The sequence below is a fragment of the Vibrio sp. TRT 21S02 genome (assembly GCF_050113675.1).
Lineage (GTDB): Bacteria > Pseudomonadota > Gammaproteobacteria > Enterobacterales > Vibrionaceae > Vibrio.
Map to the genome: position 1 here is coordinate 54,334 of NZ_JBNJOI010000001.1, position 115,343 is coordinate 169,676.

General features: G+C 44.4%; 104 protein-coding genes, 1 tRNA gene and 2 pseudogenes (2 of these 107 only partly in view). 66 read left to right on the top strand and 41 right to left on the bottom strand.

Going from position 1 to position 115,343, the window contains the following annotated elements; all coding sequences use genetic code 11:
• The 7 genes in view from ACQEXU_RS00350 to ACQEXU_RS00380 are tightly spaced (at most 24 nt apart) and all read left to right on the top strand, a layout consistent with a single transcriptional unit that may run on beyond the window.
• A protein-coding gene (locus ACQEXU_RS00350) for a baseplate J/gp47 family protein (RefSeq protein WP_427009228.1) crosses the window boundary here: on the top strand, nucleotides 1-1,134 show its 3' portion. 51 nt of this gene lie to the left of the window's left edge; only the last 1,134 of its 1,185 coding nucleotides appear in the window; its start codon lies beyond the left edge, outside the window; it ends in the stop codon at nucleotides 1,132-1,134.
• 2 nt (nucleotides 1,135-1,136) lie between these two features.
• Nucleotides 1,137-1,751, top strand: a complete 615-nt coding sequence (locus ACQEXU_RS00355) for a phage tail protein (RefSeq protein WP_427009229.1) — start codon at nucleotides 1,137-1,139, stop codon at nucleotides 1,749-1,751.
• Nucleotides 1,752-1,775: 24 nt separating this feature from the next.
• Complete coding sequence (locus ACQEXU_RS00360) at nucleotides 1,776-3,170, top strand: phage tail protein (RefSeq protein ID WP_427009230.1); 1,395 nt, start codon at nucleotides 1,776-1,778, stop codon at nucleotides 3,168-3,170.
• Complete coding sequence (locus ACQEXU_RS00365) at nucleotides 3,170-3,715, top strand: hypothetical protein (protein WP_427009231.1); 546 nt, start codon at nucleotides 3,170-3,172, stop codon at nucleotides 3,713-3,715. The genes ACQEXU_RS00360 and ACQEXU_RS00365 overlap by 1 nt, the downstream gene beginning before the upstream one ends.
• Nucleotides 3,716-4,255: an adenine glycosylase gene (locus ACQEXU_RS00370; protein ID WP_427009232.1), complete on the top strand. Its 540-nt coding sequence runs from the start codon at nucleotides 3,716-3,718 to the stop codon at nucleotides 4,253-4,255.
• Complete coding sequence (locus tag ACQEXU_RS00375) at nucleotides 4,252-4,938, top strand: hypothetical protein (RefSeq protein ID WP_427009233.1); 687 nt, start codon at nucleotides 4,252-4,254, stop codon at nucleotides 4,936-4,938. The genes ACQEXU_RS00370 and ACQEXU_RS00375 overlap by 4 nt, the downstream gene beginning before the upstream one ends.
• Nucleotides 4,929-5,666: a hypothetical protein gene (locus ACQEXU_RS00380; protein ID WP_427009234.1), complete on the top strand. Its 738-nt coding sequence runs from the start codon at nucleotides 4,929-4,931 to the stop codon at nucleotides 5,664-5,666. Before ACQEXU_RS00375 ends, ACQEXU_RS00380 begins: the two co-directional genes overlap by 10 nt.
• An 826-nt stretch (nucleotides 5,667-6,492) precedes the next feature.
• Here ACQEXU_RS00380 and ACQEXU_RS00385 read toward each other — a convergent pair.
• From ACQEXU_RS00385 to rlmA, 9 genes and pseudogenes are all read right to left on the bottom strand, one after another.
• On the bottom strand, nucleotides 6,493-6,783 hold the full coding sequence (locus tag ACQEXU_RS00385) for a putative quinol monooxygenase (RefSeq protein WP_427009235.1): 291 nt from the start codon (nucleotides 6,781-6,783) through the stop codon (nucleotides 6,493-6,495).
• 20 nt (nucleotides 6,784-6,803) lie between these two features.
• The gene (locus ACQEXU_RS00390) at nucleotides 6,804-7,199 is read right to left on the bottom strand and encodes a VOC family protein (protein WP_367986861.1); all 396 of its coding nucleotides are present in this window, start codon (nucleotides 7,197-7,199) and stop codon (nucleotides 6,804-6,806) included.
• Nucleotides 7,200-7,285: 86 nt separating this feature from the next.
• The gene (locus tag ACQEXU_RS00395; protein WP_367986860.1) at nucleotides 7,286-7,585 is read right to left on the bottom strand and encodes a ribbon-helix-helix domain-containing protein; all 300 of its coding nucleotides are present in this window, start codon (nucleotides 7,583-7,585) and stop codon (nucleotides 7,286-7,288) included.
• Nucleotides 7,586-7,759: 174 nt separating this feature from the next.
• Nucleotides 7,760-9,336, bottom strand: a pseudogene (locus ACQEXU_RS00400) (alkaline phosphatase).
• A gap of 155 nt (nucleotides 9,337-9,491) precedes the next feature.
• Nucleotides 9,492-11,384, bottom strand: coding sequence for a BCCT family transporter (locus ACQEXU_RS00405; RefSeq protein ID WP_427009236.1), 1,893 nt, complete (start codon nucleotides 11,382-11,384; stop codon nucleotides 9,492-9,494).
• Nucleotides 11,385-11,525: 141 nt separating this feature from the next.
• A complete protein-coding gene (locus ACQEXU_RS00410) occupies nucleotides 11,526-11,882 on the bottom strand; it encodes a hypothetical protein (RefSeq protein ID WP_427009237.1) in 357 nt (118 codons plus the stop codon).
• A gap of 147 nt (nucleotides 11,883-12,029) precedes the next feature.
• A complete protein-coding gene (locus ACQEXU_RS00415) occupies nucleotides 12,030-12,977 on the bottom strand; it encodes a ChaN family lipoprotein (RefSeq protein ID WP_427009238.1) in 948 nt (315 codons plus the stop codon).
• A gap of 114 nt (nucleotides 12,978-13,091) precedes the next feature.
• Complete coding sequence (locus ACQEXU_RS00420; protein WP_427009239.1) at nucleotides 13,092-13,778, bottom strand: MOSC domain-containing protein; 687 nt, start codon at nucleotides 13,776-13,778, stop codon at nucleotides 13,092-13,094.
• Between the two features lie 24 nt (nucleotides 13,779-13,802).
• A complete protein-coding gene (gene rlmA, locus ACQEXU_RS00425; protein WP_427009240.1) occupies nucleotides 13,803-14,621 on the bottom strand; it encodes a 23S rRNA (guanine(745)-N(1))-methyltransferase in 819 nt (272 codons plus the stop codon).
• A 471-nt stretch (nucleotides 14,622-15,092) separates the two neighbouring features.
• On the opposite strand from rlmA, the gene ACQEXU_RS00430 reads away from it, so the two are divergent.
• Entirely contained in the window at nucleotides 15,093-16,550 is a 1,458-nt protein-coding gene (locus ACQEXU_RS00430) for a GGDEF domain-containing protein (protein ID WP_427009241.1), read from the top strand.
• 3 nt (nucleotides 16,551-16,553) lie between these two features.
• Here the strand turns inward: ACQEXU_RS00430 and dusC are convergent, their stop codons facing one another.
• Nucleotides 16,554-17,513, bottom strand: coding sequence for a tRNA dihydrouridine(16) synthase DusC (gene dusC / locus ACQEXU_RS00435; RefSeq protein WP_427009242.1), 960 nt, complete (start codon nucleotides 17,511-17,513; stop codon nucleotides 16,554-16,556).
• Between the two features lie 41 nt (nucleotides 17,514-17,554).
• On the bottom strand, nucleotides 17,555-18,130 hold the full coding sequence (locus ACQEXU_RS00440; RefSeq protein WP_427009243.1) for a type II secretion system protein: 576 nt from the start codon (nucleotides 18,128-18,130) through the stop codon (nucleotides 17,555-17,557).
• 152 nt (nucleotides 18,131-18,282) lie between these two features.
• Here ACQEXU_RS00440 and ACQEXU_RS00445 point away from each other — a divergent pair, with 152 nt between their 5' ends.
• From ACQEXU_RS00445 to serS, 4 genes are all read left to right on the top strand, one after another.
• Nucleotides 18,283-18,897 (top strand): SEC-C metal-binding domain-containing protein, encoded by a 615-nt coding sequence (locus tag ACQEXU_RS00445; protein ID WP_427009244.1) that lies wholly within the window; start codon nucleotides 18,283-18,285, stop codon nucleotides 18,895-18,897.
• A 76-nt stretch (nucleotides 18,898-18,973) separates the two neighbouring features.
• A complete protein-coding gene (lolA, locus tag ACQEXU_RS00450) occupies nucleotides 18,974-19,570 on the top strand; it encodes an outer membrane lipoprotein chaperone LolA (RefSeq protein ID WP_427009245.1) in 597 nt (198 codons plus the stop codon).
• 6 nt (nucleotides 19,571-19,576) lie between these two features.
• Nucleotides 19,577-20,923, top strand: coding sequence for a replication-associated recombination protein A (locus ACQEXU_RS00455; RefSeq protein ID WP_427009246.1), 1,347 nt, complete (start codon nucleotides 19,577-19,579; stop codon nucleotides 20,921-20,923).
• 96 nt (nucleotides 20,924-21,019) lie between these two features.
• Nucleotides 21,020-22,327 carry a serine--tRNA ligase gene (gene serS, locus ACQEXU_RS00460; RefSeq protein WP_427009247.1) on the top strand — a complete coding sequence of 436 codons (1,308 nt, stop codon included), beginning with the start codon at nucleotides 21,020-21,022 and terminating at the stop codon, nucleotides 22,325-22,327.
• A gap of 143 nt (nucleotides 22,328-22,470) precedes the next feature.
• Here serS and ACQEXU_RS00465 read toward each other — a convergent pair whose 3' ends face one another.
• The 3 genes from ACQEXU_RS00465 to ACQEXU_RS00475 are packed head-to-tail and all read right to left on the bottom strand — an operon-like array spanning nucleotide 22,471 to nucleotide 24,823.
• On the bottom strand, nucleotides 22,471-23,112 hold the full coding sequence (locus ACQEXU_RS00465; RefSeq protein WP_427009248.1) for a YdcF family protein: 642 nt from the start codon (nucleotides 23,110-23,112) through the stop codon (nucleotides 22,471-22,473).
• Nucleotides 23,113-23,129: 17 nt separating this feature from the next.
• Nucleotides 23,130-23,948, bottom strand: coding sequence for an NAD-dependent epimerase/dehydratase family protein (locus ACQEXU_RS00470; protein WP_427009249.1), 819 nt, complete (start codon nucleotides 23,946-23,948; stop codon nucleotides 23,130-23,132).
• Complete coding sequence (locus ACQEXU_RS00475; protein ID WP_367986845.1) at nucleotides 23,945-24,823, bottom strand: LysR family transcriptional regulator; 879 nt, start codon at nucleotides 24,821-24,823, stop codon at nucleotides 23,945-23,947. The genes ACQEXU_RS00470 and ACQEXU_RS00475 overlap by 4 nt, the downstream gene beginning before the upstream one ends.
• A gap of 86 nt (nucleotides 24,824-24,909) precedes the next feature.
• Between ACQEXU_RS00475 and ACQEXU_RS00480 the strand changes: the two genes are divergently transcribed.
• A complete protein-coding gene (locus tag ACQEXU_RS00480; RefSeq protein WP_427009250.1) occupies nucleotides 24,910-25,338 on the top strand; it encodes a PACE efflux transporter in 429 nt (142 codons plus the stop codon).
• A 43-nt stretch (nucleotides 25,339-25,381) separates the two neighbouring features.
• On the opposite strand, the gene ACQEXU_RS00485 is transcribed toward ACQEXU_RS00480, so the two are convergent.
• Nucleotides 25,382-25,618 (bottom strand): TIGR02647 family protein, encoded by a 237-nt coding sequence (locus ACQEXU_RS00485; RefSeq protein WP_427009251.1) that lies wholly within the window; start codon nucleotides 25,616-25,618, stop codon nucleotides 25,382-25,384.
• A 427-nt stretch (nucleotides 25,619-26,045) separates the two neighbouring features.
• On the opposite strand from ACQEXU_RS00485, the gene focA reads away from it, so the two are divergent.
• The gene (focA, locus tag ACQEXU_RS00490; RefSeq protein WP_367989187.1) at nucleotides 26,046-26,888 is read left to right on the top strand and encodes a formate transporter FocA; all 843 of its coding nucleotides are present in this window, start codon (nucleotides 26,046-26,048) and stop codon (nucleotides 26,886-26,888) included.
• A 227-nt stretch (nucleotides 26,889-27,115) separates the two neighbouring features.
• Here focA and ACQEXU_RS00495 read toward each other — a convergent pair whose 3' ends face one another.
• On the bottom strand, nucleotides 27,116-27,907 hold the full coding sequence (locus ACQEXU_RS00495; protein ID WP_427009252.1) for an ABC transporter permease: 792 nt from the start codon (nucleotides 27,905-27,907) through the stop codon (nucleotides 27,116-27,118).
• A 440-nt stretch (nucleotides 27,908-28,347) separates the two neighbouring features.
• Here ACQEXU_RS00495 and torE point away from each other — a divergent pair, with 440 nt between their 5' ends.
• From torE to torA, 3 genes are read left to right on the top strand one after another with little or no spacing between them, the layout of a single operon-like run.
• Entirely contained in the window at nucleotides 28,348-28,524 is a 177-nt protein-coding gene (gene torE, locus ACQEXU_RS00500) for a trimethylamine N-oxide reductase system protein TorE (protein ID WP_367986841.1), read from the top strand.
• 51 nt (nucleotides 28,525-28,575) lie between these two features.
• Complete coding sequence (gene torC, locus ACQEXU_RS00505) at nucleotides 28,576-29,760, top strand: pentaheme c-type cytochrome TorC (protein ID WP_367986840.1); 1,185 nt, start codon at nucleotides 28,576-28,578, stop codon at nucleotides 29,758-29,760.
• 24 nt (nucleotides 29,761-29,784) lie between these two features.
• Entirely contained in the window at nucleotides 29,785-32,247 is a 2,463-nt protein-coding gene (gene torA / locus ACQEXU_RS00510; protein ID WP_367986839.1) for a trimethylamine-N-oxide reductase TorA, read from the top strand.
• A 79-nt stretch (nucleotides 32,248-32,326) separates the two neighbouring features.
• Here the strand turns inward: torA and ACQEXU_RS00515 are convergent, their stop codons facing one another.
• Nucleotides 32,327-33,055, bottom strand: a complete 729-nt coding sequence (locus ACQEXU_RS00515) for a substrate-binding periplasmic protein (protein WP_427009253.1) — start codon at nucleotides 33,053-33,055, stop codon at nucleotides 32,327-32,329.
• A gap of 373 nt (nucleotides 33,056-33,428) precedes the next feature.
• Between ACQEXU_RS00515 and ACQEXU_RS00520 the strand changes: the two genes are divergently transcribed.
• From ACQEXU_RS00520 to ACQEXU_RS00605, 18 genes are all read left to right on the top strand, one after another.
• Complete coding sequence (locus ACQEXU_RS00520) at nucleotides 33,429-34,406, top strand: porin (protein ID WP_367986837.1); 978 nt, start codon at nucleotides 33,429-33,431, stop codon at nucleotides 34,404-34,406.
• A 243-nt stretch (nucleotides 34,407-34,649) separates the two neighbouring features.
• A complete protein-coding gene (locus ACQEXU_RS00525; RefSeq protein WP_427009254.1) occupies nucleotides 34,650-36,389 on the top strand; it encodes a glycoside hydrolase family 36 protein in 1,740 nt (579 codons plus the stop codon).
• An 80-nt stretch (nucleotides 36,390-36,469) separates the two neighbouring features.
• A complete protein-coding gene (gene ruvC, locus ACQEXU_RS00530) occupies nucleotides 36,470-36,991 on the top strand; it encodes a crossover junction endodeoxyribonuclease RuvC (RefSeq protein WP_367986835.1) in 522 nt (173 codons plus the stop codon).
• Nucleotides 36,992-37,122: 131 nt separating this feature from the next.
• The gene (gene ruvA, locus ACQEXU_RS00535; RefSeq protein WP_427009255.1) at nucleotides 37,123-37,740 is read left to right on the top strand and encodes a Holliday junction branch migration protein RuvA; all 618 of its coding nucleotides are present in this window, start codon (nucleotides 37,123-37,125) and stop codon (nucleotides 37,738-37,740) included.
• A 39-nt stretch (nucleotides 37,741-37,779) separates the two neighbouring features.
• A complete protein-coding gene (gene ruvB / locus ACQEXU_RS00540) occupies nucleotides 37,780-38,784 on the top strand; it encodes a Holliday junction branch migration DNA helicase RuvB (protein ID WP_367986833.1) in 1,005 nt (334 codons plus the stop codon).
• A 463-nt stretch (nucleotides 38,785-39,247) separates the two neighbouring features.
• Nucleotides 39,248-40,834 (top strand): cytochrome ubiquinol oxidase subunit I, encoded by a 1,587-nt coding sequence (cydA, locus tag ACQEXU_RS00545; protein ID WP_367986832.1) that lies wholly within the window; start codon nucleotides 39,248-39,250, stop codon nucleotides 40,832-40,834.
• 16 nt (nucleotides 40,835-40,850) lie between these two features.
• Entirely contained in the window at nucleotides 40,851-41,987 is a 1,137-nt protein-coding gene (gene cydB, locus ACQEXU_RS00550; RefSeq protein WP_367986831.1) for a cytochrome d ubiquinol oxidase subunit II, read from the top strand.
• A gap of 12 nt (nucleotides 41,988-41,999) precedes the next feature.
• The gene (gene cydX / locus ACQEXU_RS00555; protein ID WP_000270284.1) at nucleotides 42,000-42,107 is read left to right on the top strand and encodes a cytochrome bd-I oxidase subunit CydX; all 108 of its coding nucleotides are present in this window, start codon (nucleotides 42,000-42,002) and stop codon (nucleotides 42,105-42,107) included.
• Nucleotides 42,100-42,402: a cyd operon protein YbgE gene (gene ybgE, locus ACQEXU_RS00560; protein WP_427009256.1), complete on the top strand. Its 303-nt coding sequence runs from the start codon at nucleotides 42,100-42,102 to the stop codon at nucleotides 42,400-42,402. Before cydX ends, ybgE begins: the two co-directional genes overlap by 8 nt.
• A 163-nt stretch (nucleotides 42,403-42,565) precedes the next feature.
• Complete coding sequence (ybgC, locus tag ACQEXU_RS00565) at nucleotides 42,566-42,991, top strand: tol-pal system-associated acyl-CoA thioesterase (RefSeq protein ID WP_367989186.1); 426 nt, start codon at nucleotides 42,566-42,568, stop codon at nucleotides 42,989-42,991.
• Nucleotides 42,981-43,664 (top strand): protein TolQ, encoded by a 684-nt coding sequence (gene tolQ / locus ACQEXU_RS00570; protein ID WP_367986829.1) that lies wholly within the window; start codon nucleotides 42,981-42,983, stop codon nucleotides 43,662-43,664. The genes ybgC and tolQ overlap by 11 nt, the downstream gene beginning before the upstream one ends.
• A gap of 3 nt (nucleotides 43,665-43,667) precedes the next feature.
• The gene (gene tolR, locus ACQEXU_RS00575; RefSeq protein ID WP_367986828.1) at nucleotides 43,668-44,111 is read left to right on the top strand and encodes a protein TolR; all 444 of its coding nucleotides are present in this window, start codon (nucleotides 43,668-43,670) and stop codon (nucleotides 44,109-44,111) included.
• 12 nt (nucleotides 44,112-44,123) lie between these two features.
• Nucleotides 44,124-45,146: a cell envelope integrity protein TolA gene (gene tolA / locus ACQEXU_RS00580; RefSeq protein WP_427009257.1), complete on the top strand. Its 1,023-nt coding sequence runs from the start codon at nucleotides 44,124-44,126 to the stop codon at nucleotides 45,144-45,146.
• A gap of 20 nt (nucleotides 45,147-45,166) precedes the next feature.
• Nucleotides 45,167-46,519 (top strand): Tol-Pal system beta propeller repeat protein TolB, encoded by a 1,353-nt coding sequence (gene tolB / locus ACQEXU_RS00585; RefSeq protein WP_427009258.1) that lies wholly within the window; start codon nucleotides 45,167-45,169, stop codon nucleotides 46,517-46,519.
• 33 nt (nucleotides 46,520-46,552) lie between these two features.
• Nucleotides 46,553-47,092, top strand: coding sequence for a peptidoglycan-associated lipoprotein Pal (pal, locus tag ACQEXU_RS00590; RefSeq protein ID WP_367986825.1), 540 nt, complete (start codon nucleotides 46,553-46,555; stop codon nucleotides 47,090-47,092).
• Nucleotides 47,093-47,107: 15 nt separating this feature from the next.
• Entirely contained in the window at nucleotides 47,108-47,893 is a 786-nt protein-coding gene (gene ybgF, locus ACQEXU_RS00595; protein ID WP_427009259.1) for a tol-pal system protein YbgF, read from the top strand.
• A gap of 126 nt (nucleotides 47,894-48,019) precedes the next feature.
• Nucleotides 48,020-49,081 carry a quinolinate synthase NadA gene (gene nadA, locus ACQEXU_RS00600; protein ID WP_367986823.1) on the top strand — a complete coding sequence of 354 codons (1,062 nt, stop codon included), beginning with the start codon at nucleotides 48,020-48,022 and terminating at the stop codon, nucleotides 49,079-49,081.
• 105 nt (nucleotides 49,082-49,186) lie between these two features.
• Nucleotides 49,187-50,221: a potassium channel family protein gene (locus ACQEXU_RS00605; protein WP_427009260.1), complete on the top strand. Its 1,035-nt coding sequence runs from the start codon at nucleotides 49,187-49,189 to the stop codon at nucleotides 50,219-50,221.
• A 59-nt stretch (nucleotides 50,222-50,280) separates the two neighbouring features.
• On the opposite strand, the gene ACQEXU_RS00610 is transcribed toward ACQEXU_RS00605, so the two are convergent.
• Nucleotides 50,281-50,850: a UPF0149 family protein gene (locus tag ACQEXU_RS00610; RefSeq protein ID WP_427009261.1), complete on the bottom strand. Its 570-nt coding sequence runs from the start codon at nucleotides 50,848-50,850 to the stop codon at nucleotides 50,281-50,283.
• A 129-nt stretch (nucleotides 50,851-50,979) separates the two neighbouring features.
• Here ACQEXU_RS00610 and ACQEXU_RS00615 point away from each other — a divergent pair, with 129 nt between their 5' ends.
• The 5 genes from ACQEXU_RS00615 to ACQEXU_RS00635 all read left to right on the top strand — a co-directional run bounded on the left by ACQEXU_RS00615 (nucleotide 50,980) and on the right by ACQEXU_RS00635 (nucleotide 58,391).
• Complete coding sequence (locus ACQEXU_RS00615; RefSeq protein ID WP_427009262.1) at nucleotides 50,980-53,403, top strand: ATP-binding protein; 2,424 nt, start codon at nucleotides 50,980-50,982, stop codon at nucleotides 53,401-53,403.
• A gap of 226 nt (nucleotides 53,404-53,629) precedes the next feature.
• On the top strand, nucleotides 53,630-54,079 hold the full coding sequence (locus tag ACQEXU_RS00620; RefSeq protein ID WP_427009263.1) for an L-alanine exporter AlaE: 450 nt from the start codon (nucleotides 53,630-53,632) through the stop codon (nucleotides 54,077-54,079).
• 145 nt (nucleotides 54,080-54,224) lie between these two features.
• Nucleotides 54,225-54,312: transfer RNA gene (locus tag ACQEXU_RS00625), tRNA-Ser, on the top strand.
• A gap of 378 nt (nucleotides 54,313-54,690) precedes the next feature.
• Nucleotides 54,691-56,421, top strand: coding sequence for an AAA domain-containing protein (locus ACQEXU_RS00630; RefSeq protein ID WP_427009264.1), 1,731 nt, complete (start codon nucleotides 54,691-54,693; stop codon nucleotides 56,419-56,421).
• Entirely contained in the window at nucleotides 56,421-58,391 is a 1,971-nt protein-coding gene (locus tag ACQEXU_RS00635; protein ID WP_427009265.1) for a UvrD-helicase domain-containing protein, read from the top strand. The genes ACQEXU_RS00630 and ACQEXU_RS00635 overlap by 1 nt, the downstream gene beginning before the upstream one ends.
• Here the strand turns inward: ACQEXU_RS00635 and ACQEXU_RS00640 are convergent.
• Nucleotides 58,381-58,629: pseudogene (locus tag ACQEXU_RS00640) on the bottom strand (dGTPase); the annotation flags it as partial. The gene ACQEXU_RS00635 and the pseudogene ACQEXU_RS00640 sit on opposite strands and share 11 nt — an antisense overlap.
• Nucleotides 58,630-58,986: 357 nt before the next feature.
• Between ACQEXU_RS00640 and ACQEXU_RS00645 the strand changes: the two are divergent.
• Nucleotides 58,987-59,805, top strand: coding sequence for a 5'-methylthioadenosine/S-adenosylhomocysteine nucleosidase (locus ACQEXU_RS00645; protein ID WP_427009266.1), 819 nt, complete (start codon nucleotides 58,987-58,989; stop codon nucleotides 59,803-59,805).
• A gap of 30 nt (nucleotides 59,806-59,835) precedes the next feature.
• On the opposite strand, the gene ACQEXU_RS00650 is transcribed toward ACQEXU_RS00645, so the two are convergent.
• Together ACQEXU_RS00650 and ACQEXU_RS00655 are read right to left on the bottom strand one after the other, a co-directional pair.
• Nucleotides 59,836-60,843 carry a DUF2955 domain-containing protein gene (locus tag ACQEXU_RS00650; RefSeq protein WP_427009267.1) on the bottom strand — a complete coding sequence of 336 codons (1,008 nt, stop codon included), beginning with the start codon at nucleotides 60,841-60,843 and terminating at the stop codon, nucleotides 59,836-59,838.
• Between the two features lie 9 nt (nucleotides 60,844-60,852).
• On the bottom strand, nucleotides 60,853-61,920 hold the full coding sequence (locus tag ACQEXU_RS00655; RefSeq protein WP_427009268.1) for an HlyD family secretion protein: 1,068 nt from the start codon (nucleotides 61,918-61,920) through the stop codon (nucleotides 60,853-60,855).
• A 102-nt stretch (nucleotides 61,921-62,022) separates the two neighbouring features.
• On the opposite strand from ACQEXU_RS00655, the gene ACQEXU_RS00660 reads away from it, so the two are divergent.
• The 3 genes from ACQEXU_RS00660 to ACQEXU_RS00670 all read left to right on the top strand — a co-directional run bounded on the left by ACQEXU_RS00660 (nucleotide 62,023) and on the right by ACQEXU_RS00670 (nucleotide 65,322).
• Complete coding sequence (locus tag ACQEXU_RS00660) at nucleotides 62,023-62,883, top strand: LysR family transcriptional regulator (protein WP_427009269.1); 861 nt, start codon at nucleotides 62,023-62,025, stop codon at nucleotides 62,881-62,883.
• A gap of 75 nt (nucleotides 62,884-62,958) precedes the next feature.
• Nucleotides 62,959-64,407, top strand: a complete 1,449-nt coding sequence (locus ACQEXU_RS00665) for an NAD-dependent succinate-semialdehyde dehydrogenase (RefSeq protein WP_427009270.1) — start codon at nucleotides 62,959-62,961, stop codon at nucleotides 64,405-64,407.
• Nucleotides 64,408-64,464: 57 nt separating this feature from the next.
• A complete protein-coding gene (locus ACQEXU_RS00670; protein ID WP_427009271.1) occupies nucleotides 64,465-65,322 on the top strand; it encodes a substrate-binding periplasmic protein in 858 nt (285 codons plus the stop codon).
• A 13-nt stretch (nucleotides 65,323-65,335) separates the two neighbouring features.
• Here the strand turns inward: ACQEXU_RS00670 and ACQEXU_RS00675 are convergent, their stop codons facing one another.
• The 4 genes from ACQEXU_RS00675 to ACQEXU_RS00690 all read right to left on the bottom strand — a co-directional run bounded on the left by ACQEXU_RS00675 (nucleotide 65,336) and on the right by ACQEXU_RS00690 (nucleotide 68,534).
• On the bottom strand, nucleotides 65,336-65,602 hold the full coding sequence (locus tag ACQEXU_RS00675) for a DUF1496 domain-containing protein (RefSeq protein ID WP_367986808.1): 267 nt from the start codon (nucleotides 65,600-65,602) through the stop codon (nucleotides 65,336-65,338).
• The gene (locus ACQEXU_RS00680; RefSeq protein ID WP_427009272.1) at nucleotides 65,599-66,534 is read right to left on the bottom strand and encodes a 1-aminocyclopropane-1-carboxylate deaminase/D-cysteine desulfhydrase; all 936 of its coding nucleotides are present in this window, start codon (nucleotides 66,532-66,534) and stop codon (nucleotides 65,599-65,601) included. The genes ACQEXU_RS00675 and ACQEXU_RS00680 overlap by 4 nt, the downstream gene beginning before the upstream one ends.
• A 63-nt stretch (nucleotides 66,535-66,597) precedes the next feature.
• Entirely contained in the window at nucleotides 66,598-67,860 is a 1,263-nt protein-coding gene (locus ACQEXU_RS00685) for a sensor histidine kinase (RefSeq protein WP_367986806.1), read from the bottom strand.
• On the bottom strand, nucleotides 67,860-68,534 hold the full coding sequence (locus ACQEXU_RS00690; protein WP_367986805.1) for a response regulator transcription factor: 675 nt from the start codon (nucleotides 68,532-68,534) through the stop codon (nucleotides 67,860-67,862). The genes ACQEXU_RS00685 and ACQEXU_RS00690 overlap by 1 nt, the downstream gene beginning before the upstream one ends.
• Nucleotides 68,535-68,685: 151 nt before the next feature.
• Here ACQEXU_RS00690 and ACQEXU_RS00695 point away from each other — a divergent pair, with 151 nt between their 5' ends.
• The 6 genes from ACQEXU_RS00695 to fabV all read left to right on the top strand — a co-directional run bounded on the left by ACQEXU_RS00695 (nucleotide 68,686) and on the right by fabV (nucleotide 76,272).
• Nucleotides 68,686-69,690, top strand: coding sequence for a glycosyltransferase (locus ACQEXU_RS00695; protein WP_367986804.1), 1,005 nt, complete (start codon nucleotides 68,686-68,688; stop codon nucleotides 69,688-69,690).
• A complete protein-coding gene (locus ACQEXU_RS00700; protein WP_427009273.1) occupies nucleotides 69,687-71,084 on the top strand; it encodes an ArnT family glycosyltransferase in 1,398 nt (465 codons plus the stop codon). Before ACQEXU_RS00695 ends, ACQEXU_RS00700 begins: the two co-directional genes overlap by 4 nt.
• A complete protein-coding gene (locus ACQEXU_RS00705; protein ID WP_427009274.1) occupies nucleotides 71,081-71,503 on the top strand; it encodes a GtrA family protein in 423 nt (140 codons plus the stop codon). Before ACQEXU_RS00700 ends, ACQEXU_RS00705 begins: the two co-directional genes overlap by 4 nt.
• 356 nt (nucleotides 71,504-71,859) lie before the next feature.
• Complete coding sequence (locus tag ACQEXU_RS00710; RefSeq protein ID WP_367986801.1) at nucleotides 71,860-72,483, top strand: TetR/AcrR family transcriptional regulator; 624 nt, start codon at nucleotides 71,860-71,862, stop codon at nucleotides 72,481-72,483.
• A gap of 91 nt (nucleotides 72,484-72,574) precedes the next feature.
• On the top strand, nucleotides 72,575-74,860 hold the full coding sequence (locus ACQEXU_RS00715) for an acyl-CoA dehydrogenase (protein ID WP_427009275.1): 2,286 nt from the start codon (nucleotides 72,575-72,577) through the stop codon (nucleotides 74,858-74,860).
• A 209-nt stretch (nucleotides 74,861-75,069) separates the two neighbouring features.
• Nucleotides 75,070-76,272, top strand: a complete 1,203-nt coding sequence (gene fabV / locus ACQEXU_RS00720; protein WP_427009276.1) for an enoyl-ACP reductase FabV — start codon at nucleotides 75,070-75,072, stop codon at nucleotides 76,270-76,272.
• 56 nt (nucleotides 76,273-76,328) lie between these two features.
• On the opposite strand, the gene ACQEXU_RS00725 is transcribed toward fabV, so the two are convergent.
• Both ACQEXU_RS00725 and ACQEXU_RS00730 read right to left on the bottom strand, forming a co-directional pair.
• Nucleotides 76,329-77,498: a DUF1887 family protein gene (locus ACQEXU_RS00725; RefSeq protein WP_367986798.1), complete on the bottom strand. Its 1,170-nt coding sequence runs from the start codon at nucleotides 77,496-77,498 to the stop codon at nucleotides 76,329-76,331.
• Between the two features lie 143 nt (nucleotides 77,499-77,641).
• On the bottom strand, nucleotides 77,642-79,633 hold the full coding sequence (locus ACQEXU_RS00730; protein WP_427009277.1) for a methyl-accepting chemotaxis protein: 1,992 nt from the start codon (nucleotides 79,631-79,633) through the stop codon (nucleotides 77,642-77,644).
• 244 nt (nucleotides 79,634-79,877) lie between these two features.
• Here ACQEXU_RS00730 and hinT point away from each other — a divergent pair, with 244 nt between their 5' ends.
• The 7 genes from hinT to ACQEXU_RS00765 all read left to right on the top strand — a co-directional run bounded on the left by hinT (nucleotide 79,878) and on the right by ACQEXU_RS00765 (nucleotide 86,011).
• Nucleotides 79,878-80,228, top strand: coding sequence for a purine nucleoside phosphoramidase (gene hinT, locus ACQEXU_RS00735; RefSeq protein ID WP_367986796.1), 351 nt, complete (start codon nucleotides 79,878-79,880; stop codon nucleotides 80,226-80,228).
• Nucleotides 80,229-80,361: 133 nt separating this feature from the next.
• On the top strand, nucleotides 80,362-81,753 hold the full coding sequence (locus tag ACQEXU_RS00740; protein ID WP_427009278.1) for a COG3014 family protein: 1,392 nt from the start codon (nucleotides 80,362-80,364) through the stop codon (nucleotides 81,751-81,753).
• On the top strand, nucleotides 81,753-82,142 hold the full coding sequence (locus ACQEXU_RS00745) for a YcfL family protein (protein ID WP_427009279.1): 390 nt from the start codon (nucleotides 81,753-81,755) through the stop codon (nucleotides 82,140-82,142). The genes ACQEXU_RS00740 and ACQEXU_RS00745 overlap by 1 nt, the downstream gene beginning before the upstream one ends.
• A 63-nt stretch (nucleotides 82,143-82,205) precedes the next feature.
• Nucleotides 82,206-82,796: a penicillin-binding protein activator LpoB gene (lpoB, locus tag ACQEXU_RS00750; RefSeq protein WP_367986793.1), complete on the top strand. Its 591-nt coding sequence runs from the start codon at nucleotides 82,206-82,208 to the stop codon at nucleotides 82,794-82,796.
• A gap of 32 nt (nucleotides 82,797-82,828) precedes the next feature.
• Nucleotides 82,829-83,683 (top strand): phosphotransferase, encoded by an 855-nt coding sequence (locus ACQEXU_RS00755; protein WP_427009280.1) that lies wholly within the window; start codon nucleotides 82,829-82,831, stop codon nucleotides 83,681-83,683.
• A 99-nt stretch (nucleotides 83,684-83,782) separates the two neighbouring features.
• Nucleotides 83,783-84,325 (top strand): alpha/beta hydrolase YcfP, encoded by a 543-nt coding sequence (gene ycfP, locus ACQEXU_RS00760; RefSeq protein WP_427009281.1) that lies wholly within the window; start codon nucleotides 83,783-83,785, stop codon nucleotides 84,323-84,325.
• 396 nt (nucleotides 84,326-84,721) lie between these two features.
• On the top strand, nucleotides 84,722-86,011 hold the full coding sequence (locus ACQEXU_RS00765) for an NAD(P)/FAD-dependent oxidoreductase (RefSeq protein WP_367986790.1): 1,290 nt from the start codon (nucleotides 84,722-84,724) through the stop codon (nucleotides 86,009-86,011).
• Between the two features lie 74 nt (nucleotides 86,012-86,085).
• Here ACQEXU_RS00765 and ACQEXU_RS00770 read toward each other — a convergent pair whose 3' ends face one another.
• Genes ACQEXU_RS00770 through ACQEXU_RS00785 form a run of 4 tightly spaced genes read right to left on the bottom strand, consistent with a single transcriptional unit; the run spans nucleotide 86,086 to nucleotide 91,533 of the window.
• Nucleotides 86,086-86,625, bottom strand: coding sequence for a GNAT family N-acetyltransferase (locus ACQEXU_RS00770; RefSeq protein WP_427009282.1), 540 nt, complete (start codon nucleotides 86,623-86,625; stop codon nucleotides 86,086-86,088).
• A 48-nt stretch (nucleotides 86,626-86,673) separates the two neighbouring features.
• Nucleotides 86,674-87,444 carry a peptidoglycan binding protein CsiV gene (locus tag ACQEXU_RS00775; RefSeq protein ID WP_427009283.1) on the bottom strand — a complete coding sequence of 257 codons (771 nt, stop codon included), beginning with the start codon at nucleotides 87,442-87,444 and terminating at the stop codon, nucleotides 86,674-86,676.
• Between the two features lie 49 nt (nucleotides 87,445-87,493).
• On the bottom strand, nucleotides 87,494-90,955 hold the full coding sequence (gene mfd / locus ACQEXU_RS00780) for a transcription-repair coupling factor (RefSeq protein ID WP_427009284.1): 3,462 nt from the start codon (nucleotides 90,953-90,955) through the stop codon (nucleotides 87,494-87,496).
• A gap of 8 nt (nucleotides 90,956-90,963) precedes the next feature.
• The gene (locus ACQEXU_RS00785) at nucleotides 90,964-91,533 is read right to left on the bottom strand and encodes a PilZ domain-containing protein (protein ID WP_427009285.1); all 570 of its coding nucleotides are present in this window, start codon (nucleotides 91,531-91,533) and stop codon (nucleotides 90,964-90,966) included.
• Between the two features lie 165 nt (nucleotides 91,534-91,698).
• Between ACQEXU_RS00785 and lolC the strand changes: the two genes are divergently transcribed.
• Genes lolC through lolE form a run of 3 tightly spaced genes read left to right on the top strand, consistent with a single transcriptional unit; the run spans nucleotide 91,699 to nucleotide 94,831 of the window.
• Nucleotides 91,699-92,907 (top strand): lipoprotein-releasing ABC transporter permease subunit LolC, encoded by a 1,209-nt coding sequence (lolC, locus tag ACQEXU_RS00790; RefSeq protein ID WP_427009286.1) that lies wholly within the window; start codon nucleotides 91,699-91,701, stop codon nucleotides 92,905-92,907.
• On the top strand, nucleotides 92,900-93,586 hold the full coding sequence (gene lolD / locus ACQEXU_RS00795) for a lipoprotein-releasing ABC transporter ATP-binding protein LolD (RefSeq protein WP_367986784.1): 687 nt from the start codon (nucleotides 92,900-92,902) through the stop codon (nucleotides 93,584-93,586). The genes lolC and lolD overlap by 8 nt, the downstream gene beginning before the upstream one ends.
• Nucleotides 93,587-94,831, top strand: a complete 1,245-nt coding sequence (gene lolE / locus ACQEXU_RS00800; RefSeq protein WP_427009287.1) for a lipoprotein-releasing ABC transporter permease subunit LolE — start codon at nucleotides 93,587-93,589, stop codon at nucleotides 94,829-94,831.
• Nucleotides 94,832-94,965: 134 nt separating this feature from the next.
• Here lolE and ACQEXU_RS00805 read toward each other — a convergent pair whose 3' ends face one another.
• Nucleotides 94,966-95,475: a DUF2062 domain-containing protein gene (locus ACQEXU_RS00805; RefSeq protein ID WP_367986782.1), complete on the bottom strand. Its 510-nt coding sequence runs from the start codon at nucleotides 95,473-95,475 to the stop codon at nucleotides 94,966-94,968.
• 317 nt (nucleotides 95,476-95,792) lie between these two features.
• Between ACQEXU_RS00805 and ACQEXU_RS00810 the strand changes: the two genes are divergently transcribed.
• From ACQEXU_RS00810 to kdsB, 5 genes are read left to right on the top strand one after another with little or no spacing between them, the layout of a single operon-like run.
• The gene (locus tag ACQEXU_RS00810) at nucleotides 95,793-97,727 is read left to right on the top strand and encodes a DNA internalization-related competence protein ComEC/Rec2 (protein WP_427009288.1); all 1,935 of its coding nucleotides are present in this window, start codon (nucleotides 95,793-95,795) and stop codon (nucleotides 97,725-97,727) included.
• Nucleotides 97,728-97,759: 32 nt separating this feature from the next.
• Entirely contained in the window at nucleotides 97,760-99,508 is a 1,749-nt protein-coding gene (msbA, locus tag ACQEXU_RS00815) for a lipid A ABC transporter ATP-binding protein/permease MsbA (RefSeq protein ID WP_427009289.1), read from the top strand.
• Nucleotides 99,509-99,510: 2 nt separating this feature from the next.
• Nucleotides 99,511-100,518: a tetraacyldisaccharide 4'-kinase gene (lpxK, locus tag ACQEXU_RS00820; RefSeq protein ID WP_427009290.1), complete on the top strand. Its 1,008-nt coding sequence runs from the start codon at nucleotides 99,511-99,513 to the stop codon at nucleotides 100,516-100,518.
• On the top strand, nucleotides 100,499-100,678 hold the full coding sequence (locus ACQEXU_RS00825; protein WP_367986778.1) for a Trm112 family protein: 180 nt from the start codon (nucleotides 100,499-100,501) through the stop codon (nucleotides 100,676-100,678). Before lpxK ends, ACQEXU_RS00825 begins: the two co-directional genes overlap by 20 nt.
• Entirely contained in the window at nucleotides 100,678-101,427 is a 750-nt protein-coding gene (gene kdsB, locus ACQEXU_RS00830) for a 3-deoxy-manno-octulosonate cytidylyltransferase (protein WP_427009291.1), read from the top strand. The genes ACQEXU_RS00825 and kdsB overlap by 1 nt, the downstream gene beginning before the upstream one ends.
• A gap of 32 nt (nucleotides 101,428-101,459) precedes the next feature.
• Here the strand turns inward: kdsB and ACQEXU_RS00835 are convergent, their stop codons facing one another.
• The 6 genes from ACQEXU_RS00835 to pflA form a co-directional block, all read right to left on the bottom strand.
• Nucleotides 101,460-103,010, bottom strand: a complete 1,551-nt coding sequence (locus ACQEXU_RS00835) for a SpoVR family protein (protein WP_427009292.1) — start codon at nucleotides 103,008-103,010, stop codon at nucleotides 101,460-101,462.
• A 4-nt stretch (nucleotides 103,011-103,014) separates the two neighbouring features.
• Nucleotides 103,015-104,289 (bottom strand): YeaH/YhbH family protein, encoded by a 1,275-nt coding sequence (locus tag ACQEXU_RS00840; RefSeq protein ID WP_367986775.1) that lies wholly within the window; start codon nucleotides 104,287-104,289, stop codon nucleotides 103,015-103,017.
• 85 nt (nucleotides 104,290-104,374) lie between these two features.
• Entirely contained in the window at nucleotides 104,375-106,309 is a 1,935-nt protein-coding gene (locus tag ACQEXU_RS00845; protein WP_367986774.1) for a PrkA family serine protein kinase, read from the bottom strand.
• A 290-nt stretch (nucleotides 106,310-106,599) separates the two neighbouring features.
• On the bottom strand, nucleotides 106,600-107,100 hold the full coding sequence (locus ACQEXU_RS00850) for a YfbU family protein (protein ID WP_367986773.1): 501 nt from the start codon (nucleotides 107,098-107,100) through the stop codon (nucleotides 106,600-106,602).
• Between the two features lie 125 nt (nucleotides 107,101-107,225).
• Nucleotides 107,226-107,891 (bottom strand): energy-coupling factor ABC transporter permease, encoded by a 666-nt coding sequence (locus ACQEXU_RS00855; RefSeq protein WP_427009293.1) that lies wholly within the window; start codon nucleotides 107,889-107,891, stop codon nucleotides 107,226-107,228.
• Nucleotides 107,892-107,957: 66 nt separating this feature from the next.
• A complete protein-coding gene (gene pflA, locus ACQEXU_RS00860) occupies nucleotides 107,958-108,698 on the bottom strand; it encodes a pyruvate formate lyase 1-activating protein (RefSeq protein WP_367986771.1) in 741 nt (246 codons plus the stop codon).
• 228 nt (nucleotides 108,699-108,926) lie between these two features.
• Here pflA and ACQEXU_RS00865 point away from each other — a divergent pair, with 228 nt between their 5' ends.
• Nucleotides 108,927-110,807: a methyl-accepting chemotaxis protein gene (locus ACQEXU_RS00865; protein ID WP_427009294.1), complete on the top strand. Its 1,881-nt coding sequence runs from the start codon at nucleotides 108,927-108,929 to the stop codon at nucleotides 110,805-110,807.
• Here ACQEXU_RS00865 and ACQEXU_RS00870 read toward each other — a convergent pair.
• The 3 genes from ACQEXU_RS00870 to ACQEXU_RS00880 form a co-directional block, all read right to left on the bottom strand.
• Nucleotides 110,804-111,781, bottom strand: coding sequence for a lipid A deacylase LpxR family protein (locus ACQEXU_RS00870; protein WP_427009295.1), 978 nt, complete (start codon nucleotides 111,779-111,781; stop codon nucleotides 110,804-110,806). The two genes, ACQEXU_RS00865 and ACQEXU_RS00870, sit on opposite strands and share 4 nt — an antisense overlap.
• A gap of 186 nt (nucleotides 111,782-111,967) precedes the next feature.
• Nucleotides 111,968-114,244, bottom strand: coding sequence for a formate C-acetyltransferase (pflB, locus tag ACQEXU_RS00875; protein ID WP_427009296.1), 2,277 nt, complete (start codon nucleotides 114,242-114,244; stop codon nucleotides 111,968-111,970).
• 285 nt (nucleotides 114,245-114,529) lie between these two features.
• Nucleotides 114,530-115,343 carry the 3' portion of a DUF3360 family protein gene (locus ACQEXU_RS00880; protein ID WP_367986767.1) on the bottom strand. 734 nt of this gene lie beyond the right edge of the window, so 814 of the gene's 1,548 nt are visible here — the last part of the coding sequence; its start codon lies beyond the right edge, outside the window; its stop codon occupies nucleotides 114,530-114,532.

Below are 115,343 nucleotides of genomic sequence, written 5' to 3' on the forward strand. Positions count from 1 at the left end.
ATACCAACTGATTCAGAGAGCTGGCGCAAGGTGCTCAAAGAAGAGATGGAAAAAGCAGGTAGCGTGATTAATAACGACAGCCGCTTTTCTCCTTTCTGGCGAATGATAGAGCAAGCCGTGATCGTTTCAACTGTTTGGCTGATTGAAAACCTGTTAGTCAAATACGTGCTGCCTAATACGTTTCTAGCCACTGCGTTCGGTGAGTCTTTGAAACTCAAGGCTTGGGAAGTAGACATCGAGCCAAAAGCTAAAACCAAGGCAAAAGGTACCATTGTTTTTCAACGTGCTGCTTTGCAAGGTCCGGCACTCATTATTCCTAAAGATACGTGGGTTCAAACTGAACCGATTAACGGCACCATTTATCGAGTGAAAGTGCTTGAAGACACGACGATGCCAGAGAACGAAACTACCGTTTCAGCAACCGTCGAAGCTGAACACGAAGGTGCAGCTTATAACTTGGGCGGTGGTTACTACCATGTGATCCCCGTTGCCATTTCGGGTATTGCCGCTGCAACCAATGAAGATGAATGGTTGATAGAAGCTGGCGCAGACGATGAAGACGAAGACGAACTTCGCTTGCGTGTGCGTAACCAGTGGAGTGCGGTTGCTAAATGGCACATTGATGCGGCTTACCGTTCATTGCTGATGAAAAAAGCAGGTATTCAAGACGACAATATCTATTTTGAGCATAACGCCCCACGTGGGCCTGGTACTGCAAACGCTCTGATCTTGTTAGATACGGGTAATCCATCACAAGAGCTGATCGACGATTTAAACCACGAAGTGACAACCAGTGGCTTGCATGGTCATGGTGATGATTTGTTGGTGAAAGCGATGCCAGAAACCCAACACGCTATCAGTGTCAAAGTCTGGCCGAAAGCGAAGTTAACAGAGCAAGAGCGTTTGACGTTAAAAGCGGACATCGAAAATGTAGTGAGAGCGGCATTTCGTGAAAACAGTGATTATGAAGTCACGCCGACGAATCCTATTGGTCGCTTTAGCTTTTCACGTCTAGAAGGTGAGCTACATGCCTTGCTTGAGGGCATCGAGTCATTGCAGTTCGAACAAGAAGACATTGTGAGCAGTTTGAAAATTCCTCGCCTGTCTACGCTGACGATAAACATGCAGGAGTAGCTATGCAACTACCACCAATTAAATTCAAGTACTGGATGGGTAGAGGTGAGCTGGCAAAGTTTGCCAACGCACTGCGTAACTACTGGTTAAGAGTGGACGAAGCATTGCGAATGCCACTCAAAAAGCATGACCCACTGACTGCACCAATTGGCATCGTTCGCCTGATGGCTTGGGAACGAGACATCGAGCCGTTAGAACGTGAAGACGAAATGATTTTTCGTATTCGTGTCGCCAACGCTTATTCGTTTGCCCGTCATGGCGGTGAAACAGCCGGCTTTAAAAACATGTTTAGTAAGTTGGGCGTCGATTGGGTAGAAATCCACGAACGTGAAGACCAAGAGCAATGGGACGTTGTCACCATTGAAACCGCTGACAGCGACTTGGCACAAAAGAACTGGCTAATGAATGCCATGATTCGCCAATACGGTCGCACGTGTCGTCGCTACCAGTTCAATGTGACTTATCCGGTAACGTTGAAGATGATTGCTGCAGCGTTTGGTCACCGGTTCAACCTTCATGCTGCAAAAGCCAATGATGAATCCACCGTGGCGGTGCGAGAAAAACGCATCGAACACAATCAACAGATTTTCACCGCGTCAATGACGCGCCTGAACTGACAAAAGTAAAAGGGAGCGTTAACCATGAGCCAAACGGCTATCCCATTAGAGTTTGAACAGTACCTGCAAAACAAAATTTCGTTGAAGCAGCCTACTGATCTCAATGAAATCATTTTTGCGATGATTCCTGATCTTGATTTGTCTCAACCGATTGACCGTACCGTGTCACTGCCGCCATTAGAACAATGGGTGTTTCAACAAGATGTAGACCAAATCGGTAAATCCGGCAGTAATGCGGTTGTTTATTCCGTGGTGATACCAGGTAGCACAGAACCATTCACATTTAACGCTATGTTCCTGCGTGACAAGAACGTGCCGAAAAGCTGCGGTATGGTGGTTTACAAAGCTACCGAAACCAAAGAAACAGGCATGGCGTTAACCAAGTCGATGCTAATGCAGTTTGATGGAGCTGCAGCCGCGGCGAATGTGACAATTGATGCGGCTACCTGGCAAATTGACTACCAAGCCCGATTGAAAGGAATGGACGAAGACCACCGTTTATCTTGCCTAGATAATTATGGTCATACCGCTTTCGTTGATGGTTTTGACGTAACACGCCATGAAGTCGACCAAACCAAATATTTGATAGCACCAGGTGTTGCTTATGTTGGCGGTCTACGCATCCAAAACGCACTTTCGACGGTGCAAACGGTCGATAGCAAACCAATAACTTTATGGGTTGATGTTTACCGTGATGGTACGGCACTTTCTCAGCATGAAAACCTATTCCAAATCGTAGCGACAACTGATGATCTAGTGGATTACACCGATAGCGAGAACCGATCGCATTATGTGGCGAAACTGGCACGAATTGAGGCAGATGGTTCAATAGTGGATTTGCGTGTTGTTTCTCACGATAAAAAGCTGATGGAAAGCATGGTGGGAATGGTTGTTCCATTCCATATGGAAGGTGAGAAAAAAGGCTGGCTTGATGCCAAAGGCGGTGAGTTTTCAAGAGTAGTAGATAAGGTGTTGTGGGAGTATGCGCAAGGCACTGGATTAGTGGTGCCTCAAGCAACCAAAGACGCTGATCCTATGACTCACGCAATGAAGTTTGGTGATGGTGATGGTGCAACAACTTTTACTTTACCAAATCACCATTTAGGACACTTTGTACGTGGTAACCCTACAGGTGTTAGTCATGGTGAAACTCAAGGTGATGCCATTCGAAATATTTCTGGGCAAGTCAGTGGGCGAACTTCTACTTCAGCAGGCAGAATATTTGGGAATGACGCAATCGGAGCTTTTGAAACTGTAGGTTCGTCTGGAAACTATGCATCACCAACAGAAAACGCTTCTGTCCCAAGCGATCGCCTGTCTCAACTAACTTTAAATGCTAGCAACGTCGTGCCAACAGCAAATGAAAACCGCCCATACACCGCAAACCTTTCAATCAAAATTCACCGAGGATGGATGTAATGAAAATAGCGTATCACTACGATTACAAAACCCTCATTTATCAGGGGAAAAGTCAAATTCATAGAGTGGCTGGATATGATGACTATATCTTACCTCAGTTTTCTACTTGGGTAGCTAAACCAGACTTCGATGAAGAAACTGAACAGGCCAAGTTTGATATAAAAAACCAGGAATGGCTTGTTGAATTAAAACCTGTTGAAGTTAAGGCTTACCATAAGAAGACCCACGAGCCTAAAGTGTTTGACGATGCGTCTTTGGTCTCCGATGAATACACGCAAGAAAAACCATTAACGCACTGGGATGAGTGGATTAATGATGCTTGGGTTACTAACGAAAGCAACAAATACATTGCTGAATATGATCAAGTTGATAGTACTCGCCGTGCTGCGTATCGTGAAGTTAGTGATCCGCTGTACATGGAAGCATGGCGCAAAGAGTCTAAAGGCTTGACTGATGAAGCAGCAGCGTTCAGACAACAAGCTGATGCAGCAGTAGAATTAATCCAAGCCGAACACCCTTGGCCGACTCCGCCAGAGGTGGCTTAAATGCTTTCACTCTCAGCAGTTCGAATTCCCCTCAAGGGCTTAAAGGTCACTGCAAGACAACAGCTAGCCGGACAAGATATGTCCGGCAACTCTGCATCGACTGACCAAGCCGAAACGGGAGATAAAGGTAAGGTTCTCGCTGTAACCGGGACTTTGCCATATGACAAAGCCCCAACACTAAACCAACTCTATACACTGGCTGGCGCAAAGCTTGACGGTGCACGAGTGATCTACCGCATCGACAACCGAACTGCTAATGCTCTAAAGGTCAGTCAGGTTAAGTTCCAAGGAACCATTACAGCGCAAGAAGACGCACAGTTGCGCCAGTGGTTAATTAGCTTTGAACTTGTAGAACATATGAGTGTGGCAGAACGAACCGAAAGCAGAGAAGAACCCAAACCTGCAGCACAGCAAAAAGCTGCAGGGGTAGAAACACCAACCACACCACCAACGGCTTCTGCAGAGACTCCACCGGATACCGAAGTGGAAATGACAGGTGTAATGGGGTATCTGCAATCAATCGATAAGGCACTGGCATGAATACACCAGAATTTACGATTCAATGCTATGTTGGCAGTGAGCCAAGAAAAGTCAGCCAACATAGGCTGACATTTTCTGATAATGCGCCAGGTAGAGCAAAGCTAACGATTCAAGGCGAAGCTAACCCAATGCAGCAAGTCGCTATCGAATTGGGTTGGGGTAATAACATTAGGCGCGTGCTGACTGGATTTGTCGAAAGGGTTTCACCAGATAAACCAGGTTACGTTGTTATCTTTTGCAGGGAACTGGCCGCAGCACTTTATCACCCATTGAATGTCATCATGCGACATCCAACGCTTGTTCAGTTGCTTAGTAATATCACTCAACAAACAGGGCTGCAGTTTGTGGTCCCTGATAGAGCTTACGCCAATAGTGCTATCCCTTGTTTCTATTCGACAGGTAATGGCTATCGGGTACTTGATGAGATAGCACAGGCTTTTAGTATTTCTGATTACATCTGGCAGCAGCAAGGGAATGGACAAATCTTTGTAGGAAGTTGGGCTGATAGTTACTGGGCAGACAAGCCAGCGACTATACCTGTCAACATGCTCAATCCACACCAAGCCCAAAAGACGGCAACGGTTCCTTGCACGCCACACTTTAAACCAGGTGTGCTCGTGAATGGTCGTAAGCTTGCCACCGTTGAACATGTTGGAACGGAGACAGTCATAACATGGACGTAAAAACAATTAAGCGTATTGTCTACCGGCTATTCCCAGAACTAACAGGCAACTGGCATTTGCCTCAGCTTGCTAAAGTCGTTGCATTGCCAGAGCTACCGAAAGAGGGTGATTTGTCTGAGCGTTTCTATCCTCACTATGCAGCAGATATTCAGTTGCTTGATAGTAAGTTGGTCGAACGTAAAGATGTGCCGGTCATGCAAGCAGTACCTTTACCAGTACCAGGTATTGGTGAACAAGCTGGACGACTGGAACCGCCAGCGATTGGTGCAATAGTTGAAATTGGTTTTGCTAATGGTGAACCAGACAAGCCATTCATTCGAACGGTATTGGGGCTGGGTTGGAAGCTACCAGCAATCAAAGCTGGTGAAAGTCGATACCAACAAAGACCAGGTGTTTACCACCACGTTGACCAATCTGGTAACTTTCGCAGCATCACCGACAAACTGGCGCAACTGCACTGTAAGTTAAGAGAAGTTCGTGCCAGCACTGAACAAGATTACCGTTCACCTAAAACGTGGCTAGGCTCAGAAAGTGAGAACGTACTCAACTTGTTAGGTGAGTTGATGCAGGTAGTAACCGACCTATCCGATACATGTGCGGCACATACTCACAAGAGCCCAGAGACGCAAGCACCAACAAGCCCCCCAATTCAAGCGAAAGCGTTTACCGGACACGGTGAAAGTAGTACTGGACTAAAAGACAGACTTACTCCTATCACTAAATCCTAACCCTAAGCACTCCACAACAATACGCAGCCAATCGGCTGCGTTTCTTTTTGTCTAAACGTTAGCGAACTCTCACGGGCATAACAGCAGTCAGATAGCCACGAAAGCGAACGATTGGGTGACGTAAAACGCACTCCCCCTCCCCACCTGCGATGTTTTCGTGTGGCAGTTTATTGAAATTCAATTTTGGTGAAATTTAACGGGGCTAAATCAGCCTCTGAGAAGAGTTAAAGCCTTATGGATAGCGGAACGGGGCAGAATTTCAGGGCGTCTTAAAACGCTGCATATTGCGTTATACAAAATTTCTACAAATGAAATTAATTGATCAGTTTTGCAAAAATGAAGATCAGGAAGTTGGTGTGTGTTTGGTTTAAGTTGTTGAATTTAAAAGGGGGATACTTTTTTCGTGTGTTTTTTAATGATCTGCCGTGTGAAAAATAGGATCGTGTTTGTTTGTATTGAAGCCAGTAATGGCAAGGGGTGAGGCGTGTTTTTACACTTGTTTGGTTTTTTCAATATTGATCTGGTGCTGTGGTGTTGAAATTCCGTATTATCAGTGAAAAGCGACAACCACGAAAAACGGCATTTTATCGGTAAGACCATTGCGCAAAACAATCCTTATTGAGACCATCGAGTTTGAAAGTAGACAAAGTGCCGAAAAGTCATGGTGTGGACATTTTTGGGACAAATTCAACGTGGTGAGTCTTTATCTAATTGTTTTAATTGAATTAAATATTTAGCGCGCAATAAGACCACATCTTAAACCATCCTAATCGCGCATAAAGTAGAAAATAAAGAAAAAGGCACTCAAATGAGTGCCTTTCGATTTTTACGCTTCTAACTGTTCATAGAAGGTAATTTGAGGTTCTTGTTCTAGAACCCCTTCCAGATTGTCCAGCAAGGCAAGGAAATGGACTTCTTTACAATGGGCGTCGAACGCTGCCTGATCAGCAAATTGCTCTTGAAAGAGAAATTTACGACTGTCTGCTTTGTCCTGAAAAAGACAATAACGAACACACCCAGTTTCATTGCGTGTTGGCACTAACATTGCGGTTAGCAGCTGATGCAAAGTATTTTCCTGTCCGGCTTTAGCATAAAAATGTGCGGTTAAATGGATCATTGTGTTTGCTCTTATGATTATTAGATAAAACGTCCGGCACGTTGAATGAATTCAATCTTGTAGCCGTCGGGATCCGTAATAAAGAAGAAAGTCGCTAGAGGTTGCTCATTGTGATTGAAGGTTTTTATTTCTGACGCTTCAATCCCCAGATCAGTCAGGCGCTTATGTGCCTCAGCAATCTTCTCTACGCTGACGGCTAAATGACCGTAAGCATTGCCGTGGACATAAGGCTCTGACTGATCGTGGTTATAAGTGAGCTCCAGCTCAAAACCGGTTTCACGATTAGCGAGGTAAGTCAGTGTAAAGTCGCTGAATTCAAATTGATCTGCCACTTCCAGTTCTAGAGCGTTGCGGTAAAAATCGATAGAAGCTTGCAGATCGCTCACTCTTATCATGCTGTGAATCAGTTTTGTCATGGTCTCTCCTCATTAGGAGGGAGTAGCATAATAACAGCGGATTACTTAGTGGTAGTACGTGAGTACGACAGGCGATATTAATTGAATTATGAGTTGATTTGTTCGTTGGCTATCTCAATCGTACTTTGAGGTTGGCGAGCATAAATTAGGCAGGCGCAGCGAAGCAAAGAGGCAAAATTGCTGACTTCGCCGTTATGCTCTAATGCTTCTTTGTACACAGTAGAGATAAAGCGAGGAACCGTTAATCCTTGCTGCTGCGCAATTTCTTCCAGCAATTGCCAAAAGCTGGTTTCAAGTTTAACGCTAGTTGCATGGCCATCGATACGGATAGAACGGGTGATGAATTGGTAATTTTCTCTTGGCTGATGCGCAAATATCTCACACATGACATTATCTCGATACTTGGAAAGCTATTTATCCTGTCGTTTCTTTTAGCAAGAGTCAAATAAACAGTGATACTTAAAAGCTGGTCTTCATGTTGAATATCTGATTTACCATGATATGAGCAACAAAAAAGCGCCCCGAAGAGCGCTGACTCAAAGGGTGAGTAAGCCTGAAACTTATTGCAGCTGTTGTTTAATAAATTCACCTAGTTGCGAGTGATGCATGATTTTAGAGACTGGCAAAATGGTTTTTGCAGGTCCCCACGCAAAGACATTTACAGGGGTATGAGTATGTGTGCCTGTTCCCCAACAATGTTTTGTGCAGTCGCTTGCTCACGCGCCAGTAGATTACCGCGATCGTTATATGGGAAAAAGGCATCAAAATCATTGATGGCGGGGATATTCTCTTCAGCCAGGTATTTATGCCCCGCTAGACGGTAAGGGTTTGGTTTGCTCTTTAGCACATTTTCAGCCTGCTTTTCGGTGATTGGAAAGGCACTACTGTTATTGACAATATCGGCGAATTTTTTGGCTGTTTGCTGGGATTTTTCAAGCTTTTGAAATTCACTGATCATGCCGTAATAGCTCTGTTTTTGGTTGTATAGCCCGTCGAGGATATTGAATTGGCCGAAGTTAAAATTAGGAGCGTAATCGCGCTGGCTAAATGCTTGTCCAGAGCGCTTTTCAGGCTTGGGTAGGTTGTCGGAAGAGTAACTAAAGCCAAATGAGCCCGTTTCATGGTCGGCGGTGACAATGATTAAGGTGTCATCTCTGCCTTTTGCCCAGTCGTAAACCGAACCGATGGTTTCATCGAACTTAATCATCTCATGCAACATGGTACCAGCGTCATTGCTGTGACCAGCCCAGTCGATTTGTCCGCCCTCAACCATTAAGAAAAAGCCGTTTTTGTTTTTTGATAATACATTGAGCGCTTTGACGGTCATCTCTTTTAAGGTTGGCTCAGTGCGGTTTGGAGCGTTTTTGGACTGGCTGTAGGCGATACCATCTTTCATACCCGAGTATGCAAATAGACCAAGGAGCTTGTTTCCTTGTGCTTGCTCTAGCATGGTTTTATTAAATGCTAAGCTGTAGCCATCCTCGCTCGCTTCAGCTAACAAGTTACGCTCATCTTTACGCTTAGACTTAAGGTACACATCGCCTTGCGTTAGCTGCTCGAGGTTTTTGTATGTCTCACCTTTGTCATTGGTAGATTTTGGGATCCAATGACGCAGACCACCAGATAGCATGACATCAACACCCGTTGCTAACATATCTTCTGCGATTTTATTCTCAAGCGAGCGATGTGGCTGGTGGGCGGCAAATGCTGCCGGGGTTGCGTGGGTTAGGCGTGTATCTGAGACTAAACCGGTCGCTTTACCTAAGCGTTTCGCTTTCTCTAGCACCGTTTCAACATTGTTACCTTGAGCATCGATACCAATCACTTCAGATGCGGTGTAAATACCAGTTGCAAGCATGGTGGCAGAGCAGGCGGAGTCAACAACTATCGCATCTTCCGGATGCGTTAAGGAGGAGCCGATAACACCTTGCTCTGCTAATTTAAATAAAGCTGTGGTATCACCTTTGTATATCGAATGTGGAGCATTGTTGGCGTAGGTTTCTAATAAACCAACTTGTTGTGGTCCCATGCCGTCACCAATCATCAAAATGACATTTTTGATTTCGGCAGAAAGCGCATTGAAAGAGAGCGTCGTTGTTGCCACTGCTACAACGAGAGGTTTAATTAACTGCTTCATTGTTATATTCCTTCGTTCAAAAAGCCGCGCCAGTTAATCACCACTCAATGACAGTTTTGTTGCAATCATAAAAGCTTCACGAACTCGAAACGCAAGTGACATAAAAAAAGCCCACCGAGGTGGGCTTTGGTCTTAGGAAGGAGTATGAACAATGGCTAATTTGTCGCAGCAACAGCAACCGCCTGATTGAACTCTTGCCTTGCAAGTTGCGCTTGCTCTGAAGCTGTTAGCTTATTTTCTTGCGCCCTGTTGACGTCATCCAGAGCTTGCTGGAGTGCATCTTGAAGTTCTTGTGGTAAGTGGTGATCTTGGAACGCCTCTTCACCGAAGTGTTCAAGGGCAAAAGCACGGATACGTTTCTTCACTTTCATAACTTGAGAAAGTGCTTCGCGCTCTTGTTCTGCTGCTTCTTGGGCCAGATCACGACTCTTTTCAAACCTTGCCAATGCTATACCTTCTAATGACCAAGGGTCCATTTCTGGTAGTTCTTCGATATTGATGGTTGGTTCGACGTAGTCTTCTTGATGGCGAAGATCGAGAGTAGTGGCTCTGACGGCTGAAATCATCAGCATGACTGAGATGCCAAGCAATGGCAGACCGCCCACAATCGCAGCGGTTTGCAAAGTGCTTAAGCCGCCAAGAAACATGAGCACCGTTGGCAGGAAGGAGAGGGTAAACGCCCAGAACATACGGTTCCAGCGCATCGGTTCTTCTGTCACGTTGTTCTGTACTACAGAAGCAAGAATGTAAGAAATTGAATCAAATGTTGTTGCAGTAAATATGACACACAGTAGTGTGAAAACGGCGATAATCATTGTGCCCATCGGTAATTCAGCAAGCATTGAGAAGATGGCTTTGGTGGCTCCTTCGGTATTAAGAATATTGACCACGTCAAGCTCACCAGAGAGCTGCAGTGATAGGCCGTAGTTCCCCAAGATCATAAAAAATAGGAAACAACCTAAAGAGCCGAAAAAGATTGAGCCAGAGACCATTTGTTTGATCGTGCGACCGCGGGAAATACGTGCAACAAATAAGCCCATGCTAGGGGCAAAAACCAACCACCATGCCCAGTAGAAAATAGTCCAATCTTGTGGGAAATGGGTATTTTCAAATGAACCATAACCACCAAATGGCTCTGCCCAAGTCGCCATAACGAAGAAGTTAGATAACATTCGACCAATGGAGTCTAACCCCGTTTCGAGCATGAAAATGGTAGGGCCAGCGCAAAGAACAAAGGCAAGTAACCCCATCGCACCCCAGAAGTTTATGTTACTCAAGATCTTAATGCCTTTTTCAAGGCCAGCGTATGAGGAGTAAGCAAATATCGCGGTGCAGACAAGCAGCACGGCCACTTGGCTTAACGTACTTTGAGGAATACCGAATAGGAAATTTAGTCCTTCGCCAATAAGTGGAGCTGCCAAGCCTAATGTTGTTGCAGCGCCACCTAGTAAACCAAAAATAAACAGTACATCAACGATCTTACCTGCGACTCCTTTGGTGCGTTCTTCGCCGATAACTGGCATTAACGCACTGGAAACTTTAAGTACGGGCTGCTTGCGCACATAAAAGAAATAGGCAATTGGCAGCGCGGGAATGAGGTAGATCGCCCAAGCAATGGGGCCCCAATGAAAAATACCGTAAGTGGCTGCCCAGCGTACGGCTTCTTCACTGCCGGGTTCGAGCTGAAAAGGTGGTGATTGGTAGTAGTATGCCCACTCAATACAGCCCCAATATAAGATACTGGCTCCAATACCACCGCAAAATAACATCGCGGCCCATGATGCTGTGGCAAACTCTGGCTTTTCGTCAGCATCGCCGAGCTTAATTTGTCCCATGTCACTGAACACGACATAAATCATAAAAAAGAACGCGCCCAAACCAAGCGCAAGGTAAAGAAAACCGAGTTTGTCGGTCATAAAAGTTTTGGCGAGTGCTATCCAGTCGGCACCTTGCTGGGGAAAAAGGATCAACGGAAAAACGATGACCAGCAATAAGCCGATAGCACCAAAAAAGGTCGGTTTATCAATTAACGAAAAAGAACTCTTCACGGTATTCGTCCATAAATGTAGATGTATGGATTATGAAGTGACCGTGAATGAATCAACAAACAGAGTGTCTTATCGTTATCATAAAAATAATTAGCGCAGTCTCTGAAATAACCTAAGCCTGACTGTGACGAAGTGTCACCGTCAGATCAAGGCCAGTAAAATACCTCCTACGGTTGCCGCAGCGGAAAGGTATTGCCCCGCAGAATAAGAGCCATCTTCCTCTTCTTCAATTTTATCCGGGTGATCCATTCCTAATGCGCCATGAGCAAAAGATTCCACCTTATCTCCGACAGATTTCTCTTTGCCCTCTGCAATTTTGTTTTCTTTTTCAATATCTTGTAAAGCGGCAAGCAGAGCCTTACCTTCAGCTGAAAGGGTGACTTTGTTTTGCTCTACCTTCAGTGGTGCAGCTCCATTATCTGCAACCGCAGAGTTTGCTTGAGGCTTTACCTGTTGGGCAGGTGTCAGCGAGGCTGGCCCCATTCCTACTGGTGTCATAGTTTTCTCCTTACAACATCCTCAATCACTGTATCGACCAACGAATGAAAAACTTGCGCAATTTATTCGCACTTTATGTTGGATTTATTCAAGCAAAAATTACGCCTGATTTATGTCGGTAGATTCTTACATTGAAAGAAAAAGTTACTATTTGCAGCTAAGGTCATCATTCCTATGACTTAAATTTTGAAAAGCTTTGATCCGATTCTCGTCCTTTATGAAGCGAGCCGGAGGGTCGAGTACCCACAACAAATAATCTTTCGCAATGTTATCGGTGATATTTGCTTCGGCATTTTGCGTGCCAATAGGTGTAATCACAGCAATATTCAAATCTGGGTTGCGCTTCAGCAACGAAGTTTTGAGTCCTAATCCCTTTTGTACATGAAACTTACCGGCAATATGCAAAATGGTTTTGTTTGGGTGCGCCGCTAAATACTGAGTCATGCTTTCGGCCATGGTTTCATCCCAGCTCATTTGGGCCGCGAACATGCGTTCGGTTTGGTCACTGATGCCATGATGCATCGAAGACATAAATTGACGTTTGTAGGCAGAATCTTGTGTATCGATGTTTTGAGCAATGAGCTGACGTTGTTGTTGTGAAAGAGTCTCGACATAAGGTATCCCTAAGCGGCCAATACAGCGAACAATGTGTTTAGGTGCATTGGCTGCAATCACGTTAAGATTGTTGTGTTTTGCATACTCCATCAACGGGCGGTAATCACTTTCATAATTTGGCCAAGCGTTACCTTCTGTGATTAAGGGTTGCTCTCCAATTTCGCCAGCTAAGTACTGATCAACAATGGGCTGAGCATCACGAGAAAACTGTTCCATGGATAAGGTGACAGGAATGCCTTGTTCATTCAATTGACGCAGTATGTCAGTTTGAAAACGATGTATAGCCGAGTGAGTATGCCACTCGCCAACCAAAATAATGTCGGCAGTGAGAAGCTCAGAAGGTAATTTCGCCAAACTAATGGGTTGGCCTTCAGGAGATGTGAAATGATAGTCGTAAAACGTGCTAACGGATGACGCGGTTGTAGTAACACAAGCCGACAATAAAGCGCTTAAAGCGAAGGGAAATAGTATAGGACGCATGAAAGCCTCCTTGGTTGGAGAGTCAGAAGTATGAGGTTGAGAGTAGCAGTTCACGGCGTAAAACGGAAAGTGCAAACCTGATAATGGCCCACAGGTAAGCACTTTCTATTCAGTTTAGGCGTGGCCTAATAGGCGAAAGTTCCAATTTTCGACGTCACCAGTCTCTAACCGTCGTTTGACTTTCTCCATCCAGCTATTTGAAAGGCGTTCTTGTTGCTGTAGCTTGAGCAAGCCTGAGCGTTCAAGTGGTGTTGTGAAAAAGCAATCACAAACTTCACGGATCGTCATCGCATTTTCGACACGCTCAACCAGTATTAATGGGTTGTTCACACTAACTAATCCGGGTTGAATAACACGAAAGAGCCAGCCGCAGCGGCTAATGTCTTGCATATCCACAGAAAACTGTTCAACTCCCCAGCGCTTACTTAGTTTATAGCAAGGTGAACGAGGTTGGCTGACTTCAATGACCGCTTCACCCCATTGGTAACGGTCACCCAAATAAACCGTTTCTTCAGTCATCCCCTCAGTACTGATGTTTTCTCCCATGCCAGGTGCTTGCCAGATATATTCAGAACGGTACTTTTGTTGCCAATAAGCGTAGTGTTCAACGGGATACTGATGGAGTGCTCGTTCGGGACCACCATGGTGTTTGTGATCGGCACATTGATCACCTTCTAAGCCTGTCATTGAAAGGTATAGTGCTTGTTCAACCGGACGTTTTGCTATCGCAGTTTCCATACCAAACTGCTGTTTTACTTGCCCAACAAAAACGCCTAATAGCGTTGTCTGATGATTCACCATCTCCCTCCATTTCGTCGTGAGTGGTTATTGCTTGCGGTAGACTCTCAGCATAAAGTCTGTTTCGCACTCAAACAAGTCAGGTCGTTTTAACTGTTCGCGTAACTCATCGGTGGCTTTCCAGGCAAATGGGGTCATTTGCAATAAATCGAACGCATCCCCATCTTTAAGTTGCATGACATAGCTCAGTTTCTCTTCATGTTCTAAAACAAAACCATCAATGGATTCAGGCTGTTCATCGTGTAGACGAACGTCTTGATAAATGTGCTCACGTAACTGATACAGGTGACGGCCAGCAGGCGAAACGGTGATCACCACACCATTGTTTCTAACGCAACGGTGAAGTTCTTCTGCCTTACATGGGGCATAGATGCGTAAGATGGCATCAAGTGATTGATCTTCAAACGGTAAGCGATGACTTGATGCGACGCTAAAGTGGCAAGAAGGGTAACGTTTTGCCGCATAACGAATGGCAACTTTGGAAATATCGAGACCATAGGTCATCGACTGTTCGCTTTTTGTGGTTAATACGCGAGCGACTTCGTCGGTGTAATAACCTTCACCACAACCAATGTCTAACAGTGTGTGTGATGTGCCTTCGAGATATTGAGCGCATATTTGAGCTACGCGCTCTCGCATAGTGTGGTAGTGGTTACGCTCAAGGAATCGACGTCTTGCTTGCATCATTTCTTTATTGTCACCTGGATCTTTTGAACGTTTGTGATGTGCTGGCATCAGGTTGACGTAACCTTCTTTCGCCAAATCAAAATGATGGTTATTGTCACATTGAAACGTTTTGTCTGACTGACGAAGCGCTTGGTGGCAAAGTGGGCACTGGTAACTCATATCGATCTCAGGGTGCAGAAATGGGGGCAAAATTTTAGCAGGAAGATAAGAGTCGATCTATAAGGTTATACTTTATGGAACTCTGGTTGGTATTTTATGCTTACCCAATTGAATTAGCAGCAATATGGTGAATTCATGTTGTTTGGTAAGCGTTGTGTAAATTGAATAAAAAACAGGCAGAAAAAACGCTCATAAGCAAACGATTTGCTATCTTTAGTTATTCTTAAGTGTAACTCCAAAGCATTAATTAACATTAAATAAGGATTAGTAATATTTTTAAAAGTCATCCTTTTCCTACGAGAAGTGGAATCTCTGTCACTATAATTGACGTTTAGCTGACGTTTATGACCCTTGCTTAACACGTCAACATTAAAAAAAGTGATAATAGCATTAAATATTTGCATGTAGTTAGATTTGACCACAACCAGATCAACGACTTTTGGTTCCGTTGGCTTAGATTGAGAGCGCTTAATGAGTGAAAAGAGACACTTTAGTCTTAAATTCGTATTTCTTGTCCCAGCCTTGTTATCTCTTATCGTTTTGGCGTTGACAGTAAAAAACTACTACGATGCTGTAAATCGCGATATTGATGATGAGTACGCACGCATTACTCGATCGCTAGAACGTTCGACCAAAATTCTGACTGCTTTAGATTACAGTTTCAGTAATTATCACAAAGCGGGCTCGGATATGATGTTAGAGCACAATAGCCGAGTGAATAATGATTTATGTCAGATGTGGCCAATTGATGCGCTTCTTTTAAGTGACGGTGCACATCTGGATCTGCCACAAGTCGATCTAAGTTATATGGTGGTTGGCAATGCAAACCTATGTACGCCAGCTAGTGCGCTATATCAACGTGTAACACAGCAAATTTCTTTAGCTCCAATACTCTCTTTTTTGCACGATGTGGATAGCTTTATTTATGGTATTCACTACGTGGATACTGAGGGATATATTATCTCTTCTCCGGATACACTTGCCCGCAACATATCGTTAGAACTACTCAATACAATTAAAGCACGTCCATATTGGCAACAAACGGCTCAACATCGTGACCAAGTTACGATGACAGGCCCTGGAAGAGCGCTCATTGTGGATAAGGTGATCATGAGCCTTTCAATGTCGGTATATCGTGACTCTTTGCTACAAGGCATGATTTCACTCGATTTAGTGTTGCCGAAACTGATTGCGAATGAAGGCAAACTTGCAAACGAGATCCGCTTAATTGACTTGAATGCAGAGTCTATTCCTAAAAATAGTGTTCGATTTGAGCCTATCACCATCGATGGTGTGATGTCGTCTCATGCGCTTTTGTACCAATTAGACTGGGAAAATGAGATCGGAAACTTTTTTGTTTTTGAAAGATACAGTTTAGTGGTTGCAGGGTTTATTTATGTGCTTTCAGTGATTGTATTGGCTTATGTCAATGGCCATGCAGAGCGTGTTTATTTGAAAGACTTGGCTGCCAAGGATCCGATGACGGGGCTTCTCAACCGTCGAGGTATGGAAGAGTTTTTAAGTAATACGATCCATAAAGATAATGTCATGCTTGCTGTTTTTGATATCGATAACTTTAAGTCGATTAACGATACCTATGGCCACGATGTTGGTGATAACGTGATTTGTTACATGGCGGATCAAATCGAATGCAACATTCGCGACTGTGACGCAGCGGCGCGCTTTGGTGGTGAAGAATTTGTGATTTACCTGACATGTAGCAACGTCCAAAAAATGCACAGAATCATCGAACGCATTAAGAATGAAATATGCCAACACTCATATAAAGTTGTGGAAGGTGGGTTTACGGTTTCTGGTGGCGTCGACGTTGTTAAAAACGGTAACTGCGACTTCGAAGGCATGTTCAAAGCCGCAGACAATAAACTCTATCAGGCAAAAGAGACCGGTAAGGACAAGTTAGTTTTTTAGCGCCTAATTTGCAGTTTGAAGCAGTTGTGCTTGATAGTGTTGTATATAGTTTACAATCGGCTCTGCCTTGTTAAAGGTACGGATCTCTCTAAATAACTCGGCAGCTTCAGGGTATTGCTGACGAAGGTACGAGAACCATTGTTTGACTCGGTTTGGATAGTAAAGACCTTTGTCGCCCTTCATCTCATAACGAGAATACTCAAGTAATAGATCAACAACCTCGTGCCAAGGCATTGGTGCGTGGTTGTGTTTTACCACATTACCTAAGTTCGGCACATTAAAGGCGCCGCGACATACCATGAGCGAGTCGACACCAGTGACCTCACGACATGCTTGGCCATCTTGATAGTTCCAAATCTCACCATTTGCGATCAGCGGAATAGAGAAGCGCTCGCGAATTTGGTTGATGTATTCCCACTTTATTTCACTTGCTTTGTAGCCGCCTTGCTTCGTGCGTGCATGAACCGTGAGTTCATTTGCACCTGCGCTTTGAATAGCATCGACAATCTCAAAACAGTCTTCAGGGTTTTCCCAACCAAGGCGAATTTTAGCTGTCACCGGAATATCTTTTGACACGGCGTCTCGGCACGCTTTTACCACTCGGTAGATCAACTCTGGATGTTGTAATAATGCAGCGCCACCTTTGCTTTTATTGACCAGTTTAGCCGGGCAACCAAAGTTGAGGTCAATACCTTTGGCACCAAGGTTTTCCGCTACAACAGCATTTTCTGCCATCCACTTCGGATCTTGGCCAAGCAATTGAATATGAACAGGTACACCGGACTTCGTTTGTGAGCCTTGATCTAATTCGGGACAAAGACGTTTGAACACGTGCTCTGGTAATACTTGGTCAACTACGCGTACGAACTCCGTCACGCAGAGATCGTAGTCGTTAATATTGGTGAGGATCTCACGCATTAAATGATCAAGTACGCCCTCCATCGGGCCCAAAACAACTCGCATATACAATCGCCTTAAAAAATGAAGGCGAGATTGTATTCGGCTTACTCAGGGAAGGTCAATGGCATTTGTGGTGTAGAGGATGCTCGTGAGCTGGTGATACGTGTTTCACCAGTGAGTGGGGAGTAGTAAAGAATAGGAAGATTTTCATCGGCTGAATAGCCAGTAGTGTAATAGTAGTAGCACTCATTCTGGCTCGTGTACCAACTAACAATGTCAGTAGTAGAAGGTAGTACCGTACCTGTAGTGGTCTGAGAACGAATAGTGATGTCAGTGCTGAGTAATGCTTGCCACAATGCAACGCAGTCAGAGCCACGAATGGCCTGTCCATCGTTAAGAGGAAGCTGATTCACAGAAATGGGAAAACCTTGTGCGGAAGGATAAATATCTTCTTGCCCATAATCGACAATCTGAGTAACTGCGGGCTCACCTTCAACTAACCATTTTGTATGAAATAGGACGGTTGCTGAAGTAAAGTTTAAAAATGCGGTACTTGCACGACTGGCATGGGCATCTCTTTGAAAATTGACGAGTTTAGGCATGATGAAGGCGGCTAAGATCGCTAAAATGACAATCACAACAACTAATTCTATTAGAGTAAAACCTGATCTCTTATTCATGTTAATAGCGCATTGGTTTAGTTGAAATCATATTATGTTTATTAATATATAAATTCAAAACTAAAAGATAAAATTATGCGTTAGGTAGGCATTCGTATCTTTGCGGGTAACAGGTATAATGCCGATAATTTTAGAAATAACAGAAGTTCACTATGAGTTATCAGATTATCTGCTTACCAGAAGGCCAACATCAGGAGTCTCCTCTATTTATCGAAGGAGTTATCTTAGCGGCAAACTTAGCAACAAAACCTCTTGATCCTGAAAGTTGGCTAAAAGAGATATTTGGTGATGATGCTGAATCTATGAAAGATCTTGTGGTCGAACAGATTAACCTTCAATACAACCAGCTTAAACGAAACGAATACTCAGTTTTGAACTTGGTTGAAGGGAAGCAGCAAACTGAATCACTTGCTGATTTAGCTGAAGGTTTCATGTCTTTGTGGCCTCAAATCGAAGCGCAATGGTTTGAAATACAAGTTGGAGATGGCACCTTGCGGATGTTACAGGCGCTATTAACCACCATGATGCTCGCAATCGATGAACCTCAAACACAGTTACAGATGAAAGAAGCAGGCGTAGAACAGCCCCCTTGCCTTGCAGATATGGTTGAACAGATTGATCTCATGATTAATGAAGTGGCTCATGCAGCAGACGCTGCGCAAATGGGGTTGCAATCTCAAAGTGTCAACCCATATAAAGATGTGGGGCGCAATGATGCTTGTCCTTGTGGTAGCGGCAATAAGTTTAAACAGTGCTGTGGCAAATAGCTGACGTTACGTGAACATAGAATCTTTCTAATCAGTCATCATCGTTACATAAGAGATGGCTAACGGAGTATCCTGAATGAAAAAACTCTTCGCTTTGTTGTTTGTTAGTTTATCTGTGGCCTCAGCGCCAAAAGATGAGCTAAGTGAACGTTTACAACTGACAGAAGGTTTTAGTGCCGACTTTACACAACAAGTTGTCAGCCCTGAAGGTGATGTTGTCATGGAAGGGGAAGGGAAAGTAGAGATTGCTCGCCCAAGCTTATTCCGTTGGACAACCACAATGCCTGATGAAAACGTATTGGTCTCAGATGGTAAAACACTGTGGTATTACAGCCCGTTTATTGAGCAAGTCAGCATTTACTGGCAAGAGCAAGCCACTGAACAGACACCATTTGTTCTTCTCACACGTAACCGTGCAAGCGACTGGAGCAATTACAACGTTGAGCAAAAAGGGGATGTGTTTACGTTAACACCAACAGCAAAAGGCTCGAATCAAGGGCAGTTTAATCTCGAAATTGACAACAAAGGTGCGGTAAAAGGTTTCACCGTTTTGGAACAAGATGGGCAGAAAAGTGCGTTCCATTTTGAGAATATGAAGCTAACAAAACCAAAAGCAGACCGATTTACTTTTGTTATCCCTCAGGGGGTAGAAGTTGATGACCAAAGGAACTAATCCTCAGTGAGCAACTACGCGTTTGATTTTTCAGGGGACGAAGATTTTCGTCCCCTTGCTGCTAGAATGCGCCCAGAAAAACTGGAGCAGTATATTGGGCAGCAACATATTTTGGGCCCAGGTAAACCACTGCGCCGTGCGTTAGAGGCAGGCCACGTACATTCGATGATTCTCTGGGGACCTCCGGGGACAGGGAAAACCACGCTCGCCGAAGTGGCAGCAAATTATGCCAATGCAGAAGTAGAGCGAGTGTCGGCGGTGACTTCTGGTGTGAAAGAAATCCGTGCGGCTATCGAAAAAGCGCGTGAAAATAAAATGGCAGGTCGCCGGACCATTTTGTTTGTCGATGAGGTCCATCGTTTTAATAAATCCCAACAGGATGCTTTTTTACCCCATATTGAAGACGGGACAGTGACGTTTATTGGGGCGACAACAGAAAACCCATCGTTTGAGCTGAACAACGCTTTACTGTCACGAGCGCGTGTTTACAAACTTACGTCTCTAGCAAAAGACGATATCCAACAAACCTTGAAGCAAGCAATAGAAAATGAAGAGCGGGGACTGGGAAATGTTGCCGTGAATTTTGTTGATAACGTATTGGATCGTTTAGCGGAGTTGGTTAACGGTGATGCGCGAATGTCGCTTAACTATCTTGAACTGCTCTACGATATGGCAGAAGAAGATGAGCAGGGCATTAAGCAAATTACCTTACCTCTGCTCGCTGAAGTTGCAGGGGAGAAGGTTTCTCGCTTCGATAACAAAGGGGACATTTGGTACGACTTGATCTCTGCAGTTCACAAGTCTATTCGAGGGTCAAACCCTGATGCAGCACTGTATTGGGCGGCGCGAATGATCAGTGCGGGCTGCGATCCACTGTATATCGCGCGTCGATTGCTTGCGATTGCTTCTGAGGATGTGGGCAATGCGGATCCTCGCGCCATGCAAGTTGCATTGTCTGCGTGGGACTGTTTTACTCGCGTTGGCCCAGCAGAAGGCGAGCGAGCGATTGCGCAGGCCATCGTCTATTTAGCGTGTGCTCCGAAGAGCAACGCGGTATATACCGCTTGGAAACAAGCGCTTGTAGATGCACATAACCAACCAGAGTATGAAGTCCCGCCTCATTTGCGTAATGCGCCAACGAACTTGATGAAAGATCTCGGTTATGGTGCGGAGTATCGATACGCTCATGATGAGCCTGGCGCCTATGCGGCAGGTGAGCAATATTTACCGCCAGAAATGGTAGGGACACAATACTACCATCCTACAAATCGTGGACTTGAGAGTAAAATTGCTGAGAAGTTAGATTACTTGGCTAATTTAGACGCAAAAAGCCCACAAAAGCGCTATGAATAACCGCCTTTTTTGGATACATTTATTCGGTTAAAAATTTTAAACGTGCCTGCATGATGCAGGCACGTTCTTTCACCACTAAAAAGCATAGGATTAACAATGCTGGATTCTAAATTACTTCGTACAGAGCTGGATGAAACAGCTGCAAAACTGGCACGTCGTGGCTTTAAGCTAGACGTAGAGACAATCCGTACACTTGAAGAACAACGTAAATCCATTCAAGTAGAAGTTGAAAATTTACAATCCACGCGTAACTCCATTTCCAAGCAAATTGGCCAGAAAATGGCTGCTGGTGATAAAGAAGGCGCTGAAGAGATCAAGAAGCAAATCGGTACTCTAGGTAGCGATCTTGATGCGAAAAAAGTTGAACTTGATGCGGTCATGGCAAAACTAGAAGAGATCACGCTTTCTGTACCAAACCTGCCAGCTGATGATGTGCCAGACGGTAAAGACGAAGATGACAACGTAGAGATTTCTCGTTGGGGTGAGCCAAAAACTTACGACTTCGAACTAAAAGATCACGTTGATCTTGGTGAAATAGGTGGCGGTCTTGATTTCGCGAGCGCGACAAAGATCACGGGTGCGCGTTTCATCGTTATGAAAGGGCAATTCGCTCGTCTACACCGCGCAATTGCTCAGTTCATGCTAGACCTTCACACAGAAGAACATGGCTACTCTGAAATGTACGTACCGTACCTAGTGAACTCAGATAGCCTATTTGGTACTGGTCAGCTACCAAAATTTGGTAAAGACCTGTTCCACACTGAACCATTAGAAGAGAAAGTGAATGACGAAGAGCCGCGTAAACTGTCTCTGATCCCAACGGCAGAAGTACCAGTAACTAACATGGTTCGTGACACGATTTCTGACGAAGCTGATCTACCGCTTAAGATGACAGCGCATACGCCATGTTTCCGTTCTGAAGCGGGTTCTTACGGTCGCGATACTCGTGGTCTAATTCGTATGCACCAGTTCGACAAAGTCGAGCTAGTTCAGATCACTCGTCCAGAAGATTCAATGGATGCGCTAGAAGAGCTAACTGGCCACGCTGAGAAAGTTCTACAACTATTAGAGCTACCTTACCGTAAAGTGGTTCTGTGTACTGGTGACATGGGCTTCGGTGCTCGTAAGACTTACGACCTAGAAGTATGGGTTCCAGCACAAGAGACTTATCGTGAAATCTCATCTTGTTCAAACATGTGGGACTTCCAAGCGCGTCGTATGCAAGCGCGTTTCCGTCGTAAAGGCGAGAAGAAACCTGAGCTTGTACACACGCTAAACGGTTCTGGTCTAGCGGTTGGCCGTACTATGGTTGCAATCCTAGAGAACAACCAAGAAGCTGATGGTCGTATCGCAATCCCAGCAGTACTTCAGAAGTACATGGCTGGCGCAACGCACATCGGTTAATGAAATAGATAACGCATAAACTAAAAGCCGCTCACGTTAGGTGAGCGGCTTTTTTATTTGTCATTTTGTGTTGACTGCGGTGAGAGTAAGTTGGTTCTCCACCGCATTTTAGCTTTTATGCAGCAAGTTATTGTATGACGCCGTTACGCTTCACGGGGATAGTTCTGTCGAATGTATTGATATGAAGACTCGACATCATCTGGAACCGTTTGCTCAATTTGATATCCCATTTTTGGGTAGCTTTTGATGCGTTCAAAATCACCCAGCATAGCCGTTAACACCATATCTAGATGCATCTCCTCACTTAGATAATCAAAGAATGGGGCTGTTGGTGAGGTGACCTGTATTTTCGGCTCACCATGTGGCCACTGCTGCTTAAAGGTGGCGTAAGCACGGCGCTCCATAAATGGCTTTTGAACCAGTAGAAAAGAATCAAAGTGAAGTTGCTGCTCTGCGAGCTTTTGAGCGGTGAGTGTAACATTTTCACCCGTATTGGATGACTGAGTCTCAAGGATTATATCGCTGGCTGGCACACCGCAGTCTTTTGCAATGGCTGCGAAGGTTTCTGCTTCTGATTTCTCAAATACTCCCTCTGTGAATCGGCCTAGGCCACCTGAAAAAATGATCTTTTTCCCGAATCCACTGGTGTAAAGTTGGGCTGCGTATTCCGCGACGCGTAAATCATTGCTGCATAAAACAAATAAGCAATCAGCGGGGGTGATTTGCTGATGCATTTGAAGGTAGTCCCAAAGGTTTTCAATGTGACGAAAGAGGTACTGACGCATGACTGCTCCTCAAAGGGTTAGATAATCTCCAACACATGTTGGAAATGAAAGCGATAACCTAAGCCGATCAACTTGTCGGCGATGATGCGTTTATCTGGTTTAGAGACAATGTTTGGTAGTGGCTCTGTTGAATCAACGCTCGCTAATGCAGCTTGGTAAAACTCAGCTTTATTCACTGTGTTTGGTGTTGTGGCATTAACGATTTCATTTTTAATTTGTAGGGCTGCAAAACTTACCGCTCCAATCGCATCGGTCAGATGCAGCATATTGGCGGGTGCTACGTCGCTCACTTGTTTTAATTTGCTGACAAAGTTAGATGGATGGCGATTAGGACCAACAAGCCCACTGCATCGCACGATAGCATATTCAACATCACTTTGAATGACAGAGGCTTCCGCCTCAAGCATTGTTACTGCATTTTCGCTGAACTGAGAATTATGCCTTGCTGTTTCTAAAGACGCGCACGGTTCTGCCATATCGGTGGGTGAGGATGGATAAACGGTGGTTGAACTGACCATCACCAGTTTACCCACCTTGGCTTTCTGCGCAGCTTGGCTAAGTGTTTGCCATTGCGTTGCATATTGTTTTCCGTAACCTTTGCGAAAACCAGGAGGGAAGCAGCCAATTATGATCTCGATGTTTAATTGCTTGAGTTGAGTATCTAGCTCTTTGGCATCATTAAGATCACAAACAAACGCATTGAAGCCGCTTTGAGCTAATGTATCAGCCCCTTTTTTAGTGGTGCTTGTGACCCAGACTTGGTGTCCGATGCTGTCGAGATATTGTGCTAGAGGCTTTCCTAACCATCCTGCACCGATAATGGCGATTGCTTTCATTTCAATAACTCCCTCAATTGTGATCGCAAAGCTGTGTTAATTACGGATGAACTCGATGTTTGGTGTTGAATGACATCGACATTTGCTAACCAAGATAATTGTTCAAACTGTATTGGAAGTCGTATCAGTTGGCCACTTTCTAACATGGGCAATGCGATATGGACAGGTAGCAATGTCCAGCCGATTCCGGCGCTGACTAACTCGAGTAAAACATAGTAATTATCTGCATGCCATACATCTGGACTTAAAGGGGTCATAAAGCTACTTGTTTTGCCGTTTTTTGAACGCAACAGCAGTTGGCGGTGAAGGCGAAGTTGATCGATATGTTGGGTTTTGACGGCTGCAAGTGGGTGGTGTATACCGACGTAGACGTCAAATTCTACGCTGCCGATAGATTCAAAATCGATCCCTTGTGGTAAGTGGAGTTCACTGAAAATAAGGCCGGTACTGACGCGTTTGGATTCGACCATTTCTATCACATCACTGCTGGAGGCGGTAAGGAATTCCAGCTCTACGTTGGGGTAGTGTTGGCAAAAACTGTCCACAACTTTCGCTAAGTTATTAAGCGGCAGACCTTCATCGATGGCAATTGATATCTGATGGTGTCCATTTTCTTCCAGCATCGTAACGCTGTTACAAAATCGTTGATGCTGCGCTAAGGTGGCTTGAGCAAAAGGCAGAAGGTGTTCACCTTGATGAGTTAGCTTGGGGTAGCGCCCTTGCCGATCAAATAGCTCAAACCCACAATCAATTTCAAGGTTGATGACATGTTGACTGATGGCCGATTGAACTTTGCCAAGTTGCCGTGCTGCAGCTGAAAATGATCCCGTTTCTACAGTGACAACAAAAGCTTCAAGCTGTTCTAAATTAAACATATCTCTTATGCAGATGGATAGTAACTTTTTATTATCTCCATGTTAGATGAATATGCTCGAAGATCCAGCCACTATTTAGAGATAACATGAAAACGAATGAACGAATTTTCCACGCGATATTGTTTGAAGCACTTGCATTGATGCTGATTGTGCCAATAACGTCCCTCGTCACCGGGACGGAAAGTGGTGATTTAGTCATTGTTGGTGTCGGGCTTAGCGTGTTTACAGTCGCTTGGAACTACGTATATAACCTTGGCTTTGATAGATACATTTCAGCGGAAAGAGAAGGGCGAAGCCTTGCAATGAGAATTGGTCACACTGCAGGGTTCGAAGGTGGGTTAATTTTTATTACGGTGCCCACTATTGCTTGGTTTTTGCAGATCAGCATTGTGAATGCATTAATGCTAGAGGCTGGTTTTTTGATCTTCTTCTTTTTCTATGCGACGGCGTTTAACTGGTGTTACGACAAATATCAGCCGTATAAAAAGTGGGTCAGGTACTCGGAGCTAGGTTGAAATGAAGTGACTTGCTGCCTAGGTCGGCAGCAAGTCTGTTTTTTTAGCGGCTAGTCAAAACTCGCAAAATCTTGTCGGCATGTTCAGCCACTTCGATACCTTCACTGGTTAAGTAACCCCCATCCGGTAAAGTGCATAACCCTTTTTCATACAGCTTCTTAACTGCATCTTGCATATCTTGGGCTGCGTCATGATGAACTTTGATACCTGTGGCCGCGCTGCTAATGTCGAACTGCAGTATTAGGTTTAATTCGGCTAAATGCTCAGGAAGATATTTCATAGGATGTCCTTCTATTGTCATTAATACTGACGTTAATCTTGATTGCCATAGTACGCAATGCAATAAGTGCAGAAATGTTAGCTGTGTGAGGAATCTATGGTGGGTGGGGAAGAAGACGCAGTGTGTGTTGCACTAATAGCTATTTGTTATATAAATTCAATTGTTTATGAGTAATTAAACTAAAGAAGAGTAATCTTAAATTTACTAAATAAAAACAATGCATAACTCATTGTTTTTATTGGTTTGTTTATGCCTTCTATTGTTGAGTGTTATCTATTTTCATTCAGAGATATTCAGAGCTGGAATAGAGAAAATGTCGCATTAAAAACATTTTTGGTAAACATTGGAAAATGCACTTGAATCTTTAATTGAATAGCGAGATTATCCGCGCCCACTCGATTACATGTTTCTAAATGTTTCCACTATGATGAACTTGAACCAATTTGACTCTCTATTACCGCCGCAAATGGCTGAACGTGCCGCTGAAATCGGTGTGGGTAAAGCAACCAAAGATCCTGTTAAATCCTTTTTGTTAGCCATATCTGCAGGTATTCATATCGGTATTGCTTTCATTTTCTATACAACTGTAACCACAGGCACAGGAGACATGGCTTGGGGTTTGAGTCGATTGATTGGTGGGCTAGCATTTAGCTTAGGCCTTATTTTAGTGGTCGTGACTGGGGGAGAACTATTTACCAGTTCTGTATTAACTTTGGTTGCGCGTGCCAGTGGCAAAATTACGTGGAAAACCCTCGCGAAAAACTGGTTCGTTGTATACATCGGTAACCTAGTTGGTGCTCTTTTGCTGGTTGGGTGCATGCTGGTGGCGAAACAGTATATGTTTGACGGTGGTAAAGTAGGTCTTAATGCGATGGCCATTTCGCAGCATAAATTGCACCACGGCTTTTTTCAGGCAGTAGCGCTTGGCATTATGTGCAATGTACTGGTTTGTGTAGCGGTGTGGATGACTTTCAGTGGTCGTACATTAACAGATAAGATCATGGTGATGATCCTTCCTGTTGCTATGTTTGTTTCGGCAGGTTTTGAGCACTGTATCGCAAACATGTTTCAAGTACCGATGGCCATTGGGATTAAATATTTTGCACCAGAGTCTTTTTGGCAGATAACCGGAGCAAACATTGCAGATTATGCAGACCTTAACCTGATGAACTTCGTGATGAACAACTTAATTCCGGTAACCTTGGGGAACATCATTGGTGGTGGTTTCTTTGTTGGCGTTTGGTATTGGTTAATCTATCTACGTGACTAATTGCTATTTGAAGGAAAAGGCTCGCATTGCGAGCCTTTTTTGATCGTATTATTCGAAAAACATGGTCTGCGATAAGCCATGAGTTTCATTAGAAGGTATAGACGTATGCTGGGCAAATAATTGCCCAATCATGGTTGCTATCCAATTGTATGCATTTGATTAATAGGGTTATCCACAAAATCTGTGGATAAGATCTTCAATATCATTTGAGTAATTTCACCAGTACATTATTCGCTTTTCAATGACACTAATATCTTTCCGTATGGGTTGATGCAGTTTCTAACCGCCAGCGTTAAAGAGATTGTGGTGGAAAGACTCATCATGACAAAGATCGCGATCATGATCATCGCTTGATACTTGATCGCAATAATAGGTGATGCGCCGCCTAAAATTTGACCAGTCATCATGCCGGGCAGTGTTACCAGTCCCATTGTCGACATAGAAGCCAATGTTGGTGCCAAAGACTTTTGGATTGCGCTGCGGATAAATGGCAGACATGCGTAATGAGCTGATGCCCCTAAAGCGATTGCTGCTTCATATTCAGACTTCCGTTCTTGGAAAGAAGTAAACAAATTCTGCAATGCGACGATGTTGCCACTTAAGCTGTTACCAAGCAGCATGCCAGCCAGTGGGATCATGTACTGAGCACTATAGAAAGGTTGAGGTTGAACAATCAGCAAAATAATCGACCCAAGCACGGGTAACAACGAAAGAGAGAGTCCAGCGCTGACCGGTAAGAACAGCCGCGCTTTCGGTAGTGATGCTTTTCCTATCACGGAAGAAGCACCTACTAAGACCATAAACATCAACCAAGCTAGGTTTACCACGAGACTGTTTAGCGTAAACAAATACTCAAGGTACAAGCCCACTAAGATGAGCTGAACCGTCATACGCACTACGCTGATGATTATGTCTTTTTCAAGCTGTAGTTTGAGGTAACGACTGATGCTAAATGGAACCAAGAGTGCAAGAAAGAAAAATCCTAATGACGTCCATGAAATATCAACTACGCTGTTCATACAGACTCCGGAATAAGCAGTTCCTAGCATTGTACTTCATCTTGTTATTTTCAGGGATGAACGGTCAAAATTAAGATCGAAAATTTAACATCTCTACTAACCAACAGCACACAACTACCTGATTAATAGCATGTGTATTACGTGTTATATCTGCGGCGGAGTGGATGATTAACATACAAAATGTTGCGTGTTTGTGTCCATTTTAACAGTATTGAAATGTGCTTATTTTTTCATATCTGTTCACATTTAGACACATGAATTGTTATTCCAACACATCTCTGGATGAGCTCAAAAAAGTGTTGAATAACAAGGTTTGAGACAGTGGATTTGATTGAACCTTACTAAGAGTATGGTCTAACATTTTGTATTAGATAACGTTAAAAAAACTTCGCTTGCTTAGCAAGTGACCAAATAACACTAGATACAAAATAGGCAAATGTATGAGTGATGTTAATAAAATTGAGAGTGGTGAAAAACACTCCATGGAGTGGAAAGCTTTCCTCTTCATTACGGTTGTTCTCTTTCCAATCTTGAGTGTTGCATTCGTCGGTGGCTACGGCTTCATCGTTTGGATGCTTCAGGTGTTCTTCTTTGGTCCTCCTGGCGCACACGGTTGATCAAAAGGTTCGATTCCACACTTTTAGAACAGATTTTTTAGAGAGCAAACCATGAAATCATTAATCATCAAACTTTGGCGTACCATGACGCGCCCGGCTGTGCATATCAGCCTTGGCGTGCTAACGATGGGCGGCTTTATTGCAGGTGTTATTTTCTGGGGTGGTTTTAACACTGCACTAGAAGCGACAAACACTGAAGAATTTTGTGTTAGCTGCCACACAATGCGTGACAACGTATACCAAGAGCTGCAAGAAACTGTCCACTGGTCAAACCGTTCTGGTGTTCGTGCGACCTGTCCGGATTGTCACGTACCACATAACTGGACAGACAAAATTGCACGTAAGATGCAGGCTTCTAAAGAAGTGTTTGCACAAATTTTTGGCAACTATGACGAACCAGGCGCATTTGAAGAGCGCCGTATCGAGCTTGCTAAGCACGAATGGGACCGTTTCTCTGCTAACAAGTCTCTTGAATGTAAAAACTGTCACAATTACGACTCAATGAATTGGGACAAGATGAAGCCAACTGCTCGTATTCAAATGAAGCAAGCGGCTGAAAAAGATCAAAGCTGTATCGATTGTCACAAAGGTATTGCACACCACCTACCTGCAAATATGGATAGCGTTGGTGGCATAGTTGGCGAACTTGAAGCATTAGCGTCAAACACAGATTACGCAATGGGCAGCGATCTTGTGAGCGTACGTCACCTACCTGTTTACTTCGATGCTGAAGGTAAAACAGAAGCTGGCCTGCTAAACCCTGCTTCAACAGTGAAAGTGCTGGATGAGCAAGGCGACATGATGCAAGTCGAAATTGACGGTTGGCGTAAAGCGAAAGGTTTTGGTCGTGTAATCCAAGAAGACTTCGGTATGAATATCGCGGTTGGTTCGCTACTTAAAGAAGCAGCACTAAGTGATGACATCGTGACTAAAGGCGAGAAAAAAGTGGATGACCTAACGGGTCTGCCATGGGAAAAAGTGTCTGCGAAAGTGTGGATGAAGAAAGAAGCGATGTTGAACGACATTAATCCTATCTGGGAAAAAGCGGGCGAAGCATATAAGACAAACTGTTCTGTATGTCACACGCAACCAGATGAAGCGCACTTTGATGCCAACACATGGCCAGGTATGTTCAACGGTATGCTTGCATTCGTGAACTTCGATACAGACAGTGAAGCACTTGTATTGAAATACCTACAGAAACACTCTTCAGATTTTGCTGAAGGCCACCACTAATAAGCGTCAGACGGAGTATTTGAAATGGCTATTACACGAAGAAGTTTTCTGAAAGGTGTAGCAACGACCAGCGCAGCGTCGGTAATTGGTCCAAGCTTATTGGCATCAACCTCAGCAAACGCAGCCGAAACAACAGGAACTTGGAAAGTATCAGGTTCTCACTGGGGCGCATTCCGCGCCCACGTGTACGCGGGTAAAGTTCAAGAAATCAAACCGCTTGAAATGGACTCACATCCAACAGAAATGTTGAATGGTATTAAAGGTATTATCTACAGCCCATCGCGTGTGCGCTACCCAATGGTGCGTCTAGATTGGTTGAAGAAGCATAAATACAGTGCAGAGACTCGTGGTAACAACCGCTTTATCCGTGTGACATGGGATGAAGCACTTGATTTGGTTTACCGTGAACTAGAACGCGTTCAGAAAGATTACGGTCCTTGGGCGTTGTTTGCTGGCCAAACTGGTTGGCGTCAAACTGGTCAGTTCCATAGCTGTACCAGCCACATGCAACGTGCTGTGGGCATGCACGGTAACTTCATCACAAAAGTTGGTGACTACTCAACAGGTGCTGGGCAAACGATTTTGCCATACGTGTTAGGTTCTACTGAGGTTTATGCACAAGGTACGTCTTGGTCTGAAATTCTAGAGAATTCAGACAACATCGTTCTATGGGCAAACGATCCAGTTAAAAACCTACAGGTTGGTTGGAACTGTGAAACGCACCAGTCTTTCCCTTACCTAGAGCAACTGAAAGAGAAAGTGGCGAAAGGTGAGATTAATGTTCTTTCGGTTGACCCAGTGAAGAACAAAACTCAGCGTTACCTAGAGAATGACCACCTGTACATCAACCCGATGACAGACGTGGCATTCATGCTGGCTGTAGCGCATGTTCTTTACAATGAAGACTTGTACGACAAAGAGTTCATCAAAACTTACTGTCTAGGCTTCGATGACTTTGTTAAGTATGTGCAAGGTGAAACCAAAGACAAAGTGGTTAAAACGCCAGAATGGGCAGCAGAGATTTGTGGCATTAATGCTGACAAGATCCGTGAATTTGCGCGCATGCTGGTTAACGGTCGTACACAGATCCTAATGGGCTGGTGTATCCAACGTCAGGAACACGGTGAGCAGCCTTACTGGGCAGCCGCAGTTGTAGCTGCTATGGTTGGTCAAATCGGTTTGCCTGGTGGTGGTATTTCTTACGGTCACCACTATTCTGGTATCGGTGTGCCTTCAACTGGGTTTGCAGCGCCAGGTGGTTTCCCACGTAACCTAGACACAGGTTCTAAGCCTAAGTGGGACAACAATGATTACAACGGCTACAGCAAAACTATTCCTGTTGCACGTTGGGTAGACTGTCTACTTGAGCCGGGTAAAGAGATCCGTTACAACGGTTCGAAAGTGAAACTGCCGGATTACAAGATGATGGTGATTTCAGGTTGTAACCCTTGGCATCACCACCAAGACCGCAACCGTATGAAGAAAGCGTTCCGCAAACTTCAAACAGTCGTGACAATTGAATTCGCTTGGACAGCAACATGTCGTTTCTCAGACATCGTACTACCAGCATGTACTCAGTGGGAACGTAACGATATCGACGTTTACGGTTCATATTCTGGCCGTGGTCTAGTAGCAATGCAGCGTCTAGTAGATCCAATGTTCCAATCTAAGACTGACTTTGAGATCTGTCGTGAATTGACGCGTCGCTTTGGTCGTCATGAAGAATACACTCGTGGTATGGATGAGATGGAATGGGTTCGCTCACTATATGACGATTGCCGCAAAGCAAACGAAGGCAAATTCGAGATGCCTGAGTTTGATGAGTTCTGGAAACAGGGCGTTCTAGATTTCGGTGTTGGCCAACCTTGGGTTCGTCACGCGGACTTCCGTAAAGATCCTGAGATCAACGCACTGGGTACGCCTTCAGGCTTTATCGAAATTACATCACGTAAGATCGGTCGCTACGGCTACGAGCACTGTCAAGAGCACCCAATGTGGTTTGAAAAGACAGAGCGTTCTCATGGTGGTCCTGGTTCAGACAAGTACCCGTACTGGTTACAGTCTTGTCACCCAGATAAGCGTTTACACTCGCAAATGTGTGAGTCGGACGAGTTCCGTGCAACTTACGCAGTTCAAGGTCGTGAACCTGTTTACATCAACCCTGAAGATGCGAAAGCGAAAGGCATCAAAGACGGTGATTTGGTTCGTGTATACAACGACCGTGGCCAACTATTGGCTGGTGCTGTCTTGATGGATAGCTACCCACGTGGTGTTATTCGTATAGAAGAGGGTGCATGGTACGGCCCACTTAACGAGAAAGATGGTGCCATTTGTACCTACGGCGATCCAAACACGCTGACTCTAGATATTGGTACTTCTGAACTGGCTCAAGCAACGTCTGCAAATACGTGTATCGTTGAATTTGAGAAGTTTACCGGTAAAGTTCCACCAGTGACGTCATTTGGTGGTCCAATCGAAGTTGCGTAATCGCATACGTTTCTAATGAAAAATACCAGCTCTCGAGCTGGTATTTTTTTGTCTGTGTGGTAGGTAATTTCGTAAACAGTTAATCAAGGCTGTATTTACGTTTCAGCGATTGAATATCTTCAGCAGTCGTTTCCTTTATTCCTTGATTGATCGCTTTGATGATGGCTTCCGCTTGCGGGTGAGATTTTCTGACTGCAACGTGTAAAGGTGTTGAGGCGATGCTGTTTTCAATAAAAACAAACTCGTGATAGGGGAGCTGCTTGTTTATCAACGTCCACTTAGTCACCAGTTTATCTTCGACAAACATATCTGCTCTTCCTGATAGCACCTGTCTAATACTGTTGATGAGATCGGTTGACGGAAAGTGAGTGTAGGCATCACTGGTTAAGAAGTCGGGATCATAAGCATAGTTTTCTATCAGCGCGATAGTTTTCCCACGGAGGCTCTCTGGTGAATGATAAACAAGGTCATCGCCTTTTAAGCCAACAAGGTGAATGTCATTGGTCAGGTAGCTTTCACTAAAATGCATCCATTGGGCGCGCTCAGGGCTTTTCCATAGTGCAATGATAAGGTCGATCTTTCCCATACGCAGCTCTTTAAGAGAACGAGTCCATGGCTTAAAAGAAAACTGGATTTGATAACCTTGTTTGGCAAGTGCATTACTCACGATGTCGTAAGCTAAACCACGTCCGTAGGCATCATTCATGATGTAAGGTGGCCATTCATTTTGTGCTGCAATCAAGATATTGGCTTTAGACGAAGCCACAAATAACCACCCACATAGCAGGTACATAACTGGCTTAAACAAGACTTTTCCTTGGGTAAAACGCATTACTTACAGTGTAGTCGACGGTTTATGTTTCAGTTCAAAGCCCAAAAATGAATAGGCAAAAGCTCGTGTATGTTTAAATTTTATGCGTTTGATGAAGTTTTTATTCATCTGATACATTCTTGTTTTTGATATTTATTTGTGATCCTTATCTCATTGAGGGATTAATATTGCCGTTTGGTTAATCGATTTTTATTTTCTTTTATTTTTTTGATGAGTTAGCGCTCAATTCATTTAGTTTGTTTTTGATTGTTTTATTTGTGAAATCTTCTTGGCTTGAATAATTTCTGCCCCAGAGCAAATGAGGAATCCTTTTGCTCACATAAATAAAAATATATAGGAACAAATAAAAATGAAAAAGACAGCAGTGGCACTTGCGCTTGCATTGAGCGCAGGTTCAGCAGTAGCAGCAGATACAACGGCATCTTCCGCATCAGAGCGTGCTCGTGAGTCAATGATTGATCTCATTCTTTCGGGTGAACAATTTTCTGTGTCAGGTCAGTTTGCAGCTGGTGGCTATTACCAAGAAGGTCGTAAAGAAGGTAACGAGAAGAAAGAGTTTTACAACGATGGTGTCACTGGTTTTGACCTTTTTGTAAACTATCAAAATGGTAATGTTTTAGGCCAGTTTGCTGGTGAATTTGATCTAGAAGACAACTATTCAACTTCTCCAGGTAAGTTTGAAATAATTGATACTTGGGTAGGCTACAAAACAGGCTTTGGTCTTGCATCTATTGGTTATGCAAATGATTCGGCTTTGGATGCAGTGGACGGTGCAGCCGATTTAACAGTTGAATTCGGTGCTTCAGCTTCTGACGCTTCTGACGTGCGTCAAGTTTTAAAGTTTGAAGGCATGAAAGAAGGCTTCAAATATGCGTTATCATACTACGGTGACCGCGAAGCTGATGGTTCAGACCAACATGGTTTTAATGGTTATGTAGGTTTTGAAAATGAGACCTTCCAAATCAATGCTGGTTATGAGCTGAATGACGACAACAATAATCAAGTAGCACTAGATGATGTTGAACAGATTTATCTAGTTAACGGTGTGGTTACTGTAGGTCAACTTGCTTTTGGTGCTAACTTTGCTAACGAAGAAGCATTCGATGGTAAAGATATTAATCTGTACAGTGTTTCAGCAGGCTACACTATTGATAAACTATACCTAGCTGCAGGATATGCGGATAAAGAAAACGAGGAGTGGGTAAACTTTGGTGGTTCTTACCAATTTACTCAGAAGTTTTCTACTTTGGTTGACTTCAAAGTTGATCTATCAGATGACGTGGAAGATGATCTAGCTGCATTTGTTAAAGTTGCATACGACTTCTAAATTCAATCTTGAATTTATGGCCTACTCGCTGTGAGTGGGCCATTTTAAGCAGGACGCTTGGCATCATAATCCACTGCCTTTTTCGCCCTCTGGATTGGGGGCGCTTTCCTCCCCTTCTGAACAATCCCATATCTTTCCATTAAAACGTGATACCCCTAACTCTTTGAGTTAAAGACCAAATAGACAACAGCCGCTTCCAGTGCTGTAATTCCAAAGAAAGGGACAGTAGGCAGGAGGGGTAATATGTCTAATATCATTACGCTGGACAACCGACACCAAGTGTTGGTTAGTAACGCAGACTTAGATGTGGTCTCTCAGCAAAATGAACTGCACTTCAGTTACAACGGATTATCAAATGATCCTGTTTCTGGCCGCTATGTACTTTTCCAAATGCCTTTTAACTTTGAATCGCAAGCTCGGCTACTTGGAGATGGCTTTCAAATGCTTGCCCAAACATCAGGTACTGCTGATGAGCCGATAGATATCGGACGCTGCCCTGATGATAGTCCAAGCTACCGTATATACTCAGCCAACCATCCCAAACGTTACTACAACTACCTTGTGATTGAAGAGTCTGCGGGCTATACCTTGCTAGGTTTTACCAGCTGTAACCGTTTTGCGGGTTACTTTGATATCGTCACGAATGGAAAAAAGCGCGTGCTCTGCGCGTGTATTGATGGTGAAAACACACATCCACGAGATTGGCCTTCTTTAGCGCTAGAGTCTGTCGTCATATTAAGCGGTGAGTCATTGTCGCAGCTATATCAGGCGTTCGCGGCGCTTATTGCTAATCATCATCCTCCAAGGCCAAACGTGAAACGAGATTCGCCGCTAGGTTGGTGTTCTTGGTACGCGTATTATGCTCAGGTAACGGAACAAAATATCCTTGATAACGTTGGAAAAATGCATGGCGATCTTGAGAAGCTCTCTTACGTATTGCTAGATGATGGTTATCAAGCTTACATGGGGGATTGGTTGACGCCTTCGGTTAAATTCGAACATGGCATTAAACACTTGGTCGAAGAGCTGAAAGCGCAAGGGAAAAAGCCGGGTATTTGGCTGGCTCCTTTTATTGCGCAAGGTGAGTCACGTGTTTTTAAAGAAAACCCGGATTGGTTTGTCCGCCATGCAAATGGCAAGTTTCTTAAAGCAGAAGATGTCACTTATGCGGGCTGGCGTTGCACGCCTTGGTATATTCTTGACACCACAAATCCAGAAGTCCAAGAACACTTAACGGAAGTTGTTCGGACGATGCGGGAAGAGTGGGGGATAGAGCTTTTTAAACTCGATGCGAATTATTGGGGAAGCTTAAAAGGGCAAAGGCTACTTTCTGGCGTCACGGGAGTGGAGGCCTATCGACTGGGGATGGAAGCGATTATTGAAGGTGCCGGAGAAGCTATGATTCTTGGCTGTAATGCCCCCATGTGGCCTTCTTTAGGTTTGGTTGATGCGATGCGAGTGTCTGATGATGTTGAGCGGGATGAGCGACGGTTTGAGCAGATCGCGCAGGAAACCTTCTATCGTAGCTGGCAGCATCGGAAAATCTGGCAGATCGATCCCGACTGCGCAACGTTTGTTTCTTTGGCTAATCAAGCAACAGAAAGGTGCTACTATGAATTTCATCGTGATGTATTACTGGCTTGTGGTGGACTACTGTTGTCCGGTGACCCATTACCAGACTTAACCTCTTTTGCTAAAACTAGTCTAAATAAGTTAGCTTTACGCCATAAGCACACACAAGAGTCTGCCCGGTTTACTTCATTGGGGCTCAATCATGCTTTTCTGCCTTTGACTGAGCGTAACGATCTGCATTGCGTTTTTAATTATGGTCAAGCCGCAAGAGAGATCACCTTGACTTCGAATTATCCTGTTTATTGGTACGATTACTGGACTGGAGAAAAACTGAACCATGAGGCAACGCAAGTGATTGAAATTAGCTTAGAGGCAGGGTTGTCTAGTCGCGCTGTGATAACCGCGTTGTAATCAACTTTGTGTCTCGCATCGCGCTCACGGCTACTATATGATAGCCAACCCAAAAATTAGCAATCAGATATAGGATAACCATGTCGATCATTTTAGGCATAGATCCAGGCTCCAGAATTACGGGTTATGGTGTCATTCGACAACAAGGGCGTCATTTGCAATATCTCGGTAGTGGTTGTATTCGCACATCTGAAAAAGAGCTACCGGGCCGTTTGAAACAAATTTATGCAGGCGTATCTGAAATTATCACTCAGTTTCAACCTGATGTATTCGCCATTGAGCAAGTTTTTATGGCGAGAAACGCAGACTCAGCACTAAAGCTGGGTCAAGCTCGTGGGAGTGCAATCGTGGCTGCCGTAAATGCTGATCTTCCAGTTTATGAGTATGCTGCGAGGTTAATTAAGCAAGCCGTGGTGGGTACTGGTGGGGCGGATAAAGAGCAAGTTCAGCATATGGTTCAGCAAATGCTAAAGCTACCCGCTAAGCCGCAAGCCGATGCGGCCGACGCGCTGGGCGTTGCAATATGTCACGCCAATACCAATAAAACCTTGGTTGCGCTTGCCGGCAAGGCTACCGCCGCTCGCAGAGGACGCTACCGATAAGGTGACCTTCACCAGAGCATGCCGATGTGCGGCTCTGGTTCTTAGCTGCTCTCCCGAGTTTTTACTGGCTATCCATCCAGTTATTTATTATCATCAACCGCATATCTTTCCCCATAAAACAGGATCTCCCAGTGATTGGACGTCTTCGCGGTACGCTTATCGAAAAACAACCCCCTGAACTGCTTATTGAAGTCAACGGCATTGGTTATGAAGTGCAAATGCCAATGAGCTGTTTCTATGAGCTGCCAAATGTTGGTGAAGAAGCCATTATCTATACTCATTTTGTTGTTCGCGAAGACGCACAGCTACTTTATGGCTTTAATACCGTAAAAGAACGTGCACTTTTCCGTGAAGTGATCAAAGCAAACGGTGTTGGGCCTAAACTTGGCCTAGGAATCCTCTCTGGAATGACGGCGAGTCAATTTGTTTCTTGCGTTGAACGAGAAGATATTTCGACATTAGTAAAATTACCGGGTGTGGGTAAGAAAACAGCAGAACGTCTTGTTGTCGAAATGAAAGATCGCCTCAAAGGGTGGGGCGCGGGAGATCTCTTTACGCCTCATACGGACGCTGCACCGATTGACTCTACGCCAAGCGATGCGAGTGCAAATGCTGAAGAAGAAGCGATCAGCGCACTTTTAGCATTGGGTTATAAACCAACTCAGGCATCTAAAGTTGTGTCTCAGGTGATGCAAGCTGGCATGACTTCAGAAGAGCTTATTCGCGATGCACTAAAATCCATGGTGTAAGCCACAAGCCGCTAACTTGCTGGAATTGAGATTATATTCATGATTGAAGCAGATCGTTTAATCGCACCGGAGAATCCGGTTTATAAAGAAGAAGACATCATTGATCGCGCGATACGTCCGAAAAAGTTGCAAGACTATCAAGGGCAAGACCATGTGCGTGACCAAATGGAGATCTTCATCAAAGCAGCCCAACTTCGAGAAGAAGCACTCGATCATTTGTTGATATTTGGGCCTCCGGGGCTTGGTAAAACCACGTTAGCTAACATCGTCGCCAATGAGATGGGTGTAAACATCCGCACCACATCGGGTCCGGTGCTTGAAAAAGCAGGAGATCTTGCAGCGCTGTTGACTAACTTGGAAGAAAACGATGTGCTATTTATTGACGAGATCCACCGTTTGAGTCCAATGGTTGAAGAAGTCTTATATCCTGCGATGGAAGACTATCAACTAGATATCATGATTGGTGAAGGCCCAGCGGCTCGCTCAATTAAAATTGACCTGCCTCCTTTTACCCTGATTGGTGCAACGACTCGAGCCGGTTCATTAACCTCGCCGCTACGTGACCGTTTTGGTATTACTCAACGTTTGGAATATTACAAAGTAGCGGACTTACAAAATATTGTTAAGCGCAGTGCCGATTGCCTGAATCTATCGATGGAGCAAGAAGGGGCATTGGAAGTCGCGCGCCGCGCTCGTGGTACACCACGTATTGCAAACCGCTTACTTCGACGCGTTCGTGATTATGCCGAAGTGAAAGGTAACGGTCATATCTGTGCAGACGTTGCGGATAAAGCATTAAATATGTTGGATGTCGATGCTCAAGGTTTTGACTACATGGACAGAAAACTGTTACTTGCCATTATGGAGAAATTTGGCGGTGGTCCGGTGGGTTTAGATAATATGGCCGCAGCGATAGGGGAGGAGAAAGACACGATTGAAGACGTTCTGGAACCTTACCTTATTCAACAGGGTTACCTGCAAAGAACACCTAGGGGGCGAATTGCCACCGATCGCGCTTATCTCCATTTCGGAATTGAAAAGTAAGATTGCATTGCCGGAATACCTTCCGGCAATATTTTTCTAAAGTGATCTATGTCACATAAAGTGATGTACGGTCTCTTCATTGAGAAGTGATCGTTATTTATTGATTGTTAACTCACTGTATCCCCGCAGCCTATTAAGCTGGCTCATCCTTACCTTCCCTTAACAAATCGTATGAAATTCTATTGATCCAAGTCAATGTGATGCTTTTGTGTACAAATTCTTGAAACAAAAGTTGATACAAATCAAAGCAGAATCAAACTATAAACCTTTTGAAACAATCTTATTTTAGCAGTAATATTAGCCCTAGCTATATTAGCTGATGCTTAACAATTAACTAACCGTATCGGTACATATTGGTAACAATAAGCTGCTTTTTAACAACATTCTTTATAATTTTTTAATGAGTGGTTGCTTATTGCAAGATATGTAGAAAGTGTCTTTCAGCCGACACATAGGAGTAATCATGATCGATGTCGTTGATCTGTCGCGATTGCAGTTTGCACTGACCGCGATGTATCACTTCCTATTCGTACCTCTGACTTTAGGTATGGCTTTCTTGCTAGCCATCATGGAGTCACTGTACGTAATGACTGACAAGCAAATCTACAAGGACATGACTAAGTTCTGGGGTAAGCTTTTTGGTATTAACTTCGCACTTGGTGTGGCTACCGGCCTTACCATGGAATTCCAATTTGGTACCAACTGGTCGTACTATTCTCATTACGTCGGGGACATTTTCGGGGCACCTCTGGCTATCGAAGCACTTGTGGCGTTTTTCCTTGAATCAACCTTTGTTGGCTTGTTCTTCTTCGGCTGGGACCGATTGTCGAAACGTCAGCACCTCGTGGTTACTTGGTTGGTGGCACTAGGTTCTAACTTCTCGGCACTTTGGATCCTCGTCGCGAACGGTTGGATGCAAAACCCAGTAGGCGCTGAGTTCAACTTTGAAACCATGCGAATGGAAATGGTGAGCTTTGCTGAGGTTGTTCTAAACCCAGTGGCTCAGGTTAAGTTCGTTCACACTGTGGCATCTGGTTACACAACTGGCGCAATGTTTATTCTAGGCATCAGCTCATACTACCTATTGAAAGGTCGTGACATCGCATTCGCCCGTCGCTCATTTGCTATCGCTGCTTCATTCGGTATGGCCGCTATCTTGTCTGTGATCGTACTCGGTGATGAATCAGGTTACGAGCTAGGTGAAGTTCAGAAAGTAAAACTCGCTGCAGTAGAAGCGGAGTGGCACACTGAGCCAGCACCTGCCGCGTTCACCATGTTTGGTATCCCTAACCAAGAAACCATGGAAACGGATTACGCCATCAAGATTCCTTACGTGATGGGTATTATCGCGACTCGCTCTTTTGATGAGCAAGTGACAGGTCTACGTGATCTGCGTGATGAACACGTTGATCGTATCCGTACAGGTATGTATGCCTATGAGTTACTTGAGAAACTTCGTGCTGGTGACAAATCTGCTGAAAACATGGCAGCATTTGACGAAGTAAAAGGTGACCTAGGTTACGGCCTGTTACTTAAGCGTTATACCGATAAGGTTGTCGACGCGACAGAAGAGCAAATCCAAGCGGCTGCGGATGATTCTATCCCAACAGTATGGCCACTATTCTGGTCGTTCCGCATTATGGTTGGCTGTGGCTTCATCATGCTATTTGTATTTGGTGCTGCGTTTGTTCAAACATGTCGTCAAAAGATCGAGCAAAAACCTTGGATCCTAAAAGCGGCACTGTTCAGCATTCCACTACCTTGGATTGCAATCGAAGCGGGCTGGTTTGTTGCTGAGTATGGTCGTCAGCCATGGGCAGTTGGTGAGATTCTGCCAACACATGTTGCGGCTTCTGCACTGACCATTGGCGAACTATGGACTTCTCTATTCGCTATCTTGGCACTGTACACGGTGTTCTTAATTGCAGAAGTTTACCTCATGGTGAAATTCGCTCGTAAAGGACCAAGCAGCCTTAAAACAGGCCGTTACCACTTTGAGCAAAACGCTGACTCTGTTGAAGACAAAGTTAGTCGCCAAGTAGAAGCGTAAGGCAAGGAGACAGAAAATGTTTGATTACGAAATCTTACGACTGATCTGGTGGATTCTGATTGGTGTTCTACTGGTTGGCTTCGCTGTAACCGATGGTTTCGATATGGGCGTTGGTGCGCTGGTGCCTGTTATCGGTAAAAATGACACAGAGCGTCGTGTGATGATTAATACCATCGCGCCGCACTGGGATGGTAACCAAGTTTGGTTGATCACGGCTGGTGGTGCACTGTTCGCTGCTTGGCCTCTAGTGTATGCAACGTCGTTCTCTGGTTTCTACCTAGCGATGTACGTTACCTTGGCTGCACTTTGGATGCGTCCACTTGGTTTAGATTACCGTTCGAAAATCGAGAACCCTAAATGGCGTAATGCATGGGACGGCGCAATCTGTTTCAGTGGTGCAGTGCCACCGGTGATCTTCGGTGTTGCGTTTGGTAACTTGCTACAAGGTGTGCCATTTGAGCTGAATGACCTGCTAATGTCGCAATACAAAGGTTCATTCTTCGCACTGCTAAACCCATTTGCACTATTGTGTGGTGTGCTAAGCCTAATGCTATTTGTACTTCAAGGTGCAACTTGGCTACAAATGAAAACAACAGAAGCCGTGCATGCTCGCGCACGTAATGTTGCCCAAATTGCAGGTTTAGTGGCTGTTGCTCTGTTTGTCATTGGTGGTTTCTGGGTTCAGTCTATCGATGGTTATGTGATTACTAGCACAATCGATACACTAGCGGACTCAAACCCACTGAATAAAGAAGTGGTTCAACAAGCAGGCGCTTGGATGACGAACTTTGAAACGTACCCAGCAATGTGGGCGGCACCTGTACTAGGCGTGTCTATGCCTTTACTTGCAGTGATTGCATCTCGCTTTGAACGTGGTGGTTTTGCATTCCTATTCTCAAGCTTGGCAAACGCAGGGGTTATCTTGACGGCAGGTTTCGCAATGTTCCCATTCGTGATGCCTTCAAGCCTTGTACCTAGCCACAGTTTGACGATGTGGGATTCAACCGCAAGTGAATTGACGCTTGGCCTAATGACTGCCGTTGCAGCTGTCATGGTACCTGTGATACTTGGCTACACGACTTGGACTTACTACAAAATGTTCGGTCGTCTAGATAAGAAACACATCGAAGATAACGACGTTTCAGCATACTAAGGAGTATTAACTATGTGGTATTTCGCATGGATTCTAGGTGTACTACTTGCTTGTGCATTCGGTATCATCAATGCTCTTTGGCTTGAGCATTCAGAAATGATGGACAAAGACAGTGAGTAATCTCGCTGCGCAGGTAGCTAAGCTACATGCACCATTAGATAAGACCCTATTCCGGGTCTTATCACTGGTTTTAGGTTTCTACCATGTTGCCATGGTTATGTGGGACCCTGAAGCGTACTCCAACAGCATCGGTGGTTTTAATGCATTGATTTCACCATTATTGATTTGGGCAATATGCTCAAGCATGGTGTTTGGCCTTAGCTTTAAACCCCGCAACTGGTATTGGCAAGTACTGTTCAGCCCGTATTTCTCTTTGACCATTCTCATCTACCTCATGGTGTTGAGATTGTTCTGAAACTGACAATGTCGAACCTTTAACCAACATTTTCATGAAATAGCGCCACTTATTTAAAGTTGGCGCTATTTTTTTGTTTTAAGGCGTGAATTCTCTTCAATGCGCTTGCATGAAAGTAGTGTTGATGCGTTATAGTATCTGCCTTTACGCTAAATACTTGGGGATGCTTGTGCAACACGATGCTTTACTATTCACTTGGCCTGTAACCGTTTATTACGAAGATACAGACGCTGGTGGCGTGGTTTACCATTCTAACTACCTCAAGTTCTTTGAACGTGCGCGGACAGAGCTGCTTCGCAGTGTTGGCGTATCGCAACATATTCTGTTGGAACAAAACATTGGTTTTGTAGTCCGACACATGGACATCGACTTTTTACAAGGCGCGCGACTCGACGACCAATTGATCGTCAACACCCGCATTTCTGAGCTAAAAAGAGCCACCATTAGCTTCTGTCAGGAAATCGTAAACCCTGAAGGCACCACTTTGTGTCGAGCAATGGTTAAGGTAGCATGTATTGATAATGAGAAAATGAGGCCTAAAGCAATGCCTCAATCAATTGTAATGGAGTTAACTCGTAGTGACCGCTGATATTTCAATTCTTGATCTGTTTTTGCAAGCCAGCTTACTGGTTAAGATGGTTATGCTTATCTTGCTTGGAATGTCTATTGTCTCATGGGCAATGATCATTAAGCGTAGCAAAGTGCTTTCACAAGCAACGAAAGATACCGAGTCTTTTGAAGATAAATTTTGGTCTGGTGCTGACTTATCTGTTCTGTATCAAGATGTAAAAAAACGCAAAGACGATTTAACGGGTGCAGAAGAGATCTTCTACTCAGGCTTTACTGAGTTTGCTCGTCTAAGAAAATCAAACGCGTCATCACCTGAATTTATCATGGAAGGAACAGGGCGAGCGATGCGCGTTGCTGTTGCCCGTGAAGTGGATGACTTAGAAACCAATCTACCATTCCTAGCTACTGTTGGTTCTATCAGCCCTTATATTGGTCTGTTTGGTACCGTATGGGGCATCATGCATGCGTTCATAGCATTAGGTGAAGTAAAGCAAGCCACGCTTGCGATGGTTGCGCCAGGTATCGCGGAAGCGCTTGTTGCGACAGCGATGGGTCTTTTTGCTGCAATTCCAGCAGTAATGGCATACAACCGCCTAAGCAATAAAGTTGGCAAACTTGAACACAATTACGCGACTTTCTCTGAAGAATTCCACAGCATTCTCCACCGTCAAGCAATGGCGGGCAGGGAGTAACGCATGGCGGGGTATCAACCAAAAAAACGTAAGATGACCGCAGAGATCAACGTTGTACCTTATATCGACGTGATGTTAGTGCTGTTGATCATCTTTATGGTGACATCGCCATTCGTAACGCAAGGCGTGGATGTTGAGTTACCCAAAACATCGACGGCACAGCCTGCTTCTGAGCTTGCAGGAGACAGTGATGCGAGCTTTATCATCGTAGAAATTGATCGCGATGGAAATTTAGGCTTAAGCGTGAATGACGAAGAAGTTCAACGCGGTCTTTCATTACAAGATGTGATTGTGCGAGTGAAAGCTGAAATCTCACTGAAGCCAGATTCACCGGTGGCTGTAGGTGGTGACGCTGCAACACCTTACGCTGACGTTGTATTAGTATTAGACGAACTAAGCCGGGCAGGGATCCCTAAAGTGGGGCTGCTAACGGATATCAAGGAATAATCCCGGCCGTATATGAAAGAGAAAAAGTCTAATCAAAGCGATTACAAAAAACCGATAGCGATATCGGTGGGGCTTCATGCTGCTTTAGCTATCGCGCTAATTTGGGGCACGGACTTTACCATGTCAGAGCCCGAGCCTACTGGGCAAATTCAAGCGGTTGTGATTGACCCTGCTCTTGTTAAAAAACAGGCGCAGCAGATACGCAGCCAACGTGAAGCCGCCGCAAAGAAAGAACAAGACCGTTTAGATAAGCTTCGCCGCGAAAGTGTGCAACTGGAGAAAAATCGTAAGGCAGAAGAAGAGCGAATTCGTAAGCTAAAAGAGCAGCAAGCGAAAGAAGCCAAAGCCGCTCGTGAAGCGGAGAAGAAACGCCAGCAGAAAGAGAAAGAGCGCAAAGTAGAAGAAGAGCGTGCGCGCAAAGAAAAAGAGCGTGCCGCCAAGCTTGAAACTGAGCGTAAAGCTAAAGAAGCTGCAATCGCAAAAGCGGAAGAAGAGCGCATTGCGCGTGAAAAAGCTGCGAAAGAAGCAGAAGCGAAAGCAAAACGTGAACGTGAAGCGGCTGAAAAAGCGGAAAAAGAACGTATTGCGAAAGAAAAAGCAGCAAAAGAGGCTGCTGAGAAAGCACGTAAAGAAAAAGAACGCTTAGAGCGCTTGGAACGTGAACGCAAAGAACAAGAAGCAGCACTTAACGATATCTTTGCTGGCTTAGAGTCTGAATCAGAGCAAAATAGCTCAGCTCGTAGCAGTTTTGTTACATCAGAAGCGGCAAGATATGGTGAAATCTACAAGCAATTAATTAGACAAAACCTGCTAGTGGAGGACTCTTTTACGGGAAAGTCCTGCAAGGTTAACTTACGTCTAATTCCTGCTGGGGCGGATGCTGTTTTAGGCAATCTATCTGTTTTAGATGGTGATAGTCGTTTGTGCGCCGCAACAAAGCGAGCGGTTGCTCAAGTAGCATCATTTCCATTGCCTAAAAACGACCCAGATGTCGTAGAAAAGCTGAAGAATATTAACCTCACGGTTGAACTGTAATCGTTAATAAGGAATAGCTTGTGTTAAAGCGATTAATTTTAGGATGTTTGCTCGTACTGTCGAGCACCGTTCAGGTAGCAAACGCTGCACTGGAACTTGTTATCACCGATGGTATCGACTCTGCACGACCGATAGCCATTGTGCCTTTTAAGTGGGAGGGAGCAACAAAACTTCCTCAAGACGTCTCTGCTGTAATTGCCTCTGACTTACAGCGTAGTGGTAAGTTTAGCCCAGTCGCAACCAGCAAAATGCCTCAAACACCATACAGTGAAACTGAGGTTGATTTTGATGCGTGGTCTGGTCTTGGCGTGGATGCGCTACTAACGGGCAGCATTACTCAAAATGCGGAAGGTGATTACGTTATCCATTACCAATTGGTTGACGTGGTGCGTGGCCAACTAACTCAAGGCAAAAGCAAAGCGCTTAGTACTGATGGTCAACTGGTGATGTCGAAAGACCACGTTTTATTTAATAAACGTGCGACAGTCCCTGGTCATCGTATGCGTGAATATGCTCACCGCATTTCTGATCTGGTATACAAAGAGTTAACGGGTGAGCGCGGTGCATTTCTTACGCGTATCGCTTACGTGGTTGTCAATGATAAAGACCCATTCCCATATCAAATGCGAGTGGCTGACTACGACGGCTATAACGAACGCCTAGTCCTTCGCTCAAAACAGCCTCTCATGTCACCAGCATGGTCACCAGATGGTAAGAAGCTCGCTTACGTAAGCTTCCAAAATGGTCAAGCTGAAATTTTCATCATGGACATTTATACGGGTAAGCAAGAGAAGATTACTTCATACCCACGTCATAATGGCGCACCAAAATTCTCACCTGATGGCCGCAAACTGGCTTTGGTTTTATCCAAAACCGGCAGCTTACAAGTCTACACGTTAGACTTAGCGACTCGAAAGCTAACTCAAATAACGCGCGGTAGATCAAACAACACTGAACCTTTCTGGCATCCAGATGGTAAATCCTTGATCTTTACCTCGGATCGGGGTGGTAAACCGCAGATTTATCAAGTAAATTTGGCAGACAACTCGGCCAGCCGAATTACCTGGCAGGGCAGCCAGAACCTTGGTGGCCAGATCACTCCAGATGGGCGATTCCTGATCATGGTAAATCGCAGTAACACTGGTTTTAATCTGGCAAAACAAGATTTGGAAACCGGTGCAGTGCAGATTTTAACTAAGACACTGCTCGACGAATCCCCAAGTATTGCGCCAAATGGTGGCATGGTCATATATAGCTCAATTTTTAATAAAAATAATGTGCTGTCTATGGTCTCTATAGATGGACGCTTTAAAGCACGATTACCAGCAACTAACGGGCGTGTACGTGCCCCTGCTTGGTCACCGTTTTTGTAGCAAGTAAGTATCAAAAAGTAAGGAAATTAAACAATGCAACTGAATAAAGTTCTTAAAGGGCTGCTGATTGCGCTACCTGTTCTTGCAGTGACGGCATGTAGTTCAAGCGATGAAGCTGCGAACGCTTCAGGCTCTGAAACTAACCAGTCAACTTCTGGTTCTGCAAATGGTGTAGATACTACCGTAGTTTCACCAATCGGTGAGAACGGTGCACTAACAGAGCAAGAGCTAAAAGAGCAAGCACTTCGTGAGTCTCAAACTATTTACTTCGCATTCGATAACGCGACTATCGCGGGTGACTACGAAGAAATGCTTGCAGCACACGCAGCGTACCTTGTTAAGAACCCTGCACTTGAAGTGACTATCGAAGGTCACGCCGATGAGCGCGGTACACCTGAGTACAACATCGCTCTAGGTGAGCGTCGTGCACAAGCGGTAGCAAAATACCTACAAGCATTAGGTGTTCAAGCGAACCAAATCGCAATCGTTAGCTACGGTGAAGAAAAGCCACTTCTACTGGGTCAATCAGAAGAAGTTTACGCTAAGAACCGCCGTGCAGTTCTAGTTTACTAATTGAGGACGTCCCTCATGCTCAGTAACTTAAAGCGCGTTTTCACGCTTACGTTACTGGCCAGTGCAGCGAGCCAAGTGCTTGCTGCACCAGCCCCAGTATCTGATTTAAATAGCAGCAGAATTGCTGCCACCTCTTCTGTCATTGCCGCTTCCAATGAAACTGATACCCAGCGTCTTGAACGCTTGCTGGAAAATCGCAATCGTGTCCAGTTACAAATGCAACAGCAAATGGACGATATGTCCCTAGAGATCAGTGAACTTCGTGGACAGCTTGAAAAGAACAACTACGATATGCAGCAAATGTTGCAGCGTCAAAGAGAGTTGTTTGTCGAGTTGGATAAACTGCGTGGAGAAGTGAAAAAAGGCGCGACGGTTGCTCCTGTAGATATCGCTGATAATACGGATACCGAAGGTACTTTTAGCACCAATGCGGATGAGCAAAAAGCGTATCAAAATGCAGTTGATCTAGTGTTGAAAAAACGCGATTTTGCCGGTGCAATTAAAGCGTTTAACCAGTTCCAAAAAGACTTCCCTGACTCTGCTTTTTCACCAAATGCGAGCTACTGGTTAGGTCAGCTCTATTTTGCGAAGAAGCAAGATAAAGAAGCCGTGAAGAATTTTGCTTCGGTATTGACCTATAAAGACTCTAGCAAGCGTGCTGATGCATTAGTAAAACTTGGTGATATTGCTGGGCGTAATAATAACGCTGCTCAAGCAAAAAAATACTATCAACAAGTACTTAATGAATATCCAGACAGTGCTTCTGCTAAGTTAGCCAAAGAAAACTTGAAGAAACTTTAGTCAGTTTGGTTAGTCATAGAAAGGGTGCGATTCGCACCCTTTTTTTGAATGGGATTCCGTTTTGATTATCAAAGTGAATCCGTTGTACAATACTCGGATTACTGGAAGTTGCACAGAGCAAAAGCAATGAGCCACATATTAGATAAAATTGACACAGTTTACCCATTCCCACCAAAACCAATTCCACTGACAGACGAAGAAAAGCAAAGCTACATCGCCAGCATTAAATCTTTGCTGATAGAGAAAGATGCCGTTTTGATCGCGCATTACTATACCGATCCTGAAATCCAAGCGTTAGCTGAAGAGACTGGTGGTTTTGTTGGTGATTCCTTGGAAATGGCCAAATTTGGTAATCGTCATCCGGCGAGCACTCTCATCATTGCAGGTGTTCGTTTTATGGGTGAATCTGCCAAAATCCTCACACCAGAAAAACGCATTCTGATGCCAACGCTGGAAGCAGAGTGTTCTCTTGATCTTGGCTGCCCAGCAGATAAGTTCACCGAGTTTTGTGATGCCCACCCTGATCATACCGTTGTAGTGTATGCCAACACATCAGCTGCAGTTAAAGCGCGCGCTGACTGGGTTGTGACATCCAGTATTGCTCTGGAAATTGTCGAGCATTTAGATGCCGAAGATAAGCCAATTATCTGGGGGCCAGACAGACACCTTGGTTCTTACATTGCCAATCAAACAGGCGCAGATATGCTGCTATGGCAAGGGGAATGTGTTGTGCATGATGAGTTCTCGGCTGATGCATTGCGTAAAATGAAGTCTGTTTATCCTGATGCTGCGATTTTAGTTCATCCAGAGTCTCCTGCGAGCGTTGTAGAGCTGGCAGACGCGGTAGGTTCAACCAGTCAGTTGATCAAAGCAGCAAAAGAATTGCCACATTCACAAATGATCGTGGCAACGGACAAAGGCATCTTCTTCAAGATGCAGCAGCTTGTCCCGGAGAAAGAGTTGATTGAAGCACCAACGGCAGGTGCAGGTGCGACATGTCGTAGCTGTGCCCATTGCCCTTGGATGGCGATGAATGGCTTAAAAGCAATTGAAGGTGCTCTTCGCGATGGTGGTGAAGAACACGAAATTTTTGTCGATGAAGCGCTTCGTGTGAAATCTCTTATCCCATTAAACCGCATGTTGGACTTTGCTGAACAATTAAACATGCAAGTTAAGGGTAACGCCTAATAGTGAGATAAACATCACAGATATAAGACCAGCCGTTTAGGCTGGTTTTTTTATGTGTCAAATTCTTCTTATATTCATCAGCTTAATTCAACTTGGCGATTAACAATGACGATCTGGCTCGTTTTAAAAAAGTGGTTTAAGTCGCATGTATTTCGGTTAAGCAATCGCAATTTGTTGCTTCTCACGCTTGTCTATATTGCCGCCTCATGGCTGCTACTCAAGGCGGCAGGCGAGAATGCACTGACCGACGATTACTCAACCTTTATCTATTACCTTATGGTAACGGCTTCGACAGTAGGCTATGGGGATTACTCACCAGAAACTGCCGCAGGTAAATGGGTGGTGATTCTGTTTATTATCCCGGGTGGTCTAAGTTTATTTGCCTCGATGCTTGGGCGAATTGCGAGCACGGCTATCGAATATTGGCGAGCAGGCATTTTAGGAAAACGGAGAGTTCGAGTGGAAAATCACATCTTACTATTGGGTTGGAATGGGCAACGGACCATGCACCTCATTCGTATGTTACAACACGAAGAAGTTGGGAAGCGTCCTATCGTATTATGTAGCCGCTCAGATATCGAAAACCCGCTACCGGGAGAGATCGCATTTGTCAAAGTGACGAGCTACACCGATGAGCAAGAAATGAAAAATGCCAACATTGCTCAGGCAAATTGTATTGTGGTGGATAACTTAGAAGATGATGTCACGCTTTCTGCCGCTTTATACTGTGCGAACATCAACAGCTCAGCGCATTTACTGGCTTATTTTAAAGATGAAGCGCTGAGTAATTTACTTAGTCAGCACTGTCCTAATGCCGAGTGCATACCTGCTGTGGGTGCTGAGATGCTAGCGAAAGCAGCCGTTGACCCAGGTTCAAGTGCCTTGCACCAAGAGTTATTGGCTTCAACACGCGGTATGACGCAATATTCCACGGTATATTCGCAAGGGTTGCCAGAGACAACGGTTGATGTGTTATTTAACTACATGAAAAGAGAACATCAGGCTACATTGATTGCATTGGACATAGGGAATGGGATAGAGCTCAACCCTGAACTGACAGTGGTTGTTCCGGCAGAAAGTAAACTGTTCTACATTGCTGATGAACGAATAGAAAATTTCGATTGGCAGAAAATACACTGATAAATCGTGCAAAAAATAAGGGGAGCTCATTGAGCTCCCCTTATTTTATTCTTTAGTGCTTATTGCTGCTCAGCGAGGGCGACGCCGCGAATCGTTAGGCCACATAACATCGTTGGCATCGCATTGAAGATCTCTTCAAACTGCTCAAGCCCTTCAATACCTTGCTCAGCCAGTGTTGCTATCGATGTCTCTGGATCGTATAGCATGCTAAGAGAAAGCAAGACACCGCCTAATAGCGCACTGTTTTCACTGTCTTCAGGCATTAGTGTTTCCCAATCATCACGAGCAAGCTGCCAGCCTTGGAGCAGACCTTCACAAAAATCACGTGTGGCCTCGTTAACGATATCTTCTTCATCTAACTGACAGTCCGTTGGCCATTGCCAGTTATTATCAAGTAGAGAAGGGCGGTATTCATTCCACAATTGAATAATGTGGTCGATGTAAATTTCCAGTTGCTCACCGTCTGAAAAAGGAGCAGTTTCTTCGCCTCCCCATAAGAAAGGCAACCACTCATGTGGGGATAGCACATTCGGCGCTGCCGCCATTGCTGTGACAAAACCATGGGTTTTAGCTTCATTAATCAGTTTGCCTTCCAGCTCTGGCTGTGAGAGAAGTTCATGTAAAGTCAAATCTGTAACCACTCATTCAGAAATAATCTAAGTTGCTGGCTAGTCTATCAGCCAAGTGTGATCAGAAAAAGGTTGTAGATAACGGATCTTCGCTATAATTTTTGTTAAACAACATAATATCAACTGTTTATGAGTATACGTTCTTCGTTAAAAAGAAAGAGTATTATTGCACTTGCTGTTTATCTTGCCCTTGTCATTACTGTCATCGGTACGGTCAGCTATATGGTGGTTGAACCGCCAATTCGCGATCAGCTAGAACGTAATCTCGATACCCGAAATCAGCTTCTTTCGGAACAAATATCAGAGCCCCTCAATAGCTCACTGGGCATTTTGCAAAGCGTGGTCAGTATCGGTAACACTGGCGAGTCGCAAGCTCATCAAGAGCATATGTTGTTTTCACTCTTTTCAGTATTAGATGGCATTACCGTCAGTGGTGGTTTGTGGCCAATTCCTTATTCGATCGATAAAGAAATTGCTTATTCAAGCTTGTTTTTCAACCGCGCATCAGATGGAAAAATTGATAAAGTGACTTCGTGGGATAACCCAGAGTCTGGCGGATACGACAAAGAAGATTGGTATACCTCGGTAGTCAACCAACCCATGGGAACGGTGTCTTGGTCGCAAGTGTATATCGATGCCTTTACGCACGTACAAATGATCACTGCTTCATCGCCTTATTATATCAATGGTGAGTTTGCCGGTGTTGCGACGGTAGACCTCTCGTTGGCCGAGTTAGTGGATTTTGTTCGTCGCCATGCGGAACAGAATGAGCTAGGCGTGTTACTACGAGATGCACACGGAGATGTCATAACAGAGCATAATTTCCAATTAGTGAAAGGGATCTACATTAGTCAGAACAGTTTTGGTGACTTTAATTGGAATGTAGAAGTGGTTAACTCCAAACGGTTAGTGGCAGAGCAGGTATATGATCTGGTGACTAAAGTGGAGACGGGGATTATTCCAATAATGCTTATCTGCGTAATGGCGGGTTATGTGTTAATTAACCGCTCATTGATCCGGCCCATTACTGTGATTGCACAAAAAGTTGATGATTCACGTCGAGGCGGCATCATCGACATGACCTACCGCAGTGACGATGAAATTAAGCATTTGATTGATACCTTCAATCAAAAGACTGTTTATCTTGAAGCCGAAAAGGTAAAGGCTCAAGCTTCTACCAAAGCAAAAAGTGCATTTTTGGCAACCCTATCCCATGAAATTCGAACGCCGATGAATGGGGTGCTCGGGACGGCTCAAATACTATTGAAAACCCAACTGAGCGATGAACAACGCAAGCACCTGAAAACGCTGTATGATTCGGGCGATCATATGATGACGCTACTCAATGAAATTCTCGACTTCTCTAAAATTGAGCAAGGGCATCTAGAGTTAGAGAAAAACGCCTTTCCGTTTGACTCCATTGTCGGCAGTATCAACAGCGTTTACCACACACTCTGTTCAGAGAAAGGGTTGCAGTTTAAAGTCTATTCCGAGATCAGCAATGGGCGTTGGTATCGTTCAGACAAAGCGCGGCTGCGTCAGGTGTTGTTCAACCTTCTCAACAATGCCGTTAAATTTACCTCTCGTGGTTACGTTGAAGTCTATTTCCGTGAGGTGGAAAAAGATGGCAATAACTACCTGTCAATCAAGGTGCGTGATACGGGGATTGGCATCGCCAAGAGCGCGCATGAAAAAATTTTCAAGCCTTTCGAGCAAGCGGAATCTTCCACTACAAGGCGCTTTGGCGGTACCGGTCTTGGTTTAGCGATTGTTAAACAAATTACGGATTTGATGAATGGGAGCATTGAGCTTTCAAGCGAGCCGGGGATTGGTACCAGTTTTGAAGTACTGCTGGAAATGGAGATATCAAAAGCAGGCTCAGTTGAAATAAAAGAGCACCATAAACTGGACTACTCAGGTCTAAGAGCGCTGATCGTTGAAGACAATCGCACCAATGCCATCATCCTCACCACCTTTATGAGCAATAAAGGGTTTACCTGTGAATGTGTAGAAAATGGTGAGTTGGCGGTTTACCAAGTCGTAAATAACGAATACGACTTAATTTTAATGGATAACCATATGCCTGTAATGGATGGCGTAGAAGCCATCTCCGCGATTCGTGCATTAAACAACCCACAATCTAAGATCCTTATCTTTGGTTGTACTGCCGATGTATTTAAAGAAACACGAGAGCGAATGCTCGGGTCTGGCGCCGACTACATCGTGGCAAAACCCATTGATGAAGCGGAACTTGATGATGCCCTGTATCGATATGCTAAAAAACTCTATCAATTCAAACCGCAAGCGAAAGCTGTTGAGCAAGAAAACAACATTGAGCAAACTTTGCTAGAAATGTACTTAGCAGTAGAAAGCCAAGATATACCAAGTGTAACGGTTTGTTTAACTCGTTTAGACAACGCCCTTCCAGAGAACATAGAAGCCTCAATCCAAGACACATTAACCCAATTGAAACAACAGTTGATGGATGATGTCCTACCTTCTCAAACCGAATTAGATGTATTAACCGTTCTTTTAAAAGACTACTGTAGTTAAATTACAGTATTTTGATTAAAAATTAATCGAATCTGCAAAATCTAGATATAAAAGCTAGTTTTTGTTCAGTTTTTGGTTATATATTCACTTAATTGTTTTTAATAAAGAATCTAAAGCTGAATTATATATGATTTAATAGTCATATAAACTGGTATTTTGTTGTTAATCCAGTTTTATGTGTTATTAATGCTCTTTTTATATAGTGAAATGTTTTAGAGGAAAAGCAATGAAAGTGCGTGGGCCATTTTGTATTCGTCATGCTGCAGCGGATACGTTTGCTATGGTGGTTTTTTGTTTTATTTCAGGAATGGTCATCGAGATCTTTATTTCAGGAATGACGTTTGAACAATCTCTCGCATCACGCTTACTCTCTATCCCAGTAAATATCGCTATTGCATGGCCGTATGGTTTCTTCCGTGATTTTGTTTTAAAGCAGGGGAGAAGAGTTTCTCCAAGCGGTATCATGAAGAACATCTCAGACCTAGTTGCTTATGTGCTGTTCCAATCCCCAGTGTATGCGGCAATTTTATTTACCGTTGGTGCCTCAACCGACCAAATCGTTACAGCAGTAGCGAGTAACGCACTGGTTTCTTGCGGAATGGGCGTTTTATACGGTTACTTTCTCGACTTATGCCGCAAATGGTTTAAGGTTCCGGGTTACTACCAACAAGCTTAAACTGGCTAACAACGCGCCGCATTAGTCAGATAATAAGCAAACGAGGTTGGGATAAGGGATTTTTTAGGATTACCCCTTGACCTTATCCAGTAGAATCATTAAATTAGCGCCTCGTTAGCCAAATGCGCTAACCACAATTTGATTCGGTGAGTTGTCCGAGTGGCTGAAGGAGCACGCCTGGAAAGTGTGTATACGGCAACGTATCGAGAGTTCGAATCTCTCACTCACCGCCACATTCTTGAAGAAAGACGCCCTAGGGCGTCTTTTTTTATGCCAGCCATAAAACTACTAGCTTGTAGTCTATCCATTCTTAATCAATGTGGCTTAGTTCTCCCGAAAGTTCTGGATGAAAACCTGTTGTTAATATCGAGGGCGAACATAATTGTCATCTCACCTATTATGGAACCTTATTTGTCAAAGATTTCGAATCTAATCTACTGATATCAATAGGTATGAATTTACGTTAAGCGTTTTTTTATAGACTACTAGATGCAATTAACAGTTTTACTAATCATTAGTTGACGTGATGCCCATCCCAAAAATAAGGTTATGTTATTCGCATTGATGAATATTCTCATTTTTGAGTACTAATCCACGTTGGTAAGCTAGGTATGGAACTCACTCCGGTATTAAAAGAAGTGCAAGCTTTTGTGTATGCTGAGCATGAAGCTAACACGGAAAATCTTCTAGAAATTTGGAAGAAACCTTTAAAAGAAAAATTGCTAAGAGGTGAAACTCAGCGAATAGAGTCAGTCAAGTATTTCGACTCCAATCACCTGGAAGTTGTATTAGGTGATAACGAATCACGCTTTAGAGAAGGCGACATGATCTGTTTACACCTTGGTGAACCGTCTGATTACAAAGTGTTTGACCAAGTAACCATTGAAGCAGAAAACGATGGTGAGTGGTTACTTAAAGTCAAAGTAGATCAAAGTTTACTCCCAGAGTTAAGCAAAGGATGTTATGCCGACCCCACAGGCATGGATTTAAAGCCGTTTTACGATAAAGCTCTAGTTGATGTAGCCACGTCTAAGATAGGTAGAGAGGTACTACTTCCTCTTCTATCTGGACAGCTAAATACTGGAACAATTTATGCCGATGACTTCGATGATGCGGCCGATTATGCGGAGTCACGAGGGTTAAATGAAAAGCAAAGTGATGCTGTAGGGCTCGGCGTTGCCTCAAAATACCTAGCGTGTATTCAAGGTCCTCCCGGAACAGGTAAAACAAAAGTTATAAGTATTATCGCTAAGCTTCTTGTTGAATCTGGGCAAAGAGTTCTCATGACTTCCCATACCCACATGGCGATCAACAATGCACTCAATAAAATTGTTGAGGAAGGCGTTCCTGTTGCAAAAGTTAGTGCAAGCGGTGGCAAGAAATCTTTGAGTGATAAAGTTCAGCATTTTGAATACGCATCAAAATGGGAAGATATACCAGATACTGGGTATGTCATCGGTGCTACACCTTTTGCGACCTGTAGTGAACGGCTTGAAAGCTTTACATTTGACACCATCATTTTTGATGAAGCGAGTCAGATTACAGTTCCATTAGCATTAATGGCGATGAGAAAAGGGTGTAGATTTGTATTTGTTGGGGATCATAAGCAGCTTCCTCCCGTAATACTTTCCCAATCAGTCTTAGAAGATAGCTCAGCCTTCTCGAAGATGATTCTTGGCAATGAAAAGGTTTCTGTGATGTTAAGCCAGACATATCGTATGTCTCCGGCCTTAACCCAATGGCCGAGTCATTGTTACTATAAGGGGGATCTGGAATCGAAAAGATCATCTGCGTTATCATCATTTTCTTTACCTCAAAAACCTTACAAATATTCCGACGTTCTTTCTAACGAACAACCTTCCGTGTTTATTAAAACACCAGGGGTAAATGCTCGTAGTGTAAACAGAAAAGAAGCGGATTTAGTGGCGGATTTGATAACCGCGGCTGTTGACGCTGGTTTACCTGCTGAAGAAATCGGAGTAGTTACTCCGTTTCGTGGGCATGCCAAAGCTCTAAAATCTAGTCTTCAGGATAAGTTAGGAATATTTACAGCAAAATCAGTTGTAACTGATACCGTTGAAAGGATGCAGGGCCAAGAGCGGGAAATGATTATTGTGTCATTCTGCTCTTCAGATCCCCAATATATTAGTGCTATCGCCGAGTTCTTTTTCCAGGCGGAACGTCTCAATGTTGCCATTACTCGACCTCAGACTAAGTTGATTATTGTTGGTCCTGAGATATCAGAAGGAATGTTGCAAGAGGTTGAGGACCCAAAGGTTAAGAAAAATATCGAAGATTATAACTCCTTAGTGAATCACTGCTATAACGTGGAAGTGGATTAATGGCAAATATAGATACGATTACAGGTTTAGATCGCAAACATCGACGTCATTTCAAGAAAGTGTTCAACAGACTTAATGACGAGTTTTTCATACGCGAATCATTATTAGATACTCTACAAGTCGCTCCTTGCATTATTGAGGGGCCTTGCAATAGCTGGGTTTTTGTTGGGGTTCACTCAGAAGTGCCGGAGAAAGATGATCTTTCTAAACTATCCAACTTCAATAGTTCTATGTTGAAACTAGGTTTAAAACCAATCCAGTATCTTGCTATCGTCGATAAAATGGGTTTGGCAGAAGGTAGTAATTTGCAAGTCGACGGTGTGCTCTCTGAATATGTACAAATGGTCGACAACAAAGCGTTTATTGAGGGGGGTGAACAGTTAATCCAGTCTGCATTAACTGAATTCACAATCGAGGAGCATACTCGAATCAAGCGAACGTTTTTTCCTGAGTCTGTAATCCCAGCACAATGTAGCACTCGCCGAAGAAAAGCATCAGTGGATAATACTGCTAAACTGCTTCCATTCTTTCTAGATTACGATCAAGAGCTAGCAACAAGACTCGACATGGTAGAGTCAGTTGACTCTGAAGAAGAGGGGCAGGAAGACATTTCGGTAAGATTGATAAATGGGGTCGCCGGAAGTGGAAAAACTCTCATTTTAATTAATCGCGCGGCGCTATATTGTAAAAAGTATCCTGAAAAAAAAGTGCTATTAGCAATACACAATAAACCAGTAACGGAAGATATTAAATATAGATTTGACACTTGGCTTAAAGGCAAACCAGATAATCTAGAAATCGCGACTTTTCATTCATTTGCATTAAAGCAATACAGTAAAAGCCATCAGCGTGTTAAGCCTGTATTCGGTGATGTAAATCTGCAAGAAGAAAAGAAGGACGTGTTAATTGATAACAACGAAGCTTATACGCAACTATCGTTAACAGATGAACAGATTTGGTCTGAGCTTGAGTACATCAATGATTATTTGATTAAAGACAAAGAAGAGTATTTGGAGTTCGATCGACAAGGTCGTGGCTTTGCTTTACAAAAGAGCCAACGAGAGCATATTTGGCAGCTATATGTTGATTTTTCTGCTCGGTTGTCATCGGTTAAGAAATACCTACCGAGCTTATATATCAAGAAAGTTGCACTATCAGACAAACCTATTGAGCAGTTTGACCACATACTTCTAGATGAGGCTCAGTTCTTCGCGCCATCGTGGTTGCAATTGATTAAACGCTCATTGACTCCGGGTGGTCAACTTTTTATTTGTGCTGACCCAAATCAGGGCTTTTTAAAGAGCCGCCTAAGCTGGAAGAGCGTAGGTTTAAATGTTCGGGGTCGTACTAAACGCCTAAATCACTCTTATCGAACTACTTATGAAATAATGGTTGCTGCAAACGCCTTATTAGATGGGTTGGAAGGGAATCCTGAAGACTATGTTAAGCCGGACTATGAAAAAATGGCTAGAGGCCACAAGCCTCACCTCATATATTCCCGAAATGCGCAAGATGAGAAAAAAAGATTTCTGAATGAGCTGCTGGCATTGGTTCAATCAGATACCGTAGCTCTGCATCAAATCATGGTTTTATGCAGCCCTGAGTATAACCCTTGGTCACTCAAGCAAGATATTGAAAAACGTATTGGCTCAAACAAAGTTATTAATTACAACAACGCAAAAGAGCTTGCAGATAATGTAGGTAGTAAGATTAGACTGCTCAATATCAATAGCTGTACGGGCATGGAATCTGGTACGGTTTTTGTTCTGGGCGCAGGTCATATCATTAACCAGCCTAAGAACTTAGAGCTGAGTGACTCAGAGAGAGAAGAAGCTTTGCAGGAATCAATGCGCAAACTTTATGTGGCAATGACCAGAGCAGGGCAAAAACTCGTCGTTTTCAGTACTGAAGAATTTCCTGATAATGCTAAAAAGTTCATTGAAATTACAGGAGAAGTTACCCAAGTTTAATGACTTTTTGTGAGTAAGTTAATCGGCTACGAACTGCAGCATTGCGCTCTAGAGGAAAAACTTGTGTTTTTTGTTGTAGTCTTCGAACCGCGGCAGAATTAAGAATTCTCCCTCTATCACTTTCGAAGTTGGTTTGCTTTGCAATTTTATCGGGCTCATCTAATGGACGAGGTTTGGATGCAACGCCGTTGTGATAAACCCGCGTCCCTCTAACTTTTTCGTTGAAGTTGATAGTCATTGTTTTTTCTTATTCTCTTAACATTAATATTTAACCTAAACCAAAGTGCTAGTATATTCGTGCGTAATCATATGAGTAAAGTAGTAAAGGTATGATTATGTTAGATTCTTTTTCAGGAAGTCAGAATGACGGCTTAAAACAACAAACAATCAATAATGGGTTGTTTTGAGGTTTTCGTCTGCCTTGTAAGTGGAAACGAGAGTTAAACCTATTTCAGAGCGCTTAGCCAATGGGGCATTCCAACTATCCACCATCCTTATAACGCTGAGCGCTTACTATTTTCATTTCTAATATTCATTGACGCAAACGGTTGCTGTGTCTATGTTGTGCGCGTTTTGATTGTTTTGTAAGTAAGTGATGATGTTATTTCGTAGATTATTTGTTTTATTTGCGGCAATTTGCTCTTTTGCCGTGGCTGCCAAACCGCAGCCAATTTTGATTCAGGGCGCAATGGATATTGAAACCAGTACGTTAGTTTCGGTATTGAAAAAATCCAGTAAGACCATGGTGGGTTCTTGGACCTTTTGGGAAGGGGAGATTGAAGGTTATCCGGTCGTGATTGCGCGTACTGAGGTTGGTATTGCCAATGCGGCTGCATCAACCGCGTTAGCGATTGAGCGCTTTAAGCCAAAGTACATTATTAACCAAGGTACGTCAGGTGGACATGATCCGGCGCTGAAACGAGGTGATATTGTGGTGGGTGAAGCCAGCTTTAATATGGGGGCATACCAATCGGAGTTTACACCTAAAGAGGGTGGGATTCACCCAACCAAATGGGCAAATTTCGCTGTGACGATGCGCCTTCGAGATCACGGTGAACTAGTGGAACATAAGCAGTTTAAAGCGGATGAGAAGCTGGTTGAGTTAGCTTTGTCTCAGGCGAAGGAATATCATCACGGTAAAGTTGTAAAAGGCGTGATTGGTACTGCCGATGAGTGGAACCGCGAAGTTGATAGAATTAACTGGCTCCACAAAACCTATGGGACATCAGTTGAAGAGATGGAAACCTCCTCAGCTGCGTTGGTGGCGAAGGCGCATGAAATCCCATTTGTTGGTATTCGTATTCTGTCCAATACGGATTTGCACAAACAGGATTTTGATCCGCAAACCGCGATAGATTGCCAGGTGTATGTACTGAATGTGGTCAAGGCATTAGCCGCGTTGGAAAAGCAATAGTGAATAAAGGCGCTCTTGAGAGCGCCTTTTTTATCCGTGTTTGGCTTGTTTTAATAAGCTCACCCGAATGCCGTGATGTACAACCCACATTACCATAGCTGTAAGCGTGACGGCGACAAAGATAGAGCTGAAGCGGTATAGAATAGAGAAGAACGCGTCTTTTTGCTCGGGCACCAACGAGGTGGTTAAAGGGACCGCCAGCGCCGACATCGCCGAGAAGGCAATCGCCGCTTTTATTTGGCCTTTTGTTAGCCAGAGACAGAAAGGGCCTGCGGCAATGGTAAAGGCAAGCCAAAATAGAATCCCCTCACTAAACCAACGGCCAAGCAGCAGTTGTATCAACATACCCGCAAGGCAGCCGAGAAATGTACCAATAATGCGGATTTTTGCCATTGCCATGGAACCCGCTAATGTCATGGGCGTAAGTACAATCAAGATTGAAGCCTGCGCAGACAGTGAGTCATACAAGTCTGCTACCTGAAAAAGCAGAAATGCAGCCATCGCAACCACCCAACCCATGGCAACTTGGCTAATGTAGTCGATATCACTTTTAACCGGAGTGCTGGGCTGTTCTTCTACATTCGTTTTTGAAGGCGGCTCAGGGAAGATCCAGTAAGCGAGTGCACAAACACCCACATTCGCCAATACAATTACCCAAAGGTTAACGTTGAACTCTTCAATATCGATAAAATTGTAGCTGGCAAAGTTCAGTACAATCGAGCCAACGAGTAGGCCCATGTAACCAAATAGATAGCTTTGCGGACGCATCATCGCAATGCATTTCAATAGCATCATAATGCCAACAGCAACCGTCATTAGGGTTGGATGAAACTGCAAATACTCCACGATAAAGGTGGCTTGAAGCGTGGTCCAAATTGCAGAAACCACCACCATTATTAGCATTGGCAGATGAAAGTGATCCGCTCGGCTTAAGATGAACAGCGGCATCATGACTGCAAAGAAGCCGTAAGACCAACCGAAGATCATACTCAGTGCCAAACCAAGCGAGCAGCCGAACCAGATTCTCATCGTTCTCATGGTCACACCTTAGTAAATGTAGTGGAACCAGCTTGCCACATGGATTTGTAGCTTAGCGAGCCACTGCCACAATGCACTGTTGTCTGGGTAAAGCACCACGGTGGCGCGGGAGCCAACAAATAAAGCAGGTGGCATGGCTTCTTCCGCGGCAAGGTTCACTCGTGTGCGCTGGGCATCACGTACCCAACGGTTGTTTACTTCCACTTTGGTCAACGCGCCATTTGGTGTTTGCTGCGCTGCTGCCACACCGTAATCTCGGCTTGAAAGTGTAAATGGGTAAACGTTGCCAGGCATGGCATCGAAGGCCACTAACGCATGATAATCTTGGTTTACGTTCGCAACTGACTTTTCTCGAAAGTCTGCGGCGACCCAAAGTGAGCCCGTTGGCACGAAAGTGACTAAAGGCATATTACTGTTTGCCATAGTTCCCACATCCACTTGCAAGTTGGTCACCACACCATCTTTAGGCGCCAACACTTGAGTGTTGCTTAAGTCTAATTGCGCTTTCTCTAAGGTGTTTTTGGCCACCTGAACGGGCGTACTTTGGCCTTTGCCGTTACCAAGTTGCGCTTCAATAACGTTTAAGTTTTGTTTTTCCGCTTTGAGTGCAGCGCGGGTCACTTGATATTGAGCAAGGGCATTATCTAACGCTGACTTTGACGTTAGGTTTTGCTTTGAAAGCTTTTGTTGGCGCTGGTATTCCCGGTGGGCGTTGTTGTAGGTCGCTGATGCACGGGTAATGTTGGCTAAAGCGGCTTCTCTTTGTGCGTATAGCGTCTGTTCTTTCTCGTATGCTGAATCTAGCGAGAGCTCGGCTTGTTTCAGCGCAAGGCGGTATTTACGATCGTCAATTTTGAATAAGACTTCGCCAGCGCTAACGTGTTGGTTATTGCGTACCGCGACGTCAGTCACTTTGCCAGAGACTTCCGGTGCAATTTGCACCACATAGCCTTGAACTCGGCTTTCTGTGGTGAGTGGTGCTTGGCGGTCAGCAATTACAATGTAAGCAAATAGTATTACAAATAGGACAATTAATGTGCGCATCCATAAGCGAAATTTGTGGTCAGCTGTCGGCATAATGTTGAGCTAATTCTTATTGAACAAGGCGAGGATTATAGAGAATGTGTTTGTGTTCGAGTAGAATGCAAGAATGAACATTTGTGAGCTATTTATAGGACAATGAACGCAAGCTACGACGATCTCTACCTCTTCACTCAAACTGTTCTTCATGGCGGGATCAGTGCTGCCGCGACGGCGAACAATATGCAACGTTCTAAAGTGAGCCGCCGCTTACAAGAACTAGAACAGGCGATAGGGTGCCAGCTGTTGATCCGAACCACCAGAACCATTGAGCTGACGGAAAATGGAAAACGTCTGTTTGAGCTGGTAAATCAACCGATAGAGCATATTCAACAAGGCTTGACTATTGTTGAAGAGTATCAAGAAGAGTTGGCAGGAACGGTTAGGCTTGCGATTCCTTCGGCGTTGATGACCTCAAGTGCCTTTAATAGCATCATCTCCGATTATACGGCGCGCTTTCCTGATATTTGTGTTGAAATTGAAAACCATCAAGAGAGCGTAGATCTCAAGCGTCAAGCCTTTGATTTACAGCTACTGCCTAGCGCCGTAAAGGTCACAGACGATAGTTATGTTCAGTTTAGTTTGTTGCATTATCGCAGTCACTTTGTCGCATCCAAGGCTTATCTTCAATCTCACCCCGAAATCACCCAACTTGAAGATTTGGCGCATCATCGGCTGCTGACCAATCGCTATAATGCAGAGCTTATCGCAGATGACATTAAAATCTCGTTAAAGTCTGATGATCTGAATTTATTGCGCTCTATGGCAATTTCTGGCGGTGGTATTGCGCTGCTACCACAAGTGCATTCCAAACCCGCTTTGGAGTCGGGTGATTTGGTGGAGGTGCTGCCTCACGTACAACACCCACAGCAACACCTAACCTTGATTTACCCATCAGCAGTGTTTTTACCACAAAAGGTGCGGGTGTTGATTGACCTCTTCCGAGAGAAGTTCCGATAATTTCACAAAACGTACAATATGACGGGTGTATGCTACTTTCCTCTTTTCGTGTCACCCACAACTAAGGTTGATTCAATGAAACTTACACATCCCTCCTTACTTAAACAGCAGTGTTATGTCGATGGCTTGTGGATTGACAGTGATAACTTAGCGAAAACAGAAGTCCGTAATCCATTTGATGGCAAGTTATTGGGCCACGTACCGAATTTGACTTGCGCGCAGGTTGAACAGGCCATTGTTGGAGCAGAAAAAGCGTTTAGACTGTGGAAGCAGACTCTGGCTGCAGAAAAATCGCTAGTCTTGCAACGCTGGTATCAGTTGATCATGGAAAACGCAGATGATCTGGCCATGATCTTAACTTGCGAGCAGGGCAAACCACTGAAGGAAGCACTGGGTGAAATTCACTATGCCGCGAGTTTTGTTCAGTGGTATGCCGAGGAAGCGAAGCGAGTGTATGGCAAAATCATTCCTTCTCACATCGATGGTGCCAAAGTAATGGTCAACAAAGAGCCTGTCGGTGTGGTCGCTGCCATTACGCCATGGAATTTTCCAGCAGCGATGATCACCCGAAAATGCGCGCCGGCTTTTGCTGCTGGATGCGCGGTGGTCTTAAAGCCAGCGCCAGACACGCCCTTTACGGCATTAGCGCTAGCAGAATTAGCGCATCAAGCAGGATTACCTGCTGGGTTACTGCAAGTAGTGACAGGCGATGCACCACGGATCGGTGAACGGCTTGCTCGTGACAAGCGCATTCGAAAACTCTCCTTTACGGGTTCGACTCGGGTGGGGAAACTGTTGATGGCGCAATGTGCCGACAACATCAAAAAGCTGTCGTTAGAACTTGGCGGTAATGCACCATTTATTGTGTTTGACGATGCAGATCTGACGGCTGCGGTTGATGGTTTACTTGTGGCGAAATTTCGCAATGCGGGTCAAACCTGTGTTTGTGCCAACCGCATTTATGTCCACGATGCGGTTTATGACAAGTTCACCAACTTGCTGGTTGATAAGCTGCGCAAAATGAAGATAGGAAATGGGCTTGAACAGAGCGACTTAGGGCCATTAATCAACCAAGCCGCTGTGAATAAAGTGCAGAGCCATGTTGAAGATGCGTTGCAAAAAGGAGCACAGTTGAGCTCTGGGAAAGCGCACTTTTCGGAAGGGTTACTTGTTGCGCCTATTGTGTTGACGGAAGTGAGTGATGAGATGCTTTGCACAACTGAAGAAACTTTTGGGCCGTTAGCTCCGCTCTACCGTTTTCATGATGAAAAGGAAGTGATAGAGCGGGCTAATCAGACAGAAGTGGGTTTGGCGAGTTATGTTTATACACAAGATCTAGCTCGGGCATTTAGGATGAGTGAAGCGTTGGAATCTGGCATGGTTGGTGTCAACCAAGGGCTGATTTCAACCGCAAGTGCCCCATTTGGTGGTGTTAAAGAAAGCGGGTTAGGGCGTGAAGGTGGCAGCGCAGGAATCGAAGAATACCTAGAGCAAAAATATGTGTTAATGGGTGGGCTAAAGTAACGCGAATTTCAGAACATTATCTATACTTTTAGCATTTACATAAGTTAGGAATAGATAATGGGATTGAAAGCCATTGGTTTGATTGTGTTCTTGTTTATATGCAGCAACGCCTTTGCGAAAGAAAGTGCCATTAAAGTATGTGGGGAGCCGTGGGCTCCCTATTTTTATAGCTTGTCGAGTGATGAAAAACTGGAAGATAAAACGCCACAAGGTGTTAATGTTGACCTGTTTAAAGCGATTTCCGAAATCATCGGTATTGAGTTTGAACCTCAGCTAATCCCTTGGTCTCGATGCCTTAAAAATACCGAAAATTATAAGTCGATTGGGAAGCATGAGGTGGCATCGGATGCCACATTTAACGACAGTCGCGCTGAGCATTACTATTTTGTGGGGCCACTTTATTCCGCGCCATCAAGCCTCTTTTTCTCGTATTCCGAATATCCGAATGGTGTAGTAAACCCGGTGACACAAAAGCTAGTTACATCTATGGATGAACTGAAGCATTTCAAGATTTGCGGGATGCAAGGCTGGAATTATGAAATATATACCTCAGCGTATGGCATTCCTCAGGAAAATATTATCTATTCCACCCACAATAATATCGACAGTTTACTTCAGCTGTTAGCACATGGCCGATGCAATGTATTTGAAACCCAAGCATCTTTAATCGCTGGTGGGCTGGCGACGGGGAAGGTGACTCATTTTGAAGAGGTGGGTTGTCAGAAGTTGGATATGGCACCCGTCAATTTTTACTTAATGGTTTCAAAGCAGTCGCCAAGGGCGGAGAAATTGGTCACATTAATCAATCAGGCGATTATTTCTCTTAAGCAATCAGGACGTCACCAAGAGATTGTTGAAGCGCATATCTCAAGTGTATTAGGCGGGAAGGAGCAATCGTTGATCGCGTGTATGTAACGCGTAAAGTGCGCTAGTGTGTGATTTTAGCTGAGGACTCTTTTAACGGCTCCCACTTTAAAGCGCCGTTGGTTTCGTATTTGTTGGCTTCAGTGCAAATTAAATAGTGCTCACCCACTTGTAAAACGGCGCCGAGTGAGTACGCCTGATCTTGATAGTAACAAACACGCTTGGCAAGCTCACTTCCATCGACGGCAACGATAGGTTTCGATGGTGTCGAAATCACTTTGGCGCTTGTGATACCAGAGAACATCAAAAGCAGTAGTAACCCATATTTCATATTACTTCCTTCTCGTCGCTGCATGCGCCTGCTAGGCCATATTGCCGCTCATATCTTGGTAACATGCTCTCGTTGCCAAGCAATCCTCCCTGATGAATATAGATCAGGGTTTTATCACTGTTTTGCTGATGCCATTGACTTAAACATTGCCACATCATCGGGTCGTACAAGAGTTCAAACTCGATATTGGTCTGTTCAAGCAACGACTGCCAGATCAGATAATCTTCATAATAAAGTTTACCGAAATGATGCTTTTTCTCCAGTTCAAGGATCATTGGGTGAGACGTTTCTCCCAGCTCTTCAAATTGTTGAACCAAATAGTCTTTGCCACCGACACAAGGGCACGTGATCACATCGATGCCGTGGGGGGCAAGGTGCTTGTGTAAATACAGTGCCGTAGTCCCTGTACCTGAAGGTAGGGCAACCACAAATTCCTTACTGCCCTCAAAGCGTGTCCAAGATAGGATCTCCATCGCCAATTGTTTTACCCCATACTCGGCCAGTTGGCATCGTCCCCCTTCAGGAACCACAAGGTATTGCTCTTCAACGTAGTTTGCTTTGATAAAGTCAGAGGGGTGAAGGTGCGCGGTCTCGACGTTATCTTTCATTGCTACAATATTAGCGCCCAGTTCCAAAGCTCCACGATAGTTACCTCGCGGGTTATCTTTTAGCCATGAAGGAATATGGTCAACACAGAAATCAAGTTGCCAGCCTTTAATAGAAGCTAACGCGGCAAGGGAATAGAGAGAGTTGGCCTGTGGGCTACCATAGCCAACCAATGTGGTGACTTGAGGAGAGTCCATTTCTAACAGCTGCATGAACTTACGTGCTTTGTTCCCAGTAAAGTGACTATGTAACTGATCATCACGCTTAAGGTAAAAGTCGATACCATTAAAGTGGTGTTGGGTTATTGGGCTATCGCTCAGTTTCATACTTGATGCTAGTTAGAGATTTAAGGGGCGCTATCTTACCTAAAATAGCGTCCGTTGGGCAGCTTAGAAACGGATGGTAGCGATGCAACCTCGCTGTGGGTGCTCATTAAGCGTGAACTGCCAGCCATATCGAAGACATAGATCTTCAACAATCATCAGTCCAAGTCCATGGCCTTGCGGGTCGGCCTGAGTTACCAAACCGTGCCCATCATCGATCACCGTGAGTTCTTGGGCATTGATGTGCAAATCCACAATACCGTTCTGGGCGGCAGCAACAGCATTTCGTAATAAGTTGCCAATCACCATACTGAGAACCGCTGGAGTTGCGAATAATTTTGGCGCTTGTTCAAAATGCATCACTATTTGAATCCCTTTGTCTTGTGCTTGTGGTGCATTGCTGTCTACGATTGCCTGTATCTCAGAGAGAGAGACGCTTCTCAAAGGTTGCTCACTGACATTTCGCTCATAACGCACGATGGCAAGCAGCGCATCGACCATGGCGATCATATTATCGGTGGAGTCGTTAATCCGTTTAACTTGTCGCGTTTGAAACTCACTGATGTCATCACGCGTAATGAGTTTGGTGGCACCTTTAACAACGGTGAGTGGCGTACGAAGTTCGTGGCTCGCATACCGCGCAAATGCCTGCTCTCGTTTGAGGGCTTGGTTGAGATCTTGGCGATATTGATTGAGGCGCTGAGTCAAGAGTTGAAATTCGTGCGCGGCTTGAGGCTGGATAACAAATGGACTGGATGTATCTGCTGTCTGGGTTTCTAGTTGAGCCGCTAACTCGTTAATGGGTTCGATTAAACGCTTAGATAACCGATACAGCAGCGCACCAAAGATGAACATCAGCAGGACAACAAAGAGAATAACGATACTTGCAGACACCAGCATTTCTTGAACGTGGAATTCCACTTGATCGATTTCCGAGAGTAGGACGATGTCTTTCTTTTGTCCGTTTTCAAAATAATGACCTTTGTAGATCATATGAGATTCAGGGCTCTGGGTGAGTCCTACTTCACCCAAAAATGAATCATGTTTTTGCAGGTATTGATTGTATGGCTCTGGTAGGAGCGATAAATCGTTGTAAGCGTCAGTGAGTGTATCGAGGGAGATTTTACCTTCAGCACCACTAAGGAATGCGTTCACGGCTTCATTGCGGTCAATCAGAATTCGTCGTTCGCCGACCCGATCTTCAGACCATTGCAACGCAAGGAAAAAGATCAGGAAAGCGACTAAGCCGACGACGCAGGAAACACCACCAAAAAAGAGTGCCAATCTACCGGTTAGTGTTTGTGTGCTGCTTAAGAAATTTTTCAGCATCACTTCGCCTCCAAACGGTAACCGACTTTTGGGATCGTCAGTAGCATCGGCTTCGCGAATGGTTTATCCAATTGGTTACGAAGTTGGTAGATATGGCTGCGCAAAACATCATTATTAGGTTCGTATTCTTGCCATAATTTGCTGGCTAACTCTTGTCTTGTCACCACCTCGGGGGCTTTGAAGCAAAGCAGTTCAAGAATGGTGTAAGTGGTAGGGTTAAGAGCTAGGCGTTTATCTAGGCGGTAAGCTTGCCGGGTTTTTTGATCGATACTCAACTCGCCAAACGTGAGTTTGCTGTGTGCCACTTCACCACGATAGCGTCGGATTAAGGCTCGCATGCGTGCTTCCAAAATATCGAGATCAAAAGGTTTGGTCAGGTAATCATCAGCCCCATGAGCGAAGCCACGCAACATATCCTCACGGTTATCGAGTGCCGTTAGCATCAATATAGGGGTGTTGTTTCCTGCTTCTCTTAATCGGTTACAAACCGTTAGGCCATCCATTCTTGGTAACATCAAGTCCAGCAATATCAGATCAAACTGATTATTCATCGCCAACTCAAGGCCAAGTTCACCATTGTCGGCGTAGTCGAGTTCTGTTCCCAAACACTCAAAATAGTCAAACAAGACGCCAGCGATTTCGCGGTTATCTTCGATTAATAGAACGTTATTCATTTTGTATTTCCGTACCTTTAACCCGATATATAGCAACAAACTTAGCGTGAAAATTCCGTGAATAACATTGTTTCTACGTGGGTGTTGCTAAAAAGAGATCATTTCGTAATAGAGCGTACCGAGTACGTTTTTAGATAGAGAGAAGTGGCATATGGGGCTAGTAACAACTGTTTCGACAATCAAATACCCTTCAACAACGTTATCTGTGATCGTGCCGTATTTCAACGAAGCGTCGGTATTGCCGATGTTTCATGCGCGGCTGATGAAAGTATTGGCAACGATTCCAGATACAGCGGAAATTATTTACGTGGACGATGGCAGCAGTGATACCAGTTTAGCCGTGGTGGAGAGCTTCCAAGCGACAGAGTGTGTTATTCGCAGCCTATCTTTAAGCCGAAACTTTGGCAAAGAAGCCGCGATGAGTGCGGGGTTAGAGCATAGTTGTGGTGAGGCTGTGGTCGTGATTGATGCTGATCTACAAGATCCGCCAGAGTGCATCCCCGACATGTTGGCCAAATGGCGTGAAGGATACGACGTGGTCAACATGCAGCGGAGTGAAAGACTAGGGGAGAGCCTATTTAAACGCTTTACGGCAGCCTCGTATTACAAGCTTTTGAACGTGTTAGTTAAAAATCACATTCCTGAAAACGTTGGTGACTTTCGTTTACTCAGCCGAGAAGTCGTTGACCACATCAACCAGTTACCAGAGCGTAATCGATACATGAAGGGGATTTTTGCTTGGCCGGGTTTCAAGCAGACACAGCTTCGTTTCCAACGTGATCCGCGCCATTGCGGAGAAACAAAATGGAATTACGTTAAGTTGATTGGGCTGGCGATGGATGGCATCAGCTCGTTCTCAATTCGCCCTTTGCGTTTGGCTTCCTTTGTTGGGGCTGGCGTTGCGATGTCGGCGTTTGGTTATGGCCTTTATATCTTAAGCAAAACCTTGTTATTTGGTGAGTTGGTTTCGGGTTATCCATCCATGATGATTGTGATGCTAGCCTTAGGCGGCGTCCAGTTGCTCTGTATCGGTTTACTCGGCGAATACATTGGCAGAATTTTTATTGAAACTAAGCAGCGGCCACTGTATTTGCTCCAATCTCTCAAGGAAAAAAGACCTCAACATCAATCTGTTAAAGCGGAGAAGCGAGCATGATGTTGAAGCGAGTTCATCTCTGGAGTGTGTTAGCGACTGTGCTATTGGTTCGGTTGCTAAGTTTGGGCGCGTACCCATTAATGGACACGACGGAAGCGCGTTACGGTGAAATGGCCAGATTGATGGTCGAAACAGGGAATTGGTTAACGCCTCAATTTGATTATGGTGTGCCGTTTTGGGGTAAACCCCCACTGTTTACATGGATGAGTGCTGCGGGTATCGAGTGGTTTGGTGTCAATGAATTTGCGGTTCGAGCCCCTCATTGGCTAGCCGGTGTACTTGTTATTGCATTAATGGCGTATTTTGCTCGGCGTGTTGGTATTGATGCCCTGATGACCGCGGTGATCTTAGCTACTTGTGGTGTTTTCGCGGTGGCTGCGGGAGCTGTGATGACAGACATGGCACTGACGCTTGGGATATCGCTTGCCATGGCTGGCTTTTACCTTTGTTGGCAAGGACGTAAAGCATGGGCATATGTCGGGTTTGTTGGTTTAGCGATTGGCTTGTTAGCAAAAGGCCCTTTAACCATCGTACTGGTTGGTTTAGCTATTTTTCCTTGGTTGCTGCTTCGGTATGGGCCAGTAAAAATGTGGGGGGAGCTTTGGCATCGTATCCCGTTGGTGAGCGGGACCTTGTTAATGCTACTGATCGCGCTTCCTTGGTATTTATTAGCGGAACAAGCAACACCGGGATTTTTGAATTATTTCATCGTAGGTGAACATATCAAACGATTTTTGGTCAGTGGCTGGGAAGGAGATCTGTATGGCAGCGCACACCAACGAGCTCGTGGAACAATTTGGTTGTACTGGCTTTATGCTTCTGCACCTTGGTCGTTCATTTTGCCCGTGGTTCTTTGGTTTAAGCGAAAGCAAATAGTTAGCTGGTGGAATAATGATGGCCTACTGAGCTTCGCGTTATTCTGGATGATGTCTCCACTCATTTTGTTTACGTTCTCTGGAAATATACTCCCTGCTTATGTCTTGCCTAGCGTTCCTGCTCTTGCGCTTATTCTGGCGATGTTTCTTTCTCAGTCTGACAGTCAAAAACTGTGGTTTCAAATCACCACTTGGGTGCTACCTATATTGTTAATGCTTGCGGTTGTATTTATTGAAATTGGCGTATCTGAGCGGAAAAGTGACAAAGCGCTGCTTGCTGAAGCGGATCAAAACATCGCTCTTTTTTATGTGGGTAAGCGTCCGTTTTCCGGCCAGTTTTATTCAAAAGGGCAGGCCAAAGTGTTGCAACAAAGTCGCGAGTTAGAAAAATACCAGCAGGTGCAATTGGTGGGGAATTCTGAGCAAGTTGAAGCCTTGCTTTCATCTCAGAAAATGGATTGTGTTTTAGTGAAAACGGCGGCGAGTCATCGCTCACTCTATCAATGCAGAACACCATGACGTCGCATCGGTTTGTTCGATTCGCAATGGTTGGAGGGGCGGGTTTTGTGGTTGATGCTACGACGTATGCCATTGGGGTTTACGCGTTGGCGCTGCCGATTGAACTCGCGCGCGTCATCGCTTTTGCATTAGCTGCATCCACAACTTGGTTTGGCAACCGATGCTGGACATTTGGTGTTGTGGATCAATCCGTATCTCGGCAATGGTCAAAAAGCGTTATTAGTGCTCTGATGTCATCACTGCCTAATTTAGGTGTCTTTAAGCTGACGTTATTCTTTTTGGGTCAAGATGATTGGGCACTTTGGATTGCCCTTGTTACCGGTGTGTTGGCGGGTATGTTTTTTAATTATGTACTCAGTAGCCGTTGGGTGTTTGTTCCCGCAACTGTACCGCTTAAAGACTCATCAAAAGCTAATTAACCCCGTGGATTGTACATAAAAAAAGCCCAGAACAATCAGGTTCTGGGCGGATACAAAACATAGGAGTTAATAAGAAAAAGCAGCGTAAATTAGTAGTCACAGTAAGGGACAAGTTTGACGGCCTGTAAACTCTTAATGCTCTGCTAACTACACTTATTCAGACCGAGATAGTGTAAAACAGTTCCCTTTTTTGAATAAAAAAAATCAATTTTTTAATTTTCTTTTATTTTTCATAGATCTAGTGGTTATCGTTATTACCTGGTCGGACCAATAACTAAAAGTGTGATGTTAATTGGTTGTTAATTAAATGTGCTGGTTGTATATTTTCAAACAGTTGTTTAATACGAGTGATTGAAATGGCACGAAACGGGACCAAAGAAAAGATTCTTGATGTTGCGGAAGCTCTGTTTGCTGAACATGGCTTTAATGACACGTCGCTGCGAACCATCACGAGTAAAGCTGGGGTTAATCTTGCCTCGGTTAATTACCATTTCGGTGACAAGAAGACGCTCGTTAGGGCGGTGCTAAATCGTTACTTGGAAGCATTTATGCCAGCCGTGCAAGATGCTTTGATCACCTTAAATCTCAATAACAGTTACACCATGGCAGAAGTGTTTGAATCGCTTCGCGCACCGCTGCGCGCACTTAATGATGTGCGTCCAAACGGCACCAGTCGATTTATGCTGTTGATTGGGCGGGGGTATACCGATGTTCAAGGGCATTTACGCTGGTTTATTACGACCCGTTATCAAGATGCGTTGTCACTTTTTACTGAATCGGTGATGAAAGCAAACCCCAATTTAACGCAAGAAACGTTGTTTTGGCGCTTGCACTTCACTCTCGGAACTTGTGTTTTCACCATGGCTTCCAGTCAGGCTCTGGTTGAAATTGCGGAAAATGATTTTGGAAAACAGATGGATGCAAAAGCTGTCGTTGACCAACTTATTCCATTTTTAGCAGCAGGCGTCGCTGCGGAATAAATCAAAACAACAAGGTTGAACCTTGGTATTAAAATTATAAATAACACGACAAAAAATTGGACACCAAACAAGTGAACAAAAGGATCTGATTATGAGCTCTCTACGAAGAAAATGGGTTAGCGACCCGGCTTTCAAATTATTTAAAAAAGTCTTACCACCGCTTTCCAGTACAGAGAAAGAAGCGATGGAGGCTGGCAGTGTTTGGTGGGATGGTGAGTTATTTTCCGGCAAGCCTGATTTTACCAAATTGCATCAGTACCCTAAGCCAGCCTTAACCGCAGAAGAGCAGTCTTTCATGGACAATGAGCTGGAGACTCTATTGTCTATGTTGGACGATCATAAAATCGTCAAAGAAGATCGGGATTTGCCGCCTGAAGTATGGCAGTACTTACGTAAAGAGCGATTTTTTTCTCTGATCATCTCAAAGCAATATGGCGGTCGTGAATTTTCTTCATTAGCTAACTCAACCATTGTTTCGCGTATCGCAACTCGGAGCATTAGTACCGCGGTTACCGTCATGGTGCCCAATTCACTCGGGCCGGGTGAGCTGTTGTCACACTATGGTACGCAAGCACAAAAAGACTATTGGTTGCCAAGGCTTGCCGATGGCACCGATATTCCTTGTTTCGCACTGACGGGGCCAGAGGCAGGCTCGGATGCGGGTGGCATTCCAGATGAAGGGATCGTTTGTTATGGCGAGCACGATGGAGAGAAGGTGCTTGGCATTCGTTTGAACTGGAATAAGCGCTATATCACGTTGGCTCCGGTTGCCACCGTTCTTGGTTTAGCCTTTAAGATGTACGATCCAGATGGGTTAATGGGTGATAAAAAAGAGCTGGGGATCACGTGTGCTCTTATCCCTGCTGATCATCCGGGTGTGGAATTCGGTGAACGACATGATCCGTTAGGGCTTGCGTTTATGAACGGGCCAACACGTGGTCATGATGTGTTTATCCCAATGGACTGGTTGATAGGCGGTCAGGATTTCGCAGGCAAAGGTTGGCGAATGCTGGTGGAGTGCTTGTCGGCGGGTCGTGGTATTTCTCTTCCGGCTCTGGGTACGGCAATTGGTCATCTCACTTCGCGCACGACAGGGGCATATGCTTATGTGCGTAAACAGTTCGGTATGTCGATTGGTAAGTTTGAAGGGGTAGCAGAGGCGCTAGGGCGTATCGGTGGCCTGACATATCTACTCGAAGCGACCCGGACATTGACCACAACATCTCTGGATTTGAAAGAAAAACCGGGCATTGTCACGGCGATTGCGAAATACCACATGACAGAAATGGCTCGGACCATTCTCAATGATTCGATGGATATTCACTCTGGTCGTGCGATTCAGGATGGCCCAATGAACTATCTTGCCACTCACTATCTCGGTATCCCAGTGGCGATTACCGTTGAGGGCGCGAACATTCTTACCCGCAACCTGATGATTTTCGGTCAGGGGGCGACACGATGCCACCCATACGTATTGCAAGAAATGGAAGCAGCGGCGAATCCAGATCCAAAAGCAGGGGCAGAACAGTTCGATAAGTTGTTGTTTAAACACATCACCCACGCAACGAAAAATACGTTTGGTGCGTTTGGAGCAGCATTAACAGGTTCTATGTTGGTCAAAGCCGATATGAGTGGCCCGACAAAACAGTATTATCGAGAAATGACGCGTATCAGCCGCGCACTTGCTGTCAGTGCGGATGTTGCTATGTTGACCCTTGGCGGAGAGCTGAAACGAAAAGAGATGATTTCTGCGCGCCTTGGTGATGCTTTGGCTTACTTATACATGGCATCTGCTGCGTTGAAAAAATATGAAGATGAAGGTCGCCAGCAACAGGATTTAGATTATGTCCATTATGCGGTTCACCACTGTTTTTATCATGCAGCCAAATCACTGCAAGAAGCTTATAGCAACTACCCACAAAAAGCGGTCGGTCGCATATTGAAGCTACTTGTGTTCCCACTTGGTAACCATTACCAACGTCCTTCAGATGATCTCACGGTGAAGCTGGCCGAAAGCTTGATGACCCCCGGAGCACATCGTGACCGTCTGACACACCTATGTTATATCGGGCAAGATACCAACGACAGTGTCGGTTTGATGGAGCAAGCTTTCCTTGCCATGTATAGTGTGAAAAGCTTGGAGCGTAAATTGATAAAAGCGGCTAAAGATGGAAAAGTTGACCGTAAAGGCCCACTTAAAGATCGCCTAGATCAAGCGCTGGAAGCGGAGGTACTCACTGAACAAGAAGTTGAAAAAATCCTTGCTGCTGACAAGCTACGTTATCAAGCGATTCAGGTGGATAACTTTAGTCATGACTTTAGTGAGGTCACCACGAATAAAGCGTCAGTGAAACCGACGTTGGATGATGTCGCATAATTAGGGTCTGTTGATCTTTTGTGGTTAAATTTTGATGCGAATAGATATGTGAGATAAGGCACCGTTTGCGGTGCCTTTGTTGTTATCAGACAAGAGAGATACTACAAACAGCTCCAACCACTTAGAAAAAAGCGGTGTTTTTTAAGAAATAAGATGAGATTTGATGTTGAAACTTTTATCCTAGCGGGGTTTTGTAAAGGAAGTTGAATATGATCATCAAACCTAGAATTCGCGGATTTATCTGTACTACTACGCATCCTGTAGGCTGTGAAGCTAACGTAAAAGAACAAATTGCTTACACTAAAGCGCAAGGCCCAATCAAAAACGCACCTAAGCGTGTACTTGTGGTTGGTGCTTCAAGTGGCTACGGTCTATCTTCTCGTATCGCTGCGGCATTTGGTGGCGGTGCTTCAACTATCGGTGTTTTCTTTGAAAAAGAAGGCACAGAGAAGAAGCCTGGCACAGCTGGTTTCTACAACTCAGTAGCATTTGAAAAGCTAGCACGTGAAGAAGGTCTTTACGCGAAAAGCCTAAATGGCGATGCTTTCTCAAATGAAGCAAAAGAAAAGACAATTGAGCTGATCAAAGAAGACCTTGGTCAGATTGATATGGTGGTTTACTCACTGGCTTCTCCAGTACGTAAAATGCCAGAAACTGGTGAAGTGATTCGTTCATCACTAAAACCTATCGGTGAAACGTACACATCTACTGCTGTTGATACCAACAAAGACGTGATCATCGAAGCAAGCGTTGAACCAGCGACAGAAGAAGAGATCAAAGACACTGTAACCGTAATGGGCGGTGAAGATTGGGAACTTTGGATCAACGCTCTGTCTGAAGCAGGTGTTCTAGCTGACGGTTGTAAGACAGTAGCATACAGCTACATCGGTACTGAGCTGACGTGGCCTATCTACTGGGACGGCGCACTAGGTAAAGCGAAAATGGACCTAGACCGCGCGTCTGCAGCACTAAACGAAAAACTGTCAGCAACTGGCGGTAGCGCAAACGTAGCGGTACTGAAGTCTGTTGTGACGCAAGCAAGTTCTGCAATTCCAGTTATGCCACTGTACATCGCAATGGTATTTAAGAAAATGCGTGAAGAAGGTGTACACGAAGGTTGTATGGAGCAGATCTTCCGTATGTTCAGCCAACGTCTATACAAAGAAGACGGTAGTGCTGCTGAAGTAGATGAAGTAAACCGTCTACGTCTGGATGACTGGGAACTTCGCGACGACATTCAACAGCATTGTCGTGACCTATGGCCACAGATCACCTCTGAAAACCTAAAAGAACTGACGGACTACGTTGAGTACAAAGAAGAGTTCTTGAAACTGTTTGGTTTCGGCGTTGAAGGTGTTGATTACGATGCAGATGTCAACCCGGCGGTTGAGACAGATTTCATTGAGATCTAATTGAAATTTGATACGAAAAAGGCGCTCTATTGGCGCCTTTTTTCTTTGCTAACGAATTAGCATTGATTGATTTCTTCATAACCACCAGCCCCTTTAAACCATTGGGTTAGGTGCGTTTTCAGATCTTTCAGCTCATCAGGCCCAATTAAGGCTAATCCGAGGTCTTCGGCACGAGTAATGTCGTTGTAGCGAAGAGGGCGGAAACTGACTAACATCGCGCGGGCTTGCAATCCCCCCAGCAGATCGCGTAAAGACTCCAGCTTGTAAAGTGTGTCATCCCCGTCGTCTCGCATGCCTTTTGTTTTGCACTCAATAATATGCAGCTTGTTATTCACAACCGAAGCCACGTCGAGTTCGTTGCGAACCTCTCGATCACCTAATTGGCGGTAGACCTGTACGTTCAAAGAGTGATCTTGAATCGTAGGCATGTCTTTTTGGATTTGTCTTACCGTGCTGTGAACCAGTGTTTCTAGCCATTCACCGTTGGAGAAACGACGGGCATCTTCATTGGCAAATGTGAGTACGCCATTCTCGTAGGTAGCAATTTGAGCTTCAACCAGATCCGTAAGCAACATGTTGAGCTCACGATAGCCTTGCTGCTTTTCTGATAATTCAACATCGAGCTTTTGTTCTTTGCGGCAGGTTGTCGCTAAGTAGTTCAAAGTCGCGAGACCCGGACCAAGTTCAAGTGCATTACTTGCCCAGCGCTCTCCGAGCTCATACAGCTTTTGATCCAGTTGTGGCGGAAGTTCATGCTCGTTAAATTCGCCACGAGCACCAAAAATCGTTAAATAGTCAGAAATGGTGATGCGGTCTTGGACTTGAGTGTCTTCTTTGCCATCAGGGTATAGCCAGCACAAACGGTCACTGCTTGGTTCGACGACAAAAATAGGCCAATGGAACGTTCGGAAGACCTCATAGACAGAAAGAAGACGGTGTCGCAGGCCGCAACTTGCATTGAGCTTGACGGCTTCCCCGCGCGCTTTTAAATCGGCCGCGAGGTTAATCACAGCCTGTTTAATTGCTGAAGTATTTGCGACATTTGGAATTTTGAAAAACTCAGACGTGATCCCTCGCTGGGCCAGAACACTATTTAATCGGGTATACATACTTTCCTGAGTATCTACACCAATGAAAACAATATGGTTGCTGATAGTGCGATTATCCAACAATGGAGTGACCAAGCGAATCGGATCTTGATCGATGATGCCAACATGAACTGCCATATACCTTCCTCATGGTTGGCCTGCAAAAATGATGGATGAAAAGATAAATCAGCAAGCCATACAACCGATATAATGTTAAGCCCGAAAAAAAACAAGGGCAGCTTGAAAATAAAGCCGCCCTTATTTGATTATTTACAATAACTTTACAGTTTAAATCGATGTACTAGTGCGCCTTGTTGGTTTGCTAGGTCAGTGAGTGCTGCGCTGGTTTGTGCAATATTCGCCATCGCTTGGTAACTGGCATCCGCGATCTGGTTTATCTCTTCGATATTTTGCGCAATCGCACAGGTTGTTTCATTCTGCTCTGCTGCCGCCTGAGAAATATGGCCACTCATATGGCTGATTTCTAGAATTAATGCTTGAATCTCTTCCATCGCACTGTTGGCTTGCGAAGCTTGGGAAACGGACTGTGTCATGTCTTCCCTGCAACTTTGAATTACATCGCTGGCAGAGCTTGAACACGTTTGTAAACTGCTGATCATACGCTCAATTTCTGATGTAGAATCAGTTGTTCTTTGTGCTAATACCCTCACTTCGTCAGCCACGACTGCAAAACCACGTCCTTGCTCACCTGCACGAGCCGCTTCAATAGCTGCATTCAAGGCGAGTAAATTAGTTTGCTCGGCAATGTTACGAATAACATCCAAGATTGACCCAATGTGGCTGCTCATTTGGCGCAGTTCACTTACCGCATCAACAGATTGATTCAATCTTGATTCCAACTGATTGATGGTCGTGATGTTGTTACTCATGATCAGACGACCAGACTCAGACGCTGCCTCCACACGTTCAACCATCTGTTGGGAGCTCTGTGCACTCTGAGCGACTTCTTGCACTGAATGGGTCATCTCGGTCATTGCGGTGGCAACATTGGCCGTTTGCTCTCTTTGCTGGCTCAGCTGCGCTTGGGCATGTGAAGAGGTTTCTTGGTTGTCACTAGCGGTGTGGGTAAGGTTGTCTGACGCGTGATTGAGCTTATTGAGAATGTCATGCAGGTTGTCTGCAAGCGCATTAATATGGCTACTTACGCGGCTGAACTCATTGTTGTAACGGATATCAATTCGCTGTGTGAGATCACCTTCAGAAAGACTTTCTAGCGTTTTCAGTATGCGGGTGAGGGGAGAGCGTACGCTGTGAGCAATATGGTACCCAATAGCACCTGCTGTAACGAGCACGACCACGCCAATTAGAATGGCTCTTAACACACCATGATCGTAGACCTCGCCAGCCTCGACGACTGAAAGCTTGAGTCCTCCTTGCGCTTCTTGAGAAAACGAATTCAAGATCGCCATGGTGTTATCCACTTCACGCGTTAGATTGGCGATGTTGTCATACAGTGCAGATTTAGCCGCCAAATAGGTGTTGTGTTGATCGAGCACGCCGCCTTTTTTACCCACATCACGGGTAAATTGTTGAACAAATTCATCAAATACTTCTTTAATCTGAGGCATTTGAGTTGTAAGGCCGCGATAAGCGTAATTTAAGTGAGTGACGGCTTTTTTGTTTTTTGCTACGGCTTTTGAAACCAATTCGGAATCGCTACTAGCAAGTGCATCAGAGGTGATCACCTCTGCATCTTTCAGTTTAATGAAGTAGCTTTTGGCCATCACTTTGACCGAAATACTGCTCTGGTCATCAACGTACTCTTTCATTCCCACACTCAGTTCTGAATGAAGACGCTGGAATTTACGCGTAGATTGCTGCACCTGAAGCTGAGCGGCGAACATGGCTTGATAATTGTCCATCGCCTGAGCCGCTTCAGAAAAGTAGCGTTCTTCCATCGTTTTTAGTTGCTCAATTTTTTCAACTAAATTGGCATTGCCATGGCTCGCTTGTTCGAGTGCTTGTAGAGATTGACCGTAAGTTGACTCAGCGGAGGTGAAGGCTTCACGCATGGCTGCCATGCGCTCCTGACTTTGTGTGGTCAGGAAGTCTTTAAAATACTTATCCGCTGAAAGCAAATTAACACTTGTTTGATTCGATAGAGAAACCAGTGGTAGTGAAACGTTTGATACTTCTTCAAAATTATCGTGTATTTGCTCCATGCTCCGCATCATCAAAAAGGTGGTGATAACGAACATGATTATGATTAGGGCAAAACCAGCATACATGCGCCTGATCACTGAACCCTTCATAGAAATCTCCCCAAAAAACAAAAAAGACAATAAAAGACTGAACGAGAGTCTTAAAAAAGTAACAAAATAATCATTGTTGTATTGATGGTGGGAGGTGGGTTTTATGACGGACAATACAAATTTTAATAGAAGTTAATAGCAATTATTAAAATTGTTAACTGGACGCTGTTTTTATTGAGCTTTGTCTGCCCTTGGCGCATACTGCGATAACAAGCATACAAAACAAGATGATATGGAGTGTTCCATGGCTGAAGAAACGATTTTCAGTAAGATTATCCGTAAAGAAATCCCTGCCGATGTGGTCTATCAAGATGACTTAGTGACCGCTTTTCGCGACATCAACCCACGAGCGCCAAGCCACATTCTGATCATTCCGAATAAATTGATCCCGACAGTAAACGATATTGAAGCCGATGATGAACTGGCGTTAGGTCGCATGTTTACCGTGGCTCGCCAACTGGCAAAAGAAGAGGGGATTGATGAAGACGGTTACCGTTTGATCATGAACTGTAATGCTCACGGTGGTCAGGAAGTTTACCATATTCACATGCATCTTGTGGGTGGACGCCCGTTAGGTCCAATGTTGATGAGCTAGTCTAATTGGGCTTTGAACTCGGAACAGAAATAAACTTTTTTCGAAGTTTGCAGTCCAATCAGTCGGTGAACATAAGGGTGGCAACAGCCACCCTATTTACTTACATACAATAAATCGAACTACGGAGTACGAAGTGCTGAATCACATTCGACTCACTTTTGTTGCTGCTAGCTGTGTTGCGTTGACCGCGTGTGCAAATTTTTCTGCTGGCAATCTTTTTAGTCATTACAGCGCGCAGAACAGCGATGTTTATCAAGCCGTGAAAAAAGGTGACTACGCCGAGGCGGCGAACCAACTGCCTAGCTCGGTGGCAGGTGATATCCTAGATAACTTTGAAAAAGGTCGTGTGTACCTATTAAACAACGACTATGAACAGAGCAAAGCATCGTTTGAACTCAGTGATCAGTCGGTCAGAACGCTCCAAGACAAAGCGACAGTCTCCGTGTCGGAAACCGCCACCAGCGTTGGCGCACTAGCGGTGAATGACAACTTAGGAACGTATCACCCGGCTGACTACGAACTCGGCTTCCTTCATCTCTATTTAGGGTTGAATTATCTGCACTCGAATGATTTGGAAGGAGCATTAATTGAAATGCGTCGAGCCAATCAAGTGCAGGAGAGAGCGCGTAAAGAGCGTGAGAAAGAACTTGAGTCGGCACAAAAACAGATGCAATCACAAGGTCTCACTCCCAATTTAGGCAGTGTGCTGTCGAATTACCCAGATGCAGGCAAAACATTACAGGCGGTACAAAACGGTTATTTGTTATACCTTTCTGCCCTGTTGTATGAAGCGGATGGTGACTTAAACAGCGCTTATGTTGATTATCGACGAGCATTGGCTGTGTCTCCTAACAATTCGCAAGTGATTGACGGAACCATGCGCGTCGCTAAGCGTTTGGGTATGCGACAGGATTTAGTTAAGCTCGAGAAACGCTACGGTAAAGTTGAGCCCCTGAATGCAGGGCAAGCCCGTGTTATCGTGATTGATGAGCAAGGGATTGTTAAAGCCATGCAAGGTTGGAAACAGACCTTACCGTTGTTTGACAGCCACGGTAATGGTGCATGGTATTCTCTGGCATTGCCTTATTATCCAAATGGGAATCAGGCTTCATTTAACGGCATCAAGCTCAATGGCAAGAAGTTGAATGATTCGCTACTTACGGATGTTAATTTGATGGCACAGCGGAATTTGTCTGAGCGCTTGCCTTCCATGGTTATGCGTCAGGCGCTGAGAATTGTTGCTAAGGAACAAATTCGACGTGAAGCAGCAAAAGATGATGATGTCGGTAATTTGGTCTTCAATATTTGGAACACGTTGACTGAGCAACCGGATACGCGCAGTTGGTTGACCCTTCCAGGGGAAGTTTACACAGCAAGTTCGCAAGTTAAAGCTGGCGAGCAGACGGTAAAAATTAATGGTACACCTTATCAATTTGATGTGGCTGAGAAGCGCACAGTACTGGTTTGGGTATCAAGACAAGGTAGTAATGCTACGATGTGGCATAAACAACTGGGAAGATTGTAATGAAAAAATGGCTATTGGCTGCAGTGGCAGCACTTATTATGTCTGGCTGCACGCAAAATACCGCGGGCTTACACATTGATGGTGCATCTCAAACGGTGTTGTTTGGAGACAATGTGTTGAGTTCACGCCTCGAAGTAGCTGATATTTCAACGAGCGAAGTAGATGGGCGTGCTCGAGGAATTGTTCGCTTGGCGAGTCAGTACAAAGGTGATCAAGTCATCCAATATCGTTTCTATTGGTATGACGAGCAAGGGCTAGAGGTCAATACCCAGCTTGCACCGTGGCGCCAACTGATTGTACGAGGTATGGAAACGGTTGCGATTTCTGAAGTGACGGTTAACCCGAATGGAAAACAGTTTCGCGTACAGATCCGCGAAGGTGAAGAATAGTTGCTTGTTGTCTACAACAGGCACAATTTATGCAGATAAAATTGGTAAATTGAGGAACCAATAATGAAAAAAAGTGTTATCGCATTGCTTGGCTTAGCCGTGATTCTAGGTGGTTGCTCGAATAGAGTAAGCTACGGTGATGCTCAAGCAGTTGAAACAACGACCATCGACTTTGGCTCAACTGACTTGCAAAAAATTGCGGGCGAAATGGTTGATAGCATGATGATGTCTGGCTCTGTGGCGGCAATTACGCGTGACTCTCGACCAATCGTATTTGTTGAGCGAATCAAGAACAAAACCAGTGAACATATTGATACGGAATCCATCACGGACACTATCAGCACCAAGATGCTCAATTCTGGTAAGTTCCGCTTTGTCGATATGGATCGTGTAGAGTCCGTACGTGAACAACTTAACTTCCAAAATAATGATGAGCTAGTGAATCAAAGCACGGCAATTCAGTTTGGTAAAATGGTTGGTGCTCAATACATGATGTACGGAAACCTATCAAGCATCGCTAAAAATGCGGGTAATGATAAAGACGTGTACTACAAAATGACCATGCGTTTAATGGACCTAGAAACAGGTCTGATTGAATGGGCAGATGAAACTGAAATCCGTAAGCAAGAATCTAAGAGCTTCTTAGGTCTATAAGCTTTATGAGTTAGGAATGAAAGAGGTGATGTATGGCAAGAATGTCATGGCAAGAGGCCAGCCAACTTGATAGTTCGTTGTTATCTCTTAATCACTTCTTTCATACCGCTCCAGAATATGCCCAAACACTGACTGGTGGTTTAACCAATCGCTGCTGGAAAGTGGTTTTACCCGACAACTCTGCTTATGTGTGGCGCCCAGCCACTTCTATTACAAAAGCATTTTCGATCTCTCGCTTTCAGGAGTATCAAATACTCAAAGCGATAGAGTCATCTCATCTTGCACCGCAAGCAATTTACATCAATGAACAAGGTCTTCTCGTGGAATGGATCGAGGGCGAGTCACTGCACAAGGGGCTTGATTTTGATGCATTGCTAAAGACGTTGGTCAAAGTCCATACTCTTGATACCTCTCGAATCCCAGTCGCCCCCTTTAACTTTACAGCTCGGGTTGATCATTATTGGATGTTATTGAAACCTGAAATAAAGCAAGGTGATTATCTTTCTTTGTACCAACAATGGCGGAAAGCGCCAAACCTTGCCGATGTGGGGACAACCTTGTGCCATTTTGATTTGGCGGGTTACAACATGGTGAGTACTGAGGTTGGACATCGGGTGATTGATTGGGAGTACGCTGTCATTGCGGATCCGCGTTTAGATTTGACTTTGACGATAGACGTTGCTGAAGAAAAGCCATTAGATGCGGTGTTCCGATATTGCCAACTGAGAGAAATTGAAGGCGTTGATGACTGGGTTGAAGGTGTGATGGCTTGGCAACCGCGAGCAACTCTCATGGCCATGTTATGGTATTTATTAGCCCACCAGCTATGGGGAGATGACCATTATTTGAGCCAAGCTCAACAACTCAAAGGGTCGTTTTGCAGCTAAGATCACTGTTTCACTTAACGCCTTGTTCAAAATAAGATTCAGAGCTTTAAAAGCTTGGTTTACATGATAGATTGAAAGCTTCAAGGACGGGGGTAAACCATGATCATTTATTTACACGGCTTCGATAGCAATAGCCCAGGTAATCACGAGAAAGTGCTGCAATTGCAATTTATTGACGATGACGTTCGTTTCATTAATTACAGCACTCTTCATCCAAAGCACGATATGCAGCATTTATTAAAAGAGGTCCATAAGGCGATTGAGCTATCCAACGATCCTGACCCAATGATTTGTGGTGTGGGTTTAGGCGGGTACTGGTCTGAACGTATTGGCTTCTTGTGTGGCATCAAGCAGGTGATATTTAACCCAAATCTACATCCAGAAATCAATATGCAAGGTCGTATTGATCGACCTGAAGAATATGAAGACATTGCGACGAAATGTGTTTCTGAATTTAGAACGAAAAACAAAGATCGGTGTATGGTGATTTTATCTCGAGAGGATGAAATTCACGACAACAGCAAAACGGCAGCTACCCTTGAGTCGTACTACGATATTGTATGGGATGACAGCCAAACTCATAAATTTAAAAAGATTTCGCAACACCTCCAAGCGATGAAGGCGTTTAAGGCCTCTAGCTAACGCTAAAACTATCCTTTTTGTCACCAAAAACGACTCACCATTCAGTGGGTCGTTTCTTTTTTCAGCAGATGAATCATTTGTTGTACAAACCCATGAGTTTTCTATTGAGATAAATGCAAACTATGGTTGCGCAGCAAAATTTGCTCTATATAATGACTTACTTATAAATTATTTGATAAATATCAAAAAAAGTTGAGAGCAAGATAAAACTTGCCCATGAATCACTAGCTGGCGAAACAGCATAGTGCTTTGCATTGTCGTAGTGCATTTAATCCGATGACGTATCTTCAAACCTGTTGTTCCCTCTATTGCTGCTTAAGGGGTAGCGAATACAAATTTTATCGATCTGAGTATTCGGGTCGAACCACATTTATTTATATTTAGAGGATAGTTACAGTGACACGAATTATCGTTGTTGGCGGTGGCGCGGGCGGTTTAGAGCTTGCGACCAAGTTAGGCCGCACTCTGGGACGTAAAGGACGCGCAAACGTAACCTTGGTTGACCGTAAATCAAGCCATCTTTGGAAGCCCTTGCTACATGAAGTTGCGACTGGATCATTGGATGAAGGTGTGGATGCGTTAAGCTACCGTGCTCATGCAAAAAATCATCACTTTGATTTCCAATTAGGTAGCCTGACCGATATCGACCGTGAACGTAAAGTGATCACTTTAAGTGAAGTAAAAGACGAGCATGGCGAGCTTCTTGTTCCGAGTCGTGAACTGGAATATGACTTACTTGTTTTAGCTATTGGCTCAACATCCAACGATTTCAATACACCAGGTGTTCGTGAACACTGTATTTTCCTAGATAGCCCAGAGCAAGCACACCGTTTCCGTACGGAAATGAATAACCAGTTCCTAAAACTGCATGCCAATAATGGTCAAGGTACGGTTGATATTGCCATTGTTGGTGCAGGGGCAACAGGGGTAGAGCTTTCTGCTGAGCTACACAATGCGATTAAAGAGCTTCGTACATACGGCTTTAAAGATCTGGACTCAAGCAAGCTCAATGTTAACTTGGTTGAGGCGGGTGAACGTATCCTTCCTGCGCTTCCACCTCGTATTTCAAGTGCAGCGCATCAAGAGCTCACTAAGCTGGGTGTGAATGTACGTACTGCCACTATGGTGACTGAAGCCAATGAGAATGGCTTAACCACGAAAGATGGTGAACAAATTCCAGCGAAAATCATGGTGTGGGCTGCGGGGATTAAAGCGCCTGACTTTATGAAAGAAATTGGTGGTCTTGAAAGTAACCGTATCAACCAATTGGTGGTTAAAGACACCTTGCAGACAACGCGTGATGACAACATTTTTGTTATCGGTGATTTGGCACAGTGCACTCAGGAAGATGGAACATTTGTACCACCTCGTGCTCAAGCTGCACACCAAATGGCGAGCCGTGCATTTAGCAATATTGTGGCTAAATTGAATGGTCGTGACCTGAAACCATACGTATACAAAGATAACGGTTCTCTAGTTTCATTGAGCCGTTTTTCTACCGTTGGTAGCTTGATGGGTAACCTGACTAAAGGTTCTATGATGGTTGAAGGGCGTATTGCTCGTGTTGTGTATGTGTCACTGTACCGTATGCACCAAATGGCGCTTCACGGCGTGTTCAAGACGGCGCTTATTGTTTTGATGGGACGCATTAACCGCGTACTCAGACCAAATCTGAAATTGCACTAAGCGCAAATAAACAGAATAAAAAAGAGCTCGAATGAGCTCTTTTTTTGTATTGGCTTCTCGTACTCACTGGGCACCTATTCAGGGATAATTGAATAAACCAGCCCTTCATAAGGCTTGCCGTCATACAAGTAGCGGTTTGCTGCTTTCGTTTCAAAAACGGCATGGCAAGCCGTTGCAAGATGTTGGCTTGGCAAGTTTTTAGGATCGCACACAATCTCAAGTCGCGTTAGCTTTAACTGAGCAAAACAAAATTCAATGACGGCATCGAGCGCTTCTTTTGCGTAGCCGTGCTGTTGAAACTCATCTGCAACCCAGTAGCCTAAACTTGCCATATTGAAGGTATGGTAAAACTCATTAATGGCGATCATTCCCATCAACTGACGGCTGCTGCGGTCATAAATACCAAAACCAAAGGCTTCTGCTTTTACCCAGTTCAAGCGTGTGGCTAGTATGAAACGCTCAGCTTCTTTTTCCGTGAATTCTGGGTGGCACCAGTCAACCCATTGGTGAAGGGATGATGAACGAGAAACTAAGGTCGCAAGTTCTGTAGCTGATTTTGAATCGATCAGCTCTAGCGATAAGCGACGAGTTATAATTTGGAAGTCAGGACTCATAGTGACAGTATGGTTGTAAAAAAGCCCTCATGTGAGGGCTTTTTAACTTTAGTTTACGCGGCGTACTTGAATAATTGCTCCCATCAAAGGATGGTCAAGGAAGTGCGTTTCTGAGCTGCGCATACGACGTTTTTGGTCCATACGATAGCTCTTCAAGAAGCGTTCTTCTCTTACGCTTGGTGTGATGTCTTCCATCATGCCCGCTTGGACAACACTATTTTCACCATCAACAATCTCGTCACTTGGCGCTACAGGTGTCTCTTCGAAGATCACTTTACGCACGCTTGGTGCTTGTAGATCCAGAGTTACATCTGCGTATAAGTAGTGCTCAACGTAAATTTGGAATTTGCCATCAAGCTCAGTGAGTGGCCCTGAAATGGTTTGTTCGGTAATGCCGTCCATTACTTCAGAGTGAGCGACTGAGCCTTTTTCTGTTCCATCTGCATTGAACTGACCAGAGAAGTCTCGACCCGCACGGATGTGAAATACTGGCGCAGAATAACGACCCTGATCACCTTGACGCCAAGCTGTGTGAAGTAGCACTTTAAATCCGGCATGATTGCGCAGTTTTTGTTCCTGAGTGTTTAGCTGATAAGACGATTTAGGTAACAGTTTTACGCCTTTTTGCGAACGGTAATTCGCATCACCCAGACTGCCTGCACGTGACATGTCGATTTGAGGCAGTGAGTCTGGCCAAGATTCACTGGTTGTCTCAGCATTCACTGCACGCTTAAAGATGATCACTTCTATATCAAATTGTCGCTGTGCCCAAGTTGGCATGGCGACGAAAAAGAGTAGTAGTGGGATCAGTTTTTTCATCATCACTCCATCGCTAGATGTCAGTAGCTATTAATTTTCACCCGATTATTCAGGCAGTTGGTAATAAATTTTGTTGGAATTCGCCCAACATGTCAGCAACAAATTGAATTCGCTTACGTCTGTCGGTCAATGGTACAGCAAACTTGAACTTAGTTGGCCCTTCCATCGCGAATTTTTGTGGCTGAGATTGCAATAGTTTAACCAAGTATGTCGGGTTAATGTCAGCGTCCGGATAGAACTCGATGAATCCCCCCTTATCGTGGGCCTCAATTTTCTTGATTTTCAGTTTTGCGGCATCCAGTTTCAGCTCTGAAACAGAAAGTAGATTTTTTGTCGCATCTGGGAGCAGACCAAAACGATCAATCAGCTCAACCTTGAGCTCGTTAAGCTCTTCATTACTGGTCACGCTGGCGATCTGTTTATACATGGATAAACGAGTGTTCACGTCTGGAATATAATCATCAGGAAGAAGGGCAGGTAGACGCATTTCGACTTCGGTCTGTTCACGAAGTAGTTCATCCAACGATGGCTCTTTGCCTTCTTTTAACGCTTCTACGGCCTGTTCCAGCATTTCCATATAAAGCGTAAAGCCAACGGATTGGATCTGACCACTTTGCTCATCACCAAGCAGCTCACCTGCACCGCGGATTTCTAGATCGTGCGTTGCAAGCGTAAAACCAGCCCCTAAGTCTTCCAAGGACGCAATAGCATCGAGACGTTTAATTGCATCTTTGGTCATCGCTTTTGGATGTGGCGTCAATAGATAGGCATATGCTTGATGGTGTGAACGACCAACACGGCCTCTCAATTGATGCAACTGCGCAAGACCAAGGTTGTCAGCACGATCCATGATAATGGTATTGGCTGTTGGTACGTCAATGCCGGTTTCAATGATGGTGGTGCACACCAGTAGGTTGAATCGCTGATGGTAGAAGTCATTCATAATGCGCTCAAGCTCGCGCTCACGCATTTGTCCATGAGCGACGGTTATTCGCGCTTCGGGGATGAGTTTTGCTAAATCGTCGGCGACTTTATCAATGGTTTCGACCTGATTATGCAGGAAGTAAACCTGACCACCACGCATGATCTCACGCAGCACGGCTTCACGAGTAATTGCATCGTCTTTTTGGCGTACAAATGTCTTAATCGCAAGGCGGCGAGCGGGTGGGGTTGCGATGATGGAAAGATCGCGCATGCCACTCATTGCCATGTTCAAGGTTCTTGGAATCGGTGTTGCGGTGAGTGTGAGAATATCAACATCAGCGCGCATCGCTTTCATTTTTTCTTTTTGACGTACACCAAAGCGGTGTTCTTCGTCGACGATGAGTAGTCCAAGATCTTTAAACTGTATGTCGTTAGACAGCAGTTTATGGGTACCGACAACCAGATCAACTTTTCCATCTGCCACATCTTGCAGCACTTGTTTTTGCTCTTTTGCGGTTTTGAATCGTGACAGCACTTCCACACGGATCGGTAAGTTAGCAAAACGGTCACGGAAGTTTTCAAAATGCTGCTGAGCTAACAACGTTGTAGGAACCAGCACCGCAACCTGTTTGCCATTATCTGTTGCAAGGAAAGCCGCACGCATTGCTACTTCCGTTTTACCAAAGCCAACATCACCACAAACAAGGCGGTCCATTGCTTTCGCTTGGCACATATCAGACATGACGGCATTGATTGCCATGGATTGGTCATCAGTTTCTTCAAATGGGAAACCGGCTTTAAATGTGGCGTATTGATCTCTATCTAGTGCGAATTTGTAACCTGGCTTCAACTCACGCTTTGCGTACACATCGAGCAATTCAGCTGCGACGTCGCGCACTTTCTCAGCGGCTTTTCTACGTGCTTTTGCCCAAGCTTCGCCACCTAGCTTGTGCAATGGTGCGCTTTCTTCGGCACCGCCTGAATAACGACTGATCAGGTTAAGTGAAGCGACAGGAACGTACAGTTTGGCTTCATTTTGGTATTCCAGCGTGACATATTCTGTGGTCATGCCGCCAGCTTCGAGGGTTTGCAAGCCAAGGTAGCGACCAATACCGTGGTCGATGTGGACCACAGGTTGGCCGGGTTTAAGCTCCGCTAAGTTGCGGATTACCGCATCACTGTTAGTCGTTTTACGGTCTTTTCTGCGTCTTTGAATGACGCGATCACCGAGTAAATCACTTTCACAAATCAGTGCTAATTGTTGCTCACCGAACAAGAAACCATGTTCTGCCGCACCTAGCACCAAAGAGAATTTATCGTTTGATGCCAGTGCTTCTGAAAAGCGGGTAAATTCGATGGGTCTGAGTTTGATGCGTTGTAACAGTTCGAGTAATGCTTCTCGTCTGCCTTCAGACTCTACGGAGAAGACGATTTTACCGGTGTAGCTTTCTGCAAACTGCCTCAATGCTGCCATCGGCTCTTTGTTCTGATGTTGAACAGCTAGATCGGGAAGAGGGGCAAACTCTGGGTTAGCTCGCCCCTGTTTTTCTGTCACAGCCTCAATGGTCAAACGGCATTGAGGCAGTTGTTTAAAGTGAGTGAACAGCTCATCTTTCTTTAACCAGAGTTCTTCTGGTGGCAGCAACGGCCGTAATGGGTCAACTTTACGTTGGTCGTATCTATAGTCGACATCAGTGAGGAAGGTGTCGACTGAAGATTCGATATCACCTACGGTAATGAGCTGACTGTCGTCTGCAATGTAGTCGAATAAGGTTTCGGTTTTTTCAAAAAACAGCGGTTGCCAGTATTCGATCCCTGCTGGCCATGTGCCTTTGCTGACTTGCATATACACAGATTCTGGCTCGCGGCGCGCTTCAAATCGTTGGCGCCAACGGATTCGAAAATCCTCAATCGCTGTTTCTGAAGTCGGAAACTCATGCGCTGGGAGTAGGCGTATTTCTGTGACATCCTCAATCGAGCGCTGATTTTCTGGGTCAAAAGTACGGATGGTATCAATTTCATCATCAAAGAAGTCAATACGAAATGGGTCTTTGGCACCCATCGGGAAGAGGTCGATGATTGAGCCTCGACTCGCATATTCACCAGGGCCAAATACTTGGTCAGCATGACGATAGCCGGATTTTTCCAACTGAAGACGCAGTTTTTCCAATGAGTAACGATCGCCAGTCTTGACCATCAAAGTGTGCTGCATTAAGAAATCGCGAGGCGATTGGCGTTGCAACAATGTACTGACAGGCACAATTGTAATGCCAGACTGCTGAGTAGGAAGCTGATATAGCCTTGAAATACGATCCGATATGATTTCTTGGTGTGGCGAAAAGTTATCGTAAGGTAGGGTTTCCCAGTCAGGGAATAAAGCAACATCGTAGGTGGTGAACTGTTCGATCTCTTGCTGCAACTTAAGCGCAGTTTGAGGATCAGGAACGGCTAGAAGAGTATGCCCCTTATGCTGCACCGCAAGTTCGGCGATGGTTAAGGCAAGGGCAGAGCCGGGCAGGTTCCCGACTAATTTTTTATCTCCGGCTTTCGCAGGTGATGCCAGATTGAGTAAAGATGTTTTAGGCATGATCAGTATTATTTTTTATCACGATTTAGAGAGCGTTGGCGCAAGAGTTTTTGTTGTTGATAAAGCGCCGCTTTGATGAGTAAGTCTTCATCAATATCACGTAATAAATCGTATTTCATCGTAATGAGTGTATCGTTCGCTTCTTGCTCAACACTGACACAGTGAGCGTAGCAATAGATGGCTGCTGCTGGATGCTCTAGAAACAGTTTCACTCTCGCTTTTTGCCCTGTTTGTAATGGGGTACGAGCGCGATAAGTGAATAGGCTCGCGCCAAAGCGGGTGGTTGTCGAGCGATGTGTTGCGTCATCTTGCTGAGAGAGCATAAACGTCAGGAGTAAATTGAGTTTTTCGTTTTGGTTATCCAGCAATGCAATGACATGCTTTAGTTCGTGCGTCTTTAGCTCACTTCTTGCATTGTCACTGAGTTGGTCAAGTTGACTAAATTCACTGGCAACAAGAAAAGGTGCTGGTATTTCGCTAACAAAAACCTCGTTAGAAGGAAGCACAAAATCGGCGGACAATGGCTCAACATTGACGGTCATCTGGTGGTGAACGGTAAAAAATTCTTGCTCTGTCATGCAACTATTCCTTCTTTTAATGTTCTGATTATCGACATACCTGCAAACTAATCAAGATATGTCGTTGTTTATCACACATTTTGACGGCTAATTAGCAAATTAGGGCTACAACCCTCAGCTATTAATCGTTACAGTATCAGCCATCAATTACTCTTGGTTTCCAATATGTTTCATCCTGTTTCAGCCTTCATCGGCTTACGATACTTGCGTGGACGCTCCGGTGATAGGTTCAGCCGATTTGTTTCATATATGTCTACGGCTGGTATTACTATCGGGGTCATGTCGCTGGTGACGGTTTTATCGGTGATGAATGGCTTTGAAGCCCAACTGAAGGGGCGTATTCTCGGTGTGCTTCCACAGGCTGTTGTTTCACAGTCTGGTGGTAAGACAGAACGTGCTGATACGCCACCTGAGTTTGTCCGTCAGCTTTCTTCCGCTGGTCATCCTGAACCGATTGTTCAAAGTGAAGCCGTGATTCAAAGTGCTTCTCAACTGACGGCGGGTTTGTTAATTGGCATCAAACCTAGTGATCATGACCCGATCGAGCGCCATTTGATTGCAGGACGTTTGTCTGCGATGAAGGCTGGTGAGTATCAAATTTTTATTGGTCATACACTGGCGAGAGCGCTCGATGTGACCATGGGCGACAAAGTTCGTTTAATGGTGACAAGTGCTAGCCAGTTCACTCCTTTGGGACGCATTCCTAGCCAACGTATTTTTACCGTCGCGGGGATCTATAACACAGGTTCTGATGTCGACGGGCAGCTTATGCTCACACATATCGATGACGCAGCAAGATTAATGAGAATGAAGAGTGACCGCATGACCGGGTGGCGACTCTTTTTTGATGATCCTTTTGTTGTTGGGGATTTATCTCGCCATGAGCTACCTCAAGGTTGGCAGTGGCAAGATTGGCGTGACCAACGTGGTGAGTTGTTTCAAGCTGTCCGCATGGAAAAAAACATGATGGGGCTGATGCTTGGTCTGATTGTTGGTGTTGCTGCTTTTAATATTATCTCTGCGCTGATCATGGTGGTGATGGAGAAGCAGTCTGAAGTCGCGATTTTAAAAACTCAAGGGATGCGAGATAGCCAGATCCTCGCCATATTTATGGTTCAAGGCGCAAGTAGCGGGGTAATTGGTGCATTAGTTGGTGGAGGTCTTGGTGTCATGCTGGCTAGTAACCTCAATGCATTATTAGAAACCATGGGTATTGCATTGTTCTCCGTTGGCGGTGAGCTGCCAATTTTAATTAATCCTATTCAAATTATTGTTGTTGTCATTTTAGCCATCGCTCTGAGTTTGCTGGCAACACTATTTCCTTCGTACCGCGCGTCTGCGGTGAAACCAGCTGAGGCTTTGAGATATGAGTAATCTTTTACAGTGTCGTAATGTATGTAAAACGTATCATGAAGGAGCGTTGGATACTCAGGTCTTGAAAGGTGTGAGCTTCGATCTTAATCGTGGAGAGCTCGCGTCCATTATTGGTACCTCTGGCTCGGGGAAAAGTACATTGCTTCATATTCTAGGCGCTCTTGATGACGCAACAGAAGGGCATGTGAATTTTCTTGGTCAAGATCTGGCAAAGCTGAGTTCAAATAAACAAGCTAAGCTGCGCAACAAGCATTTGGGTTTTGTTTATCAGTTTCATCACTTGTTGTCTGATTTTTCTGCGTTAGAAAATGCCGCTATGCCTCTACTGATTGGTGGCATGAACGTCAATGAGGCAAAAAAGTCGGCTCAAGCATTGCTCGATAAGGTTGGACTGAGTCATCGAATTGATCACCGTCCTTCTGAGTTATCGGGTGGGGAAAGGCAACGTGTCGCTATTGCTCGAGCGTTAGTTAACAGCCCAGATCTAGTGTTGGCTGATGAACCGACGGGTAACTTGGATCATAAAACCGCACTGGCCATATACGATCTTATGCGTGAATTGAATCAAGAGTCTGGCACAGCATTTTTGGTGGTGACCCACGACGGTGAACTGGCGGCTAAAATGGATCGCCAACTGCATATGCAAGATGGCTTGTTGATTAATGTGGAGGGCGTTTAGGTGTTCTCTTCTCTGTCACTTTTTATTGGTGGCCGCTTTAGTCGAGCTAAACAGCGAAACAAAATGGTTTCCTTTATCTCGCTTTCTTCCACCATTGGCATTACGGTTGGTGTTGCGGTCATCATCATTGGTTTATCGGCGATGAATGGCTTCGAGCGGGAGCTAAAAAATCGCGTTCTTTCGGTGATCTCTCATGGTGAATTTGAAGGGGTGAAAGCACCGATCCAAGATTGGAGAGAAGTCGTTTTACAAGCGGAAAAACACCCCGAAATTGAAGCTGCCGCACCCTATGTAAAGTTGACTGCTTTGGCTGAAAAAGGCCGAGAGCTAAAAGCCATTGAAGTGCGTGGTATTGACCATGAACAGGAGAAACAGGTTTCAAGCTTAACCAACTTCATTGATCCTTCCGTGTGGCAAGAGTTTAAACCGGGTCATCAGCAAGCCATTTTAGGACTAGGGGTTGCGGAATTATTAGGGGTTGAAAAGGGTGAGTTTATTACACTCATGATCCCACCCAATAGCGGTACCAGTAAAGTACAAGCGCCTAAACGTGTTCGCGTTCAGGTTGCAGGTTTGCTGCGCTTAAATGGGCAAATTGACCACAACCTTGCCTTAATTCCTCTTCAGGACGCGCAAAATTATGCGCAGCTTGGGCAGGGTGTGAGCGGTGTAGCGGTAAAAGTGAGTGATGTTCTGCAAGCAACTCAAATCATTCGAGAAGCAGGAAACACCTTAGATGTGTATGTCTATTTACGAAGCTGGCAACAGAAATATGGTTTCTTGTACCGTGATATTCAGCTAGTGCGCACCATTATGTATCTAGTCATGGTCTTAGTGATTGGTGTGGCTAGCTTTAATATTGTGTCCACGCTTATGATGGCGGTGAAAGATCGGGCTGCTGAGATTGCAATTTTACGAACGATGGGGGCAACCGATGGTTTAGTGAAGCGCATTTTCGTTTGGCAAGGCGTTTTTTCTGGTGTGTTAGGCAGTGTGATCGGCAGTATTCTTGGTGTCTTGATTGCGTTAAACCTCACCCAACTGGTTAAAGGTTTAGAAGCGCTGATTGGGCATCAGTTTTTATCTGGTGATATCTATTTTGTCGACTTTCTTCCTTCTCAAGTGGATTTCAATGATGTGTTGTTGGTTTCTTCCACAGCGATAATTCTAAGTTTGCTTGCAACGTGGTATCCCGCTTCAAGAGCAAGTCAACTCAATCCCGCAAGTGTCTTGAGTGCGAAATAAAAGCCGCTTGTTTCCAATACAAAAAAAGGACCGATAAGGTCCTTTTTCATACTTAGTTTTCACCGAATTTCTTACTCATCGCGACACAGTTTAGAAAAAGAGTGTCTCATTATTCTCGACTTTCTGATGATCGACTAACGTGATTGGCGTTGCTGCCAGCTACGCACCACGGAGTATCGCCACAAGCCTTTGATACCAAAGTAACCTGCGATGGCTGAAACGACACCACATATTAGGCAACCCAGCAAGAATGGAGGGCCAATGGTGGTCATTTGATTGAGTATGAAGTCCCAAGAAAGCTCAAAGTGGAAATGCTGAGGTGGGACATGCATTACCCAAGCCCCCACTTTATAAGCGAAATAAAACAATACAGGCATGGTGATGGGATTGCTCACCCATACCAAAGCAACAGATAAAGGAAGATTAACACCGCATAAGATGGCAAGACCTGCTGACATGATCATCTGGCTCGGTAGGGGGACGAACGCCATAAAGAGCCCAACGGCAAATGCGCCAGCTGCAGAGCGGCGGTTAAGGCACCATAAGTTTGGGTTATATAGGACATTGCCAAAAACCTTTAATGCCTTTTGACGCTTAATCATCTCGTGATCAGGCATAAATCGTTTGATGAACTTTCTTGGCATAGGGGAATATGACTCTCTTTTTTAATTACTGGACGCTATCGTCAATATCTCTATTAATCATAACCGCTCCATATTGGCGTGTGATGCCAAATTGGTACTGGTCAGTTCCCTGTGTGCTTTTCCTAATCACCAGCATCTGGATTAAACCATTCAGGTGGTTTTTAGGTTTGGGTATTGCATTTTTGGTTGTCCTTTTCAAAGGCAATGCCTTGCAACATCAGACAAATGTGCTTTTCCAAGCCGGTCAGGATATTACCATAACTGCAAAGGTTGACAGCTTTTTTAAGCAAATAAGTCACGGCTTTGTAGGGATTGTCGTGGTTAGATCAATTGAAGGCGAAGAATTAAGCATTTTCGAACGACCTAAAATTCGTTTGGTGTCGCCAATTCCCCTCTCTTTAGGGGAGCAGATCTCAGCTTCAATAAAAATAAAGCACATATATGGTCGCATGAATGAGGTGGGTTTCGATAATGAGACTTTCTCCTTATCGCGTAGTGTGGTGGCGCAAGGCAATGTGAAACGACAAGACAGCTTGATTGTTGAACAACAACTTCATTGGCGGCAGTGGTTGTATTCTAAAGTTGAGCGTGAAATCGTCCACCTTCCCAGTGAAGGCGTTATTAAGGCGCTGACTTTTGCTGAGCGCAGTGATATCAGCCGAAGCGTATGGGAGGCATTTAAAGCCAGTGGGTTAAGCCATTTAATTGCGATTTCAGGTTTACATATTGGCATTGCTTTTGGTTTAGGGTGGCTGATTGGTTTTCAATTAATTCGTTTTCATTCGGTGTTCACGCCTCTGCCAGTGTTGAGTGGATTACTATTTGCTTTCGCTTATGCATGGCTTGCTGGCTTTTCGATACCCACGGTTCGCGCCTTATTGATGTGCGCGATTTACGTGATAATGGCGCAATTAAACTGGCGCATTCCCTTCAAGCTTAAATGGTTGTTGTGTCTTGCGATCCTATTGCTGTTTGATCCATTTTCTTCGGTAGCAGCAAGCTTTTGGTTATCGATGTTAGCGGTCGGAGTGATCTTTTACTTTTTAATGCAAACGTCAACGACGGAAAATCGATGTTGGCAGTTCATTAAAGCGCAGTGTTTTCTAACGGTTCTCATGGCACCCATTCTGGTTGTCTTTTTCCAAGGAGTCAGTGTTTCAGGGGCATTGTTTAACCTCATATTTGTCCCTTGGTTCTCATTTCTGGTTGTTCCCATCGCGTTCCTTGGCCTAAGTTGGACTTTATTGTCTTTGCCTGGCGTTTGGCTGGTATGGGAGCTACTTGATGGGCTGTTAAAGCCCATGTTATTTGCCATTGAGTTTGCGGATCTTTCGTGGTGGTCAATTTCAGGTGAACAGCGTTGGCTGGTTATTGCATTTGCACTGTATCTGATGATGTTTCCATTGTTGTCTCGGTATACGCGGCTATTGATTGCTATTGGGATCGTATTGCTCAATTTCAAACAAGATAAAAACTATTTATGGCAAATGGATGTAGTTGATGTCGGTCATGGTTTAGCCATCGTTATTGAACAGGATGAGCAAGCCGTTATCTACGATACGGGCGCCTCATGGGAGCTTGGGAGTATGGCAGAAAATGTGATTGCGCCAATATTGACGACGCGGGGGATCACGCAACTGGAAGGGATGATCTTAAGCCATGGTGATAATGACCATTCGGGAGGTGCACCTTACCTAATTAAACACTGGCAACCGACATGGGTTCGGAGTAGCCAAAATGGAGCAGGGCAAGAGCCTTGTTCACAAGGGGTAAATTGGACGTGGGGAGAGTTAACGTTTGTTGCTATTTGGCCACCAAAGCAAGTTTCTCGGCCCTATAATCCACATTCATGCGTTGTCCGAGTAACCCACCAAAGCTCTTCTCAGTCGGTACTGCTGACGGGAGATATTGATCAAATTGCCGAATGGTTACTACTGCGCCAACCGGAGATGTTACCGAGCGATATCGTCATTGTTCCACATCATGGCAGTAAGACCTCATCGACTCCGCGTTTCGTTGAGCTGGTCGATGCTGATTTAGCGATTGCGTCCTTAGCAAAAGGAGGACGGTGGGAGTTACCGCACTCTGATGTCGTCCGGCGTTACCAAGATAATGGTACCCAATGGATGGACACTGGTGAGTCTGGACAAGTCTCTGTGTATTTTTACGAAAATAAATGGCGTGTTGAGGGAATAAGACAAAGACGAGGACAGACTTGGTATAGGCAGATGCTGCGTAACCAAGTAGAATAGCCGCAATATTGTAAGAAGAATAAAGCATTTCTATGTCTCTGAATAACGACGAAACAACCATGCAGACCTTTAAGCGTTTGTGGACTTACATTCGTTTATACAAAGCAGGCTTGGCTGTTGCGGTTGTCGCGCTTATCGTTAATGCGATTGCTGATACCTATATGGTTTCTCTACTAAAACCACTTCTTGATGAAGGTTTTGGTAACGCTGAATCAAATTTCCTTCGGACTCTTCCTTTAATTATTTTTGGCATGATGATCGTGCGTGGCTTAAGTGGCTTTGCTTCTAGCTACTGTTTGAGTTGGGTTTCTGGCAACGTTGTGATGCAAATGCGTCGCCGAATATTTAGCCAGTTCATGCACATGCCCGTGTCTTATTTCGACAAAGAATCTACAGGCGGTCTACTTTCTCGCATTACCTACGATTCAGAGCAAGTTGCTGGGGCCACCAGTCGTGCGCTGGTAAGCATTGTACGTGAAGGGGCGAGTATTATTGGTTTACTCGTACTTATGTTTTGGAATAGCTGGCAGCTTTCATTGGTTTTGTTTGTTGTCGCACCACTTGTTGCGTGGGGAATTGGTGTTGTTTCAAAGCGTTTTCGTAAGATCTCAAAAAACATGCAAGAAGCGATGGGCAATGTAACTGCCTCTGCAGAGCAGATGCTAAAAGGGCACAAAGTTGTACTGAGTTATGGTGGTCAAGAAGTAGAGCGTGAGCGCTTTGATGCGGTTAGTAACCAAATGCGTCAACAAACCATGAAGCTTGTTGCGGCGCAGGCGATTGCAAACCCTGTCATTCAGGTTATTGCCTCCATTGCTTTAGTTGCTGTTTTGTTTTTAGCAAGTGTTGACTCAATTCGTAGTGAATTAACACCGGGTACATTTACAGTAGTGTTCTCTGCCATGTTTGGTTTGATGCGCCCACTTAAGGCGCTGACCAATGTAACGTCAGAGTTTCAACGTGGTATGGCTGCAAGCCAAACCTTATTTGCATTAATGGACTTAGAAACGGAAGTCGATAATGGCAAGTACACTGCACAGAAAGTGCGTGGTGATATTTCGGTAGAAGACGTGACATTTACCTATGAAGGGAAAGAGAAACCGGCATTATCCAATGTCAGCTTCACCATCCCAGAGGGCCAAACCTTGGCATTAGTGGGCCGTTCTGGTTCAGGGAAAAGCACCATTGCTAACCTTTTTACTCGCTTCTATGACGTGGATTCTGGTGTGATAAAGTTGGATGGGCACGATATTCGTGATTATACCTTGCCTAACTTACGTAGCCATTTTGCGCTCGTATCTCAAAATGTGCATTTGTTTAACGATACGATTGCCAACAACATTGCTTATGCGGCGACAGAAAAATACACACGTGAACAAATAGAGCACGCAGCACGTCTTGCACATGCCATGGACTTTGTTGATAACATGGATGAAGGCCTAGATACTGTCATTGGTGAAAATGGTACTAGTTTGTCCGGTGGTCAACGCCAGCGTATTGCTATTGCGCGTGCTCTTTTGCGTGACGCGCCGGTTTTGATTTTGGATGAAGCGACCTCCGCTCTGGATACAGAATCTGAAAAAGCGATTCAAGCTGCGCTAGATGAGCTACAAAAAGACAAAACCGTCCTTGTGATTGCACACCGACTTTCTACGATTGAGGAAGCCGATGAAATCCTTGTGGTTGATGATGGTGAGATCATTGAACGTGGTCCTCACAATGAACTCATCAAGCAAAATGGCGCTTATGCCCAGCTTCATCGAATTCAGTTTGGTGAGTAAGCGTGATTGAAAAAATCTGGTTCCAGAACCATCCACTTAAATACTTGCTTTGGCCACTGCTGTGGCCATTGAGTCAGCTTTTTGGATTGATCAGCCAAAAGCGACGCAGTGATTATGCTGATGGTAAAAAGCAGAGTTATCGTGCGCCTGTTCCAGTTATTGTCGTCGGTAATATTACAGCCGGAGGTAATGGCAAAACACCCGTTGTGATTTGGCTGGTGGAAAAACTGCAGTTAATGGGATTTAAGCCTGGCGTTGTCTCTCGTGGTTATGGAGGCAAAGCCCAGAGTTATCCGCTGGTTGTGCAAGAAAGTACACCAACTCAACATTGTGGTGATGAACCTTATTTGATTCATAAGCGCACAGGCGCCCCTGTGGCTGTCTCCCCTGTTCGTTCTGATGCCGTTCAGGCGCTGCTACCAACGGGTGTCGATATTATAATTACCGACGATGGTTTACAGCATTATGCGCTGCAGCGTGATATCGAACTGGTTGTTGTGGATGGTCAAAGACGTTTTGGTAATGAAAACTTAATTCCGCTTGGTCCACTAAGAGAGTCTGTTGCCAGACTTCAAGAAGTAGACTTCATCATTACTAACGGTGGAACCGCACATGAAGGGGAAGCAGCAATGGTGCTTACGCCAAGCTTAGCTACCAATTTAAAAACTCGAGAACTTGCACCTGTCAGGCAATTGGAAGGAATGGTTGCAATTGCTGGTATTGGTCACCCACCAAGGTTTTTCAATACGTTGAAACAGTTGGGTGCAGATTTGGTTGCAACAAAAGGGTTTGCAGATCATCAAGAATTTAACCCGTCTGATTTGAATGAAATGGCTCAAAAAGGGCAACATTTAATGATGACAGAAAAAGATGCAGTAAAATGTGCACCGTTTGCGCAAGACAACTGGTGGTACTTACCAGTGACTGCTACGTTTAGTGAATCTGATGAAGAACGTATTCTGAACAGAATTAAAGAGGTAAAGGAACAATATGGATCACCGTCTGCTTGAAATCGTGGCTTGCCCTGTGTGTAAAGGCAAACTGACTTTTGATAAAGATAAACAAGAGCTGATTTGTAAATTCGACAGACTGGCTTATCCAATTAAAGAAGGAATTCCTGTACTTCTTGAGCCTGAAGCGCGTCAAATGAGTATGGAAGAGGGACGCTAATGGCCTTTACGGTTGTCATTCCAGCGCGATATCAATCTACGCGCCTTCCGGGCAAACCTCTGGCGGATATTGCTGGTAAGCCAATGGTGCAATGGGTTTACGAACAAGCGTTACAAGCCGGAGCTGAACATGTCGTTGTAGCAACAGATGATAAACGTGTCGAAGAGGCTGTACTTGCCTTTGGTGGAGAGGTCTGTATGACCTCTCCTGATCATGAGTCAGGTACTGAACGTTTAGCAGAAGTTGTGAAGCTAAAAAATATCGCAGATGACCACATTATTGTGAATGTCCAAGGGGATGAACCACTGATCCCACCATCGATCATTCGTCAAGTTGCGGAGAATTTAGCAAACAGTGTAGCCCCGATGGCAACACTAGCAGTAGAAATTGAAGATGAATTTGAAGTCTTTAATCCGAATGCCGTTAAAGTGGTTACTGATCATGAAGGTTATGCGCTGTATTTTAGCCGTGCGACGATCCCATGGGACAGAGACGGTTTTGCTACCGAACAGAAACAGATTGAAACACCATTAATGCGTCATATTGGTATTTATGCTTACCGAGCCGGTTTCATCAATACATACATTAATTGGGCACCGTCGGCACTTGAGCGTATTGAGTGCTTGGAACAACTCCGTGTGCTTTGGTATGGCGAGAAAATTCATGTGGCTGTAGCCAAAGAAGCACCAGCAGCTGGTGTTGATACACCAGAAGATCTGGAAGCGGTGAGAAAAATCATTGCAGGTTAACTAGAAAAGGAGAGCTCTGCTCTCCTTTTTTCTTATATGTTAGTGTCATAATCGCCCCGTTTCGGGCAAGTACCAAGTATTTCACGTCGGCCAGTGTCTTTCACTTCTTCGAGGATGACGTCAAACCCCCACAAACGATACATGTGCTTCAGTACTTCGTCATAACTTTCGTCCAATGGAATTCGGTCATGGGGAACATATTGAAGGGTTAAAGAGCGATCACCCCGGACATCAACATTGAAGACCTGAATGTTGGGTTCGAGGTTACTAAGGTTATATTGTGCGGCTATTTTTTCTCTGATTGCACGATAACCGACGTCATTATGGATGGCACTGACCTCAAGGTAATTTTTCCTATCATCATCTACAACAGAAAACAGTTTGAAGTCGCGCATTAGTTTGGGGGACAAATATTGGCTGATAAAGCTTTCATCTTTAAAATTACGCATCGCAAAATGAACTGCTTCAAGCCAATCAGTGCCCGCTAAATCTGGGAACCACTCTTTATCTTCATCAGTCGGTTCTTCACAAATCCGTCGTATATCTCTGAACATCGCAAAGCCAAGAGCGTAAGGGTTTATGCCACTGTAGTAAGGACTGTTATAAGGAGGTTGAGCAACGACACTCGTATGGCTATGAAGGAACTCAAGGATAAATCGCTCTGAAACAATCCCCTCGTCGTAGAGGTGATTAAGTATGGTGTAGTGCCAAAAGGTAGCCCAACCTTCATTCATTACCTGCGTTTGCTTTTGCGGGTAAAAGTACTGGCTGATCTTTCGAACAATCCGAACGATCTCTCGTTGCCATGATTCTAACAACGGAGCATGCTTCTCGATAAAGTACAAGATGTTTTCTTGCGGTTCACTCGGGAAGCGAATTTTAATGTCTTCTTCTTTGGTTTTAGATTTCGGTACTGTTCGCCAAAGCTCGTTAACTTGAGACTGTAAGTACGCTTCACGTTCTTCTTGTCTGGCTTTCTCTTCTGCGATTGAAATCTTTTCAGGGCGCTTGTAGCGATCCACACCAAAATTCATAAGAGCGTGGCAGGAATCGAGTAACTCCTCGACTTCTTTTTGACCATATTTCTCTTCGCATTTGGCAATATAGTTTTTGGCAAAGAGTAGGTAATCAATAATAGAACTGGCATCAGTCCACGTTTGAAATAGGTAATTTCCTTTAAAGAAAGAGTTATGACCATAACAGGCATGCGCCATAACCAGAGCTTGCATGGTGACGGTATTTTCTTCCATTAAGTAGGCAATACATGGGTCTGAGTTGATCACAATCTCATACGCTAAGCCCATTTGGCCATGCTTATAACCTTGTTCTGTTTGAATGAACTTCTTGCCAAAAGACCAATGGTTATAGTTTATCGGCATACCGATACTGGAATAAGCATCCATCATTTGTTCAGATGTAATGACTTCAATTTGATTTGGATAAGCATCAAGCCGGTAATGATCGGCGACTCGTTTGATCTCTTGATGGTATTGCTCTAACAGGTCAAAGGTCCAATCCGGCCCATCTGACAACATCTTGCTCTTTTTCTTTGTTGTTTTTTTTGTCGTCGTAGCCATAGTCATCTCCCTACGCTGCAGTTTCCTTTTTAAACAGCTCCCTGAATACCGGGAAGATATCATCGACACTGCGAATGTTCTTCATAGCAAAATTCGGGAATGCTTCTTCCAGCTTCTCATACTCGTGCCAAAGGGTTTGATGAGAGCGACGGGTTATTTCGATATAAGAATAATATTGACAGTTTGGCAGAATCTTCTTGGTCAGTAATTCGCGACAGCGTGGAGAGTCATCTGCCCAGTTATCACCATCTGAAGCTTGCGCGGCGTAGATATTCCACTCACCAATAGGGTAGCGATCTTCGACAATTTCGTTCATCAGCTTTAATGCACTGGAAACAATGGTGCCCCCTGTTTCTTGTGAGTAAAAGAACTCATGCTCGTCGACTTCTTTAGCTTGTGTATGATGGCGAATAAAGACGACTTCAACGTTCTCATAAGTTCGAGTCAAAAATAGGTAGAGCAAAACATAAAATCGTTTAGCTATGTCTTTTGTTGCTTGATCCATCGAACCTGAAACATCCATTAAACAAAACATTACGGCTTGGCTAGAAGGAATTGGGCGACGTTCGTAATTTTTGAATCGAAGGTCGAAAGTATCAATGAAAGGGACAGAGTCGATCTTCTTCCTTAATGCTTGAATCTCTTCCCTCAGACGCTTTTCTTCCATTGCCTGAGCTGGCTCTTGGTTTTGAATTCGCTGTAATTCATCTTCGAGTTCATGGAGCATTCGTTTTTTACCCGCAGTCATTGCGGTTCTTCTGGCTAACGACTGTTGGAGTGATTTGACTATCGCAATATTGGCCGGTACACCAGCAGTTTGGTAACCCGCTCTATGTGTTTTCCATTCAGTGATTTTGTTGATTTGATTCTTTTCAAGGTTAGGTAATTCAAGTTCTTCAAAGAGGAGATCCAAGTATTCATCTTTAGATATTTGAAATACGAAATCGTCTTGGCCTTCTCCGTCTTGACTCGCATCACCTTCACCAGACCCGCCGCCTTGGCCGCCCCCTTTAGGGCGCTCAATTTTATCTCCGGTAACAAACTGGTCGTTGCCTGGATGGACGCGTTCTTTTACTCCACCTTTACCTTGGTGAAACACGGGTTCTTTGATGTCTTTATGAGGAATAGAAACGTCTTCACCCGTTTCGGTGTTCGTAATAGAACGGCGATTGACGGCGTCAGCGACAGATTCCTTGATCTGCTCTTTATGACGGCGTAGAAAGCGCTGCCTGTTCACAGCACTTTTGTTCTTGCCGTTTAATCGTCTATCGATAAATTGCGCCATTCGTTACCCCTTATACAATCACACCGCTTTTGCCGGCTACCAACAGGTAGCCGACTGCTTAGCTATGGACTTGAGTCAGGTTGACTTATGAAGACTTACGTACGCGTAAGTACCATTCAGAAAGTAATCTGACTTGTTTTTCGGTATAACCTTTCTCCATCATACGAGCGACGAAGTCGTCGTGCTTCTTCTGATCCTCAGAAGAGGTTTTGGTGTTGAAAGAGATGACCGGTAATAGCTCCTCGGTGTTAGAGAACATTTTCTTCTCGATAACGGTACGCAGCTTCTCATAGCTAGTCCAAACAGGGTTTTGTCCATTATTGTTGGCTTTAGCACGAAGGACGAAGTTAACGATCTCGTTACGGAAATCTTTAGGGTTGCTGATGCCAGCAGTTTTTTCGATTTTTTCTAATTCGTTATTTAACGCCGCTCGGTCAAATAGTTGACCGGTCTCAGGATCACGATATTCCTGATCTTGAATCCAGAAATCGGCATAGGTGACATAACGGTCGAAGATATTTTGTCCGTATTCAGAGTATGACTCTAAATACGCAGTTTGAATCTCTTTTCCGATAAACTCGACATAGCGAGGCACTAAGTAGCCTTTTAAGAACTCAAGGTACTTTTCAGCCGTTTCTTGAGGGAACTGCTCTCGTTCGACTTGTTGTTCAATGACATAGAATAGATGAACAGGGTTAGCGGCTACTTCTGCTTGGTCGAAGTTAAATACGCGCGACAGGATCTTGAAGGCAAAACGGGTTGAGAGGCCAGACATACCTTCATCGACACCTGCATAGTCACGGTATTCTTGATAGCTTTTTGCTTTTGGATCGGTATCTTTTAACGTTTCTCCATCGTAAACACGCATTTTCGAGAAAACCGAAGAATTTTCAGGGTCTTTTAGTCGTGAAAGAATACTGAATTGAGCTAGAAGATCTAACGTACTAGGTGAGCATGGTGCTTTCGAAAGCTCCGAGTGATCAAGCAATTTCTGATAAATCTTCACTTCTTCAGAGACACGCAGACAATAAGGGACTTTAACTATGTAGACCCTATCTAAAAACGCCTCATTGTTTTTGTTGTTACGGAAGGTTTGCCACTCTGATTCATTAGAGTGAGCCAAAATCATACCTTCAAAAGGAAGGGCAGATAGACCTTCTGTACCGTTATAGTTACCTTCTTGGGTAGCGGTTAAAAGAGGATGCAAAACCTTAATAGGGGCTTTGAACATCTCTACAAATTCCATCAACCCTTGGTTTGCACGACATAACGCACCTGAGTAACTGTATGCATCCGGATCATCTTGCGAATAGTGCTCCAGCATACGGATATCGACTTTACCCACGAGTGATGAAATGTCTTGGTTATTCTCATCACCAGGTTCTGTTTTAGCCACCGCTAGCTGGTCTAGAATTGAAGGGCGAACTTTGACAACTTTAAATTTGGAGATATCACCGCCAAATTCGTGAAGGCGTTTCGCTGCCCAAGGTGACATGATGGTTCGCAAGTATCGTTTCTCGATACCGTATTCCTGTTTCAGTAAGTCACCATCTTCTGTTACGTCGAATAAGCTAAATGGGTGATCATTAACCGGGCTACGTTCGCCATTTGCAGATAGGACGTAGATAGGAATGAGTTGCATCAGTGCTTTAAGCTTTTCTGCAATCGACGATTTACCGCCGCCAACTGGGCCTAACAAGTAAAGAATCTGTTTTCTTTCTTCTAGCCCTTGCGCCGCGTGTTTTAGATAAGAAACGATTTGTTCAATAGCGTCTTCCATACCATAGAAATCTTTGAACGTTTCGTATCGCGATATGACCCGATTTGAGAAAATGCGGCTGAGTCGCGGGTCTTGAGCCGTGTCTATAATTTCAGGTTCGCCAATTGCCATTAATAAACGTTCGGCTGCATTGGCATAAGCGCTTTTGTCATCTTTACAGAGAGCTAGAAACTCCTGAAGCGACAATTCTTCGTCCTTGGCCGCTTCATAGCGTGCTTGGAAGTGGTCGAAAATACTCATAATGAATTCCCCTCTGAACCTGTCTGTTCGACAAACAACTCGCATTGAATTCCAATTTCCTTACTACTTAAGCCTAGTTTGTTTTTGGAATTTTGCTTAAAAAATATGTGTTTATTTGCAAAATGTGATGTTTGCCTAGTTGTTTTTATCTTGCGTATTTTTAAGCTGAATATCTGTTGTTGCGGGTATAAATGGTGTGATTTTAAGCGAGAAGGAGGGGGAGTGTTTTTTAACGAAAGGAATTGGGCGCTGTTAGAAAAAGAGCTGCGACTGCAGCTCTTTTGGTGTTTTTAAGCGTTAAATATTTGTTTTAGCTCTGTCGGACATAAGTGATATTGGCGTGGACAACTACGCCATGTGCTCAACATGCGGCGATATTTTTCAAGCATTGGCATTTGGCTATTGAAATGGTGCTCTTCTTTGGAAAATTGAGGATATAGACCTTCTGATTCTGTTAAGAAGCGCACGTAGTTAACATGTTGAGCTTCTGTTGCGATATCGAACCCAAGGAATTGTAAACGGCGCTGATCAACTTCTTGTTGCTCATTCTCGGAAAGCATTTTATTGGATTCTTGCATCGCATGATACATTTCCATGATATCGATGATTTCACGACATTCTTGCTCTACAAGACAACCAAAGTCTTTGTTCAGTTCTTGCATTTGCAGCTCATACCCACGTTCTACAATGGTTTGTAAACGTTGGTATTTTTGCGCATTTTCTGGATCCATTTGTGACATCAGGTAGTACTGGTTTGAAAGGATCAGACGCTGAGCATTGGTCATTTCCATGTTGGCCTCACTAATAACAAATTAATATTTCTTTAATGGGATTAGGTTAACGCTTACACGATGAGTGAAACATGATCTCAACACACATTTAATAAGAAAAGTACAAAGAATCGACGCTTGCAGCGCTATTTTTTATGGTAATGATTGTAAATATAATCTTTATCAGAAAAGACTCTCAGCCATTCAGGTTTAAACACGCACAACATAGCCGTTGCCATTCCATTGAGTAGGCCTTCAGGAAAGGCAAGAAGGGGAGTGAAAATAAGGTAGTTGTCCACGATTGTTGCCCAATCATGCGTATCATTAACAACGTGGTACAGCGAATTTATCACCAGATGTAAACTGCCTGTCACTGCGCCATTGAAGAAACCCGCAATAAAGATAAAAACGAAGATATTACGAGGTAAGTATTTATAGGTTAGGTTAAAAATGATGCAGCTGATCGCGATTGGAACCAAGCCAGAAAGAAAGAGATATTCGGGTAATTGGAAGAAGTGGAGTTCACCAAATGCGGCTAACAGAAGAGAGACTATACCGGAAAGCAAATAAGCGATCTTCCAGCCATACATTAGGGTAAGGGTTGTGAGACCAAGAAAGTGAATCGACAAGTTGTCTTTTACACCAGCTTGTGCTGACCACAACAAAAAAAGTGTAAAGATAATGGCGTAGGTAATGTGCTGAAATGAGCGATCTTTCTGTAGTTTTGGTAACAAATGACGCTTTGCATCGTGAGCGGCTGGAAAGGCAGCAATCAATAAAAGTAGTAATGCAAAGAGCTCTTTGAGAAACATGATAACAACCATAAAAAATACCAACCTTCAGGTTGGTATTTTTTATGAATTAAAGCAAATGGGAAATCAGTATTTTACGTTTGAGTGATACTGCTCAAGAATTGATACGATGTTGTCCATTGTTTCTTTTGGTGGTGGGTTTACACCATCTAATGGATACTCGATTCCCAGAGCTTCCCACTTATGTGCACCCAATTTGTGGTACGGAAGGAGTTCAACTTTCTCGATGTTGTCCATATCTTTAATGAACTCACCCAGCATATGTGCGGCTTCTTCATCGTCAGTATAGCCAGGAACGACTACATAACGAATCCATGTGGTTTGTCCTACGCTATGTAAGTACCGAGCAAAATCAAGGACTCGACGGTTGGATACACCGATAAAATCTTGGTGGATCTCATCTTTCATGTGCTTTAAATCCAACATAACTAAGTCGGTAGCTTCAAGGACTTCATCAATCACATCGGTGTGTTTTCGGATATATCCGTTTGTATCCAAGCAAGTGTGAATACCTTCAGCTTTCGCAGCACGGAAAAAATCGCGTACAAACTCAGGTTGAAGCATTGCTTCTCCACCTGAACATGTAACACCACCACCAGAAGCGTTCATAAAGTGACGATAAGTTTTCGCTTCACTGATGATCTCTTCAACGGTCACTTCTTTTCCATCGTGTGTGTCCCAAGTATCGCGGTTATGACAGTACTTACAACGCATTAGGCAACCTTGCAGGAAGACTATAAAGCGAATACCAGGTCCGTCTACGGTTCCGCAAGATTCAAAAGAATGAATACGACCAGTTGTTGACATGAGCTCATCTCTATTTAGTAATTTTGGTTGTTATTTTATTACAAAAAGTGCGGTTTAAATAGCGCTATGCGGTGTTAACGCTGATTTTACTGAGTTTGTTTAAAAAAGCGTACATAGCACAAAAATAATGTTATAAAATTGTTATAAATGATAAGAATATAAATAATCATGAATGCATAAAACATAAGGTTTTTGGAAGTCATATAGTTTGATGACTAAGGAATAGCTATGGATTTATTTGCTCTGTCACAAAAGCAAAAGATGACACTACTACTGGTAGTCTTGTCTGTTGGTTTTATTGCTTTGGGAATATTTACAACGGCGCGTTTGAACGTAATGAGCCACCAATACCAATCGAGTGGGGAGGTTGCTACTGGTTCACTTTCTCTTTATCGAACTCAAAGTAAGCTTCTTTCACTGTCTGGTGAGCTTGATGATATGACGGGCTCTGAAGTAAGTACGGTAGAAGAAAAATTGGCATCAATAGTTTCTGATGTTGAGAAAAATGCCAAGTTTTTGGCAGAGCTAAGCCTTGCTGAGCAAGCGGACGGTATTCAATCGAGTGCGAATGAATTTAAACAAGCGTTGTTGCCTTGGATGACATTAAAGTCTGAGCTGGGGTTCAATGTTGATGAAGGGAAACTTGGCTTACTTAAAGAGTATGCGTCGACAATTGAAAAGAAAATCGAAGAGACGGGCATGGTGACATTGAACTCGGATTTTCAAGCAATGATCAAGGCACAACAAAACTACTTGTTACAGCCGAACGAGAATAATTTAAAGCTGTTTAATCGTGCGATGGCTGGCTTTGTGAGCATGTCGAATGTGTATGCGATGTTAGAGTTGTACGAAGCAGAAATAAACAGCTTTAAAGAAACCTTTCTTCGAGTCAGCGAGCTTTCTCAGCAGCTGGGAGAAGTGGAGCAGCAATTGCTCGTTAACGAAAGCAATTTTACATCAGTTATCAATGAAACAACGCTAACACTGGGTACAATGAGTAGTGAGTTTCAAGTTTCTGCCGATAACGCCGCCTCGGAAACAACTTGGTCAGTGGTTTTTGCTTGTGCCATTCTTGCCATATTCACTGTTGCGATATTTATGACCGCCAGCATCAGCCTTTCAAAATCCCTTAAACAGATCAGCCAAATTCTGCAAGCGATCTCAAAAGGGGATTTGTCTCAGCGGATGTCTTTATCGAACAATCCCAATGATGAGTTCAATCAGTTAGCAAAAACGATCAATCAAAGTTGTGAGAATTTAGGAGCGTTGATCAAAGGTGTTCAGGGAAGCAGCAATGCTTTGTCTGAAAACGCTGCAGAGCTTAGTCATGGGTTGGATAAACTTGCTCATCACCAAACGGAAGTTCTGGGACAGACTCAAGTTTTAGCATCAGCGACAGAACAGGTGAGTGTTACCACCCAAGAGGTTTCAAGCTCGCTTGAATTTGTGGCGGATATTAGCCGCTCTTCCACACATTCGGCAGAAGAAGGGGCTAAAGTGATCGGTTCTGCAATCGGTTCGCTAGAGGAGGTAGCAAATATCCTTAAGTCTGCAGCCACACATATCCAACAATTGGAAGAAGCTTCATCTAAAGTGGATGCTGTTATGGAAATCATCAACGGAATTGCAGAACAAACTAACCTGTTAGCGTTAAATGCTGCAATAGAGGCTGCGAGAGCAGGGGAACAAGGTAGGGGGTTTGCGGTTGTCGCTGACGAGGTGCGAAGCTTGGCAGTTCGAACAGTCGATGCTGTAAATGAAATTTCCGAAACCATCGATACGATGAAAAATGAAAGTGCTGAAGTGATTCAATACATTGGACAATCTGAATCATCGATGAAATCGGGGCAGGAGCGAGGACACGAGGCTATGCAAGCACTCAATGTGATCATCGAAAAAGCCGATGAAGCGTCCCATCAAACCGACGTAATATTTACGTCGATTAAAGAGTTGGCGACGACAAGTCAGTCAATGGCCGATAGCATGACTCAGATGTCTTCAGCGATGAAAGATTTGGAAGACAATAACGAACAATTACGGGCGGTGAGTCAAGTGGTTGATCAACGCTCTAGCAGCCTCAATCAAGACTGCCAGAGGTTTGCGATTTAGAAAAATGCGTATAGAGAGAGGCTGCCCGTACCATAGACGCTACTGGTAGCTTCTTTATATTCTGGTGATTTAGCGGTAGTGGTAAAGCTTGCACCAAGGTAATCGTTGTACCAAGCAACGCCTAATACTGCTGAAGCTTGGAGGTTTTCAAGCGTGACTGGATAATTCTCAGGGTCAGGAATGCCCGGTCTATCTCCCTCTAGCGTGTAGTCGTTAAAACGATAGCGGCCTTCAACTCCACCAAACAGGAACCATCCGCCTTTTGATGCTCCTATCATCCCGGGTCTGAAAGGATTTTCGGTGTCAATATTAGCAGCTCCCATGTTACCAGCTAAGTCGCTACCCCAGCGGAACATAAGACCTGTAGAGATATCACTTCGATAGTTCCCAACATTTACTTCCGAAATATTGGAAACCTCCCAATCTGTGTTCGCGATTGAACGTTCACGCATCCAGTTGAAGTGGCTGAGGTATCCAACGCTACCAACAATTTTTTCTTCTACTTGGTACTCCCAACCTAGCGGGTCATCTGAACCCGTAATGCTATGTACGAAGTTTTGGGCTTTGTCTGCAAGTGAACTTTCACCGGTTGTACCGATCGTCAAATTAAAACGCTGGGCTTGTTGTGGGTGCAAGCTAATATAATTAAGCGAAGTATGTAAATAGCCCGCATAAGGTCGGTCATTTGCCAATGGCTCCGTAGCTTCAATATCAGAAGGTGTCCACATTTTGTGTCCGATAGTGAATTCGAACTTATATAGAGAAGTGGCTCCCCACATGCTTAAGCTTAAAGGCTTGGTTAACCAGTTTGGGTCGATCGCACCGGAGGTATAGGTCAAAAAGATCCCGTTTGTATAATCCTCATCAACACCAAAAACACCATCATTATCTAGTGTAAAAGAAACGGTAGAACGATCAGATGCTGATGCTCCAGTAGCAAGTAAAAGTAACGGTAAAACGCGCAGGTACTTCATAGGCAATTTTTCTTGTTATTTGCAGTGGTTTTCATATTACATACAAAAAGTATGCCCGCTTTAATAAGCTATTAATTTGACGCAAGAAGTGTGGAAAATGTCGATATGATAGACGTGTAATTGCAAATAGCTAGCAATAAAAAGCCCCGCTTAAATAGCGGGGCTTTATCAATCATTCAGCTGAGATTATAGAGACTCAGTGAAAGTACGTGCGATTACGTCAGCTTGTTGCTCTGCAGTTAGAGAGTTAAAGCGTACAGCGTAACCAGATACACGGATTGTTAGCTGAGGGTATTTCTCTGGGTGCTTAACTGCGTCTTCTAGAGTTTCACGGTTAAGAACGTTCACGTTTAGGTGTTGACCACCTTCGATGCCAGCTTCGTGGTGGAAGTAACCATCCATTAGACCTGCAAGGTTAGAACGTTGAGAGTTCTCTTCTTTACCTAGTGCGTTTGGTACGATAGAGAATGTGTAAGAGATACCATCTTTAGCGTCAGCAAACGGTAGTTTACCTACAGATGTTAGTGATGCTACTGCACCTTTCTCATCACGACCGTGCATTGGGTTTGCACCAGGAGCGAAAGGAGCGCCTGCTTTACGGCCATCAGGTGTAGTACCTGTTTTCTTACCGTACACAACGTTAGATGTGATAGTAAGGATAGACTGAGTAGGGATAGCGTCGCGGTAAGTCTTAAGCTTACGGATTTTACCCATGAAGATAGAAACAAGTTCACACGCCATGTCATCAACGCGAGCGTCGTTGTTACCAAATTTAGGGTAATCGCCTTCGATTTCGAAGTCGATTGCAATGCCGTCTTCATCACGGATAGGTTTAACTTTCGCGTGTTTGATTGCAGATAGTGAGTCAGCTGCAACAGATAGACCAGCGATACCACAAGCCATAGTACGACGAACGTCACGGTCATGAAGAGCCATTAGAGCTGCTTCGTAGCTGTATTTGTCGTGAGAGTAGTGGATTGCGTTTAGTGCAGTCACGTATTGCTTAGCTAGCCAATCCATGAAATTGTCTAGACCAGCCCAAACTTTATCGAAGTCTAGAACTTCGTCAGTCATCTTCTCAGTCTTAGGACCAACTTGGATCTTAAGCTTCTCATCTACACCGCCGTTGATAACGTAAAGTAGAGTTTTAGCTAGGTTTGCTCGAGCGCCGAAGAACTGCATGTGCTTACCGATAACCATTGGCGATACACAACAAGCGATAGCGTAGTCATCGTTGTCGAAATCTGGACGCATTAGGTCATCGTTCTCGTACTGGATAGAAGATGTATCAATAGATACTTTCGCACAGAACTTCTTGAAGCCGTCAGGTAGTTGCTCAGACCAAAGTACAGTGATGTTTGGCTCTGGAGAAGGACCCATTGTGTATAGTGTGTTTAGGAAACGGAAGTTTGTACGTGTAACTAGCGTACGACCGTCAACACCCATACCACCCATAGATTCTGTAGCCCAGATTGGGTCGCCAGAGAATAGCTCATCGTACTCAGGAGTACGTAGGAAGCGAACCATACGTAGTTTCATTACGAAGTGGTCGATCATTTCCTGAGCTTGTTCTTCAGTGATAACACCGTTTGCGATATCGCGCTCAACGTAAACGTCAAGGAACGTAGAAGTACGACCTAGAGACATTGCCGCGCCGTTTTGAGATTTAACAGCTGCAAGGTAACCGAAGTAAGTCCACTGGATAGCTTCTTGAGCGTTAGTCGCAGGACCAGAAATGTCAAAGCCGTATTTAGCTGCCATTTCTTTCATTTGACCTAGTGCGCGGTGCTGTTCTTGAATCTCTTCACGAAGTTGCATTGTCATTTGTAGGTCGTCACCTGCTTCCAGTTTCTCTTGTAGAGAGTGGAACTGGGCAGCTTTATCCTTCATAAGGAAGTCTACACCGTATAGCGCAACGCGGCGGTAGTCACCGATGATACGACCACGGCCGTATGCATCCGGAAGGCCTGTTAAAACGCCAGACTTACGACATTTTAGGATATCTGGTGAGTAAATATCGAAAACGCCTTGGTTGTGCGTTTTACGGTATTCAGAGAAGATTTTTGAAACTTGTGGGTCAAGTTCACGACCGTAAGCTTTACAAGAACCTTCGATCATACGTACACCGCCGTTTGGCATGATTGCACGTTTTAAAGGAGCTTCTGTTTGTAGACCTACGATAGTTTCTAGGTCTTTCTCGATGTAGCCTGCATCGTGAGCAGTGATGGTAGAGATAACTGAAGTATCGAAATCAACAGGAGCGTGAGTAGAGTTCTCCAGTTTGATACCTTCCATTACCTTAGCCCAAAGCTTGTTAGTTGCTTCAGTACCTTCAGAAACTAGGAAAGATTCGTCGCCTTCATACGGTGCGTAGTTCTTCTGAATGAAATCACGAACGTTTACTTCGTTTTGCCAATCACCTTCAGCAAAACCTTCCCAAGCTTTAGCAAATTGCTCTGCCATGACATACCTACCTTTTTAGTAGAAAAAACACGTACTATTCTAGCCGTTGAGCCAGCTATCCCCACTAGGAGGACAAGTACACTCTTATGAATAACAATATGTATAGTCTTTAAATGACGTTCATAAAACTATAAATATTGTCACTACGTTTTATATGGGAACTTCCTTACTTGTTTTCAAGGGTATACTAAAATTTTTTTGTAAACCTTAAACTAAATCAATAAATCCTCAAAAAAATCGATAAAAAGGGGGTGGCAATTGCTGCCACCCTCAAATAATTTGAGCTTATAGCCAAGCTTTAATGCCGTATTGGCTTTCTAGCATACCTACAGCAAGCATAGCAATCAGACAGATAACTAGTACACCGCCCGGGATAACGATTTTGTCTATGAACGATAGTTTAGATGCGCGCTCTTTGTCGCCAATCAAACCGTTATTGTCCAGTAGCATTGTTAGCGCCCAAGCTAGCACTGGGTTTACGACAGCAGAACCAAAGATACAGATACCCGCAGCTTGCGAATCTTTTGTATCTTTTACCATCTGCATACCTGCTTCTAGTAAAGGAAGGAATACACCAACTAGCAGTGCAACGCGCATTACTGGTGGCCATACAGCAACGTCCATTGGGAAACCAAGGATAGCAATCGTCATTACCAGTAGGCCTAGAATGATTGCGCCACCAGGAATTGGACGTTTTGCGATTGCAGCAGGGATCATGTATGTACCCCATGAAGATGTGATGTTACCGCCACCAAGTGCTGTACCTACCATTTGGCGAACAGAACACATGGTCATGGTGTCATCAACATCCATTAATACTTTTTCTGTCTTCTTAGGGTAGTTCAGTTCTTGGAAGATACGGTGACCAAGGAAGTCTGGTGACCACATTGCTACAGCAAGAATGGCAAATGGTAATGATGCGATAAAGTGCTCAAGGTTTGGTAGGCCAAGTTGCCAACCTGTTTCTGTGCTGCCCCACCAATATACAGGGTTTAAGTTTGGCAAGCCCATTTCGGTTTCAAAGCGTAGATCGAAGCCTGCGCCAAGCACCAGTGCGATAATCAAACCGGTGAAAGCACAAACTGGGATCGCTAACCAA

Excerpts from the sequence above, each read along its gene's own strand:
- ACQEXU_RS00835 (WP_427009292.1), bottom strand. The coding sequence starts at position 103,010 with ATGACTATGGCTACGACGACAAAAAAAACAACAAAGAAAAAGAGCAAG.
- ACQEXU_RS00725 (WP_367986798.1), bottom strand. The coding sequence starts at position 77,498 with ATGGCAGTTCATGTTGGCATCATCGATCAAGATCCGATTCGCTTGGTC.
- torC (WP_367986840.1), top strand. The coding sequence starts at position 28,576 with ATGAAATCATTAATCATCAAACTTTGGCGTACCATGACGCGCCCGGCT.
- ACQEXU_RS00785 (WP_427009285.1), bottom strand. The coding sequence starts at position 91,533 with ATGACAGAGCAAGAATTTTTTACCGTTCACCACCAGATGACCGTCAAT.
- pflB (WP_427009296.1), bottom strand. The coding sequence starts at position 114,244 with ATGGCAGAGCAATTTGCTAAAGCTTGGGAAGGTTTTGCTGAAGGTGAT.
- kdsB (WP_427009291.1), top strand. The coding sequence starts at position 100,678 with ATGGCCTTTACGGTTGTCATTCCAGCGCGATATCAATCTACGCGCCTT.
- ACQEXU_RS00690 (WP_367986805.1), bottom strand. The coding sequence starts at position 68,534 with ATGAATAACGTTCTATTAATCGAAGATAACCGCGAAATCGCTGGCGTC.
- torA (WP_367986839.1), top strand. The coding sequence starts at position 29,785 with ATGGCTATTACACGAAGAAGTTTTCTGAAAGGTGTAGCAACGACCAGC.
- tolR (WP_367986828.1), top strand. The coding sequence starts at position 43,668 with ATGGCGGGGTATCAACCAAAAAAACGTAAGATGACCGCAGAGATCAAC.
- dusC (WP_427009242.1), bottom strand. The coding sequence starts at position 17,513 with ATGCGAGTTGTTTTGGGCCCGATGGAGGGCGTACTTGATCATTTAATG.
- ACQEXU_RS00360 (WP_427009230.1), top strand. The coding sequence starts at position 1,776 with ATGAGCCAAACGGCTATCCCATTAGAGTTTGAACAGTACCTGCAAAAC.
- ACQEXU_RS00365 (WP_427009231.1), top strand. The coding sequence starts at position 3,170 with ATGAAAATAGCGTATCACTACGATTACAAAACCCTCATTTATCAGGGG.
- ACQEXU_RS00410 (WP_427009237.1), bottom strand. The coding sequence starts at position 11,882 with ATGACACCAGTAGGAATGGGGCCAGCCTCGCTGACACCTGCCCAACAG.
- ACQEXU_RS00715 (WP_427009275.1), top strand. The coding sequence starts at position 72,575 with ATGAGCTCTCTACGAAGAAAATGGGTTAGCGACCCGGCTTTCAAATTA.
- ybgF (WP_427009259.1), top strand. The coding sequence starts at position 47,108 with ATGCTCAGTAACTTAAAGCGCGTTTTCACGCTTACGTTACTGGCCAGT.
- ACQEXU_RS00605 (WP_427009260.1), top strand. The coding sequence starts at position 49,187 with ATGACGATCTGGCTCGTTTTAAAAAAGTGGTTTAAGTCGCATGTATTT.
- ACQEXU_RS00620 (WP_427009263.1), top strand. The coding sequence starts at position 53,630 with ATGAAAGTGCGTGGGCCATTTTGTATTCGTCATGCTGCAGCGGATACG.
- ACQEXU_RS00375 (WP_427009233.1), top strand. The coding sequence starts at position 4,252 with ATGAATACACCAGAATTTACGATTCAATGCTATGTTGGCAGTGAGCCA.
- lolC (WP_427009286.1), top strand. The coding sequence starts at position 91,699 with ATGTTTCATCCTGTTTCAGCCTTCATCGGCTTACGATACTTGCGTGGA.
- ACQEXU_RS00465 (WP_427009248.1), bottom strand. The coding sequence starts at position 23,112 with ATGCGTCAGTACCTCTTTCGTCACATTGAAAACCTTTGGGACTACCTT.
- ACQEXU_RS00755 (WP_427009280.1), top strand. The coding sequence starts at position 82,829 with ATGGCAAGAATGTCATGGCAAGAGGCCAGCCAACTTGATAGTTCGTTG.
- ACQEXU_RS00635 (WP_427009265.1), top strand. The coding sequence starts at position 56,421 with ATGGCAAATATAGATACGATTACAGGTTTAGATCGCAAACATCGACGT.
- ACQEXU_RS00440 (WP_427009243.1), bottom strand. The coding sequence starts at position 18,130 with ATGAATAAGAGATCAGGTTTTACTCTAATAGAATTAGTTGTTGTGATT.
- ACQEXU_RS00420 (WP_427009239.1), bottom strand. The coding sequence starts at position 13,778 with ATGGTGAATCATCAGACAACGCTATTAGGCGTTTTTGTTGGGCAAGTA.
- ACQEXU_RS00825 (WP_367986778.1), top strand. The coding sequence starts at position 100,499 with ATGGATCACCGTCTGCTTGAAATCGTGGCTTGCCCTGTGTGTAAAGGC.
- ACQEXU_RS00470 (WP_427009249.1), bottom strand. The coding sequence starts at position 23,948 with ATGAAAGCAATCGCCATTATCGGTGCAGGATGGTTAGGAAAGCCTCTA.
- ACQEXU_RS00415 (WP_427009238.1), bottom strand. The coding sequence starts at position 12,977 with ATGCGTCCTATACTATTTCCCTTCGCTTTAAGCGCTTTATTGTCGGCT.
- rlmA (WP_427009240.1), bottom strand. The coding sequence starts at position 14,621 with ATGAGTTACCAGTGCCCACTTTGCCACCAAGCGCTTCGTCAGTCAGAC.
- lpoB (WP_367986793.1), top strand. The coding sequence starts at position 82,206 with ATGAAAAAAAGTGTTATCGCATTGCTTGGCTTAGCCGTGATTCTAGGT.
- cydX (WP_000270284.1), top strand. The coding sequence starts at position 42,000 with ATGTGGTATTTCGCATGGATTCTAGGTGTACTACTTGCTTGTGCATTC.
- ACQEXU_RS00370 (WP_427009232.1), top strand. The coding sequence starts at position 3,716 with ATGCTTTCACTCTCAGCAGTTCGAATTCCCCTCAAGGGCTTAAAGGTC.
- ACQEXU_RS00615 (WP_427009262.1), top strand. The coding sequence starts at position 50,980 with ATGAGTATACGTTCTTCGTTAAAAAGAAAGAGTATTATTGCACTTGCT.
- msbA (WP_427009289.1), top strand. The coding sequence starts at position 97,760 with ATGTCTCTGAATAACGACGAAACAACCATGCAGACCTTTAAGCGTTTG.
- ACQEXU_RS00385 (WP_427009235.1), bottom strand. The coding sequence starts at position 6,783 with ATGATCCATTTAACCGCACATTTTTATGCTAAAGCCGGACAGGAAAAT.
- torE (WP_367986841.1), top strand. The coding sequence starts at position 28,348 with ATGAGTGATGTTAATAAAATTGAGAGTGGTGAAAAACACTCCATGGAG.
- ACQEXU_RS00870 (WP_427009295.1), bottom strand. The coding sequence starts at position 111,781 with ATGAAGTACCTGCGCGTTTTACCGTTACTTTTACTTGCTACTGGAGCA.
- ACQEXU_RS00665 (WP_427009270.1), top strand. The coding sequence starts at position 62,959 with ATGAAACTTACACATCCCTCCTTACTTAAACAGCAGTGTTATGTCGAT.
- ACQEXU_RS00395 (WP_367986860.1), bottom strand. The coding sequence starts at position 7,585 with ATGTGTGAGATATTTGCGCATCAGCCAAGAGAAAATTACCAATTCATC.
- ybgC (WP_367989186.1), top strand. The coding sequence starts at position 42,566 with ATGCTTGTGCAACACGATGCTTTACTATTCACTTGGCCTGTAACCGTT.
- ACQEXU_RS00700 (WP_427009273.1), top strand. The coding sequence starts at position 69,687 with ATGATGTTGAAGCGAGTTCATCTCTGGAGTGTGTTAGCGACTGTGCTA.
- pflA (WP_367986771.1), bottom strand. The coding sequence starts at position 108,698 with ATGTCAACAACTGGTCGTATTCATTCTTTTGAATCTTGCGGAACCGTA.
- ACQEXU_RS00805 (WP_367986782.1), bottom strand. The coding sequence starts at position 95,475 with ATGCCAAGAAAGTTCATCAAACGATTTATGCCTGATCACGAGATGATT.
- tolA (WP_427009257.1), top strand. The coding sequence starts at position 44,124 with ATGAAAGAGAAAAAGTCTAATCAAAGCGATTACAAAAAACCGATAGCG.
- nadA (WP_367986823.1), top strand. The coding sequence starts at position 48,020 with ATGAGCCACATATTAGATAAAATTGACACAGTTTACCCATTCCCACCA.
- ACQEXU_RS00485 (WP_427009251.1), bottom strand. The coding sequence starts at position 25,618 with ATGAAATATCTTCCTGAGCATTTAGCCGAATTAAACCTAATACTGCAG.
- ACQEXU_RS00770 (WP_427009282.1), bottom strand. The coding sequence starts at position 86,625 with ATGAGTCCTGACTTCCAAATTATAACTCGTCGCTTATCGCTAGAGCTG.
- ACQEXU_RS00445 (WP_427009244.1), top strand. The coding sequence starts at position 18,283 with ATGAGTTATCAGATTATCTGCTTACCAGAAGGCCAACATCAGGAGTCT.
- ACQEXU_RS00645 (WP_427009266.1), top strand. The coding sequence starts at position 58,987 with ATGATGTTATTTCGTAGATTATTTGTTTTATTTGCGGCAATTTGCTCT.
- ACQEXU_RS00745 (WP_427009279.1), top strand. The coding sequence starts at position 81,753 with ATGAAAAAATGGCTATTGGCTGCAGTGGCAGCACTTATTATGTCTGGC.
- ACQEXU_RS00525 (WP_427009254.1), top strand. The coding sequence starts at position 34,650 with ATGTCTAATATCATTACGCTGGACAACCGACACCAAGTGTTGGTTAGT.
- ACQEXU_RS00865 (WP_427009294.1), top strand. The coding sequence starts at position 108,927 with ATGGATTTATTTGCTCTGTCACAAAAGCAAAAGATGACACTACTACTG.
- hinT (WP_367986796.1), top strand. The coding sequence starts at position 79,878 with ATGGCTGAAGAAACGATTTTCAGTAAGATTATCCGTAAAGAAATCCCT.
- ACQEXU_RS00650 (WP_427009267.1), bottom strand. The coding sequence starts at position 60,843 with ATGAGAACGATGAGAATCTGGTTCGGCTGCTCGCTTGGTTTGGCACTG.
- ACQEXU_RS00520 (WP_367986837.1), top strand. The coding sequence starts at position 33,429 with ATGAAAAAGACAGCAGTGGCACTTGCGCTTGCATTGAGCGCAGGTTCA.
- focA (WP_367989187.1), top strand. The coding sequence starts at position 26,046 with ATGAACTTGAACCAATTTGACTCTCTATTACCGCCGCAAATGGCTGAA.
- ACQEXU_RS00685 (WP_367986806.1), bottom strand. The coding sequence starts at position 67,860 with ATGCTGAAAAATTTCTTAAGCAGCACACAAACACTAACCGGTAGATTG.
- ACQEXU_RS00855 (WP_427009293.1), bottom strand. The coding sequence starts at position 107,891 with ATGTTTCTCAAAGAGCTCTTTGCATTACTACTTTTATTGATTGCTGCC.
- ACQEXU_RS00390 (WP_367986861.1), bottom strand. The coding sequence starts at position 7,199 with ATGACAAAACTGATTCACAGCATGATAAGAGTGAGCGATCTGCAAGCT.
- ACQEXU_RS00850 (WP_367986773.1), bottom strand. The coding sequence starts at position 107,100 with ATGGAAATGACCAATGCTCAGCGTCTGATCCTTTCAAACCAGTACTAC.
- fabV (WP_427009276.1), top strand. The coding sequence starts at position 75,070 with ATGATCATCAAACCTAGAATTCGCGGATTTATCTGTACTACTACGCAT.
- ACQEXU_RS00710 (WP_367986801.1), top strand. The coding sequence starts at position 71,860 with ATGGCACGAAACGGGACCAAAGAAAAGATTCTTGATGTTGCGGAAGCT.
- ACQEXU_RS00775 (WP_427009283.1), bottom strand. The coding sequence starts at position 87,444 with ATGAAAAAACTGATCCCACTACTACTCTTTTTCGTCGCCATGCCAACT.
- ruvC (WP_367986835.1), top strand. The coding sequence starts at position 36,470 with ATGTCGATCATTTTAGGCATAGATCCAGGCTCCAGAATTACGGGTTAT.
- ACQEXU_RS00680 (WP_427009272.1), bottom strand. The coding sequence starts at position 66,534 with ATGAAACTGAGCGATAGCCCAATAACCCAACACCACTTTAATGGTATC.
- ACQEXU_RS00670 (WP_427009271.1), top strand. The coding sequence starts at position 64,465 with ATGGGATTGAAAGCCATTGGTTTGATTGTGTTCTTGTTTATATGCAGC.
- ACQEXU_RS00430 (WP_427009241.1), top strand. The coding sequence starts at position 15,093 with ATGAGTGAAAAGAGACACTTTAGTCTTAAATTCGTATTTCTTGTCCCA.
- ACQEXU_RS00660 (WP_427009269.1), top strand. The coding sequence starts at position 62,023 with ATGAACGCAAGCTACGACGATCTCTACCTCTTCACTCAAACTGTTCTT.
- ACQEXU_RS00380 (WP_427009234.1), top strand. The coding sequence starts at position 4,929 with ATGGACGTAAAAACAATTAAGCGTATTGTCTACCGGCTATTCCCAGAA.
- ACQEXU_RS00845 (WP_367986774.1), bottom strand. The coding sequence starts at position 106,309 with ATGAGTATTTTCGACCACTTCCAAGCACGCTATGAAGCGGCCAAGGAC.
- serS (WP_427009247.1), top strand. The coding sequence starts at position 21,020 with ATGCTGGATTCTAAATTACTTCGTACAGAGCTGGATGAAACAGCTGCA.
- ACQEXU_RS00675 (WP_367986808.1), bottom strand. The coding sequence starts at position 65,602 with ATGAAATATGGGTTACTACTGCTTTTGATGTTCTCTGGTATCACAAGC.
- ACQEXU_RS00840 (WP_367986775.1), bottom strand. The coding sequence starts at position 104,289 with ATGGCGCAATTTATCGATAGACGATTAAACGGCAAGAACAAAAGTGCT.
- ACQEXU_RS00480 (WP_427009250.1), top strand. The coding sequence starts at position 24,910 with ATGAAAACGAATGAACGAATTTTCCACGCGATATTGTTTGAAGCACTT.
- ACQEXU_RS00695 (WP_367986804.1), top strand. The coding sequence starts at position 68,686 with ATGGGGCTAGTAACAACTGTTTCGACAATCAAATACCCTTCAACAACG.
- mfd (WP_427009284.1), bottom strand. The coding sequence starts at position 90,955 with ATGCCTAAAACATCTTTACTCAATCTGGCATCACCTGCGAAAGCCGGA.
- ACQEXU_RS00730 (WP_427009277.1), bottom strand. The coding sequence starts at position 79,633 with ATGAAGGGTTCAGTGATCAGGCGCATGTATGCTGGTTTTGCCCTAATC.
- lolD (WP_367986784.1), top strand. The coding sequence starts at position 92,900 with ATGAGTAATCTTTTACAGTGTCGTAATGTATGTAAAACGTATCATGAA.
- ruvB (WP_367986833.1), top strand. The coding sequence starts at position 37,780 with ATGATTGAAGCAGATCGTTTAATCGCACCGGAGAATCCGGTTTATAAA.
- pal (WP_367986825.1), top strand. The coding sequence starts at position 46,553 with ATGCAACTGAATAAAGTTCTTAAAGGGCTGCTGATTGCGCTACCTGTT.
- ACQEXU_RS00630 (WP_427009264.1), top strand. The coding sequence starts at position 54,691 with ATGGAACTCACTCCGGTATTAAAAGAAGTGCAAGCTTTTGTGTATGCT.
- cydA (WP_367986832.1), top strand. The coding sequence starts at position 39,248 with ATGATCGATGTCGTTGATCTGTCGCGATTGCAGTTTGCACTGACCGCG.
- ACQEXU_RS00655 (WP_427009268.1), bottom strand. The coding sequence starts at position 61,920 with ATGCCGACAGCTGACCACAAATTTCGCTTATGGATGCGCACATTAATT.
- cydB (WP_367986831.1), top strand. The coding sequence starts at position 40,851 with ATGTTTGATTACGAAATCTTACGACTGATCTGGTGGATTCTGATTGGT.
- ACQEXU_RS00355 (WP_427009229.1), top strand. The coding sequence starts at position 1,137 with ATGCAACTACCACCAATTAAATTCAAGTACTGGATGGGTAGAGGTGAG.
- ycfP (WP_427009281.1), top strand. The coding sequence starts at position 83,783 with ATGATCATTTATTTACACGGCTTCGATAGCAATAGCCCAGGTAATCAC.
- ACQEXU_RS00475 (WP_367986845.1), bottom strand. The coding sequence starts at position 24,823 with ATGTTTAATTTAGAACAGCTTGAAGCTTTTGTTGTCACTGTAGAAACG.
- lolA (WP_427009245.1), top strand. The coding sequence starts at position 18,974 with ATGAAAAAACTCTTCGCTTTGTTGTTTGTTAGTTTATCTGTGGCCTCA.
- ACQEXU_RS00495 (WP_427009252.1), bottom strand. The coding sequence starts at position 27,907 with ATGAACAGCGTAGTTGATATTTCATGGACGTCATTAGGATTTTTCTTT.
- ACQEXU_RS00705 (WP_427009274.1), top strand. The coding sequence starts at position 71,081 with ATGACGTCGCATCGGTTTGTTCGATTCGCAATGGTTGGAGGGGCGGGT.